Below are 115,343 nucleotides of genomic sequence, written 5' to 3'. Positions count from 1 at the left end.
ATGCCGTTTTAAATTTCTTTTTACACAAAAAGTCCTCACATTTTCCAAACGTTCTGTGTGAGGGATGGAAGCGGCATCCTTTATTTTCTTTCTTTAAGAAAATAAAGATACAGCGTACAGCGCGACCCTTGGGGCACACTCTTATAAAACTGTGCTCGGAATAAACCAAAAAATCTCGCCATTGCTGACGAGATTTTGTTATTTAGACTGAAATGAATTCAGATTAGATGATCATCATTGCATCACCGTAAGAATAGAATTTGTATTCTTTTTCGATTGCTTCTGCGTATGCTTTTTTCATTAAATCGTGGCCACAAAAAGCGGAAACCATCATTAATAAAGTTGATTTTGGCGTGTGAAAATTAGTAATCATACAGGTGGGAATCGTAAATTCATGAGGTGGAAACACAAATTTATTTGTCCATCCGTCAAAAGGATTCAGTGTATTATGTGACGAAACTGAACTTTCTACGGCACGCATAGATGTTGTTCCTACGGTACAGATTCTTTTTTTATGAACTTTTGCGTTATTTACAATATCACATGCTTCTTGAGTGATTTTTAATTCCTCGGAATCCATTTTGTGTTTTGATAAATCCTCAACCTCAACCGGATTAAAAGTTCCCAAACCTACGTGAAGGGTTACTTCGGCAAATTTGATTCCTTTGATTTCCAGTTTTTTCATTAAATGTTTAGAGAAATGCAATCCTGCAGTTGGCGCTGCAACAGATCCTTCTTCTTTGGCATAAATAGTTTGGTAACGTTCCGCATCTTCCGGAGTTACGTCTCTAGAAATGTATTTTGGGATTGGAGTTTCTCCAAGTTCCGTTAATTTATTTCTGAATTCTTCATAAGAACCGTCGTAAAGAAAACGCAATGTTCTTCCACGAGACGTAGTATTATCTATCACCTCAGCGACTAATGAATCATCATCTCCAAAATACAATTTGTTACCAATTCTGATTTTTCGGGCCGGATCTACTAAAACGTCCCAAAGTCTTTGCTCTGCATTTAATTCTCTAAGTAAAAAAACTTCGATTCTTGCGCCTGTTTTTTCCTTGTTACCATACAAACGTGCCGGAAAAACTTTAGTATTATTGAGAATTAAAACATCGCCTTCGTCAAAATAATCAATAACATCTTTGAACATTTTATGCTCTATAGTCCCTTTCTTACGATCTATAACCATTAGACGTGCTTCGTCTCTGTTTTCAGCTGGATATTCAGCAAGAAGTTCTTTTGGCAAATCGAATTGAAAATGTGATAGTTTCATCTTAAAAAGTTATAAGTTATGAATTATGAGTTATGTCCTTCGTCTGCGCTCAGGATGACAATCTTAATTCGAGTGTGCAAATATACGATTGTGAGATAGGCGTTGTCAAGTGTTTTGCAATTTATTTTTCCTCACACCAGCCCTCTCCAAAGGAGAGGGAAAAGGGAAACATCTTTTCGCCCAATGAATTGAGGGTTTTTTACGAAATTTCGAAACCTAAACTTTTTAAATCTTCCCAAAAATCCGGATATGATTTTGAAACGACTTCGGCATTTTCGATGATTATGGGTACTTTCAACGCTAATGGTGCAAATGCCATTGCCATTCTGTGGTCGTTGTAGGTTGCAATTTTAATGTTGTGATTGATTTCACTTGAAGCCAAAAGCGTCAAGCTATCATTGGTAACGGATATGCTCGCTCCGAGTTTTGTTAGCTCAATTCGTAGTGCTTCCAGTCGGTCTGTTTCTTTAATTTTCAAGGTATGTAAGCCTGTAAGATGGCAACCAATTCCTAATCCAAGGCAGGTAACAACAATGGTTTGGGCAATATCCGGCGTATTATTTAGTTCAAGATTTAGAGTTTGAGGAATGAAATTCCCTTGTTTGGTAAGCGTCATTTTATTTCCTTCAAAATGCGTTTCAACGCCCATTAGCTTATAGATTTCTACCAAAGCCGAATCGCCTTGTAAACTGGTTTCTGTATAACTGGTCAATGAAACAGTAGCATTTTCAGCCAAAGCAACCAAACTAAAAAAGTAGGATGCCGAACTCCAATCCGATTCTACGGTCATTACTTTTGATATTACTGCTTGTTTTGGATAAATAGTAATTACATGTCCTTCAAAACTGGTTTTAATGTCCAAATCATTCAACAAAGCCAGGGTCATTTTGATATAAGGAACTGAAGTGATTTCACCAACCAAAGTGATTTCAATACCGTTTTCCAGTTTTGGCGCCACTAATAATAAGGCCGATATGTATTGACTGCTCACATTGGCAGGAATGTTCACTTTAGAAGCTGTTATTTTTTGTCCTTTGATACGAATGGGCGGATATCCTGGTTCTTTCTCGTACGTTATTTTCGCACCTAATTGTTCCAAGGCTTCCACCAAAACTTTTATAGGGCGCTCCGTCATTCTTTGAGAACCAGTCAAAACTACTTCGCGGCTTTCGTTCACAGCAAAATAAGCGGTCAGGAAACGCATGGCTGTTCCTGCATGATGAATATCAACTATTTCCTCGTTTCCTAGCAATGCTTTTTGCATGACTTCACTATCATCAGAGTTCGAAGTATTGGCCAAAGTAATGTTTGGGAATAAGGCCTGTAACAATAACAAGCGGTTTGTTTCGCTTTTTGAGCCAGTAACTGCAATTTGAGCTTGTAAATTGGATTGGGAAGTTTGTAACAGTAAATTCATTTTTGTAATTATGGGTTGTGAGTTATGAATTATACTTTCATTTTTAACTCAAATAATTTTTGAGTCGCAATTTACCACTCCGCATTTATAATTCATAATTTATACTTCACAAATTATTTGAGTTTTTCATTGTTTTTGTGACGGTCTTTGTCTCGAATGGATTTTAGATCCATTTTTTTATCAAAAGCGGCTTGTAAATCAATTCCGGTTTGGTTGGCTAAACACAATACCACAAAAACTACATCGGCTAATTCTTCGCCAAGGTCTTTGTCTTTATCGCTTTCTTTTTCGGATTGTTCGCCGTAACGACGGGCGATGATTCGGGCCACTTCCCCTACTTCTTCGGTAAGCTGCGCCATATTGGTCAATTCGTTAAAGTAACGAACGCCGTGTTCTTTGATCCAAGTATCTACGTCGAGTTGGGAATTTTTTAGGTTCATTTTTTTAGTTTTTTTATTTCTTTATCAAAATCAGAAATTATTTTCTGTGTTTTATTAAAGGCTTCATAGGCAGCGATTGCTTTTTTATCAGCTTGTATTTTAGAAATTTTCCCTTTACCATCCAAAACCTTATAATCATTAAAGTTTAGAAATTTATTCACACTTGTTGCCAATTGACTCATCGTAAAAGTATTCTCCCGCTCTATCAATCCTTCTATGTAATCAAAGTAACCCGTTACGGTGCGCTCCAATTGTTTAATTTCTTTTTCTTGTAAATAATTTTTGGCAACTACCACATCCGATTTCAAAACCCTTCCACTTGGACTATTTTTCCAAGTCGTTAATCCCATATTTTCCTTTTTGGAGTCGGCAGTTTTGGCTATTATTTCGGCAGCAGTATTACCGGTTATAGCAAAATGAAATTTATTTTGAACTGTGGCATAGAAATTTTTTGTGATATCGGCATTGCTGTCATAGTCAATACTGCACTCCGCAAAAATATCCGTTACTTGCTGGTAAATTCTTCTTTCACTTGCGCGAATCGAACGAACTCTTTGCAGTAATTCTTTAAAATAATCTTTTCCAAAAATTGCTTGACCCTGTTTTAAACGATTGTCGTCAAGAACAAACCCTTTTATAATATATTCTTTTAAAGTCTGGGTTGCCCAAATCCTGAATTGTGTAGCTTTGGTAGAGCTTACTCTATAACCAACAGAAATTATTGCGTCAAGACTGTAATGTTTTACTTTGTAGGTTTTGCCATCTGATGCAGTTGCCGAGAAAACCTCGGTAACTGCATTTTCTTCTAATTCTTTACTTTCAAAAATATTTTTTAAGTGTAATGAAACATTGTCTGCACTGCAGTCAAACAATAACGCCATTGCTTTTTGCGAAAGCCATACCAATTCGTTTTGCAGTAAAACATCAACACGTATTTCTCCGCTTGGTGCGGTGTATAAAATAAATTTTTTTACGTTTTCTTCCATAACTATTCTATTGCTATTGTATCAATTACTTTCATTAATCTATCCGTTTCACTTAGTGCTACAATGATTTTTTGATAATGGGCAATATCGTCAAATTCCAGTTTGCGTTCCTTACGGTCTTTGAGCCATTTTTGAGCGGGTTGATAACCACCAATGTAAAAATTCCAAGCCACTTCGGGAACGTTGTCGAAATATTGGGTTCATTGGTTGCGGCAACATCCTGAACAATACTTTCGATAAGTTGCTTCAAATCGCCACGATAGGTGTGTTCTGTTGCATTACCTCTTTTGTAGGCGGAATTTATATTTTGAATGTATTGTTCTAAAGTCATCTCAGTTGTATTTGAACAAATGTAAAGAATTGGAACCTAAAAAAACACCTTCAGTGAGGTGTTTCTTATAACAATTTCCGGTATTTACTTTTTATGTTTGGAGAGCTGTACGGAAACCTACTCTCTATTTTTACTGTCAATTACTATCGTTACAGGACCATCATTCAGCAAAAGTACTTTCATATCTGCACCAAAAACGCCAGTTTGTACTTTTTTACCCAATTCTTTCTCCAGCTGAAGCACAAAATTCTCGTATAATGGAATAGCTATTTCTGGTTTTGAAGCTTTGATATAGGAAGGACGATTGCCTTTTTTAGTAGCGGCGTGCAAAGTAAATTGACTTACCACAATAACATCGCCATCTGTATCCTTGACAGATAGATTCATCACTGCATTTTCATCTCCAAAAATACGAATATTGACTGTTTTTGAAGCTAACCAATTGATGTCTTCTTGATTGTCTAAATCTTCAATCCCAACCAAAACCAACAATCCTTTCTGGATATCGGCTACGACTTTAGTATCGATGGTTACGTAGGCTTGGGAAACTCTTTGGAGGACGATTTTCATTCTTTTATATTCTATGTAAAATAGACGCGATAAATCGCGTCTCTACTATTCCCTGGTTTTGTCACTGATTATTCGATCCTCATTATGAATATCCGTACGGTAATTTTCATCGTCACCTTCGAGAATTTTAAGGTAACTTCTATAACGGGACCAAGCGATTTCATCTTTTTCTAAAGCCCCTTTAATAGCGCAATGCGGCTCATCTTTATGCAAGCAATTATTGAATTTACATTGCTCTTTCAACTTAAAAAATTCAGGAAAATAACCACTGATTTCTGCTGCATCCATGTCTACGATTCCAAAACCTTTGATCCCGGGCGTATCGATAATTCTGGCATCAAAAGACAAATCATACATTTCGGCAAAAGTCGTCGTGTGTTGCCCTTGCTTGCTTGCTTCAGAAATTGTCTTTGTTTTTAAATGTAAAGAAGGCTCCATCGCATTTACCAAAGTCGATTTCCCAACTCCGGAATGTCCAGAGAACATGCTCACTTTCCCAATCATCATTTCTTTCAATTCCTCTATTCCTTTCATTTCAGTCGAAGAAACGCGCAAACATTTATATCCAATTTCCTGATACACATGCTGCATGTACAATTGTTCATCCAGCGTGGCATCGTCTAGCGTATCTATTTTATTAAAAACCAGTATAGTTTCAATTCCATACGCTTCGGCAGTAACCAGAAAACGGTCAATAAAGTTAAAAGTCGTTGGCGGATTATTGATGGTTACCAGCAAGAAAACCCTGTCAATATTAGACGCAATAATATGCATCTGATGGGATAAATTCACTGATTTCCGAACGATATAATTCTTTCTGTCATGAATGTTATGAATGGTTCCCGTAACAGTATCGGATGATTCTTCTAGTTCATAATCCACAATATCGCCTACAGCAATAGGATTGGTGCTTTTGATTCCTTTAATTCGGAATTTCCCTTTCATACGGCATTCGATAAAATCCCCTTGTTCGGATTTTACGGTGTACCAACTTCCTGTAGATTTGTAAACGAGTCCTGTCATAAAGGATTATTTGATTGAAGATTAACTATTTTAGATTTCTGATTTAAAATCTAAGACTTTGCAAAGATAATTCTTTGTTTTAGGTTTAAAGTTTAAAAGTTTAAAGTTTTTCACTTTGAGCAACTTTACATACAATTAAAAATAGAAAATCCCCACAACTTTTGACAAAAGCTGCAGGGATTTATATTTAAAAAATACGGACTAAGCGTTTAGTACTTTTTCTTGGTGACCAATACTTTCCTGGTGAATCGCTTTGAACATTTTTAGTACAAACTCTTCTGTCAACCCTTTCTTCTCGCCTTCCAAAATCATTTTTCCTAAAATTTCGTTCCAACGATTGTTTTGCAATACAGCAACGTTAGCGTCTTTTTTCACTTGACCAATTTCGTCAGCCACTTTCATGCGTTTGCCTAACAATTCCAATAAATTCGAATCCAGAACATCAATATTCGCTCTCAATTTTGTCATTTTATTAGCAAACTCATCCGTATCACCACTTACTTTTCTCACTTTCAAATCTTTGAAAATTTGCTTCAAAGCATCTGGTGTCACTTGTTGCGCTGCATCACTCCAGGCATTATCCGGATCAGTATGCGTCTCGATAATCATACCGTCGTAATTCAGATCTAATGCTTCTTGAGTCACTTCAAGAATCATCTCACGGTTTCCTGTAATATGGGAGGGATCAATGATCAAAGGCAAATCAGGGAATTTATTTTGCAATTCAATAGCTATCTGCCATTCAGGAATGTTTCTGTATTTCGTTTTTTCATACGTAGAAAAACCTCTGTGAATAACGCCTAAATTCTTAATTCCTGCCGCATGCAAACGTTCCACACCACCCAGCCACAAAGCCATATCTGGATTTACCGGATTCTTGACCAATACAATTTTATCGGTTCCTTTTAATGTATCAGCAATTTCTTGCACCGCAAACGGATTTGCAGTTGTACGGGCTCCAACCCATAATACATCAATATCATGCTCTAAAGCCAATTTACAATGCGCTGCAGTCGCTACTTCGGTTCCCATAAGCAAGCCGGTTTCTGCCTTTGCTTTTTGCAACCATTTAAGTCCTATTGCTCCTACTCCTTCAAATCCTCCCGGACGCGTTCTTGGTTTCCAAATTCCTGCTCTAAAAACACTTACGTCAGAGTCTTTCAATTCATGTGCAATTTTCAATACTTGCTCTTCTGTTTCAGCACTACAAGGTCCTGCGATCACAAATGGATGAGTCAAATTGAATTCATTCAACCAATTTCTCATTTCTTTCTTGTTTTCCATCTTTTCTAATTTTAGTTTTTTTATTTTATTCTGTGTTGTTTACTTTAACTGTAACCTGCTCCTGAAGCTTCTGAAAAAATGCTGGTTACTTTTTTATATTTATTCCGTTTAATATTTCTTTTATTTTATTCACACTTTGCATTTCATGGTAAATCGCATCATAATCTTCCTTCTCTAATAATTCCTTAAACTTTGACAAATTAGAAATATACTCCTCTAATGTTTTCACAACCTGCTTCCTGTTCTGTTTAAAAATTGGTGTCCACATTGCCGGTGAACTCTTGGCCAAACGAACCGTACTTTCAAAACCAGAACCCGCCATATCAAAAATATCCTGCTCGTCTTTCTCTTTGTCAATTACCGTTTTTCCAAGCATAAATGCACTGATATGGGATAAATGCGACACATAAGCAATGTGTTTGTCATGTGATTTTGGATCCATATACCGAATCCGCATTCCCATTGCCTTAAACAAATCCAACGCTTTTTCCTGCAATTTAAACGTTGTTTTTTCGACCTCACAAATGATATTCGTTTTCCCTTGAAACAATCCTTTTATCGCTGCCGATGGTCCTGAAAACTCCGTTCCTGCAATAGGATGCGTTGCAATAAAATTCCTTCTCTTAGGATGATTAGCAACCGCTTCACAAATAGGCGTTTTTGTCGAACCTACTTCAAAAACAATCGTATTTTCACCAATAACATCCAGTACTTTTGGTAAAACACTTAATGCAACGTCAACCGGAACAGAAACGATTACAAAATCTGCATCAACTAAATCATCAAATGTCGCACCAGCATCAACAACTCCCAAAGTTATTGCTTCCTGCAAATGATTTTCATCAGTATCGATTCCATAAATTTTGGCTTCCGGATGCAGTGCTTTAATGTCCAACACCATTGAACCGCCTATCAATCCTATTCCTATTACGTGTATATTCATGTATTAAAATCTATCAATTGCTTCCTGTACTTTTTCTTCTTTTACACACAATGCAAATCGGATGTAACCTTCTCCATTAGAACCAAAAATGGTTCCCGGTGTAATAAAAATAGATTTGTCATATAAAATTTCATCTATGAATTTCTCCGCCGATGTGATTCCGTCCGGCAATTTTGCCCAAACAAATAATCCAACTCCTTCTTTATAAACTTTACAGCCTAATTTCTCAGCCAGTTGTTCGGTAAGAATTCTGCGTTTTCTATAAATCGCATTCATCGAATCAAACCAAGTTTTGTCACTTTTTAAAGCTTCAATTGCTCCTTTTTGAATCCCGTAAAACATACCGCTATCCATGTTGCTTTTCACTTTCAAAACGGCATCAATGCAAGCTGCATTTCCCAGAAGCATTCCCACTCTCCAGCCCGCCATGTTAAAAGTCTTACTCAAAGAATTCAATTCTAAAACCACGTCTTTTGCACCTGCTACTTGCAACAAACTCATCGGATTGTCGTTCAAAACAAAACTATACGGATTGTCGTTGACTAATAAAATGTTATGCTTTTTGGCAAAAGTCACTAATTTTTCAAACAATGCCAGACTTCCTCTGGCTCCAGTTGGCATGTGCGGATACCCAATCCACATGATTTTCACTTTCGACAAATCCAATTTTTCCAAAGCTTCAAAATCCGGCTCCCAGTTATTGTTTTCTTTTAAGTCATAATAAACCGGAACTGCTCCCACTAAATTTGTCACCGAAGTATAGGTTGGATATCCTGGATTTGGGATCAGTACCTGATCGCCTTCATTCAAAAAAGCCAGTGAAATATGCATAATTCCCTCTTTGGAACCCATCAAAGGCAAAATTTCGTTAGCCGGATTCAACGCAACTCCGTAATTGTTTTTGTAAAAATCAGCCATACCTTGCCGCAACTCTGGCAACCCCTGATAACTTTGGTATTGATGTGCATTCTCCTCTTGCATTGCCAGAACCACTGCATCAATTACCGCCTGTGACGGCTGTAAATCCGGACTTCCAATTCCCATATTGATAATGGGTTTCCCTTCAGAAGCCAGTTGCCTTACTTCTCTCAACTTTGAGGAGAAATAGTATTCTTCAATTATTTCGAGACGTTTCGCTATAGTAATCATTCTTCTATTTTAAATTTCTTGTAAATCGATCTTAATCTAATTCCCACTTCGGGGGTTGGGTTGGGGTTAAGGGCTTTATAATTTTGTGTTTTTATATTCGCCTAACACTTTGAAATATTCTGCCATAATGATCAATAGCGACTTTGCTTTCGCATAATCTTCGTATTTTTCAAAAGTGACATCGACAAAAAACGAATATTTCCAAGGCGTTTCTATTTTTGGTAACGATTGTATTTTTGTTAAATTCAATTTGCAATCGCTCATCACATTCAAAACTGCCGCTAAACTTCCCCGTTTGTGATCCAATTCAAATTTGATGGACGCTCTGTTAATTTCGTTTTCCGGAACAAATGAATTTTCCTTTTTGATAATCACAAAACGTGTCATATTATTTTTAATCGTTTGAATCTCCGGAGCCAAAATTTCTAAATCATACATTCTCGACGCCGTAATACTGGCAATTGCAGCAATTCCTTTCAACTGATTTTTCTGAATTCTACGAGCCGTTTCGGCAGTATCTTTATCTTCGACTAATTTTATATTTGGATGTTTTTTAAGGAATTCCATACATTGCAAAATGGCCATAGGATGCGAATGTACTTCCAAAATATCTTCTATTTTCTGCCCTTTTAAGGCCATTAAATTTTGATGAATTATTAAATAATGCTCCCCAATAATGTGTAAATTATTCTTGTCAATCAATGCGTAATTCGGAATAATTGGGCCCGCAATAGAATTTTCTATAGCCATAACTGCCTGATCTGATTTACCGGAGAGTAGGTTATCCACTAACTCTTCAAAGGACAAACATTCATCTAAAGCAACCGCCTGATGAAAATATTCTTGTGCCACCTGATGGTGAAAAGAACCCGTTATGCCTTGTATTCCAATTATTTCATTCATTTCACACCTTTTTAAGCAAAAAAAAATCCCGATTTACATCGGGATTGTATATTTATAGTATCAATTTAATTTTATAATCAAATAACCATACAACAATCCCTTTCGACCTTCCAGAAGAAATAATAAGAGTTGCTAAAATAAAATCGGTTATTCAACATGCTGTTGTTTTTTGTATTAATTACTCTGCGAATGTATACATAATTTCCAGCTATCCAAAAAAAAAGGCTGATTTTATTGAACAAAAAAAGAATTCGCTAAAAAACTGGTTATTAATTATGTAATAATTAAAAAAAGGTCTTTAAAACACCAATAAGTCGTTGCTATTTTACTGTTTTTAAAACTATACCATTGAAACCGGCTAAAAAAAGTGGTTTTATACAACTACTTTTTCAGCAAGCCATTTTTTTCCTTCCGAAATTCGGGCAACCATCATCGCCGACACTAAATCACCATTCGCATTTAGCAATGTCGCCATTGGATCTACTAAAGTCCCCACAATCATTGCAGCTGGAAGAGCTTGTTCCATTGGGAAACCATAAACGGTAATCGCCAAAATTTCTCCTATATAACCTCCATTAGGAATTCCACCTTCAACTACCGAAACAATTACTGTAATTCCTAACGCCACTAATAAGGTATTTGGATCCGTTAAATCTTTTCCGAACATGGCGAAAATTACCGCAATTTTCACAATAGATGACATACTGGATCCGTCTTTATGCAAAGGCGCACCCAGTGGAATAACTACATTTCTGATGTGAGCCGGAATATTCATTTTTTCGGCACCTTCCAGATTGGCAGGAATAGTGGCAATGCTGCTGCAAGTTCCCAATGCGGTTAAGGAAGGCGTAATATTATTTTTCCAAAATACTTTAAATCCTAATTTCCCTCCAGCGATAAAAGCGTACAAACTAAAAAACACAATAAAGTAGAAAGCACAAACCGCATAATAAAGCCCCAAAGGTTTTGCATAAGCTCCAAATAATTGCGGTCCAAAAATTCCAACCTGATACGCGAAATAAGCCCCCAAACCTATTGGAGCCGTTTTCATGATGATGTGTAACAATTGTTTCATCACTTCATTGCCTGAATTCAAAAACCTGCTGAAATCTTTTCCTTTTTCTCCGGAACGCAGGGCGGCAAACCCTATTAGAAAGGAAAAAATGATTAAGGCCAACATGCTTTTTCGAGAAAGCAGTTCATAAAAATCCCCCGCTGTAAGCAATTGGGTAATTTGTGAACCTGTATTTGTACTTTGTATACTTTCTAACGGTATTTTTGAAATAATGATGTCTTGATGAATGGGAAATAACAGGACACCAACCAGCATCAAAATGGCAGAAATTAATACGGTGCTTAAAAACACTCCCATAACAATTACAAATAATCTTCCCAGTTTCTCTGATTTTTCTAAATTGGCAATCGAAGATGCAATCGTAAAAAACACCAAAGGGATAATGGCGGTAAACAATAAATTCAGAAATATATCGCCCAATGGTTTAATCACTTCTACTTCCTTTCCAAAAACTAAACCCAATATACTTCCTGCCAAAATTCCGCCAAGCAGCAATAAAATACTTTTGTAGTTTTTCAAGAAACTCCCTGATTGTGTGTTTTTCAAATTCATGTTCATATAGTTTATGGTAAATATATAAATCTAAAAGAGAATATCCTCTTGCTCAATAAACTTTGACTAAGGTCTTTTATTTATTGAGTTACAAAAACAATAAATCAATACTTTTTCTGTTTACTTTTGCAACAAATAAAATTCCATGTCAATAGAAGTAAATAACATATCCAAAAGTTACGGTACTCAAAAAGCCTTAGACAACATTACATTTTCTGTCAAAAAAGGAGAAATAGTTGGTTTCTTAGGTCCAAATGGAGCCGGAAAATCAACTTTGATGAAAATATTGACCACTTACATCAATGCTGATGAAGGATCCGCAATAGTAAACGGAAATGATGTAAGCACCAACCAAAAGGCAGTACAACTTTCAATTGGTTATTTACCGGAACACAATCCGCTGTATTTGGATTTGTATGTACGCGAATATTTAGCCTTTAACGCTGATGTGTATAAAGTAGCTAAATCCCGTATCGACGAAGTAATTCAACTTACTGGTTTAACTACCGAAAGTCATAAAAAAATAGGCCAATTGTCTAAAGGATATCGGCAACGTGTGGGCCTTGCCAATGCGTTATTGCACAATCCCGATGTTTTGATTTTGGATGAACCAACCACTGGTTTAGATCCAAACCAATTAATCGAAATTCGTAATGTGATTAAAAATGTGGGAAAAGACAAAACTGTTTTCCTTTCGACGCACATTATGCAGGAAGTAGAAGCGATTTGTGACCGTGTTATTATCATCAATAATGGAAAAATTGTTGCCGATAAAAAACTGGACAACTTAATTTCTGAAGATAAGGAACAAGTGATTGAAGTAGAATTTGACTATAAAATCGAAGAACAAGCCATTGCTAAAATCGAAAATCTTGTTTCTTATAAAAATACGCACGACATGATTTGGGAGTTGACTTTCAAAGCGGATAAAGACATGCGTCCGGCAGTTTTTGATTTTGCCAATGCCAATGGTTTGAAAACATTGCAACTGAATCAGAAAAATAAAAATTTAGAGGCTGTTTTTAGAGAGATTACGAAAAAATAGTAATCAGTGTTCAGTCGCAGTTTGCAGATGAAAAATACTAGCCATTCATAATACTTATACCGTTTGATTTGTCATTCCGACGAAGGAGGAATCCCATGCGGTGAAATTCCTCCTTAGTCGGAATGACAAAATTATGAGAATTTGGAATGAATAACGACATTTATAACCGTTAAATCCCTAGCCCAGATAGCAGTAAAAATCCTTTTCTTGTCTCGTTTTTTTAGACAAGAAAAGATTGTAACGAATAGCTGGAAATAGCTCCTAAAAAACCTTACTCGCTATTTGTCGAATATTTTCTGATTTTCCCATAGAATAATAGTGCAACACGGGAACACCGGCTGCTTTCAACTCCAATGATTGTTGGATAGCCCATTCGATTCCTACTTGTCTGATATCTGCGTTGTTTTTGCACTGATCAACCGCATGAATTAAATCTTCCGGCAGATCGATTCGGAAAATTTGTGGCAAAACTTGTAAGTGTCTTTGCACGGCAATAGGCTTAATTCCCGGAATAATAGGAACGGTGATCCCAATTTCTCTGGCTTTGGCAACAAAATCGAAGTATTTAGCATTATCAAAAAACATTTGCGTCACCACATAATCCGCACCGGCATCTACTTTTTCTTTGAGTCTTTTCAAATCTGAAATTAAAGACGGTGATTCTAAATGTTTCTCCGGATATCCCGCAACTCCAATACAAAAATTGGCTTTATCATCAACATCCATGAGGTCATGCAAGTACTTCCCGCAATTTAATTGGTTAATTTGTTTGACCAAATCAACTGCAAAATCATTTCCTCCTAATTTAGGAACAAAAGACTGTTCGTCTTTCATGGCATCGCCACGCAAAGCCATCACATTATCAATTCCCAGATAATGACAATCAACTAATAGATATTCCGTTTCTTCTTTGGTAAAACCACCACAAAGCACATGAGGAACGGTATCTACATTGTATTTATGCTTGATCGAAGCGCAAATCCCAAGTGTTCCTGGACGCATTCTGGTTAGTTTTTTTTCCAATAAACCATTTCCTTTATCCATATAGATAAATTCTTCGCGAGAGGTGGTTACGTCTATGAATGGCGGTTTGAACTCCATCAACGGATCAATATTATTGTATAATTCCTGAATACTTTTGCCTTTTTGAGGCGGAATAATTTCAAAGGAGAATAACGTTTCTCCTTTGGCTGCTTCTATATGTTGTGTTACTTTCATGATCCTCCCCCGACCCCTCCAAAGGAGGGGAGAACTCGGGTAATTTTAATTGAACAATATTTTTTTCTTCCTTTTCGACTCCTCCCCTTCGGGGAGGCTGGGTGGGGATTTTAATCTGCTACATTCGGGTTCAACCATTTCATTGCTACATCGGTTGGAATGCTTCTGCGTTTGGCATAATCAATGACTTGGTCTTCTTTTATTTTTCCAAGTCCGAAATACTTGCTTTCCGGATTTCCAAAGTAATACCCAGAAACCGATGAAGCGGGCCACATCGCCATACTTTCGGTTAGCGTCACTCCAATTTCTTGTTCTACATTTAGTAATTTCCAAATCGTAGGTTTTTCTAAATGGTCGGGACAAGCCGGATATCCTGGAGCCGGACGGATTCCTTTGTAATCTTCAGCGATGATAGCCTCTGTACTTAAAGCTTCATCTGATGAATAGCCCCAAATTTCTTTACGGATTTTTTCGTGTAAATATTCCGCAAAAGCTTCCGCAAAACGATCTGCTAATGCTTTTACCATAATCGAATTATAATCGTCTAAATCTCTTTCGAATTCAGCCGCCCACTCATCAACACCAAAACCAGTCGTGACACAAAATGCGCCCATATAATCCGTTTTACCGCTATCTTTTGGAGCAATAAAATCAGACAAAGCAATGTTTGGAGCACCTTTTGTTTTTTGTGATTGCTGACGTAACGTCAAGAATGTCTGCAATGGTTTTCCGTTTTCATCACTTATCTCAATGTCATCATCGTTCACTTGATTGGCAGGGAAAATTCCATAAATTCCTTTAGCAGTCAGTTTCTTTTCTCTCAAAATAACTTCTAACATTTCCTGCGCATCTGCAAAAACCGAAGTGGCTTGTTCGCCCACTACCGCATCCGTTAAAATTGCCGGATATTTCCCGAACAATTCCCAGGTTCTAAAAAACGGTGTCCAGTCAATATACGGAACCAAAACATCCAAATCCACTTCGATCACTTGTTCGCCTATGATTTTTGGCTTTACAGGAGTAAAATTCTCCCAATCCAACTGCAATTTATTCTTGCGCGCTTGCTCAATAGTTAAGAAATTCTTGTCGCGTGAACGATTCAAAAACGTCTCTCTAAAGGCATCATACTCCGCTCTAATGTCGCTTGCATATATTTTTTTATCCTTGTTCAATAAACTTCCCGCCACCGTTACGGCTCTCGAAGCATCATTCACATGAATAACCGTTTCTCTGTATTGTGGTGCAATTTTCACGGCTGTATGTGCTCGCGAAGTTGTTGCCCCACCAATCATTATTGGAATTTTAAGTCCTCTTTTGTCTAATTCTTTAGCAAGAAAAACCATTTCGTCCAGTGACGGCGTGATCAATCCGCTCAATCCAATAATATCTACTTTATGCTCAATGGCCGCTGCGATAATTTTTTCGGGAGGCACCATTACGCCTAAATCTACAATCTCATAATTATTACACGCCAGCACCACGCTTACAATGTTTTTACCAATATCGTGTACATCGCCTTTTACGGTTGCCATCAGGATTTTTCCATTCCCTTGTTTGTCTCCGGCTTGTTTGCTGGCTTCAATAAACGGCAACAAATAAGCCACTGCTTTTTTCATTACCCGAGCCGATTTTACCACTTGCGGCAAAAACATTTTACCCGAACCAAATAAATCCCCAACCACATTCATTCCTGTCATTAAGTTAATTTCAATAACTTCAATTGGTTTTTTTGCTGCCAGTCGAGCTTCTTCAATATCCAAAAGAATAAATTCATCCACTCCCTTCACTAAGGAATGTGTCAATCGTTCCTGAATCGTTCCAGAGCGCCATTCCTGAATCGCTTTTTCATTGCTCTTTACATCTCCTTTTACATTTTCGGCAAAATCCAGTAATCGCTCTGTGGCATCCTCTCGCCTGTTCAGAATTACGTCTTCAACGCGTTCTAAAAGATCTTTTGGAATTTCGTCATAAATAGACAACATTTCAGGATTCACGATTCCCATCGTCATTCCATGTTGGATGGCGTGGTACAAAAACACGGAGTGCATCGCCTCCCGAACCGTATCATTTCCTCTAAAAGAGAACGAAACATTACTTACACCTCCACTAATGTGTGCGTGAGGTAAATTTTCTCTAACCCATTTTGTTCCTCTAAAGAAATCCAAAGCATTCAAGCGGTGTTCTTCCATTCCTGTCGCTACTGGAAATATATTCAAATCGAAAATAATATCCTGTGGAGGAAAACCAACTTTGGCAACTAATATATCATACGAACGTTGGCAAATTTCTACCCGGCGCTCGTAATTATCTGCTTGTCCAGTTTCATCAAAAGCCATAATAATTGCCGCAGCACCGTAACGCTTAATCAATTTAGCGTGATGAATAAATTGTTCTTCGCCTTCTTTCAAGGAAATCGAATTTACCACACTCTTACCTTGCACCACTTTTAGTCCAGCCTCAATGATATCCCATTTCGAGCTATCAATCATGATTGGAACTCTGGAAATATCCGGTTCAGCAGCAATCAAATTCAGGAATTTCGTCATGGCATATTCGCCATCAAGCATTCCTTCATCCATATTTATATCGATGATTTGCGCGCCACCTTCCACTTGCTCTTTGGCAATACTGAGTGCTTCCTCGTATTTTTCTTCCTTGATTAATCGAAGGAACTTTCTAGAACCGGTAACATTCGTTCGTTCACCAATATTTACAAATACGCTGTTAGGCGTAATGATTAAAGGCTCTAATCCTGATAATACCAAGTTTCTTCTAGTTTCTGCTTGTGCCATTTTTTATCTTTATTTGTCCTGCACGGTTTTAGAAACGGTACAAGTTTATGCTTTTGTTGTTTATTTCTACTTTTTTTTAACGTGTAGTTCGTTTTGTTTCTTATTATTTTGGGCGTGACCACAAGGGTCGGGCTATTCGTTACAAGTCCTCGACTAATTCCGTCCCGATAGCTATCGGGACTTCATTTGTCTGTGGGCTTTTCACTGCTATCCCTCACGCGGATATTGGTACTAAATCATCTATTATCAACAGAATATGCTCGTAATCCTAATTTTTATTTCATTCAACGGAATAAATTCCGTTGCTACAAAATATATCGTTCCTACGGAACTCGTACTTCGCTAGCCACCCAGTTTTTATTCTCTTTGTGGGCACGGATTACAAATCCGCGCTATCTAGTGTAATCAGTTCCAGCGCTGGCACTAACTTGGATTCAACTAAAAAAATCCATTTTCAAACATCACTACACAGTTTAAAAAAACCATGCAGGAAATTTAATTACATCGTTGCTGTTGAAACTCTAGGTTTATACTCCTTTGCGATATCAGCAATCAACTTAATGTGTTCTGGCGTTGTTCCGCAACAGCCACCTATGATATTTACTAAATTATCGTCTAAATATTCTTTGATAAAGGCTTGCATCTGTTCTGGCGTTTCATCGTACTCTCCAAAAGCGTTGGGTAATCCTGCATTAGGATGTGCCGACACGTTGAAAGAAGTGTTTTGTGATAAGGTCTGCAAATATGGTTTTAATAAATCAGCTCCTAAGGCGCAATTGAATCCTACACTCAACAACGGAATGTGTGAAACCGAAACTAAGAAAGCTTCCACGGTTTGACCTGAAAGTGTTCTTCCTGATGCATCGGTAATTGTCCCGGAAACCATGATTGGAATATCAATATTACGTTCGTCTTTGACTTCTTCAATAGCGAAAAGAGCCGCTTTGGCGTTTAACGTATCGAAAATAGTTTCCACCAACAGTAAATCACTTCCTCCGTCTATCAATGCTTCTACTTGTTGTTTGTAAGCAATGCGCAAATCATCAAAAGTTACCGCTCTGTAACCTGGATCATTTACATCTGGTGACATACTCGCTGTTCTGTTTGTTGGTCCAACTGAACCGGCTACAAAACGAGGTTTATCTGGATTTTTGGCTGTAAATTCATCGGCTACTTCACGGGCAATTCGTGCCGATTCGTAGTTAAGTTCGTAAACAATATCTTCGAGATGGTAATCTGCCATTCCGATGGTGGTTCCAGAAAAAGTATTGGTTTCAACGATATCTGCTCCTGCTTCAAAATAGGCGGCGTGTACCGCACGAATCGCTTGTGGTTGCGTAAGTGACAATAAATCATTGTTCCCTTTTAAGGAATGTGGAAAATCTTTGAAACGTTCTCCTCGAAAGTCTTCTTCAGAGAAATTGTAGCGTTGCAACATGGTTCCCATAGCTCCATCGAGTATGAGTATGTTTTTTTTAATGGCTTCTTGAATGCTTGACATATCTTGTTATTTCTTGTAAATCACGATCCATTTCGGGATTTACACTTTTGATTATTAATTACAAAAGTTCACTATATGAACTCTTTAGCCCCGATTGAAGCGATATCCTATTTTTCTGGCGTTCAGAAAAAAAGATATAGCGGAAAGCGGGAACAGTATTGGCAAAAAAACACCAATTGTTCGCTCCTGATACCGAAATTAATTCAGCAGGCTAAAAATATATGTTGTCAAGAAAAGGTTTGAGAAATACTGAGTGAGTATTCGTGTGTTATCTATCTTAAATACTGAAACTGGTTCTGTATAAAGTAGAATGTAGCACCTTCTTTAAAGATAAAGGGTTGCTAAGGTTTCATTGGGTCTTTCCCTCCGCCTTTCGTGATAACTTCCAATAAATATAGGAACAGTGCAAAGTAAAGACATAGCGCTAATACTTGCAAGTATTAGCGCTATATTTTTTAACTAGTTTGTATTAAGTTGTTAAACTATGGCTTTAACCACGGCTTTTGGAGCTTCTTTACGAGTTCCGTCAAATCCGTCAACACCAGAAACTGTAGTATATTTCAGCACATATTTCTTACCCGGATTGATTATTTGGTAGGCTGCCTGACACATCATAGTTGCTTCGTGGAATCCACAAAGAATCAATTTCAGTTTTCCTGGATAAGTGTTTACGTCACCAATGGCAAAAATTCCGGGAATATTCGTTTGATAATCCAAAGCATTATTTACTTTTATGGCATTTTTTTCAATGTCTAATCCCCAGTCTCCGATAGGACCTAACTTTGGAGTTAATCCAAAAAGCGGAATAAAATAATCTGTAGGAATGGTTCTGTGGGCACCATTTTCTTCAATATCAATTGATTCTAAATGTTCGGCTCCATTTAAACCAACTACTTCTGCCGGCGTGATCATTTTTATTTTTCCGGAATCTTTTAACTCCTGCACTTTTTCGACCGAATCCAAGGCTCCTCTGAATTCATTTCTACGGTGAATTAAAGTCACTTCGGAAGCAATATTCGACAAGAAAATACTCCAATCTAAAGCGGAATCACCACCTCCTGCAATTACTACTCTTTTGTCTCTGAATTTTTCCGGATTTTTAATGAAATACTTGATTCCTTTATCTTCGTAAAATTCGATGTCTTCGATCAATGGTTTTCTGGGTTCAAAACTTCCTAATCCACCGGCAATCGCCACAACTGGTGCATGGAATTTTTTTCCTTTATTTGAGGTGACAATAAAACTTCCGTCTTCTTGTTTTTCAATCGTTTCTGCACGCTCGCCAAGTGTGAATCCTGGCTCGAACTGCTTGATTTGTTCCATTAAATTATCCACTAAATCCCCCGCTAATACTTCTGGAAACCCTGGAATATCATAAATAGGTTTTTTAGGATATAATTCTGAAAGCTGTCCGCCCGCTTGTGGCAAAGCATCTAAAATATGGCATTTTAATTTCAATAATCCTGCTTCAAAAACGGCAAATAAACCAGTTGGTCCGGCTCCTATTATAAGTATGTCTGTTTTAATCATTTTTTTATTCTTTATGTAATGTAATTATAATAAACTATTTAGTACAAATTAACGATTGATTTTTACAACTTTAAATGATAAATATCATTCGTTAATTTGCAATGCTTTTATTCTTTGTTTTTTAATGCTTCTGTGATTTCGTTCATTTTTTGTACTTTTTCTTCGAAATTCCCTTTAAGCGTTTTGCGATATTCATTGAGGTTTTCGACCATTTTATTGATGTCATCCGGAATTATTTCTTCGAAAAACTCCCGTAATCTTTTGGCAGTTGTCGGTGATTTACCGTTGGTTGAAATAGCAATTTTTACATTTCCTTTGGTTACAATTCCGCCCAAGTAATAATCACATAATGGTGGTGTATCAGCAATATTACAAATCAGGAATCTTTTTCGTGACAAGTCGAATACCCGTTTATTGACTTTCAAATCATCGGTACAGGCAATTACCATGTGGCGTTTGCGAAGCATCCAGCGATTGAACTTTTTATAGGTCAATATTACCGAAGGATGTTTTGCTGCCAGGCCTTCCAATTCTGGAAGAAACCTTGGTGCCACCACTTCAACATTGGCATTTGGACTGGATTTCAACATGAAAGATAACTTTTCTAAACCCACATTTCCTCCACCTACAATAAGTACATTGAGGTTGTGTAGTTTTAAAAAAACAGGATATAGTTCGTTTCTTTCCATTACTATCTTATTTTCCTCTCCCCAACCCTCTCCGAAGGAGAGGGAGCCTGAGCTTGAATAATTTATACTTATTTTTTATGCAATGTTACTTAAAATGAATTCTTCGTGAAATCCTTTTAACTTGATACTTTCTTTGACCACTTCTCCAATAACAATTATAGCTGGTGAACTTAACTTTTTCTCCGCCACAACTCCTTGGATAGTGTTAATCGTTCCAACTCCAATTTTTTCCTGTGGAGTAGTTCCGTTTTGAATAATTGCAACAGGAGTTTCTCCTTTGGATTCCTTCTGGAATAATGACACAATTTGTGATAGTTTACTCATTCCCATCAAAATCACAACTGTTGCTGATGATTGCGCTGCGAGAGCTACATCATTCGACAAATTCCTGTCGGAAGTAGTGCCTGTGATTACCCAAAAACTTTCTGAAACACCTCTTTTTGTCAAAGAAATTCCTTGATAAGCCGGAACTGCAATCGAAGATGAAATTCCGGGGACTACAAATGTAGGGATTCCAAAACTTTCTGCAAATTCAATTTCTTCGCTTCCACGACCAAAAATAAATGGATCTCCACCCTTCAACCGAACGACATTTCCATAGGTAAGCGCATTATCAACAATCAACTGATTGATTTGGTCTTGCGAATATTCATGTGCGCCAATTCTTTTACCCACAAATATTTTTATGGCCGTTTTTGGTGCGTGATTCATTATTTCTTCATTGGCGAGCGCATCATACAAAACCACGTTCGCTTCAGCAAGTGCTTTAACTCCTTTCAGAGTAAGCAAATCCGGATCGCCAGGACCAGCGCCTACTAAAGTTACTTTGGGTTGTATTGTATTATGCATCAGCTAAATCTTTTGCTCTGTATTTTTCTATTTTATCAAAAAACGCAACTCCTTGTTGGATGTATTTTTGTGCAAATTCGGCAGAAGGCTCATTCGCTTTGATTTGATAAACCAAATCTTTAAAGCTTGAATCCAATTCTATTTTTTTGCTTTCGATAAAAACAGTATCAAATAAATCGATAATTCCAGCGTGGTGATTTGTTTTTTGGTTTTCTGCCAATAAAATTGCTTTGGCTCCGTTTACAAAACCTGCGTAGGCCAAGTAAATCGCATCTGCCCATTTTTCTTCTTCGAAAGCTTCTTGTGCAAAAGTCATTTTATCTTTGGCTTCTAATATTAAAGTAGCCACTAAATCAATTACTACACCTGCACATTCTCCTACTCCAACTGCTTTTACGTAGTTATCAGCATTTCCCCAATCTACAAAATCAGCTTCGGTAAGGTTTGTTATATCCGCTAATGGTTTCAAGAATTCATAGAAATATTTCTCTCCTTTGGCGTCGTAATAATTCAAGAACGATTGTCCGTTTCCATTGGCATCAAAATCATTTAAGATAAAACGCAACGCATCGGGTCCTCTTCTACTTGGAATTTTAATCACTTTGTCAGAAAATCTTCCGTTTCCGTTTCCTAAATTCCCGCCACCTAATAAAACTTGAAGAGCCGGAGCCACTAGTTTTCCTGCATTAATGGACATTCCTTGGAAACCAATTTCGGACATATTGTGTTGTCCACAAGCATTCATACAACCGCTAATTTTTATGGCGATTTGTTGATTGTTGCTGTATTGTGGGTATTCTGTTTTTAATACTCTTTCTAATTCATCCGCAATACCAGTACTACTTGCAATACCTAAATTACACGTATCCGTTCCCGGACAAGCCGTGATATCTCCGATAGTATCATACCCTAAAGCAACAAAATCCAATTTGGCTAATTCTTGGTAAAAGAACGCTAGATTTTCTTCTTTGATATTACGTAAGACGATATTTTGTCGTAATGAAAAACGCAATTCATTCGCACCGTAATTTTTAATCAAATCGGCTAACAATCTTGCTTTATCTGTATAAAAATCTCCTAAAAGCACTTTGATACCAATAGCCACATATCCTGCTTGTTTTTGTGCAATCACATTTGATTTTTTCCAAGCTTCAAAAGCTTCAACATTATCAATTGTTACTGATGGTACAGCTAACAAAGGTTCTGTAATTGGCCCTTCAAAAGCTGTAGTATCTATCTCGTATGTATGAAAAGGCAATGCTTTTTTCTCTTCGTCAACCAAACGCAAAAACTCATCACGACCTAAATCTTTAATTAAGAATTTCATACGTGCTTTCAAACGTTTTGCTCTTTCTCCGTAACGGTCAAAAACTCTGATTATACCTTCGGCAGTTGGAATAATTTGGTTCACCGGTACAAATTCTGAAAGCAATTCAGCGTGACTTGGTTGAGAACCTAAACCACCCGCAAACATTATTTTGAACCCTTTTTCGCCATTTACAATTTTTGGAATAAATCCTAAATCATGCAAATAACTCAAAGCGGTATCTTTATCAGAAGAGGAGAATGATATTTTGAACTTACGTCCCATTTCCTGACAAATTGGGTTACGCAATAAATATTGAAACAAACCATGCGCATAAGGCGACACGTCAAAAGGTTCGTCAACATCTACACCCGCTAATTCGCTTCCAGTAATATTACGCACGGTATTTCCACAAGCTTCTCTCAAAGTGATATCATCTTTAGCTAACTCAGACCAAAGCTCCGGTGTTCTGTCTAAACTCACATAGTGAATTTGAATATCCTGACGGGTTGTAATGTGTAAACGTCCTGTAGAATATTTATCGGACACTTCCGTAATACGCTTCAATTGCTCGCTAGTCACTTTTCCGTATGGCAATTTAATACGAATCATTTGCACGCCTTCTTGACGTTGACCGTAAATACCACGTGCCAAACGAAGACTGCGAAAACGCTCATCGTCAATTTGTCCACTTCGGAAGGAATGAATTTTTTTCTCTAAATCGATAATCTCTTTTTGGACAATCGGATCTTCTATTTCTGTTCTAAAACTTTGCATCTTTTAGTTATGTTTATCCCCTCCTCAACCCTCCCCGAAGGGGAGGGAGTCGAAATTGGAAATATTATTACATTTTCTTTTAACTCAATTATTATAATATTCTTATCGTAAAAGGCAAACGCCTTAACTACCGGCATACTTTTACCCAGTATGTCTCCCTCCCCTTCGGGGAGGGCTGGGGTGGGGGCTATTTTATAAACCCAACTCCTGCTGTTGTGTTGGTTGCAGCATCTATTAAGATGAAAGCTCCGTTAGATTTATTATCAGTATAAGCATCAAAATAAATGGCTTTGCTCAATTTGATAGTTACTTCTCCAATTTCATTTATAGCTAATTGAGTCGCTGGTGTTGTTCCAGAATAATCGGTTGCGATTACGTTTTTTACACTATCAATTTTTGCCAAAACTCTATTGCTGTTGTGTTGTACATAATATTTTGCGCCTGCCACTAATTTTTTACTGTCCATCCAACAAACAGTTGTTGTAATGTCTTTTTCAATTTTAGGAAGTTCATTCGATTTTACAATCATATCCCCTCTGGTTACATTGATATCATTTTCCAGTTCCAAAGTGATCGAAGAACCTGCCGTAGCTTCATCAAATTGTTTATCAAAAAAGTGAATATTCGTTACTGTAGATTCAGTTAAAGAAGGAAGCACCGTTACTGCATCTCCTACTTTAATAGTGTTACCGTATAATTTTCCGGCATATCCTCTAAAGTCGTGATACTCTTCCGTTTTTGGTCGGATTACTGTTTGAACAGGAAAACGTGCGATCCCGTTTTCGTAGATATCATTTGGTTCCAATGATTCCAAATGTTCCAAAACCGTCTGTCCGGTATACCAAGGCATGTTCTCCGATTTATCGGCAACATTCCCTCCATTGATTGCACTTAGCGGAATGTAACTTACATTTTGTTCTTTAAAAGCGCTTTTTGCATTTAATGCCTGAAAGTCTGCTTTGATTTTGTTGTATACTTCTTCTGAATAATCAACTAAATCCATTTTGTTTACCGCAACAATCACATCTTTTACTCTCAATAAATTATTGATAAAAAAGTGACGGTAGGTTTGCTCAATAACTCCTTTACGCGCATCAATCAAAATGATTGAAACTTGTGAAGTTGAAGCTCCGGTAACCATGTTTCGTGTATATTCAACGTGACCCGGAGTATCGGCAATAATGTAACTTTTTTTGGCTGTCGAAAAATAAATATGCGCCACATCAATCGTAATTCCTTGTTCTCTTTCAGCAACCAAACCATCGGTAGCCAATGAGAAATCTAAATAATCGTATCCTTTTTGCTTACTGCTTTTTTCTATTGCTTCAATCTTATCTGTAGTCAATGATTTTGTATCGTACAATAATCTCCCGATTAATGTACTTTTTCCGTCATCTACACTTCCTGCTGTTGCTATTTTTAAAACTTCCATCTGAATTTTGTTTAAAGTTTAAAAGTTTAAGGTTTTCAAAAACACCTTGTAAAAACTTCTAAATTTGATTTTTTTATTTTAAATGTTGAATTATAAATTTTAAATATCTCGGAACAATTCATAATTTATAATTCATAACTTATAATTGTTTTCTAAAAATAACCTTGTTGTTTTCTTTTTTCCATTGCAGCTTCAGAACGTTTATCATCAATTCTGGCTCCTCTTTCAGAAATAGTTGAAGATCTAATTTCACCCACCACTTCCTGAATAGTTGCTGCGTAAGAATCAACAGCTGCGGTACAACTCATATCTCCAACGGTTCTAAAACGAACAATTCTTTCTTCAATTTGCTCATCTTCTTCTTGGTAAACAAAAGGAGAATGAGACCAAATCATACCGTCTCTCAAGAATACCTTACGCTTGTGTGAAAAGTAAATCGATGGAATTTCGATTTGCTCTTGTTCGATATAACTCCAAACATCTAACTCTGTCCAATTCGAAATTGGAAAAACACGAACGTTTTGACCGTTTTCAATTTTTCCGTTTAAAATATCAAATAATTCAGGACGCTGATTTTTTTCGTCCCATTGACCAAAATCATCACGAACCGAAAAAATACGCTCCTTCGCTCTCGCTTTTTCTTCATCTCTACGCGCACCACCGATGCAAGCATCAAATTTGAATTCTTCGATAGCATCCAAAAGTGTAGTCGTTTGCAAACTGTTTCTACTGGAGTACTTACCTGTTTCTTCTACAACTTTCCCTTCGTCAATAGCATCTTGCACATTACGAACGATTAATTCTAATCCCAATTCAGCAACTAATTTATCTCTAAAAGCAATAGTTTCAGGAAAGTTATGTCCCGTATCTACGTGCAACAATGGAAAAGGGATTTTCGCTGGAAAAAATGCTTTTTGAGCTAAACGTACCAAAGTAATCGAATCTTTTCCACCAGAGAAAAGCAATACCGGTTTGTCAAATTGAGAAATTACTTCTCTAAATATGTATATCGCTTCGCTTTCTAAAGCATTTGTTTTTAATATGGTACTCATTATATTTTTATTTATTCAAGGATTGAAAAATTCAAAAATTGAAAGATTGTTGTATTAATTTTTAATTATTTTTGGTGCAACCCACATTCTTTATGACTCGATTCCCACCACCATCTGCCTGCTCGTATGTCTTCATCAGCTGTAATTGCTCTGGTACATGGAGCACATCCTATACTTACAAACCCTTGTTTGTGCAAGGTGTTTTGTGGCACATTATTTTTTTCTAAATAGGCTTCTACTTCTATCAAAGTCCATTTTAACAATGGATTGAATTTTATAATGTCGAACTTTTCATCGTATTCAAAAAGGTCTAAGTCATTTCTATTTTCGGATTGTTCCGCACGTAAACCAGTAATCCAGATGTCATTCCCTTTTAATGCTTTAGTCAACGGTGCCACTTTTCGAATAAAACAACACTCTTTTCTATTTTCCACCGATTCATAGAAGCTGTTTGGACCTTTATGATTTAACAACTCTTCCACCGCAATTGCTTCCGGAAAATAGGTTTTAATGTCAATTTTATATTTTCTTAAAGTTTTATGAAAAACATCATACGTTTCCTGAAATAATCGTCCTGTATCCAATGTAAAAATGGTAATTGGCAAATTATTTTGCGCAATTAAATCCGTAATCACCTGATCTTCCTGACCAAAAGAAGTAGAAAAAACTACGTTATCCTTATATTCGTTGGCTAAAAAACGAAGCGTTTCCTCAATGGAAAAATCTTTGGTTTTATGCAATAACTCTTGTACTATATCTGTGCTCATAATTCCGTTTATCTTTTACAACAATTTTGACAAGGTTCTTAAACTCAAAATAATAATTAAGATACCTACCAAAATCATCATTGGCTTTCTTTTGATTTTATTAACTAATAAAGCAGCAATTGGCGCAGCAATAACGCCTCCTAAAATTAAACCTATAATAACCTGCCATCCTTGGATTCCTCCAAAAATCATAAATGTAATACCACTAGCGAAAGAAACCGCAAATTCGGCTGCATTCACAGAACCAATTGTATATCTAGGATTTCTGCCGCGTCCTAATAGTGTAGAAGTTACAATTGGCCCCCAGCCTCCGCCTCCAACGGAATCCATAAATCCCCCAAAAGAAGCCAGAATATTCAATCGTTTCGTTTTCTTTTTAATAATATTTTTTTGCATTGCCTTTCTGATAATTATAACCGCCAAAGCGATCATATACACGGCAATAAAAGGCTTTATTGCATCCCCATCAATTACATCCGATAACAAATAAGCTCCGGTAATCGAACCCAAAATTCCGGGTATCAACAAATGCCGCACTAGTTTTTTATTGATATTCCCAAAACGATGATGAGAAATTGCAGAAGCTCCGGTGGTAAACATTTCAGCAACGTGAACACCTGTACTGCTGATTGCTGGCGGGATTCCATATGCCAATAAAAAAGAGGTAGAGGTTGCTCCGTAACCCATTCCTAAAGTTCCATCGACTAGTTGTGCAAAAACGCCAATACAAAAAAAGATTAAAAACTCCTGATCGAACCCTCCCACAAAACCATTCCAAGAAAATTCAGCATGATGGTTGTACACCAATGTAGAAATTAATCCAACTAATAGCACAACCGGAATAACAACCCACAAGCGTTCTTTAAATGTAATTTGGGATTTTATCATCCCTTTATTTTCTTCTACTACTTCTTTATTCATGCTTACAAGGTAAAATAAATTTTATTTATTATCTATTACCCTATCGGCATTGTAGATTAAAGCGCAAAAATAGTAATTTTTGTTTAACTACAACACTAATTTTTAAGTTTATTTTTTAAAAGGCGATATCCGCTAGGGTATTGTTTTCCAATATCATCAGGGTATTGTCTCGCACTTCGGTCATTAATTTCCGAACGGCGCAAGTGGTTTCATCGGCACAGTCTTCACAAGGTTCATAAAAATTATGGCTGGCACAGGGAAGTAATGCAATAGGTCCCTCTAGAATACGATACACATGGGCCATATTTATTTCCTTAGGATCTTTTATCAAATAATAGCCTCCGCCTTTTCCTTTTTTGGCTCCTAAAAAACCCGAATGACGCAGTAATAATAAAATACTTTCTAAAAACTTGATCGAGATAGTCTCGCTCTTGGCTATCTCCGCTATTTGCACAGGAGAATTGTCTTTTTGGCGCGCCAAAAAAGTAAGAGCTTTTATTCCATATTTTGTTTTTTTTGAAAGCATTTTAAAAAAATATAATTGAAGATTAATTATTTTTGATTGTAGATTTCAAAGCTGTCTGAAATCAACATTCTTTTTATATTGAAACAACAAAAATATACTTTTTGATTTAAGAATAGTGAATGGAGATTGATGATTTTTAATTTGTAGTAAATCTACAATCAAAAATCCTTACAACAATGCCTGCTCCAAATCAGCGATTACATCTTTTACTGTTTCCAATCCTACTGAAACACGCACTAAACCATCGGTAATACTAACCGACAAACGTTCTTAAATAAACCACATTGACCACGGTTTAAACCGTGGACTATTGTATGGCTTCAATCGTCATGAACTTTACGAAAGCGCCTACTCCAAATCAGCAATCACATCTTTTACGGTTTCCAATCCTACTGAAACACGCACTAAACCATCGGTAATACTAACCAACAAACGTTCTTAAATAAACCACATTGCCCAAAGTTTAAACCTTGAACTATTGTATGGCTTCAATCGTCATGAACTTTACGAAAGCGCCTGCTCCAAATCAGCAATCTCATCTTTTACGGTTTCCAATCCTACTGAAACACGCACTAAACCATCGGTAATACTAACCGACAAACGTTCTTAAATAAACAACATTGACCACGGTTTAAACCGTGGACTATTGTATGGCTTCAAGCATTATGAACTTTACGAAAGTGCCTGCTCTAAATCAGCGATTACATCTTTTACCGTTTCCAATCCTACTGAAACACGAACTAAACCATCGGTAATACTAACCGACAAACGTTCTTAAATAAACCACATTGACCAAAGTTTAAACCGTGGACTATTGTATGGCTTCAATCGTCATGAACTTTACGAAAGCGCCTGCTCTAAATCAGCAATCACATCCTTCACCGTTTCCAATCCTACTGAAACACGCACTAAACCATCGGTAATACTAACCGACAAACGTTCTTAAATAAACCACATTGCCCACGGTTTAAACCGTGGACTATTGTATGGTTTCAATCGTCATGAACTTTACGAAAGCGCCTGCTCTAAATCAGCAATCACATCTTTTACGGTTTCCAATCCTACTGAAACACGAACTAAACCATCGGTAATACTAACTGACAAACGTTCTTAAATAAACCACATTGACCACGGTTTAAACCCTGGACTATTGTATGGCTTTAATCGTCATGAACTTTACGAAAGCGCCTGCTCCAAATCAGCAATCACATCTTTTACGGTTTCCAATCCTACTGAAACACGAACTAAACCATCGGTAATACTCACTGCTAAACGTTCTTCAACAGATAATTTGCTATGTGTTGTCGATGCTGGATGCGTAACGATTGTTCTGGTATCTCCTAAATTTGGTGATAAAGAACATAATTTTATTTTATCCAAAAAGTTTCTTCCGGCTTCAAGCCCCCCTTTTATTTCAAAAGCAACAATATTTCCGCCCAACTTCATTTGCTTTTGAGCAATTTCGTATTGTGGATGCGATTTCAAAAACGGATATTTCACGCGATTCACATTCGGATGCTGCTCTAAAAACTCCGCAACTTTCATCGCATTTTCACAATGCCTGTCTAAACGAATCGCCAAGGTTTCTAAGCTTTTCGATAATACCCAAGCATTAAAAGGCGATAAAGAAGGACCGGTAAGTCGAGAAAACAAATAGATTTTCTGAATCAATTCAGCATCACCAACTGTTATTCCTCCCAACACTCTACCTTGACCGTCCATTAACTTTGTAGCGGAATGCACCACTAAATGCGCACCCCACTTTATAGGTTGTTGCAGATAAGGTGTTGCAAAACAGTTATCAATTACCAAAATCAAATTATGTTTTTTAGCAATCGTTCCTAAAAGTTCTAAATCGATAATATCAACAGCAGGATTGGTAGGTGATTCCGCAAAAAGAATCTTTGTATTTGGTGTGATGAAACTTTCAATTGTTTCCGGCTTATTAATATCAAAATAGGAGGTTTCAATATTCCATTTTGGAAAATAATTGATAAATAAAGAATGTGTCGCTCCAAAAACACTACTGGATGAAACAATATGATCTCCAGATTTCAATAAAGCTGCCAAGGTTGAATACACTGCTGCCATCCCTGAAGCAAAGGCAAAACCAGCTGCCGCACCTTCCATTATACACACTTTATCAACAAATTCGTTCGTGTTTGGGTTGCTGTAACGGCTATATATATTTCTGTCTTTCTCTTCGGCAAAAGAAGCACGCATATCTTCGGCATCCTCAAATACAAAACTAGAAGTTAAGTACAAAGGAACCGAGTGCTCTAAATATTGCGTTCTTTCTAATTGGGTACGGATGGCTGAGGTTTCAAAACCAAATTCTTGATCGTTCATTATTATTAGATTTCAAAGAGTTGTTTCACAAAGATTCGCAAAGGAATCACAGAGATTCACAAAGTTTTTCCGCATAATTTTTCTATAAAAAAAAGCTCTTTATTGTTTAAAATTAAAGTTTTAGAAGTTGACTATTTTAGCTTTACGCCAATTCAACTCCGTTCAAAACTACTTTATAATGTATGGTTGCTGTTGGCTCTAATGTTTTAGAAACCGAACAGTATTTTTCGAAAGAAAGTTGTGCGGCTCTCGCTGCTTTTTCTTCATTAATAGGTCCTTCCAAAAAGAATACTACAGTAATATCCTTGAATGGTTTTGCTTCTCCTACTTGTACCCGTTCTCCTTCGACCTCAGCTTTGAAAGAAGTGATTTCCTGACGCTGTTTTTTCAAAATCGAAATCATATCAATCGCACTGCAACCCGCAACACCCATCAATACTAATTCCATTGGACTTGCGCCTTTATCGTCTCCGCCAAATTCTGGTCGGCTATCTACGTTTACTAGGTGACCACGCTCGTTTTTTAATTCAAAGTGGAAGTTGTCGTTTACTCTGTTTAATGTTATTTTCATATTATTCCCCTCCCCAACCCTTCCCGAAGGGAAGGGAGCCAAGACTGGAGGCAGTCCCTTTTTAATTAATTATGTTATTGGACACAGATGAAACGGATTTGCTGTCGCAAAACACAGATTTTTATTTTTTTATTTTATTTTAATTATTCGTCACAATACAAGCAAAAACAGTAAAATTGAAACCACCCAAAATATATAATTGAACCACCCATCTATAAATAAAGACCTATCCATTGTCCAAAAAGTATCAACACTGTTTCTTTGATATTTTACGTAGAATAATTTACTTAAAACATAATATAAAAACTGTGCAATCAATGGTATAAATAATGAATTAATAGCTGTATTTGTTCCAACACCTATTAAAACACTTGTCAAAGCAATTAAAAACAAGATACCATTGAAAATTAATAGTTTATAAAACCATTCTTTATCATCTAATTTACTTTTATCAAACAAAAATAGAATTGAAACATTCATTCCAATAACAATAAAGATAACATTCATATTAATTGTTTTTTTTTTACTGATCACTCAAAACTGATCACTGAACACTATCATTACCCTTTATCCGACAACCTCAAAATATCACCAAAAACACCTCTCGCCGTTACCGCAGATCCTGCACCTGCGCCTTGAATTACGATTGGTCGATCGCCATAGGATTCCGTGTAAATTTCGAAAAAAGAATCAGAACCTTTCAAGCCTCCCAAAGCAGTATCCGAAGGTACGGAAACTAATTTTACTTCTAGATTACCTTTGTCATTTTGCAAATCGCCCGATAATTCGCCTATGTATCGCAGGACGTGATTGGGCTTTTGGTCGGCTTTTATTTTAGCATAAATTGGATCAAACTCGGTCAATTTATTCAAGAAATCCGAAACATCGCCTTCACGCAAATGTTCTGGAATTAAATTTTGAATATCAATTTCTTCAAACTCATTTTGCAAGTCTAATTCTCGTGCCAAAATCAATAATTTTCTACCTACGTCGTTCCCGCACAAATCTTCTCTTGGATCCGGCTCGGTATACCCATTGTCAATGGCCTCCCTCAATATTTCGCTAAACGAAGCCTCTTTTGATGAAAAATTATTGAACAAATAACTTAATGTTCCAGAAAAAACACCTTTAATCTTCGTGATATTTTCTCCTGAAAGGTGCAATAATTTAATCGTATCAATCAATGGCAATCCTGCTCCAACATTAGTTTCATAAAGATAACTCTTTTGATTATCCGCCAGCACTTTTCGTAATTTTTTATAAAAACTATAGCTTAACGTATTGGCCACTTTATTAGACGAAATCAAATCAAAACTGTTTTCAGCTAATTTTATATAATTTCCAACAAATTCAGCACTTGCCGTGTTATCAATCGCAATCAAATTCTCCAAGTGATGCTCATTTGCGTAGGCAATTACATCATCTATAGTATAAGAAAAGCCATTGTTCTGGATTTCATTTTTCCAATTTGGAGTAACGCCATTTTTATTCAAAAGTACATTACTTGAATTGGCAATTGCAAAAACATTCAGTTTGATATCTTTTCTTTTCTCGATAGTTGCTGCCGATTCCAATATTTGGTTAATCAACGTTCCACCAACTAATCCATGTCCGAAAATAGCGATATTGATTTTCTTAGCTACTCCAAAAATCTCTCCGTGAATCACGTTTAAAGCTTTGTTTAATTGCGATTTTTTGACCACCAAACTCACGTTTTTACCCGTAACGGTATTATTGAAAAGAATCGGGACAATTTTATTTTTTATCAACGCCGTGTAAGGCTTGTGAAAAGTACTTAAATCCTGACCAATAATAGAAATCACCGAAACATCATCCGTCACCGTGATTTTATTTACATCTTTCGAATAGAAATCATTTTCGAATTCTTTCTCTAATTCAATCATTGCTTTTGTCGCTTTATCAGTGGCAACAACTAAACCAATTCCTCTTTCTGACGAACCTTGAGAAATGATGCTTACGCTAATATCATTATCACCCATCACTCTGAAAATACGGGCATCAACACCTGTTTTTCCCAGTAATCCTCTTCCTTCCAGGTTCACTAACGAAACATTTTCAAGTACCGAAAGTGTTTTAATCCCTTCCTTGTTCGAATTGGAAGTGATTAACGTCCCTTTATTTTCATGGTTGAACGTATTCAAGATACGAAGCGGAATGTTTTTTTCCAACAAAGGAATGATCGTTTTGGCATGAAGAATCGTCGCACCAAAATTGGCTATTTCATTGGCTTCATTAAACGACAAATGGTCAATTTTCTTTGCATCAACTACTAAATCCGGATTAGCGGTATAAATTCCGTCTACGTGCGTATAATTCTGTAATTCGGCCGCATTCAAATAATTCGCAATCAACGAAGCGGTGTAATTGCTGCCGTTTCTTCCTAAAGTGGTCGTGTCATTATTTGTGTTTGAACCAATGAAACCTGTAACAATATTTACGGTTGTTCCGTTATTTTGTTTGAAATAATTGATGACATTTTCCTTCGAAATTTGTTCCAAAGGTTGTGCATCACCAAATTTCGAATCGGTTTTTATCAATTCCCGAGTATCTGCAAAACGGGCATTTATCCCATTTTCGACCAAAATTGCCGTCAGTAATTTTGCCGAAAGTAGTTCCCCTTTTGATAAAATTTGGTCTTTTATTTTGTTGCTGTAATCACCAATTAAACTGACGCCTTCGAATAATTTTTCAAGAACATGGAACTCTTCGGATAAATCTACGTCTTGATATTCGTCTTGTTGGTATTTTTTGAAATCATCAAAAAGAGGTTTATAAACTCCGTTTTTAGCGGCAATACTTAAAATTTCTTCTAATTCATCCGTAGCATTTCCTCGCGCCGAAACCACAATAGCAATTTCCTCGCCTTGATTTACTTTATCAATAATAATTGCAACCACCTTATTTATTCCATCGCCATTCGATAACGATTTACCTCCAAATTTTAATATTTTCATTGTGTTCTGTTTTTTGGCTTAGAATATATCCTGAAGCAAATTGTGTAATTGTTTGTATTCTATCAAAAAAGCGTCGTGTCCGTGGATGGAAACTATTTCCTGATAGGTAACCCTCTTTTTATATTTTTTTAAATCCTTGTACGTTGCTTTATTTTCATTTGCCGTAAAAAACAGGTCGGAATTGATTCCAATAATATGAATCTCGGCTTCAATTTTTGAAGTTATCTCTTCGAATGATGTGCGGTCTCTGGTGATATCGATTGTTTTCAACAGTTGATTCATCATTTTATATGACGAAATTTGAAAACGTTTCTGCAATTTTTCGCCGTGATGTAGCAACCAGCTTTCTACATTAAAAATCTCCAATTCTTCATTGGTGGTTCGCTGAAATTTTGCAGCAAATGATTCCGGAGTTCTATAGCATAACATAGCATGAGTGCGAGCGTCTTCAATAGGTTTTGAAGAGTTGTTGAGAATTTGTTCCTGCAAAAAGCAATTGGCAATTAGCCAATCCGTCGATTTCCAATCCGTTGCGATAGGAATTAAATGCTGTGTGATTTTTGGCTCTAAAGCGACCATTTCCCAAGCAATTCCGCCACCTACAGAACCCCCAATAATAGCGTATAGTTTTTTAATATCCAGAACCCGAATCCCTTCAATAAAAATCCTGGCAATGTCTCTGGCAGTAAAATCCAAATAATCTTCGATCTCAAAACCATCAAAACCATTTCCGGGAACATTAAATGCGAGTATTGTATATTTTGTTGTATCTATGGTTTTGTGTGCTCCAATTAAATCATTCCACCAACCGTTTTCGCCCACAACTTGTGAATTTCCGGTTAAAGCATGGTTGACCAAAACAATTGGTGCCGTATGCAATTCTGGCCCAAAAACTTGAAAACTTACGTTTAAGGTAGGATAAAAAGCGCCACTTTTAGTGGTGAAATTTTGAAATGTAATAGAGGTTGGTTTATTTTCCAATGGCAAATCTTTTATGATTTTTGATCTGTGTTTGGAAATATTATAAAGAAAGTCAGGCGTTATCTAGACTAATTCTTAGTGTTATCTTTCCACGATGAGCGTGGTAGAATGCAGCACCTTCTTCGATAAATCGAAGGGTTGCTAAGGCTTCATCGGGTCTAATCCCTCTGCCTTTCTTTATAACATTTCAATACGTTTTTGAACTTAAAGAAGCAAATTAACCACTATTTTTTGTAACAACCAAATTTTTATGTGGATTCGTTTATTTCTTTGGGCTCCATAAATACAAAAAACAATTCACACGCAATTGTTATTCTGACGAAGTAATGAGGATATTCATCCCGTTTTCTTACTTCGTCAAAACAACACTTTTAAACATCCTTTGAAAATCTCAAAACCAAAAATAAATTCGGATTTATTAAATAAAAAGCGCTTCATTCTCTTGGGAATACATTAGGAAAAGCAATGAATTAGGTACTATTTTTTGTGCCAAAACATCGTTCTTTGAGATCTCAAATCTAGGATGAATCAATTCATTCTTAGAATCGTTTTCCTTTTCTTTTTTATTTCTGAAATTAATACTTTTTAATAACCGAAATGTCTTTGTAAAATACTTTGTTGTGCTCATAATTTTTAGGTTTTAGGTGTTAATATTCATTTTTGGTCTCCTTGTATGAATTGTTGTGAGATTTGAAAAAAATCAGAAAAACAAAAAACCCTTTTAGATCCATATCCAAAAGGGTTTTAAGTTATACACTTACTTTTGGAATCAACAGCCGCGAATACACATAATGGCATTGACACAAATCATGTTATTGACTGTTGCGTTATTTATTTTTTGGCTTTTTAGGTTATTCATCGAGGCTTTTTGTGACTAAAAAATCTATTCTATTTATTACTATTCAAAAAAAAAGCTTCCCGTTATCCGGGAAGCTTTTGATATATAATTTGATTTAAATTATGCAATAAGCAACCCTCAGGAATTTTCCTGTGCGACCTTAAACATATTACAAATATTAAATTTCATTTTTACTTTATTAGAATTTCAAAATTGCAAATTATTTTTTAAATATCCAAATAAGTTTAAGAAAATAATAGCGAAACTATTTTAAATATTATTTTTTCTTAATAATTTAGAACCCGAAAAATATTTATTCTCAAAAAAAACAAAAGATTAATTTGCAATTCAAAATGGTTTCATACATTTGCAACCAAATACAAGAGGAAAAATTTGAACTGATTGCAACCTCTTCATAATGAAACAAATTCATTATGAATACTGAACGTTTTTCAGTAGAAAAAATGCTAAAGCAGAAACTCTTCTTTAGTCCTTTTTAGCAATTATTTTTTCTCGCTTAATTTAAAATAATAATTATTATGGCCTATTTATTTACGTCAGAATCTGTAAGCGAAGGACATCCAGACAAAATTGCAGATCAAATTTCAGACGCATTAATTGATAATTTTTTGGCATTTGATGCTGACTCAAAAGTAGCTTGCGAAACTTTAGTAACTACAGGTCAAGTAATCTTGGCAGGTGAAGTAAAATCAAATACCTATTTAGATGTGCAACAAATCGCTCGCGATGTAATCAAGAAAATTGGTTACACCAAAAGCGCCTATATGTTTGAAGCGGATTCTTGTGGTATTCTTTCTGCTATACACGAACAATCTGCTGACATCAATCAAGGTGTTGATAGAGCAAATCCTGAAGAGCAAGGTGCTGGTGATCAAGGAATGATGTTTGGTTACGCAACAAATGAAACAGAAAATTACATGCCTTTGGCACTTGATTTATCTCATAAATTATTAAAAGAATTAGCTGTTTTAAGACGTGAAAATAACGAAATCACTTATTTGCGTCCGGATGCTAAATCTCAAGTGACGTTAGAATACAGTGATGACAACAAACCAACTCGAATTGAAGCTATTGTAATTTCGACACAACACGATGACTTTGACGAAGAAGCTACTATGCTTGCTAAAATCAAAAAAGACATCATCGAAATTTTGATTCCAAGAATCATTGCAAAAAATCCAACGAGTGCTCATTTATTTAATGATCAAATTAAATACCACATCAATCCAACGGGAAAATTTGTAATTGGAGGACCTCACGGAGATACTGGACTAACAGGTAGAAAAATTATTGTAGACACTTACGGTGGAAAAGGTGCTCACGGTGGTGGTGCATTCTCTGGTAAAGACCCTAGTAAAGTAGACAGAAGTGCGGCTTATGCGACTCGTCACATTGCTAAAAATCTAGTTGCAGCAGGTGTTGCTGACGAAATTTTAGTACAGGTTTCCTACGCAATTGGTGTTGCTAAACCAATGGGGATTTTTATAGAAACTTATGGGACTTCAAAAGTAACCTTAACCGATGGAGAAATTGCTAAAAAAGTAGAAGCTATTTTTGACATGCGCCCGTACTTTATAGAGCAACGTTTGAAATTAAGAAATCCAATCTATAGCGAAACGGCTGCTTACGGACACATGGGGCGTACTCCAGAAACAGTAACTAAAACATTTTCTGCACCAGGCGGATTAACCAAAACGGTTACTGTTGATTTATTCACTTGGGAAAAATTAGATTTTGTAGATCAAGTAAAAGTTGCTTTTGGATTGTAATACAACATTTATAGTATAGAAAAAGGGGATTTTGCAATGCAAAATCCCCTTTTTAATTTGGCTATATATTGTACTTTAAAATAAAGGTCACAAATCGTGGTAAAATAATCGTTTCATTCGCATTAAAGCCATTTACGCTAAAGGAATTGTTTAATCTTGATCTCGTATTTAAAAGGTTATTTGCCTGTATTCTATACTCAAATTTCGAGTCCTTTTTGATGTAATTTAAGCTTGCCGTCATGATTTCAAAATCGTTTGTTAACCCTGAAGTTTCATTTTTAAAGCGATTAAATGAATAATCCCAATTAACATTTAACCCATTCAAAAAATAGTAGTTCAGCTTAACCGTTGGCGTTTGCGTAATAAACTTGTTTGAAGCTTGCTCAGAAAAATTAATTCGATATCCTAAATCAATATTTGGATATTTTTTGAATTGCGTTGCAAATGCTAGATTGTAACTATGATTTACGTTTTCGATTCCTTGAATAAACTCCTGCGCAGTACCACTAGTCACTCTTCGGTTTAAAACGAAATTTTTATTCCAGCTTGCATTAACACCGCCTGTTAATTTATAATACTTCTTAAAACTCTTGCTATAAAACAAATTCCCGTTCAAGTTTTCATTTTCTGCGTCTAAATTTAAACGGTCTGAAGTAGAATAAATACTTTGAAATGATATACCGTTCACCACTGGATCCTTTGTGGTTGTGTATGAAATATTTCCAAAAATTGTAGTGAAATTATACAAATTGTACTTTGAATAATTCAATCTATGACTGGTAACCAGTGAATTTTGCAGTTGGGAATTCCCTTTTACAATACTATTGAAATTAGTAAAAATATACCCTTCGACTAAAGAGTTTATATCATTAAAACCATTCTGAACATTAAAATTATAGGTTATATTTTCTGATTTTTTTAAATCCCAACGGGCAAACATATCAGGAAGAAAGCGACTAAAATTTAATTGATACGGATTACCTAATTGCTGATTGTTGGTGTTGTATTGATGAACCGAAAATCCTGGATTAAAAGTAAACTTACCAACCATAAACTTGTAATGAAGTCCTAAAAAAACATCATTAAACGCATACCGCACGTCATTATTGTACGCCGCTTGTTCTACTGAATTAACAGATTTGTCCTCTAAGATTTGCAACAGACTTGAATTATATGTTTGAAAAGCATTTGAATTTCCTGCTGTTACATTCAATATACTTTTATTAGAAATTTGGTAATAATAATCTGCTTTTGCATCCACTTTATTGGTTTTTACAAATCGAGACTGCTCAATATTTAAACTATTTTCATTGACAAAAACAGCGCTTGGATCATTTGGATCTTGAGAGCTACTATTTTGATATGGATTAACCGATAATTGCGGATTGTAAAAGGGATCTTCATCCTCATATTGATGCTGTATTTCAATTACCCATGTACTTTTGGGATTTTGTGTATAAAATAAATTCAAACTTTGATTGAAAGAAACTGGCGCTTGATTTTGAAATGCTATAACTGTGTTAGAGCTGCTAAAAGAACTTCCATTAGCAAAAGAGCTAAAATTACTTTGACTGTTATTAACATCCTGTTGATCGTTTTTTCTAAAGAAAACATCGTAATCCAGTTGAAAATTATCATTGGCTTTATACTTTGAACCTACCTTAGAGATAAAAGCATTATTTCTGGAATCGGTTTTGTTTTTTCTATTTTCTAGCGTTGCAATATTCGTTGTATTGGGTTCAAAAATACCACGATCAGAATTCGTAATCGACTGATTGAATGTAGAAGAATACGCTGCAAAACCAATCAAGGTCCATTTTTTTGATACAGAATGATTCACGTTTAAAGTTCCGAATTTGTCATTTGCCTTAGCAACATTATCACCACCAGAAAGCCCAAAGAAATTCCGATTCAGATTTAAAGAAGTTCCGCTTCTGCCTATAGTATTCCTAGCACCCCCATTTATCCTGAAAAAATCAGCTGAAGTCAAAGAAACCTCCCCAATATTATTCAAATTTACTATGGAGTTGATACTAGTTTTAGGAGAATAATAAAATACTTTTGGATTAAAAATATACCCTTTATCATTTGCTAAACCGGCACTCACATCCCCAAACCAAAACTTATCTTTTCCTTTTTTGAGTTTAATATTTAGTGCGATGTCGTCATTATTGTTCTCTAATCCCTTCATCTGAGATACCTCATTGAAGTTTCGCAATACTTGCACTTTATCAACTGCATCCGACGGAATGTTTTTGGATCCTAGTTTAGTATCGCCATCCATAAATGGTTTGCCATTGACAAATAATTTGGTTACTTTTTTTCCTTCAACTTGCACTTGACCATCGGCCATGACTTCAAAACCGGGTAGTTTCTTAAAGACATCTTCTAACTTTCGCTCTTCGCCCGTTTTAAAAGAATCAGTATTGTAAACAATGGTATCGCCTTTTATAGAAACCGGCATTTCACGGACAATCTCAACACCGTCGAGTTCAATTCCTCCTTCTTCGAGCGCAATGCTTTTAATGCTGTTTTCTAAAGTTGTGGTGATTTCCAACTCTTTATTCTGCATTCCCAAATAACTGATTTTGATATTATACGCTGTATTTGGTTTTAGATTAAGAAGAAATTTTCCTTTGTCATTTGTTATGGCATAGGCATCCATTGCTTTTGTTTCTTTATTTATTGCCATAACATTGGCCATTTCAAGACCTGTCGCTTTTGAATCGGTTATGAGACCTTCAAATTTAATGGATTGAGCAAAGGAGAATGAAGTTATAAAGAAAAATAAAAAAAGGTACTGGTTTTTCATTGACTGGTTTTATGAGTATGACTAGTTGGTCATAAAAAGGTTTAATTCGTTACAAAAAACAACTAATTCGTGAAGGTTCTAAAAATGATATTTCCATCCTTATCCTTCATGCTGTCCATTTTCATTTTTTCTTCTTTATCGAATTCTTTTTGAGTTAATACTTTTCCTGCGTTTGGAGTTTTAATTTTTACTTTATCCTCACTATTTAAAACTACTTTAGAGCATAAAAATTTAACTTCTCCATTATTTAATTCCAAAATTAAACCTGGTAGACCTGAATATTTATCTGGTCCATGATTAACCGGGATTTCTAAGGTATACCAAGCAGTAACAATATTATTTTGGGGCTCATTCATTTCAAATAAATTTGTTTTCTGTTTAAATTTATTTTTTAAATAATCCTGATACTCTTCTTTTTGAGCAGCAGTAACCTGAATTACAACCTCAGCCTTATAACATAGGTAATCCCCTATTTTTTTAGTTTCTTCTTTTAATTGCCAATCCCAATTTTTTAATTCATCAGTGATAAGATATTTTTTTTCGAAGATTTCGCCTTCAAAAATTTGTTTTTGCACCTTCCGATTCATGTACTTCTTTCCATCTCCTGAAATGGTAATACTAATAATCATTCCGCTATCACTTTGTCCCACAGGCTCAAGCTTTTGTTCTTCTTCAAATAAAGACTCTGTTTTATTAAAACTTAATGAATATGTTTTTTGGGAAACTTTCTCCCATTCTTTTTGTACTGCCTTCTCAAATTCTGCATCTTTTTCAGACTTAATCTCACCGTCAGTTTCCTCGGATTTAATTTTAGATTGATAAATTGCTTTGCCTTTAAAGTTTTGAGCAACGGTTAAATTGACAGTAGTTAAAATTATTGTTAAATAAATTACTTTGAATAAATTTTTCATTTTATAGCTTTTTAGTTAGATGACAAATAAAGTTCTAAATAACCACAATAATAGTTAACCAAAGTTAACGATTGTTAATGGGTCAATTCAAAAGCATTTAGTTCTTATATTTGAAAAATGAAAGTGAAAAATTACGCCGCTATTATTTTTTTTGTAAGCCTAACTATTTTGGCAACCATCAGTTTACAAGTATATTGGAATATTAAAAACTACAAAGAAAACAAACAACGATTAATTAATGATGTACAAATTGCTTTTGACAACAGTACTGAATACTATTATATAGAACAGTCAAAAGAAAATTATATCGCTTTTGTAAACCGAGATGATTCCATATCCGAAGAGCAATTTATGGATGACTTAAAACTTGATACAGTTTTTAAAAATTATAAAGCAAAAAGGAATCAAAATAAAATTCCAAAAGTTGATTCAATAAAATCTAAAAAAACAGCATCTGTAACTACATCTTTAAAAATTTCAGAATCCAAAATTCATTCGGTTCCAGACACAAGTAATTTGATAAAATTGGATTCGAAAATCATTAAAAACGAGAAAGAAAATGACAATAAAATAGTTACCTATACTAAACCAAAATCTAAAACGAATTCCTCAGTTTTAATATTACGAGGAAAAAAAGCAACAGATAGCCTCTTACAAATAAAAGATTCAAGAAGTAGAATTGTAATATCTATGGTTACAGATTCCGTTGCATTCAATAAATTAAGTAAAATTTTAGATAATGAACTTTCTCGAAAAAAAATTGTTGTAGATTATACTTTAGAGCATTTTAAATTAAACACTCTTTTTGATAAATTTAAAAAAAACACTTCCTTCAAATCAGTGAAATTACCTCTTTCTACTTTTTCAAAATCAGTCTACCTTCCCATTAACGATAAACTGAAAATTTCATTTTCTGATCCTACGGTACTACTTTTAAAAAGAAGCATGATTGAAATAATTCTTTCGTTACTGTTATCGCTTTCCATTGTCGGATCTTTATTTTATCTTTTAAGAATTATAAACCGTCAGAAAAAAATTGATGAAATCAAAAACGATTTAATCAGCAATATTACTCATGAATTTAAAACGCCAATCACCACCATTTCTTCGGCAATAGAAGGAATCAAGAATTTTAATTCCGTTAATGATCCTAAAAAAACAAATCGTTACTTAGACATAGCATACCAGCAATTAGAAAAATTAGCCATTATGGTTGAAAAACTTTTGGAGACTGCTTCGTTAGAATCTGACAATCTTACGCTAAACAAAGAACCAATTAATATAGTTCAATTATTAAAGAAAAATGTTGAAAAACACCTATTGAACACTTCAAACAAAACAATTAATTTTATTTCTAATCAGGAAAAATTAATTTTGAAGGTGGATTCATTTCATTTTGAAAATGCATTTTCAAATCTGGTCGATAATGCCCTAAAATATGGAGGTCCTCAGATTGAAGTTTGCTTAACATCAGACAAAAAAAAGATAGAAATAACAGTTCAAGATAATGGAATTGAAATTGATAAAAACCAACATGAAAAGATTTTTGAAAAATTTTATAGAATTCCGAAAGGAAATATTCACGATGTAAAAGGCTTTGGAATAGGTTTATATTATTCCAAAAAAATCATAGAGAAACATCAGGGAACACTTGAACTAATCGTAAACTCCAAAAACATTTTTAAAATAACATTAGCTCATGTCTAAAAAAATAAAAATAATCCTAGCCGAAGACGAACCTGCTTTAGCACAAATCATTAAGGAAAGTTTAGAAACTAGAAATTTTGAGGTCATTCATTGTAAAGATGGCGAAGAGGCTATTGAAGTTTTTAGAAATGAAAAAATAGAATTACTTGTTTTAGATGTCATGATGCCTAAAAAAGATGGTTTTTCAGTAGCTAAAGATATTCGAAAATTAGATAATAAAACTCCGATAATTTTCCTCACTGCTAAATCACAAACACAAGATGTAGTCGATGGATTTAATTTTGGAGGTAATGACTATTTAAAAAAACCTTTTAGCATGGAAGAACTAATCGTTAGAATTCATTCTCTTCTTGGCAGAAATACTGCTATCAAAAACGAGGATAACATAGTGATTGGCAACTATATTTTTAATCTTACTAAACAAACCTTACAGTACCTTGACACAACAATCTCCTTAACGCATCGTGAAGCAATTCTATTAAATATAATATCTGAAAATAAAAATAAAATAGTTGAACGTTCTTTAATTTTAAATAAAATTTGGGGAGAAGATGATTTTTTTAATGGTAGGAGTATGGATGTTTTTATTACTAAGTTGAGGAAAAAATTAAGCCTTGATCCCAACATTCAAATTATAAATGTTCGTGGTCAAGGCTGCAAATTAATTTGTTAAAACTATCTTATCCGCCTATTCGAAAGGTTCCCGTAGAACTACCACCACGCCCTTGATTCATTTCTCTCCACTCTTCCATTTTTTTTATGACATCATCGTCATACTCCTTTTGAGAAACTACTTTTCCTTTTGTTAATGCTTTAATTTCTATTTTTTCCTTTGGATTCAAGACAATTTTAGAGCACAAAATTGTGGTTTTCCCATCGTTAACTTCTAGAATTAATCCCGGTAAACCCCAATATCCTTCTGGTCCTTGACTAACAGGAATTTCCGGAGTGTACCAAGCCGTTATTGTAACTTCTTTGGGAAGTTCTATGGCATCCATAAAGTTCGTTTTCTTATCTGAAGCCGCCTTATCATCTGCTTTTTCAGTACCCTGTTTTTTGGCTTCCTCTTTTTTAGGTCGGAAATTTCTAAAATCAGTAGCACTTGCCGCCTTAATTGCGGTTGCCTTGTAACAGGTATATCCGCCTATTACTCTCGTTTCAGCTTCCATTTTCCATTTTAGACTTGGCAAAGAATCTTTTACTAAAAACTCTTTTCCCATAAAATCTTTATCAACCGTATAGGTTTTCTCTTTTACATTTTTGTAATAAGTTCCGCCGCCGCCACTCATTGCATTCATTATGCGCATTCCACCTCCAGCTTGACCTGTAGCCTCTAACTTTTCTTCTTCTTTATAAATTGATGTCGATTTATCAAAATTAAGAATGAATGTTTTTTCGAACATTTTCTTCATTCTTTCCTCAATCATTTTTTGCATATCAGGAGTCATATCCTTATTGCCTTCCATTCGTGTTTTGAAATCGGAGGTACTGCTTTTTGATTCATACACTGCCATTCCTTGAAATTCCTGAGCGCGAAGCCCCAAAAACGATGCAATTGTTACTATTATTGCGTAAATTACTTTATACATAACTATTGGGTTTTAATGAATAAGAGTGAAAAATACTATTTTTGTTACAAGTATTCTGTTAAAATATTAATAAAACAATCAAAATTATATACCGTTTAATTGTAATTTCGCTGTATGAAAAAAGTAATATTATTGCTGTTTATCGCTTCATTTTCAGTAATTTTTAGTCAGAACCAAAAACTAACAGCCATTAAAATCGATTCTATTCGTTTTGATGGAGATGCGTTTTTAGGTTATGATTCATTTGGTTTTTACTACACCATCCATAACAATGTTTTTTCTAAAATTGGAACACGGAATACTTTAGAATACAAAAATATTTCTTTGGGTAGAATCACAAAAATAGATTTGCATAACCCTTTGAAAATTGTTTTATTTTACGAAAATTTCAATACAGTTATCATCTTGGACAATCAATTGAATGAAACTCAGAAAATCAATTTTTCAGAAAATACAATTCCAATCGTAGCCACTGCAATTGGTATTGCTGCTCTAAATCAGTTGTGGGTTTACAACAGTATGAATCAGCAACTGGGATTATATGATTATTTGAACAAGGATTACAAAACTATTTCAGTTCCTTTTACTGAAAGTATTAAGAATTACGCTTCAGATTTCAACATCTTCTATTGGATGGACGGTAAAAACAACTGGTACACTTGCGATATTTTTGGCAGAATAGCAAACAAAGAAAAAGTTTCTGATTTTGACTCGATTGAAATTATAAATGAAAATCAGATCATCTATTCTAAAAATGGGATTTTAATTTTGCAGGATTTGGAAAAAAACCAAAAAACTGAAATTGAAATTTCAGAAAAATCCTTTAAAAAATTCTATTACAAAGACCAAATTTTATCTATTTTTACAGCTGAAGGAATTACAAATTATAAAATCATACTACCGTAATGCACATAGCAATAGCAGGAAACATAGGCTCTGGAAAGACAACTTTGACACGCTTATTAGCGAAACATTTTAAGTGGGAACCACATTATGAAGACGTAGTAGACAATCCGTACCTAGATGATTTTTATCACCAAATGGAGCGCTGGTCGTTTAATTTACAAATTTATTTCTTGAATAGTCGCTTCCGTCAGGTGATGCAAATTCGTGAAAGTGGCAAAAAAATCATTCAGGACCGAACTATTTATGAAGATGCCCATATTTTTGCTCCTAATTTATATGCAATGGGTTTGATGACCAATCGTGATTTCCAGAATTATTCGTCTCTTTTTGAATTAATGGAATCTACTGTTAAAGCCCCTGATTTATTGATCTATTTAAGGAGTTCTATTCCTAATTTAGTTGGACAGATACATAAACGCGGCCGTGAATATGAAAACTCAATATCCATTGAGTATTTGAGTCGTTTGAACGAACGCTACGAAGGCTGGATTCAAACCTATGACAAAGGAAAACTATTAATCATTGATGTGGATAACATGAATTTTGTTGATAATCCCGAAGATTTAGGAACTATTTTTAACCGTATCGACGCAGAATTAAATGGATTGTTTTAGAATCCTCTCCCCAACCCTCTCCGAAGGAGAGGGAGTAGAAACTGGTGATAAAATACATAAAAACAAAAAATGCCTCGCAGTCTAAATTGCGAGGCATTTTTTATTTACAAGATATTGATTACTTTAAAGCATCAATCTTAGCCTGAACTTCGGCATCAGTTCCCTCAAAACTTTGAATGTCTTCTTTACCGTTAATATTAGTTTTAATAGTTGCTTTTACTTCTCCATCAACATTGGTTTTTTCTATCGTAACTTTTTCCGAAACCATTTCAGTTACTGCTGCGGAAGCATTCATAAATCTACACGTTTTACTGTCACATCCTTTAGCAAGACACTCTTCTTTAGATATTGAAGTACACATTTCAGAAGCAGCACAACATGCGGCTTTATTAGCCAATGTATGATTGCCACTACCTAAAATTGGTGCAATTACCAAACCAATCAAACAGGTCAATTTAATTAAAATATTCATTGATGGTCCAGAAGTATCTTTGAACGGATCTCCAACAGTATCGCCAGTAATGGCCGCTTTATGCGCATCAGAACCTTTATAGGTCATTTCACCATTAATAAGAACTCCCGCTTCAAAAGATTTTTTAGCGTTGTCCCAAGCACCACCGGCATTGTTTTGAAAAACAGCCCAAAGCACACCCGAAACGGTAACTCCGGCCATATAACCCCCTAACATTTCGGCGATTAGCTGGTTGTTGTCTCCGTAAACTAATTTGCCAAGCAAAACAATTGCAATTGGAAAACCAATTGTCAATATTCCCGGCAACATCATTTCGCGCAATGCAGCTTTCGTCGAAATATCAACACACTTAGCATATTCCGGTTTTCCGGTTCCTTCCATAATTCCGGGAATCTCCCTGAACTGACGACGTACTTCATACACCATGTCCATTGCGGCTTTCCCGACAGAATTCATCGCTAATGCCGAGAAAACTACAGGTATCATGCCACCCACGAATAGCATTGCTAAAACTGGTGCTTTAAAAATATTGATTCCGTCAATTCCTGTAAAAGTTACATACGCAGCAAATAGAGCTAGTGAAGTTAATGCTGCCGAAGCAATAGCAAAGCCTTTTCCGGTTGCTGCAGTTGTATTACCTACAGCATCTAAAATATCCGTTCTGGTACGTACTTCTTTTGGCAATTCGCTCATTTCAGCAATTCCACCGGCGTTATCCGATATGGGTCCAAAAGCATCGATTGCCAATTGCATGGCCGTTGTTGCCATCATCGCTGAAGCAGCTAAAGCCACACCATAAAATCCTGCTAATGCGTAGGAAGTCCAAATTGCAGCTGCAAATAATAAAACCGTTGGAAACGTAGAAATCATTCCGGTTGCCAATCCTGCAATTACGTTTGTTCCTGCTCCAGTTGAAGATTTTTGAACAATTGCCATAACAGGTTTTGTACCCAATCCTGTATAATACTCAGTTACTGACGAAATGAGTCCACCTACTGCCAGACCTACAATTGTAGCATAAAAAACACGCATGGATGAAATTTCTTTAGTTCCTTCTCCAAAAAAATCCATTTTCATGGTTTGTGGCAACATGTATTGTACTAAAAAATAGCAGGCAATAAGGGTTAACCCTATTGAAAGCCAGTTTCCCCTATTTAAAGCGCTTTGCACTTGCGCTTCTTTTGCATTATCATCTGTAATTTTTACCACCATTGTTCCGATAATCGAAAATAAAATACCAAAACCAGCGATTGCCATTGGCAATAAGATAGGTCCTATTCCTCCAAAAGCATCTTGAATAGTTCCGCCCATGTCTTTAATTACATAATTTCCTAAAACCATGGCCGCTAAAACAGTTGCGACATAAGAACCAAATAAATCAGCTCCCATTCCGGCAACATCGCCTACATTATCCCCTACATTGTCCGCAATTGTAGCCGGATTACGGGGATCATCTTCCGGAATTCCAGCTTCTATTTTCCCTACCAAATCAGCTCCAACATCGGCAGCTTTGGTGTATATTCCTCCACCAACTCTAGCGAACAAGGCTATTGATTCTGCTCCCAGAGAAAATCCGGCTAATGTTTCTAATACAATGGTCATGTCTTCCGCAGAAGTCCAAACGCCATTCATAAAAAAGTGAAAAAAGAAAATAAAGAAAGTGGTCAATCCTAAAACAGCCAATCCCGCAACCCCTAATCCCATTACGGTTCCGCCGCCAAAAGAAACTTTTAGAGCTTTAGGCAAACTGGTACGGGCGGCTTGTGTGGTTCTAACATTGGTTTTTGTTGCAATTTTCATTCCCATGTTCCCAGCTAAAGCCGAGAAAAAAGCACCAAAAACAAAAGCAACCACTATTAATATGTGTGTAGTAGGAACGAAAAAAGAAATTCCGGCTAAAACTATGCTGGCTCCAATGACAAAGAACGTCAACAACCTATATTCTGCTTTCAAGAAAGCCAAGGCTCCTTCGTAAATGTAATCCGAAATCTCTTTCATCTTACCATCACCCGGATCCTGTTTTAATACCCATTTTCTTTTAGCAAACATAAATGCCAGTCCAATAAATGCCATCGCAATAGGCAAATAAATCATAATTGTATTCATAATTTCGGTTTGGTTTTTGGTTAAAATTAATAGTGTAACAAAACGAATTTAAACAAAAAAAGCAACACTCTTAACAGAATGTTGCTTTTTTTGTAAAAATTATGGCGTAAAATTATTTAATACTAAACAATCCCTCTGGTTTATTCTCAATTTGATTAAATCGCTCCGTACACTCTGCGATAATTGCATAGGCTTCATTTACATCTCCCCAGCCGCCTACATCTACTTTCTTGTTTTCAAGATCTTTGTACACTTGAAAAAAGTGTTCAATTTCTTTTAATAAATGTGGATTCATGTCTGACAGATCATTCAATGAATTCCAGATTGGATCTGAAACCGGTACACAGATAACTTTTTCATCCGGTCCTTTATCATCCGCCATGTGGAAAACACCAATGGGTTTTACTTCCATAACACAACCGGGAAAAGTAGGTTCGTTTACCAAAACCAATACATCTAATGGATCGCCGTCTAAGGCTAATGTTTCCGGAATAAATCCGTAATCCGCAGGATACATCATTGACGAGAATAACATTCTGTCAAAACGCATTCTTTTTATTTCGAAATCATATTCGTATTTATTTCTACTTCCTCTTGGTATTTCGATTAAGACATCGAAAGTTGTTAATTTGTCTGCAGTCATTTTAGTTTTTCTTTTCTATATTTTATGGTTGCAAAAATAAGTAAAGAATCCCTTTCAACAATGAAAAATCTATGTTATCTCTTGATTAAATTTTAAGAGACAGCACTTTAGTAAAAAACGGTTCTATTTCTTTTCTTTAAATAATAATGCCATAAAAGATAGGTTGCAAAAGAGCGATACGGACTCCATTTCAACGTATGAACTTGCATCTCATTTTTGTCGTGAATATCCAGTAATTCCTTGATTGTGTGTACAACGGCAATATCGCCTAATGGCAATAAATCAGGCTCTTGCAGACAAAACATTAAATAAATATCGATGGTCCAGTTTCCTATCCCTTTGATTTTGATGAGTTCTTCGCGCACTTGCAGAGCCGTTTTGGCTGGCAAACTTTCTAAATCAAGTTCTTTATTTATTAAGGCTGTCGCCAAAGCTTTGATATAAGACGTTTTTTGACGGCTTACGCCAAGATTCCTAAACTCAGCATCCGATACGAGAAGAAGAATTTCCGGTGTTACCGTTTTTAGAGTAGTTTTTATTTTTAAAAAAGTGGCTTTAGCGGACTCTATCGATACTTGTTGCTCTAAAATCAACAATACCAGAGTCTCAAAACCTTGCGGTCTTTTAGGAATAACAGGCATTCCGTATTGTTCAATGATTGCTTTGAAAATAGCATCTTTTTCTAAAAGGTAGTCGATGGCTTCTTGCATAATCTGATGTTTTTTTAGCCCGGATGGAAACGGCATCCTTTTTATAAGGCAATTTTTATTCGCCTTATAAAAAGATATAGTGTACAGCCGGAATAGCTCCTAAAAATTAAACCCAAACGACCCTTTAACAGTAAAACGATTCGTTTCTGGCACGTTGAGATAATTGGCACGCCAGGCGAAATCAATACGGAATACTTTGAAGATATTTCCAATACCAGCACTGTATTCCCAATAGCCTTTTTCAGGTGCATTGTAAACTAATCCAGATGCGTTAATGGCTCTATTTTCATCTGAAATACTTCCATAAACGCCTTTTATGGAAATTAATTCTCTCCAATTGAGTTTGCGCATGAACGGTATTCTGGAAAAAATACGCCCGTTAAAATTGTGATTCCACTGTAAAGTAGCATATTGATCCGAGACAAATTCATAGAAATTAAGGTTGCTAAACGTATTTTCTATGGTAAAATAGGTTTGGTTTCCTGGAATTACACTCAACAATCCCAATGGCACTTTCCCAAAGGTTTTACCCACTTCTACAATGATATTTGTTCTTCCTAAGGGACCAATAATAATGGGTTGTTTATAATACAATTGCAGCTTATCGTATTTGAAATCACTGTTTAAAAGTCCTTTGAAGCCGTGACTGTAATTAACAAAAAAGCGACTATAAGGACTGTCTACATTACTTCTTTCTACACCAAAACCAATTGTTTTGCGTTTTGGAGAATATTCAATTTGAAAGTTTGCTTCAGATTGTTTGACATCGCTTTTTGTAATTCCATTGGCGATATCCGTGTAATAGTCCAGACTAAATGTGGGCGACGCAGACTCGAGTGTGCGATAGGAAATTCCCGCTTGCAATACTAAATTTTTAATAGGCTCCATTTCTATTGCCATATTAGTCAAATTGATGTTTGTTAGTTTCCCATTACTACCTGATGAAAACACTGCTGAAGAAGCAAAACTTCTGCCTAAAATATCGTTTGTAGTTGTTAAACTAGCTCCTATTTGCTCAATGTCTCGCCTATTTCCTCCATATAAAATGATCCTATTTTTCTTATCGACCATCCATTTTCCGGAAAATCCGTATTTAAATTTGTCATCATCAAACCCATACGCAGTATACGCCTGAATGCGCCAAGGATCGTTAGGACCAAAATAGGTTCTTCCTCCTACTCGCAACCGTACACCCTCTACTTCATTGTATCCAAATGTAGAAAAAACAGGTCCATAATCGAAATTTTTGAACTCTACATATCCACTTCCTAAAATAGAAACCGTACTATATAATTGCTTGAATCGGTTTACTGTTTGCAACGTATCAAGCATTTTATAAACGCCTAATTCATCCTTACTTAAATTCTCAAATCGATTTTCATTCCAGTATTCCTCGGTTTTTTTATAGACTTCGTCATCCATATAATTGACTTCGGCTTTATAAAAAGCAACAGGCAATACTGTATTGAACTGATGATTCCGGTAAAAACTAGTTCTTTTTCCATAAACACCTTTCGAATTTTCTTTTTTGTTCAAAGCAAAGTCAGACATCAAATAATCCTTGGTCAACAAGAAAACCGAGTCACTGACTACTTCAAATTCCTGCTCTAAGTAAATATCTTTTACCCAGTTGATATTGGCACTTTTGGTCACTGCCATATTGATTTTCTTGATGGCAAATGTGGAATCATTCACCCAAAAATCTCCTTTGAAAGTCAATTCGTTTTTTCGTCTTGGATAAAAGACAATATTATAGCACCATTTATCATCAATATACGAACTGTCTTTCAGTACATAATTGTAGACATCAATTCCTGTTTTAGACAGCGGACTTGTAAAGCTTTTGTCAAAAAAAGTCAAGTAATTATTGTAGATATTATAATCTGAATACAAGTCTTTTATAAAAGATAAAATCTGTTGATTTCCATCAAATCCGGACGTTTTATTGGCTTTAATTTTTTCTTTTACCTTATTTAATTTGTTGTCTCCATAAACATCATGGAGTGATTCATTTATAAAAATAGGCAAATAGGTTTTCCCGGTTACTCGGGACGTATCCATTTGATCGAATATAAATTCCATCCCTTTAAAAAGTTTGCTTTTCATAAAAGCACTGTCAATAGAATTCATATCAAATTCTATTTTCTCGTACTTTTCCATCTGGTATTGGTCAAACTGATACAACCCGTTTTTACGTTTCCTTTCCCAGATTTTCCTCAGAATATCGAGCGCAGGATTGTCCTTTTTTGATGTTTTTCCGGCAAAAACCACTACTTCGTTTAAACTTTCGGCTTCATTCAACTGAATTTTGAAATTATAATTTACCGGTTTATCTAAGTAAATTTCTTTTTCAGAAAACCCAACGGAGGATATGAGTAAAGTAGTATATGTTTTTTTGGATTCCAGGTAAAACTTACCGTCCTCATTAGTCACAATTCCTTCACTGGAACCTTTGAAAACTACATTGGCAAATGGAATGGGCAGGTTGGATTTATCAACCACAACACCACTCACTTTTGTTTGCGCAAAACTAGTAGTTGCTGAGACCAACAACAAAAGCAGAAACAATAAGAGATTCTTTTTCATATGTAGATAATATTTGTTTTTGTAGGAATATGGTATCGCCAGATCTTAATTGGTGTTTGAGACAGCTTCTGTCATGGCGCTTTCATAGTCATTCAAAAAAAAACTTCATCAAATTAAAGAATTGATGAAGTTTCAAATATAGTTAATTAAGACCGCAGGATTAATTGATTATTAAAAAACGGGTTATTAGCCCTTATTCCAACTCAAACGATTCCAACTGACTATTTTTTATACAGTACTTTTTTAACCGCTTTTACTACATCACCAGCATTAGGCAACCATTCTTTCAATAAAACCGGAGAGTACGGCGCTGGCGTATCTGCAGTCGTAATGCGTTGAATAGGCGCATCCAAGAAATCAAAAGCACGTTCTTGAACAATATAGGTAATTTCAGAAGCCACACTTGCAAAAGGCCATGCTTCCTCAAGAACTACTAATCTATTTGTTTTTTTAACCGATGTTAAAATCGTCTCATAATCCATAGGACGTACAGTTCGCAAATCGATAATTTCACAAGAAATTCCTTCTTTGGCTAATTCATCCGCGGCAATGTGTGCTTCTTTGATGATTTTTCCAAAAGAAACAATTGTCACATCCGTACCTTCACGCTTGATATCAGCAACTCCAAGCGGAATTACATATTCGCCATCTGGAACTTCACCTTTATCCCCATACATTTGTTCAGATTCCATGAAAATCACAGGATCGTTATCACGAATAGCCGCTTTCAACAAACCTTTGGCATCATAAACCGTAGAGGGAACTACCACTTTAAGACCCGGAGTATTCGCAAACCAGTTTTCTAACGCTTGTGAGTGCGTTGCTCCTAATTGTCCTGCCGAAGCTGTTGGACCACGAAAAACGATTGGCACATTAAATTGTCCACCCGTCATCTGACGCATTTTGGCAGCATTATTTATGATTTGGTCAATACCTACTAAACAAAAATTGAACGTCATGTATTCCACAATCGGTCTGCATCCATTCATGGCTGATCCTACTGCAATACCAGTAAAACCAAGCTCAGCGATAGGAGTATCAATGACTCTTTTCTCGCCAAATTCAGCCAGCATACCTTTAGATGCTTTGTAGGCACCATTATATTCTGCAACTTCTTCACCCATTAAGTATATGGACTCATCGTGACGCATTTCTTCACTCATCGCTTCGCAAATGGCCTCTCTAAATTGTATCGTTCTCATATTTTTTTTATATTTTGTCCTCCTGAGCGCAGTCGAAGGATAATTTTCGAAAAGCAAAAATAAATATTTAATATCATTTAAAAGCATAAATTACTCTAAATTAATTCAGGATTTATAGCGATAATTTTCAGGAGCTATTTCCGGCTCTCCGCTGTATCTTCCTGTGGCTAAAGGAGCCACAAGAAGGATGCCGCTGCTATCCGGGCTACGAAAACGTAGTAGTTCTGTAAAATATTATGCATGCATAGTATATTATTCAAATTAATATTTTAAATTTGTAAAAGAAATTACGAATAATTAAATATATCAGTATGAAAATATTAGTTTGCATCAGTCACGTTCCTGATACTACTTCAAAAATTAACTTTGTCAACGGCGATTCTGAATTTGACACCAATGGAGTTCAATATGTAATCAATCCAAATGACGAATTTGGTTTGACACGCGCTATTTGGTTCCAAGAACAACAAGGCGCAACGGTTACTGTTGTAAATGTTGGAGGTCCAGAAACCGAACCTACTTTAAGAAAAGCGCTGGCAATAGGCGCTAACGAAGCCATTCGTGTGAACGCAACTCCTACTGACGGATTTTTCGTAGCCAAACAACTTGCTGAAGTAATTAAAAACGGAAGTTACGATGTAATCATTGCCGGAAAAGAGTCTTTAGACTATAATGGCGGAATGGTTCCTGGAATGATAGCCGGGATTTTAGGATACAACTTCCTTAATTCTTGTACAAGTCTTACTGTTGATGGAACTAATGTAAAAGCAGTTCGTGAAATTGATGGTGGAAAAGAAACCGTTGCTACAACTTTACCATTAATCATTGGAGGACAAAAAGGTTTGGTGGAAGAAAAAGATTTGCGTATTCCAAACATGAGAGGAATCATGACTGCAAGAACAAAAGCATTAACAATACTGGAGCCTGTTGACGCTGCTGTGAATACAAAAGCAGTAAAATTTGAAAAACCAGCTCCTAAATCAGCCGTAAAATTGATTGCTGCTGACAATTTAGATGAATTAATCAATTTATTACATAACGAAGCAAAAGTAATCTAACTGTCATAAAGCGGAATGTCAAAAGTCAAATGAATAGAAGTTTACACTAATTTCCCTTTTTGACTTTAGACTTTTAAACTTTAAGACTAAAATAAAAAAATCATGTCAATATTAATATACGCGGAATACGCTCCCGACGCTTCGGGAGGAAAATTTAAAAAAGTAGCATTCGAATTGGCTTCCTATGCAAAAAAAGTAGCCGAAAGTCTAGGAACCACTGTTACGGCTGTAACCGTAAATGCTGGGGATGTTTCTGAATTATCAAAATACGGAGTAGACAAAGTATTAAAAGTAACCAACGATAAATTATCCGGGTTTACTGCAAAAGCATACGCTGATGTGATCAAACAAGCCGCCCAAAAAGAAAACGTAAAGTTAGTTTTACTTTCATCCACTACAGACAGTATTTATCTTTCCTCACTTGTTGCAGTAGCTTTAGAAGCCGGCTATGCGTCAAATGTGGTTGGATTACCAGTTTCAACGTCGCCTTTTCAAGTAAAAAGAAATGCTTTTTCAAACAAAGCGTTCAATATCACTGAAATTGCCACAGACGTAAAGGTACTTGGGCTTGCCAAAAACTCGTATGGAGTTTTTGAAACACCTTCAACATTAACCGAGGAAGATTTTAACCCAAATATTGGAGAAGCTGATTTTGGTGTAAAAGTAGAATCAGTTGAAAAAGTTTCTGGAAAAGTTTCAATAGCTGATGCGGATATTGTAGTATCGGCTGGACGTGGATTGAAAGGTCCGGAAAACTGGGGAATGGTAGAGGAGTTAGCGACTGTTCTTGGCGCTGCAACTGCTTGTTCAAAACCAGTTTCTGATTTAGGATGGAGACCTCACGGAGAACACGTTGGGCAAACAGGAAAACCGGTAGCTACAAACCTTTATATTGCAATTGGAATTTCAGGAGCGATTCAACACATTGCGGGAATCAACTCTTCTAAAGTAAAAGTGGTCATCAACAGTGATCCCGAAGCGCCTTTTTTCAAAGTAGCGGATTACGGAATTGTAGGTGACGCGTTTGAAATTATACCGCAATTGATTGAGAAGTTTAAAGCTTTCAAAGCTCAGAATTCATAAATTATAGCATCCCATTAATTTAAATGCTACTTAAAAATAAGATATTTGTATCTTTGCTTTTAAGTAGCATTTCTTTTTTATAATTGCTGCTTGATTTTTATTAAAAAAAGTACCTCGTACTTTCCCATTACATCAATTATGAGCTTAGTTAAACTATCTATAAAAGGAATTTCATACAGTCAAACTCAAAACGGAGCCTACGCATTAATCTTGAATGAGGTTGACGGAGAACGAAAATTACCCATTGTCATTGGTGCTTTTGAAGCCCAATCCATCGCTATAGCATTGGAAAAAGAAATAAAACCACCACGTCCTCTGACCCATGATTTGTTCAAAAACTTCGCAGAACGATTTGACATTGTAGTCAAACAAGTCATTATTCACAAACTTGTGGACGGTGTTTTTTATTCGAGTATCATTTGCGAAAGGGATAAAATTGAAGAAATTATTGATGCCCGAACTTCAGATGCCATTGCGTTAGCATTGCGTTTTAACGCACCTATATTCACTTACAAAAACATTCTGGACAAAGCCGGAATTTATTTAAAATCAAATCCTTTAGATCCTAATAAAGACTCGCAGGAAATTGACGATGTACTTTCTAATCCGGACACTTTTGGTCGTGAAGAAGAAAGCAATCAATCCGGAGAAACCTATTCTAAACACAGTCTGCCGGAATTAAATGAATTGTTAGATCAAGCCGTGTCGCACGAAGATTATGAGAAAGCCGCAAAAATTAGAGATGAAATCTCAAAGAGAGAATTGTAATTGTACCCATTTTTACTTTCCGTAGGATTGAAATGAAATCAGATTGTTACTAAATTTCAAAGGATTGAATCGCTTGTTTTTGAATAAATACACTTAAATTCACCAAAAACACTTAGTACCATGTTTCTTTTATAAAATTGATAAAAATAAGCTATGAAAAAAAACCACTTCCTACTTCTCTCAACATTATTTATTTGTTCAGCTGCCTCATCCCAAGACTATTATCTGCATTGTGGAAAAATTTTAAATACACTATCAGGTAAAGAATTAACAAACCAAACGATCCTTGTTTCTAAAAACAAAATTACAAAAGTACAAGAGGGTTTTATCGCTAAAGTCAAGCCTGAAGACATTGAGATCAACCTGAAAAACAAATATGTTTTACCGGGTCTTATTGACTTACATGTTCACATAGAAGGCGAACATGACACTAAGAGCTACATGTCAAAATATATAGACAACGAAGCTGATGTTGCATTTCAAGCCGTTCGATGTGCCGAAATCACTCTTCTAGCCGGATTCACTACGGTGAGGGATTTAGGTGGAACCGGAGTAAATATCTCCATAAGAAATGCCATCAATAAAGGAATCGTAAAAGGTCCTCGAATTTTTACTGCCGGAAAATCAATTGCTACAACAGGCGGTCATGCAGATCCTACTAACGGAAGCAACCGAAAACTGGTAGGCGATCCAGGTCCACATGAAGGCGTAATCAATTCTCCAGAAGAAGGAGTAAAAGCAGTGAGAGAGCGTTATAAAGAAGGAGCTGATGTTATTAAAATTACAGCTACAGGTGGTGTTTTGAGCGTGGCAAAAAGCGGTAAAAATCCGCAGTTCTCTCTAGAGGAAATTAAAGCCATCACCACAACAGCCAAAGATTACAACATGCTCACCGCTGCCCATGCCCATGGCGACGAAGGAATGCAAAGAGCCATATTGGGCGGTATAAAAACCATTGAGCACGGCACCTTTATGAGTGAAGAGACAATGGAATTAATGAAAAAATACGATGCTTATTTAGTTCCTACCTTAACGGCTGGAAAAGAAGTAGAAAAAAATGCAGAAATTACTGGTTTTTATCCTGACATCGTAGTTCCAAAGGCCAGAGAAGTTGGCCCACAACTGAAAGCTACTTTTGCCAAGGCGTATAAAAAAGGAGTCCAAATTGCTTTTGGAACTGATGCCGGCGTTTTTGCTCATGGTACAAATGCAAAAGAATTTGGATATATGGTTGAAGCCGGAATGCCTGCATTAGCCGCGATACAATCAGCAACGATTACGAATGCTATGTTATTAGGGCTTGAAAATGAAGCAGGTCAAATCAAAGAAAACTTTTTGGCAGACATCATTGCAGTGGATGAAAATCCTTTGAATGCGATCAAAACTCTGGAAAAGGTCGTATTTGTAATGAAAGACGGAAAAGTATATAAAAACGAACAACCGCTTACCGCACAATAGAATCAAGAGACAATGAAGCAATATTTAGATTTAGTACAACACGTAATGAAAAACGGTTGTCAAAAAGGAGATCGTACGGGAACCGGGACAAAAAGTGTCTTTGGTTACCAAATGCGTTTTGACTTAAATGAAGGTTTCCCGATGGTCACTACTAAAAAACTACACCTAAAATCCATTATCTACGAATTGCTTTGGTTCTTAAAAGGAGACACAAATATTAAGTATCTTCAAGAAAACGGCGTTAAAATTTGGGATGCTTGGGCTGATGCCAATGGAAATTTAGGACCTGTTTACGGCCACCAATGGCGCAATTGGAATAGTGAAGAAATTGATCAAATATCGGAATTAATTAAAGAGTTAAAAACGAATCCTAACAGCCGTAGAATGCTGGTTTCAGCATGGAATCCTTCGGTTCTGCCTGACACGACAAAATCATTTGACGAAAATGTAAGCAACAATAAAGCCGCCTTGCCGCCTTGTCATGCGTTCTTTCAGTTTTATGTTTCTGAGGGTAAGCTATCTTGTCAGTTGTACCAGCGAAGCGCTGATATTTTTTTAGGAGTTCCTTTTAATATCGCTTCGTATGCGTTACTCACCATGATGATTGCACAGGTTTGTGATCTAGAACCTGGTGAATTCATTCACACTTTTGGCGATGCACATATCTATAACAACCATTTTGAACAACTGGAATTGCAATTGACCCGTGAGCCAAAACCATTACCAAAAATGATTTTAAATCCCAATATAAAAGACATCTTCGCGTTTGGTTTTGAAGATTTTACCCTTGAAGGCTATGAACCTCATGCCGCGATAAAAGGAAGTGTTGCGGTATAAAACAATAAAAAACGGTGTTTAGCTATACTACTAAAACACCGTTTTCATTTCCTGCAAACGCATTCCATTTGAAAGAATCTGCCTCTGGCTCATTGACAAATACACCATCGATAACGTATTTGAATTCGTAAGCGGCGTCTTTGGCCACATCAAATACCCCCTTGAAAGTTCCATTTTTTAATTTGCTTAAAACCCCTTCAACAACATTCCAATTGTTGAAATCACCCACAACAGAAGCATGACTTGCTGCCTTTGCCGCTACCGAAAAAGTAACTTTACAAACTGGCTTTGTTTTTACAAATTGTTTTTTAATCGGCATAACATATTCATTTATAGGTTTATAAAACAAAGTAAATGTAATATATTGAAGTTTCAATGGCTCCTGTGAAGTTTTAATGGAATGCCGTAAACTATGTTAATTTTTGATAAATTCAATAATTTAAAGGATCGTAAATTTACTATTCAAAAATCAGAATACGTTTTCTGTTGAAATAATCCTGAGGCAAAATAGTGACTTTGCAAAATAAATTTTACCTTTATAAACTAAAATCAGAGCGATGGAAAAAGAATTACACGAACAATATGAATATGCAAGACGAAGAATAAAACAAAAGAAACGATTGTATTTTCATTTTGTTCTTTTTGTATTGGGAAGTTTATTGCTATTTGTTGCTCATAATTTCCTTGATAGTACGGTAGTCTCGTATTGGTATCTTTGGGTTATTACAATATGGCTATTCCTTTTTATTTTGCATTTTATAAAAATTTTCATCACGGATCGATTTATGAATAAAGATTGGGAAAGAGAACAAATAGACCGCCTGGTCGCTTTGCAAAAAAAGAAAATAGACCAATTACAGACGCAAGTATCTAACGACGACCCTAAATAATTATGATAGTAATGATTGCGGCCGTAGCCGAGAATAATACGCTAGGAAAAAACAATGAATTAATCTGGCATTTGCCCAACGATTTTAAAAGATTCAAATCACTTACTTCCGGGCATCATATCATAATGGGGAGAAAAACATTTGAAAGTTTTCCCAAACCATTACCAAACAGAACCCACATCATAATCACCCGACAAAAAGAGTATCACGCTGAAGGATGCATAATTGTTGATAGTATTGAAAAAGCACTGGAAGTTTGTCCAAAAGACCAAGACACCTTTATAATTGGTGGCGGCGAAATTTATACTTTGGGACTTCCTTTTACTGATAAAATAGAAATCACACGGGTACATCACTCCTTTGAAGGCGATGCCAGATTCCCTGCGATTAATGAGTCCGAATGGAAAATAATAGTTTCGGAATTTAATGAGAAGGATGAAAAGCATCTTTACGATTATTCCTACCAGACATTCGTTAGGAAATAAAATAAAAAAACATCCTTTTGGGGATGTTTTTTTTTAACCATTGATTAAGAGCAATGACCTAGTCTTGAAACAGTATTTGATAAACTAATATAAAAATTACAAACACTAGTAACACTCCAGAAACGAAGATTATAATGTTTGATGTTTTTTGAGAATACATCTCAAAAAAGCCTTTAATACCAAATACCACGAAGGTACTAAAGACGAAAAAAATTAAAATTTCCAAAAACAAATTTAATCCTAAGAACGTATGATGCGCTTTAACTACAATACTGCCTTGTAAAACAGCATTTTCAAAACAGCTAACAAGAACAAATGAGATAAATAGCGCTAAAAATATCCATTTGATTAGGTTCACTGACTCTTTTTTAATCATTTAATATGGTTCTTTCTTGAATACCAAATTTGCGCAATAAAAATCGGAGATACAATACCCACTTTTAGTGATATTTCAAATAAAAAAATGTTTCTTATTTTAACGGACTTAGTCTTATTTAATACGCAAAAAATCATTCCGGCACATAAAACAAAACTTGCTTCTAATTTAAAGAACTCGTTTTTAGTTCATCCCGTTTGTATTATATTTGCATAAAAAAAATGTCAGAAAAGATAACTCCTTATAAAGGTTCTGCCTTAGGTAAAAAAGAACAGGTTGCTCAAATGTTTGACACCATTTCAGGCAACTATGATAAATTGAATCGTGTCATTTCTTTTGGAATTGATATAAAATGGCGTAAAAAAGTTTTGCAGATGGTTGCGAAATCCAATCCAAAAATAATCCTGGATATTGCTACGGGCACCGGAGATTTAGCGATTTTAATGGCACAAACCAATGCTGAAAAAATCATTGGCTTAGACATATCTGCCGGAATGCTGGAAGTTGGCGTCCAAAAAATTGCTGCCAAAAACCTTACTGCTACTATTGAAATGATTTTGGGCGACTCAGAAAACATGCCTTTTGAAGACAATTATTTTGATGCGATTACCGTTGCTTTTGGTGTTCGAAATTTTGAAACGCTGGAAAAAGGATTAGCTGAAATTTTAAGAGTTTTAAAACCAAATGGTGTATTTGTAATTTTAGAAACGTCAGTGCCAGACCAAACGCCTTACAAACAAGGCTATACTTTTTACAGTCAAAACATCCTGCCTTTGATAGGTAAATTATTCTCTAAGGATAACGTTGCCTACGGTTATTTATCTGAATCAGCTGCCGCTTTTCCTTATGGTGAGGCGTTAAACAATATTTTAAGAGAAATTGGGTTTATAGATGTTGTAGCATTACCGCAAACCTTTGGTGTGGCCACCATTTACTCAGCTTCTAAAAAATAACATGAAAAAAATAATTGCCTTACTCTTTTTTGCTTTTATTCTAAACGGATACGCCCAAAAGTCTCGAACTATTTTCAGCAAAGATCCCATTGTTAATTTGGAAAATTTTCAAAAAAAGAAAGTTTATTATGGCTTTTACTTAGGATTCAATTCCTATGATTTTAAAATTGATTATAAAATGAAAGGCCCTGATATACTGGTCAAAAAAACAACCGGTTTCAATGTGGGAATTATTGGTGATGTAAAATTACAGGAATACATTAACTTGCGATTTGAACCTGGATTGTATTACACAAAAAGAGACTTGTATTACCCTGATTTTTCAAACAGTGGCGATGCGCTTAGAGAAGTGAACAGCACGTACATTCATTTTCCTTTATTGTTGAAATTTTCCTCCCTAAGAACGGGCAATATTCGCCCCTATTTAGTGGGAGGATTGTCAGCTACTTTAAACTTATCCAGCAACTCTAAGTTGATGGATGATAATTTGCAGGAACGCTTTCGAGTTAAATCATGGACTACTAATTATGAATTAGGCTTTGGAATTGACCTTTTTTCCGAATATTTTATATTTTCGCCTTCCATAAGAGGTGTTTTTGGACTTAATGACGAACTAATTAGAGACAATGACCCCAGCAGTCCTTGGACAGGAAACATTGAAGCCTTAAAGACCAGAGCCATTTTAATTAATTTTACTTTCCATTAAAAAGTAGTTTGGCCGTTTTAAGTTCTCCCGTAAACTATGACTGCGCGTTGCTATCAGCCTCTACAAAACTCACTTAAGACAATTGCTGTTGCTGCAGCCACATTCAGACTTTCCGTTTTTTGAAGATTCCCAAAACGAGGAATTGTGAGTCGGTTGTGGACCTCATTTTCAAGAGCCGGAGAAATTCCATTAGCTTCATTCCCCATGATAATAATTCCCTGTTGAGGAAGAGTTGCTTTATAAATATTTTCTCCATCCATGAAGGTCCCAAAAATTGGAAGTTTTGTCTGCGCTAAAAAAACATTCAAATCAACATAATTAACATTCACCCGGGCAATGGAACCCATGGTTGCTTGAACCACTTTTGGATTATACAGATCCACCGTTTCCTTTGAACACAAGACTTGTTGTATCCCAAACCAGTCACACAAACGCAATATAGTCCCTAAATTTCCAGGATCCCGAATAGAATCAAGCGCTAGAATCAAACCGGTTTCAGTAATTGATTTTTCTACTGGCATCTTAAAAACGGCTAAACACGTATTCGGAGTAGCCAATGCTGTAACTTTTTTTAAATCATTTTCTGAAATAATGGTTTTTTTTTCTTGGCTTACCGAATCAAAATCATTTTGGGTGGTAAACAAATGTTCCAATTCAAAATTAGAATCCAATAGTTCCTCAATTCCTTTGACACCTTCGGCAAAAAATAATTTATTGGCTATCCTATATTTTTTTTGCTGCAAACTCGTTATAAGCTTTATTTGGTTTTTACTAACCATAAAATAATGTACTTTTGAATTAAATATTTTAGAACACTTGAAAAAAATTTCTACAAAAATAACTGCATTTATTGTAATTGCAATACTAATTTGCGCTTGTGACGCTGTAAAAAGAGTTCCTGACGGGAAATTGCTGCTTACAAAAAATGAAATCGAGGCCAATGGCAAATCCATTAAGGAGGAAACTATTTTTAATCAGTTGTATCAAAAACCAAACAGTACCTTGCTGGGCTATCGTTTGCGCTTGAACCTTTACAATCTTGCCAATCTAAATCCAGATTCAACCTATCAGGCTAAGTTTGCTAACAATCCCGAAAAATACAAAAGACAATCCAAATGGCTGTCTGAAAAACAAGTCAACAGACTCGGAAAGTCTTTTTTATATTATGGCATCCATAATTTTTTAAAAAAAACAGGAGAGCCTCCTGTAATTATCGACAAAGAAAGAGCTGACAAATCAGTATTGCGATTGAAATATTACTATTTCAACAATGGCTATTTTAATGTAAATGCAAATTACAACATAGACACCCTGAGCCTTAAAAAAGCTAAAATAAAATACGCCATAACGCCCGGAAATGCCTTTTTCCTAGATACTTTAAAAACCACTATTTTAACTCCAGCATTAGACTCTTTATACCAAACCAATAAATCCAATACCTTTCTAAAATCAGGCAATCAATACAAAACAGAAGATTTTGAGAATGAAAAAAACCGAATTACCACTCATTTCAGAAATAACGGAGCCTATTATTTTCAGTCCAACTACGTTACTTTTGATATTGACACGATTAAAAAAGTAAATCAAGCAAATATAAACCTGGTCATTAATAATTATTCGTACCAAGATCAGGATTCTAGCAAAACGGTGCCTTTTAAAATTTATAAAATAAGTGATGTAAATATTTATACGGACTATTCCTCAGAGAATAACAACCGGACTATTACAGATAGTACAACCTACAAAAACTTCAATTTATACAGCCATCAAAAATTAAAATACAAACCTCGCGCGATAACTAACGCCATATTCATTACAAAGGGAGGTTTGTATGCTGATTACAAAACAGTCTTGACCACACGCTACCTGAACAACCTCAAAGTATTCAACTACCCCTCCATACAATATGAAGTTGACAAAAGAGACAGTACTGCACAATCGCTGATCGCTAAAGTATACCTGACTCCCCGCAAAAAATATAGTTTTGGGACTACACTAGATGTTACTCATTCAAACATTCAGGATTTTGGTATCGGATTGAGTGTTTCAGAAACAATCAGAAATGTTTTTAATGGTGCTGAAACACTGGAAATTGCAGCCCGTGGCAATATAGGTTCCTCACAAGATCTTGCCAATCCAAATAATAATTTTTTTAATGTATCCGAGTACGGGTTGGATTTAAAATTAAATATTCCTAGAATTTTCATTCCCTTTAGCACTGAAAAAATCATTCCAAAAAGCATGATTCCCTCCACACTAATCACAGTCGGTTTTGCAAAACAAAGAAATCTGGGGTTAGACAAAGAAAATTTCACGGGAGCACTATCGTACAATTGGACTCCAAAAAGAAACCATACTGCCCGATTTGACCTGTTCAACACCCAGTTTGTTCGCAATCTAAATCCCAATAATTATTTCTTTGTTTACAACTCTTCTTACAGAGCATTGAATGCCATAGGGAAGCAATACAACACCAACCCTAACTACTACAACAATGATATCGATAGGAATTTAGTCATTGAAAGAGGCACAACTGGATTTACCCGTGATGTCTTATCAGGCAATGCGAGTTTCTTAAAACCATTAGAAAGTGCTGATATAGAAAGTGTAAAAAGCATTGAGGAAAGAAGACTCCGACTTACGGAAAACGATTTTATACTCGCTACAAGTTTTACGTTTTCAAAAACAACAAAGAAAGACTTATTAGACAATGATTTTTATCTCTTTAGAACAAAAATAGAATCAGCGGGAACACTATTGTCAGCTTTTGCAAAAACGACAAATCAAAAAGAAAATGTCACCGGTAATTATGAGATATTTAATTTAGAATACTCTGAATACCTAAAAACAGAATTTGAATACATCAAACATTGGGATTTATCTAAAGAAAAGATCTTTGCCTTTCGATCCTTTTTTGGTATTGCAGTCCCATTTGGCAATTCAAATTACATTCCTTTTTCAAGGAGTTATTTTTCTGGGGGCTCAAATGACAACCGAGCCTGGCAACCATACAGCTTAGGTCCCGGGAGTAGCGGAGCTGTAGATGATTTTAATGAAGCCAACATGAAAATTGCCATTAGTGGTGAATTTAGATTTAAAATATTAGGCAATTTAAAAGGGGCCCTTTTTGCTGATGCCGGGAACATTTGGAACGTATTGGATAATGTGGTGGATGAGAAATCAACATTTACCAGTTTCAGCGACTTAAAAGACATTGCATTAGGCACGGGATTCGGCCTTCGATATGACCTGAGTTTTTTTGTAATTCGTTTTGATTTAGGATTTAAAACCTATAATCCTGCCAACGAAACCCGTAAAAGATGGTTTCAAGAATATAATTTTGGAAACTCTGTTTTAAATTTTGGAATAAATTACCCGTTCTAATGCTAAATAATTCTTATTTTTGCAAAACTAAAAACTAAAAAATAACTAAAAAAAACACAATGGCACATACTATTAAACCGGGCGTAGCTACAGGAGATCAAGTACAAGAAATTTTCAATTACGCAAAAGAAAAAGGATTTGCACTTCCGGCAGTAAACGTTACTGGATCAAATACAATCAATGGTGTCCTTGAAACTGCAGCAAAACTTAATGCTCCTGTTATCATTCAGTTTTCTAATGGAGGAGCACAATTTAATGCAGGTAAAGGACTTTCGAATGTTGGTGAAAAAGCAGCTATAGCTGGCGGAATTGCTGGTGCATTACATATTCATACTTTGGCGGAAGCTTACGGAGCAACCGTAATACTGCACACGGATCATTGTGCGAAAAAATTATTACCTTGGATAGACGGCCTATTAGATGCTTCCGAAGCACATTTTGCTAAAACCGGAAAACCATTGTTTTCGTCTCACATGATTGATTTATCTGAAGAGCCTATCGAAGAAAACATCGAAATTTGCAAAGGCTATTTAGAACGAATGAGTAAAATGGGAATGACATTAGAGATCGAACTTGGAATCACAGGTGGTGAAGAAGATGGTGTAGACAACTCTGATGTTGATAGTTCTAAATTATATACACAACCGGAAGAAGTTGCTTACGCATACGAAGAACTTTCAAAAGTAAGCCCAAGATTTACAATTGCTGCTGCTTTTGGAAACGTACATGGAGTGTACAAACCCGGAAATGTAAAATTGACTCCAAAAATCTTGAAAAATTCTCAGGATTTTGTTCAAAATAAATTCAATACAGGATCTAATCCAGTAGATTTCGTTTTCCACGGTGGTTCTGGTTCTACATTAGAAGAAATAAGAGAAGGGATCAGCTACGGGGTAATAAAAATGAATATCGATACTGATTTGCAATTTGCATTTACAGAAGGAATTCGTGATTACATGGTTAAAAATATTGACTATTTGAAAACTCAAATTGGAAACCCAGAAGGCGCTGATGTTCCAAACAAAAAACATTACGACCCAAGAAAATGGTTGCGTGAAAGTGAAGTTACTTTCAACACAAGACTTGAGCAAGCATTTGCTGACTTGAACAATGTGAATACATTATAAAAATAGTGGTCCGTTTTTAGTGTTCAGATCTCAAATGCTGATAATGGAACACTAAAACTGATTACAAAACACTGAATACCTGATTACTGAACACTGAATACTAAAGAAATGGCTTGGTTTAAAAGAAAAGAAAAAGGGATTACTACCGCTACCGAAGACAAAATGGATATTCCAAAAGGACTTTGGTACAAATCTCCAACCGGAAAAATCATTGATGCCGATGAACTAGCTCGCAACTTATTTGTGAGTCCCGAAGATGGTTTTCATGTCAGAATTGGAAGTGCTGAATATTTTCAAATCTTATTTGACAACAATGAATTTGTTGAATTAGACAAGAATATGACATCTAAAGATCCTTTGCACTTTGTTGATACCAAGAAATATGCAGATCGTTTGAAAGATGTAATGGAAAAAACCAAACTCAAGGATGCAGTACGCACGGGAGTTGGAAAATCAAAAGGTAAAGATTTAGTTATTTGCTGTATGGATTTTGCCTTCATTGGTGGTTCTATGGGTGCAGTTGTAGGTGAAAAAATAGCGAGAGGAATTGATCACGCCATCAAAAACAACATGCCCTTTGTGATGATTTCAAAATCAGGTGGAGCCAGAATGATGGAAGCTGCCTATTCTTTAATGCAATTAGCCAAAACATCTGTTAAGTTAGCACAACTTGCCGAAGCAAAACTGCCTTATATTTCGTTATGCACAGATCCAACAACTGGAGGAACAACTGCTTCCTACGCGATGCTAGGTGACATCAACATATCTGAACCAGGCGCATTAATAGGATTTGCTGGCCCAAGGGTAGTACGAGACACAACTGGTAAAGATTTACCAGAAGGTTTTCAGACTGCTGAGTTTTTACTCGAACATGGCTTCTTAGACTTTATCACACCAAGAAAAGAATTGAAAGACAAGATCAACTTGTACATTGATTTGATTCAGAACAATGATATTCGATAAATAAAATCCCAAGCAATTGGGATTTTATATTTGCGCTACATTCTCTTTATACCAAACAAAACAGCTTCCAAAAAAATATTGGAAGCTGTTTTTTGTTATGCCATTATATTTAAAATTAAGTGTTTACAAAAAAGGATTACACAAACCTGAGTTTTTTATATCCCGGTACGAATAGCCTCCACCGGATCTAATTTAGAAGCTGCAATTGCGGGTAGAATTCCGGATATTAGACCAATTATAGCCGCTAATCCTGTTCCTAGGACAATATTACCCATACTTAAGACAAACTCAAAGTCTAAGGCTTTTGTTACAATAAGCGCAATAATCCAAACTAAGAGCAATCCTATCAAACCACCAATAACTGATAATATTATCGCTTCAAATAAAAACTGAAATAATATAAACTTGTTTTTGGCTCCCAATGATTTTTGGATCCCAATCAAATTCGTACGCTCTTTTACAGAAACAAACATAATATTAGCAATTCCAAAACCACCTACAAGCAGAGAAAAGCCACTGATAACCCATCCTACAAGATTCATTTGCCCAAGGATACCATCAATAAGGTCAGTAAATCCAGAAAAAACATTAATGAAAAAATTATCTATTTCACCTGCTTTCAATCCCCTAAAGCTTCTTAATTTTTGTGCTATTTCTTCTTTATAAGCTGCCATGTCAGCTCCATTTTCAGGTTTAAAAATAATAACATTTGTCAAAGCAGTATTATTATCCCCGTATAGTTGTCGCACAAAATTGACTGGAATATAAGCTGAGGTGTCATTACTATCCCCAAACAAACCCGCTCCTTGTTTCTTCAAAACCCCAATGACCGTAAAACGATTTCCATACAACCGCACGTTTTTTCCAATGGGTTCTGCATCATCAAAAAGTGATTTTGCAATTTCATTCCCCAAAACAACAACTGTAGCTCCGGAATTGGCTTCGGATTCATTGTAAAATCGTCCGCTTTCAAACTCAAGACCCTGAATATCTATAAACTCCTGAGAAACAGGAACTATATTGACATCACTAACTGTTTTTGAATCAAATTTAATAGATTCTCTTCTGATAAATATTTGATAGGCCATTTGATCCGTGTTAGTCATTGCACCTTTCATATAGGTGTATTCATCATACTTCACATTAGGAAACTGTTCTCTTTTCCATTGTGGAATTTCCGAAGGCCCGAAAGAAAATTTCATCAAATAAATCGTATTTTTATCTAAACTACTCAAATCTTTAGTGATTTTTCTGTCCAAAGAATCTACAGCAGCGAGTACCGCTATAATAGAAAAAATCCCAATAGTAACGCCTAACAAAGAAAGCAGCGTTCGTAACTTATTGTTGCGCAATGCATTCATCGCAAAGCTAAAACTCTCTTTTAATAATCGAAGGTAAACTAACATACAATCTATTTAGTGTTAAGTAAAATTCTATAAATATTAATCAGAAACCTAATGAAAAATCGTTTCGTTACATTGTGAAAGCGCTATTTTTATGTTTCCCGTTGCAATAGCCGTAAAAATTACAATTATCTCAATTTCAAATGGCTTAATTTTGACATTAAAAAACTATTTTTGCATTTTATAACTATAACTACATAATGAGCACAACTAAAACAATTCAATCTGCATTAATCTCCGTCTTTTCAAAAGAAGGATTAGAACCTATAGTAAGACAACTAAACAGTCAAAATGTTACACTTTATTCTACTGGAGGGACTGAGGATTTTATAAAAAATTTAGGAATTCCCGTAATACCCGTTGAAGATGTGACCTCTTACCCTTCTATTTTGGGTGGAAGAGTAAAAACATTACACCCAAAAGTCTTTGGTGGAATACTAAATCGCCAAGATAATGAGAGTGATGCACAACAAATGCTAGAATTCAACATTCCACAAATTGATTTAGTCATTGTTGACTTATATCCTTTTGAAAAAACGGTTGCTTCAGGAGCAAGTGAAGCAGACATCATTGAAAAAATAGATATTGGTGGTATTTCTTTAATTCGTGCTGCTGCAAAAAACTTCAAGGATACCGTAATTGTGGCTTCGGTAGATCAATACGGCTTGCTTTTAGATTTAATTATCGATCAAAATGGCGCCACAACATTGGAAGACCGAAAATTATTGGCAACAAAAGCATTTCATGTTTCATCGCATTATGACACTGCAATTTTCAATTATTTTAATACTGACGAAACCATTTACAAAGAAAGTATTCCTAACGGTCAAGTGCTGAGATACGGTGAAAACCCACATCAAAAAGGATTTTTCTTTGGAGATTTTGAGGCCATGTTCAACAAAGTGCACGGAAAAGAATTATCATACAATAATTTGTTGGATGTAGATGCGGCTGTAAATTTGATAGCTGAATTCAACAATGACGGCCCTACATTTGCCATATTAAAACACAACAACGCTTGTGGTTTAGCGACACGAACAACTATTACTGAGGCCTATTTAGCCGCATTAGCTTGTGACCCGACATCTGCATTTGGAGGTGTTTTAATTTCCAATACTAAAATTGATGCAGCGACTGCAACAGAGATAAACAAATTATTTTGTGAGGTGGTCATTGCCCCCGAATATGATACTGAGGCCCTGACTATTTTACAAGAAAAGAAAAACCGAATCCTATTAGTTCAGAACGAGGTTGCGTTACCCCAAAAAACGGCACGAACCTGCTTGAACGGACTTTTAATTCAAGAAAGAAATACGGTAACTGACAATAAAGAAGCCTTAAAAACCGTTACCATAACAGCTCCTACTGAACAGGAAATTCAGGATTTAATTTTCGCTTCCAAAATTTGTAAAAACACCAAATCAAACACGATTGTTTTTGCTAAAAACGGAACACTTATTGCATCCGGTACAGGACAAACATCCAGAGTTGATGCCTTAGTACAGGCGATAGAAAAAGCTAAAAATTTTGGATTTGACTTACATGGAGCCTCAATGGCAAGTGATGCATTTTTCCCTTTCCCAGACTGTGTTGAAATAGCTAAAAAAGCAGGTATTACTGCGGTAATTCAGCCAGGCGGATCCATCAAAGACAATTTGAGCATTGACTATTGCAATGAAAATAAACTTGCAATGGTATTTACGGGAACGCGTCATTTTAAACATTAATTTGTTTAACTTTGTGCGTTTCAAATTTATAACATTTTAACCCCAAAAAATTTATGGGATTTTTTGATTTCATGACTGAGGATATCGCGATAGACCTTGGTACCGCTAATACTTTAATCATACATAATGATAAAGTTGTAATAGACAGTCCATCAATTGTTGCCAGAGACAGAGTTTCTGGTAAAATCATTGCTGTGGGCAAAGAAGCCAACTTGATGCAAGGTAAAACACATGAAAACATTAAGACAATACGCCCTTTGAAAGATGGTGTAATTGCTGATTTTGATGCTTCAGAAAAAATGATAAGTATGTTTATCAAAAGCATACCCGCGCTAAAGAAAAGAATGTTTACTCCTGCGTTAAGAATGGTCGTTTGTATTCCCTCTGGCATTACCGAAGTGGAGATGAGAGCCGTAAAAGAGTCTTGTGAAAGAGTAAACGGTAAAGAAGTATACCTAATACACGAACCTATGGCAGCAGCAATAGGTATTGGTATTGATATTATGCAACCAAAAGGAAACATGATTGTAGATATAGGTGGTGGAACAACTGAAATTGCCGTAATCGCCTTAGGTGGTATTGTTTGTGACAAATCAGTAAAAATAGCTGGTGATGTATTCACAAATGATATCGTATATTATATGCGTACCCAACACAATCTTTTTGTTGGAGAAAGTACAGCTGAAAAAATAAAAATTCAAATTGGCGCAGCAATAGAAGATTTAGAAACACCTCCTGAAGACATGTCCGTTCAAGGTAGAGATTTACTTACTGGTAAACCAAAACAGGTAGAAGTATCGTACCGAGAAATTGCAAAAGCATTAGACAAATCAATTCAAAGAATTGAAGATGCCGTTATGGAAACGTTATCACAAACTCCCCCAGAACTAGCTGCCGATATATACAACACAGGAATCTACCTTGCCGGTGGAGGCTCCATGTTAAGAGGTCTTGACAAGCGAATTTCACAAAAAACTGATTTACCAGTTTACATTGCAGAAGATCCGTTAAGAGCTGTAGTAAGAGGGACAGGAATGGCACTAAAAAACATTGCTAAATTTAAAAGTATTTTAATCAAGTAATTTGTTATAGCTACTCTTGTCAATTTACAGGACTGAGATAGCATCCAGCAACAACTATTAGATTCCAAAATAAAACAGACAGCTATTTATATTATACCGTTAGAAAATGCAGCAAATATTTAATTTTATTTTTAAAAACAGTAATCGGTTACTGTTTTTGCTGCTTTTGGGTATTTCATTATCCCTTACCATTCAATCCCACTCCTTTCACAGAAGTAAAATAATTAGTTCTGCAAATTTTCTAAGCGGAGGTGTCTATGAAAAGGTAAACAACCTTAATGAATATTTGAATTTAAAAACTGAAAATGAAGCACTCGCGCTTGAAAACGCAAAATTAAAGAGTCTTATATTTAACAAAAAAGATACCACTGCAATAAAAAAACTAGACAGTCTAAAAGGGATCGAATCAGGAGATATATTAGTATCTAAGGTAATACACAATTCTTATAGTACTCACGAAAATTATTTAACCTTAAATTCAGGAGAACTAGAAGGTGTGAAACCAGACATGGGCGTTATAAACAGCTTAGGAATTATAGGAATCATAGAAAATACCTCCCCTAATTATGCCACTGTGATTAGCATTTTAAATAAGAAATTTCAAATTAATGCTAAAATCAAAAAATCCAATCATTTTGGATCTTTGATATGGAACGGAAAAAGTACTGGCTTTGTACAATTGATAGATGTTCCTAGATTAGCCGCTATTAGAAAAGGAGATACCATTGTAACAGGGGGGCAATCTGTAATATTTCCAGAAAACATCAACATAGGAACTATTGACAAAATAGAAATAGACAATCAGACTAATTATTACACCATAAATGTTAAATTATTTAACGATATGACAAATCTAGGTCACGTTTATATTATAACGCGTAAAGATCGTGAAGAAATTATTAATTTAGAAAAAAGAAATAAGGATGAATAGCGCACTATTAGTCAATATTTCCCGATTCCTTTTGTTATTAGCAATTCAGATTATCATATTTAATAACATGAATTTTTTTGGGTATATAAGCCCATTTCCTTATGTGTTATTTATCATACTTTATCCCGTAAATGGAAATAAATCAGGACTACTAATTGCTAGTTTTTTACTAGGCCTTATCATGGATATGTTCAGTAATTCTGGAGGAACACATGCGACCGCTTGCTTAGTATTAGCCTACTTTAGACCTTCTGTTTTTAAGTTCTCCTTTGGGTTAAGTTATGAATACCAAACTATAAAACTGAATGATGTATTAACCCCAGAAAGATTTTCTTTTTTATTACTATCGGTTACCATTCATCATTTTACGATGTTTTTGCTGGAAGCTTTTCAATTTAGCTTTATTTTAGATGTCGTATTACGAACTTTATTGAGTACCATATTCACACTCCTTATTTGCATAATTATAATATACCTTATTAAGCCTAATAAAAGATGAGAAAAGCACTATTGCCTTCCCTAATCATTCTTGCTACTTCTTTACTAATATTGCGTATTTTTTATTTGCAAATAGTGGATGACACCTTAAAGTTAAAATCTGAAAATAACGCAATTAAAAAAAAATATGAATATCCTGAAAGAGGCTACATCTATGACCGTAAAGGCGTATTAATGGTTGCGAACCAAGCATCTTATGACATTATGGTCATTCCTAGAGAATTAAAAAACACAGATACTTTAGAACTTTGTCAATTGTTGAAAATTTCAAAAGAAGATTTCATTAAAAGAATTGAAAAAGCTAGAATATATAGTCCGCGGTTACCCTCTGTTTTTTTATCACAATTGAATAAAAGTGAATTTGCAGCTTTTCAAGAAAAAATAAGAAAATATGAAGGTTTTTATTTTCAAAAACGTTCCCTTCGTGATTATGAAGTAAATTTTGGAGCCAATGTTTTTGGGGGCATCACTCAGGTAAATGAAAAACTAGTAGCCAAAAATCCATATTACAATAGCGGTGATTTAATTGGAAGACAGGGAGTTGAAGAAAGCTATGAAGATCTTTTACGCGGGGTAAAAGGGGTTAAATACATTCAAAAAGACAAATACAATAGGGAAATTGGCTCCTATAAAGAAGGGAAATACGACACTATAGCCGTGCAAGGAGAAGATATAAATCTTACTATTGACGCCGAACTTCAAAAATACGGAGAGGAATTGATGATTAATAAAAGAGGCGGAATTGTTGCTATAGAACCTCGCACTGGCGAAATACTAGCACTGGTAACCGCTCCTTCTTATGATCCAGGAATATTGGTAGGAAGACAACGCTCTAAAAACTACACCCAACTATACCATGATTCAATAGCAAAGCCACTGTATGACAGAGGATTACTAGCTGAATATCCGCCAGGATCACCGTTTAAAATTTTAACTGGCTTAGTTGCTCTACAAGAAGGTGTAATAGATGAAAACACAAGCGTATCCTGCAATAATGGTTTTAGTTATGCAAGAGGTCGATTTATGAGATGCCATTGTAGAGGAGGTTCTCTTCAGCTGCACAGAGGTATATATGAATCTTGCAATTCCTATTTTGCCACAGCGTATATGAAGACAATAAACAAATATACAAAACCGGCCACAGCTGTTGATGTTTGGAGCAACCACATAAAAAGCTTTGGACTGGGACAATTTATGGGATATGACTTACCAACAGGTAAAAGAGGAAATATTCCGGATTCTAAAACATACAAACGCATCTATCCAAATGGAGGGTGGAGAAGTACCACGATCGTTTCTAATTCAATAGGACAGGGCGAAGTTCTAATGACACCCATACAACTTGCTAACATGATGGCAACTGTTGCAAATGAAGGTTATTATTACACCCCTCACATCATCAAAAAAATTGAAGGCCACAAAATTGATAAAAAATTCACGACAAAACACACCACTACCATCGACAAAAAACACTTCAAACCCATAATTAGCGGTTTGTTTGATGTGTACAACATGGGGACTGCTAGCGCACTTAAAGTCGAAGGAATAGATATTTGTGGTAAAACCGGTACAGCTGAAAATTTTGCTAAAATTGGAGGCAAAAGAATTCAACTTAAAGATCATTCCATATTTGTAGCTTTTGCACCAAAAGACAATCCGAAAATTGCCATTGCTATCATGGTTGAAAATGGGGGATTTGGATCAACAATAGCGGGACCAATTGCCAGTTTGATGATTGAAAAATACCTAAGACAAAAAATCACAAGGATAGATCTGGAAAAAAGAATACTTGCAACCAGCTTACAAAGTCAATATGCCAAATTAGGTGGACTTTCTGACGCAGTCAAATTGCAATTACGCATTAGCGACTCGCTTTTAAATAAAAGAACAATTCCTGCCGTAAGGATTAAAACAGATACCTCAAAAGTAAAAAAACAAGTTATTTAAATGTAATGAAAAACCAAAGTATCACAAATAATATTGATTGGATAAGCATAATCATCTATGCGGTATTAGTTATTTTGGGCTGGTTAAATATCTATTCCTCCTCTATGTCTTCGATGCAAGACACCTATGAAAAACAACTGATCTTCATCGTATTGACCATTCCATTAATATTCATAATACTCTCGGTTGACGGGAAATTTTATGAGAAATATGCGAGTATCATCTTTGGAGTATCACTACTCACATTAGCCGGGCTGTTTTTATTTGGCAAAACAATTGCTGGTCAACGTTGCTGGTATGCTATTGGAAGCTTCACGATCCAGCCTTCTGAATTTGCAAAAGCAGCCACTTCATTAGCATTAGCCAAATATTTGAGTGACACACAAATTAATTTAAAAGAAGTCAATAGACAAATACAGGCTCTTGCCATAATCTTCCTACCTGTGCTACTCATTTTGCCTCAGCCAGACCCTGGAAGCGCATTGATATACAGCATATTCATCATTGTTTTGTATCGTGAAGGACTTCCGGCTTGGTATGTTTGGACTGGATTTATTACAATTCTTTTATTTGTGTTTACCTTATTATTAGAACCAGAATATGTAATACTTATTGGATTAGCAATTATAATATTGGTTCATTTCAAATCAAGACTGGCAGACCGAAATATTGTTTTGAGCAGTATTATCTTTGCCCTGATTTCTGGATTTGTGCTATCTGTAGATTATGTATTTGACAACCTGTTCAAACAACATCACCGAGATCGTTTTAATATTCTTTTAGGAAAAACTGTTGACCTCAAAGGAATTGGATACAACACCAATCAATCCGAAATAGCCATAGGATCTGGAGGCTGGTTTGGAAAGGGATTCCTAGAAGGAACACAAACCAAAGGTGGTTTTGTACCGGAACAACACACGGATTACATCTTCACAACTGTAGGCGAAGAATGGGGATTTCTGGGTTCTCTGGCTGTAATCGCCCTTTTTGCCTGTTTACTTCTTCGAATAATATACCTTGCCGAAAGACAAAAAACAAAGTTTAGCAGAGTATATGGTTACTGTGTTGCAGGCGTACTTTTTACTCATTTCTTTGTAAACATAGCCATGGTAGCCGGTATTTTCCCCACCATAGGCGTACCCTTACCTTTCTTTTCCTACGGAGGTTCCGGTCTTTGGGGTTTTACAATATTGCTTTTTATATTTATAAAAATGGATGCCAATAAAGTAAATGAATGGTAATTTGACAAATTTAAGACAAAAGTAATCCACGAACCTCACTATGGATTATTACTCTTTGTTTTTGAATCAAAGACCTAAACAATAAATATATTTATCTTATTGTTACATTGAATTGAATCCTAAAGTTATACGTCAATACCAAAATTCAGATGGTAATTTGCAATAAATCCGGTCTTTTTCAGTAACATTTTAGCACACTAAATTGATAGATAAACAGCATTGATTTACTTATCTAGTCTCCTTCACTGAGTTACAAAACTCGAAAAAACAATTACCCAAATAGAAAAACCCTGTACGTTCTTAAGAATGTACAGGGTTTTTCTATTATTATTGACTGAAACTTGCTGAAAAACTACCTAAGATTTCGCTAATTTATCTTTTTTAATTTTAACAGGAATGCTTTTTTTAGAAATTGCTTTTGATTGCAAATCTTCTAATACATTCAGTGCTTCCTCAACATAAATATCTTTTGCTAAAGCTTCATGCCATCTTTCTCTTTTTTCTTTTAAAGAAGCGTCTTTATTAATTGCATCTGCTTCATGAGGCAGTGAAGTAAACGTAAGTAGATTTTTGTAATCTACAATTGGTTTGTATTTTTTAGCTTTTTCTTCAATTTCAGATTGTGCGATTTTAAATGTATCAATATTCAAACTATACACATTCTCCTCGCTTCTACTATCAATCCACTTCGCATTCTCTTCAATTAATTGAAACTGTGCATTTTTACTAATACGGTTTTTGCTATTTGTTATCGCCTGATTAAAGTTGTCATTATTAGTCCAAACACTGTAGTCAGCCCGATCAATTTTGTCCCAAGGCATTGCATTATCCATATCGCGCTCTCCCATTTTCAAGTAGGCATAACGATCCGGCATAACGATGTCACTTCGTACCCCATCTAGTTGAGTAGAACCACCGTTGATTCTATAAAATTTTTGTGTGGTGGTCTTAATAGCACCTAAATCCCCAACGGAGCTACTGCGCACAAACTGGTTCAGGTCAATCACATTTTGAACGGTTCCTTTACCGTACGTTTGTTTGCTCCCAATTATAATTCCTCTTTTGTAATCTTGAATTGCAGCTGCTAAGATCTCAGAAGCTGAGGCAGAAAAACTATTCACCATAATTACTAAAGGGCCATCCCATTCTATTTTTTTATCTCGATCGTACAACACTTCTTTTTTTCTTCCTGCTGATTTAATTTGAACAATGGGACCCTGCTCAATAAATAAGCCTGCAATATCTACAACCGTGGATAATGATCCGCCTCCGTCATCGCGAACATCAAGAACAATTCCATCAACACCGGATTGTTTCAGTCGCTCGACTTCAATAGCAACATCTTTACCGGCATCTCTACCGTCTTTATTTTCAAAATCAATATAGAATTTAGGCAAATAAATTATCCCATATTTCATCCCGTTTTTATTCACGATACTTGACTTGGCGTACGTTTCCTCAATTTCAACAATATCTCTGATAATAGAAATAATCTTGATTGTTCCGTCTACTTTTTTAACTGTAAGTCGGACTTCCGAACCTTTTGGTCCTTTAATTTTCTTTACCACATCATCAAGCCGCATCCCAACAACATCAACTGAAACTCCGGAGCCCTGCCCTACTTTCATTATTAAATCTCCTGCTTCCAGTTGTTTCCCTCTCCATGCGGGACCACCGGAAATAAGTTCCGAAATCTCAGTTAAATCATTTTTCTTTTGGAGACGGGCACCAATTCCCTCTAACTTTCCGCTTATACTTACATCAAATCGTTCTTTTTCTTCGGCAGCAAAATAATTCGTGTGCGGATCAAAACGAGCCGTAATAGAATTTATATACACAGAAAACCAATCATTTCTATCCAAATCTTTTATAAACCCAAAATATTCATCTAATGATTTTCCAGAATTTCTTCTGGTTTCTTTTTCTAATTCTTCAAAAGTCTTTGGTTTATCTGGGGTTACCGTGCTGTCCTTTGCTGTTTCTTTAGAAAGTTCTTCTTTTAATTTTTCCTCTTTTTTCAGTATTGCAGCATCCAGTTTTGCCTCATTAGTCTTGTTTTCTTGTAAAGCCAAACGATCTACCAGAGAAGAAAGAGTTGATAATTTAATTTGCTTACGCCATTTATCCTTTAATTCACTTGCACTCTTAGCATAGGGAGCCTTTTCATAATCTATATTAAAGCTTTCATCAACAGAATAATCAAAAGGCTCACTCAAGACATCCTTATAAATCTTTTTACTCTCTTCCATTCTTTTCATCAAACGATCATAGGTAAGATTAAAAAAAGACAAGTCTTTATTCAACAACTGATCGTCTAACAACAACTCAAATTTCGAAAATTCATCGATATCGGATTGCAGGAAAAAACGTTTAGATGGATCTAAAGCCTCAATATAATCTTTATAGATTCCTTTTGAAAAAGTATCGTTAATATCGGCAGGACTGTAATGTCCCTTCTGGATTACAAAAGTCAATAACTCTAAGAGCAATTTATCTTTTTCAGGGTCGTTCTCTTTTGATGCATTATATTTAAAAGCAAACAATGTTAACGAAAGGCATACAACAACAAGTATGATTTTATAATTTCTTTTCATAAAGCTAAGAATTGTATTCATGAATTTTTAATCTAAATTATGGTAAAAACTATGCCAACCGCAGCAGTAGCCCCATAAATTTTTGTTAAAGATATAAATTGTTTTTATTATTTTAAGTTAAATCAACCAACATAACCTATTTTTATATTTTGTTTAGTGATTTCATTCAGGGGGATTACATATACTCCGAAAATCAAAAATAATCAATCTTTTTACAAACAGATATAATGAAAAAAACAAGACCTTTAATTCTAATAACGAATGACGACGGAATTTCGGCACCGGGACTTCGAGCCTTAATTGCCGTTATGGCAGAAATAGGCGAAATCGTCGTGGTTGCTCCTGACAATCCACAAAGTGCCATGGGGCATGCCATTACCATAAACAGCATGTTGTATTTGAATAAAATCTCTAAAGATAGTGATCCATTTTTAGAGTACAGCTGCTCCGGAACTCCAGTGGACTGTGTGAAACTGGCTGTAAATGAAATCCTAAAAAGAAAACCAGATTTATGTGTTTCCGGTGTCAATCATGGTTCAAATTCATCCATAAATGTAATTTACTCCGGAACCATGAGTGCGGCAGTCGAGGCAGGAATAGAGGGAATTCCAGCTATAGGCTTCTCTCTTTTAGATTATGACTGGAACGCCAATTTTGAAACGATCAAAACCTTTATACGCAAAATCTCTTTAGAAGTTTTAGAAAATGGACTTCCAGAAGGGGTCGTTTTAAATGTTAATTTCCCAAAATTAAACGAAAAGGACATCAAAGGAATTCGTATTTGTCGCCAAGCCAAAGCACTTTGGGTAGAAAAATTTGATAAAAGAAAAACACCGCAAGGAAGGGATTACTATTGGCTGGCAGGAGAATTTGTCAATCAGGACAAAGGCGAAGACACAGACGAATGGGCGCTCGAAAATGGATACATATCAGTTGTTCCAGTTCAATTTGACTTGACAGCACATCATGCCATACAGCAACTTAATACCTGGAAATGGAATGAATAAGAACGATTTAGTCTGGGGGATTTTGGTAGGATTTCTCACTACACTAGTTGGTTGCTATCTCTTTATTACCTTTTTTACTGACTTCCAGTTTATCATTGGAATTCAGATCATAAAAGCGCAGGGAAATTTAGGAAAAATCATCACACTGGGATCCATCCTTACGTTGATAGCCTTTGGCATTCTGCTAAAAATGAATAAAGAAATGATGGCGCGTGGTGTCGTATTGGCCATCATACTAATGACAGTACTCACTTTGTTTATTTAAGAAGGCTTATTAGTTTACCTTTGTAAATTGACATACCATTTATAACAGACCTGAATTTATAAATTTAAATGCTGAATTTATACCTTTCTAATCCAACAAACATGAAATACTACATTATAGCAGGGGAAGCTTCAGGCGATTTGCATGGTTCCAATTTAATGAAAGCACTTTATAAAAAAGATCCTAAAGCTGACATTCGGTTTTGGGGAGGCGATTTAATGAATACAACAGGCGGAACCTTAGTAAAACATTACCGAGAATTAGCTTTTATGGGCTTTATTGAGGTAATTTTTAATTTGAAAACTATTTTAAGCAACATCAAAGTCTGCAAAAAAGACATTCTTGAATTTCAGCCGGACATTCTTATTTTCATTGATTATCCTGGTTTTAATTTACGGATTGCAAAATGGGCAAAAGCGTTAGGAATGAAAACGCACTACTACATTTCTCCACAAATTTGGGCTTGGAAAGAAAGCAGAATTACAGCTATCAAGCGTGATATTGATAAAATGTATGTGATTTTGCCTTTCGAAAAAAAATTCTATGAAGACAAACACCATTTTCCGGTAGAATTTGTCGGGCATCCACTGATTGATGCCATCCACAACCAACCCAAAGTTGATTCAATCCTTTTTAGAACAGAAAACCAATTAAACGACAAACCGATAATTGCAATTTTACCCGGTAGCCGAAAACAGGAAATAACTAAAATGTTATCAGTCATGCTCAGTGTGGCAAATGATTTTCCAGACTATCAGTTCGTGATTGCAGGGGCGCCAAGTCAGGAATTTTCTTTCTATAAAGAATTCATCACTCAAGAAAACATTAAATTCATTTCTAATAAAACCTATGATTTACTGCGTAATGCAACAGCTGCATTAGTAACCTCAGGAACGGCAACACTGGAAACAGCGCTTTTCAAAGTGCCGGAAGTAGTTTGCTACAAAGGCAGCTGGGCTTCCTACCAAATTGCTAAACGAATTATTACCCTGAAATACATCTCATTAGTCAACTTAATTATGGATGAGGAGGTGGTGACCGAACTAATTCAAGAGCAATGCAATCCAAAACGCATTCGAGAAGAACTCAAAAAGATATTAGAAATCAACCACCGCAATACTCTTTTAGAAAAATATGCGTTATTAGAACAGCAATTAGGTGGCATTGGCGCTAGTGAAAAAACAGCAAAACTCATCGTGTCTGATTTACTGTAGATTATCTCTTATTTATAAATAGCTCCCTTTACAAAAAAATTACACTCTTTTGAAACATTTTCTATTTCTTGTATTGGTTCTTACCTTTTTTACGGCTTGTAAATCAACTTCCCCGATAACCAACTCGAAAAAAGCAGACCCAAAAGAGCAATCCATTCAATCCGAAAAAAGGAAAGCACACCGTCTGGTCGAACAATTAATCGATGCCGCTGCTGAAAATATTGGTGTGAAATACAGGTATGGCGGGACAACAAAATCAGGTTTTGACTGTTCCGGCTTGATGGTCAACATCTTTGATTCAAATGAAATAAGTCTACCTCGCACCTCGATTCAACAATCAAAACACGGTATTATTTTAGATCATGAACAAGAAAAAGCTAAAAAAGGGGATCTGATATTCTTTAAAACCAATAGAAACCGACAAATAAACCACGTAGGAATAGTCATTGAAGTCAATGAAGACGAGATAAAATTCATTCATGCGTCGACCTCAAGAGGCGTTATGATTTCCTCCACAAAAGAAGTGTATTACAAAACCAGATTTGCTCAACTCAACAGGGTTTTATAGCTCGAGTTCTTCATTACTAATCCCTGTGTTTCTATTTCTACCTATTTTCAAAAAAAATAAATTCGTTACGTACTAAAAATATGTACTTTAGAGTCATGAAAGTACTACAATTTCCTTTGGCAAGAATAACAATTGGGTTTGTTTCAGGACTTCTTTTCGCTTTTTACCTTCATCCTCCATTAGCAGCAGTCATTGTTATACTTTTAACCGCTATGAGTCTCTTTGGGGTGTTGTTTTTTTTATCCAAAAAAAGCAACACCCGTACCGCTTATTTTGGTATTGCCACTTATTTTTTGTCTTTTATCATTGGAACCACTACACAAGTAACCCACACGGATTATTTTCAAAAGGACAACTACACCCACAATACAAATGCTTTTGAGCAGCCTCATTCTATTTCTGTTGTTGTTAGAGAAAAGCTGAAAAGCTCCTTATTTAGCGACCGTTATATAGTCCTTGTCAACCATATTAATGAAAAAGAACAGTCTGGCCGATTGCTCCTTAACGTTCAAAAAAATCATTTAAACCCCGTATTTGCAGCAGGAACCCCTTTGCTAATCAAAGGCACGTTGTCAAGGAATAAACAACCTATGAATCCGAATCAATTTGACTACGGCAAATACCTTGAAAACAAACAAATCTATGCACAACTGTTTGCTGCTGGTGATGAAATAAAAATTGGAAATAAAACAGCGAAAAATATCTGGTACTATTCTTCAAAATTGAGAACGCGAATTATTCGGAATTTAGAAAAAAACAACTTCAATAAAACGGAATTGAATGTTGCCATTGCTCTGATCATGGGGCAACAACAAGATATTTCACCTGATATCATACGGGATTACCAGTATGCGGGAGCCGTACATATTTTATCCGTTTCAGGACTGCATATTGGCTTCATTTTGCTTTTTGTAACTTATATTCTAAAGCCGATTCCAAATACAAAAAAAGGCTCGTTCCTTAAACTACTCCTTATTCTGGCATCTTTGTCTATTTTTGGTATAATTGCAGGTTTAGCACCATCAGTAGTTCGCTCGGTGACTATGTTTTCCTTTGTGGCTATTGGGAATCATCTGCGCAGAAGCGTCAATATTTACCATACTTTATTAGTTTCTGTGTTATTGATTTTGTTTTTTGAGCCTTCGTTTCTATTTGACGTTGGTTTTCAGTTGAGTTACATTGCTTTGTTTTTCATTATTTGGCTGCAACCTCTTTTGGCCTCTGTGTGGCAACCAGAAAACAAAGCTTCAAAATACGTCTGGAACATTCTCACCGTTTCCTTGGCGGCGCAAATAGGTACTTTACCCCTGAGTATTTATTATTTTCATCAGTTTCCGGGTTTGTTTTTTGTGACCAATCTAATCATTATTCCAGTACTGAGTTTCATAATGATAGTAGGCGTTTTGGTAATGATTTTGGCCGCATTTGACCTTATTCCGGTTTTTCTCTCCCACCTGCTGGAAACCAGTATTTACTATTTAAACAAAATTATCAACGCAATAGCTTCGATAGAACAGTTTATAATTCAAGATATTCCGCTTAATTTATACCTGTTACTCAGCAGTTATTTAGCTCTAATAAGCCTTGTCATTTGGTTTAAAAAACCAACTTTCCACAAATTAGCAATCGCTTTAACTTGTATTATAGTTGTGCAATTTTCTTGTTTTACAACCCATTGGAACGTGCAAAACGAGCAGGAATTTATTGTTTTCAACAGCCGAAAGAATACCTTGATCACTGAACGAAATGGAGCAAATATCATTGTTTACGCCAATGACAGTCTTTTAAAAACGGCACAAGAAAACAGTCTTATAAAATCCTATCGCATTGGAAACCTGAGCACTTTACGACAGAAAAAAGAACTCCGAAATTTCCTGTATTTTAAAGGCGAAAAAATATTTATTGTAGACCATTCCGGAGTGTATCCCAAAAACATCAATCCGGATGTTATTGTATTGACACAATCCTCTAAAATAAATATGGACCGCCTACTCCAAATAATGAAGCCAAAATTAGTTGTGGCTGATGCGTCCAACTTTAAATCCATACAAAAACAATGGAAAGCCAGTTGCGAGAAACAGAAAATCCCTTTTCACGCAACAGGCGAAAAGGGATTTTATAAATTGAATTAATATTTTATTTTTTCAAAAAACCATTTGCAACTGCTAACCAGGCTGCTGGACCGCCGGCTACATACCCCGTACTGCCTATACCTTCAAAATTGACTTTCCCTTCTTTTGTAGTACCGTTTGCGAGTATAATAGTTGGAAACCCTTGTATGCCAAAAATTTGTTGTAATTCATTATTCTGCTTTTTTACCTCTTCAGTCTGTGGTACTCGTCTTGGATAATCTAATTCGACCAAAACGACATTTTCTTTTGCCCAAGCTGCAAATTCAGGAGTCTTCAAGACCTCTTTTTGTAACCGGATGCACCAACCACACCAATCGCTTCCGGTAAAAAACATTAATAATGGTTTTTTAGTTAAGGCTGAAACTTCCAGAGCCTTATTGACATTAGTCTCCCACACTAATTCTTGTGCTTCAGCAGCAAATGAACCAACTAACAATAACAACGTTATTATACCTTTCTTCATATCTATATTATTTACGGTGGACAAATCAAAAATGATGCCTAAAATTTATCGAACACCATGCATTAATTTCTTAATTATTGGAGTCATCAAAACAGAGAACAAAGCAACTACAATAGAGATAATAGTCAACATCCAAAAGAAGTAACTCAATCCGTGTTCATTGGCGATTTTATCTATATTTTCACCAAACATACCTGCACCTTTCATACCAATTGCTACTGCTAAGTACCAAACTCCAAACATAAAGGCAATCATACGGGCAGGAACTAATTTACTTACATACGACAATCCTACCGGTGAGATACACAGCTCAGCCATTGTATGGAAAAGATAAACTAAAATCAACCAGATCATACTTACTGAAGCTGTTTTTGCACCCGCTTCGATTCCGCTTGCCCCAAAAGCGACACAAGCCATACCAAGCGCTAGCAATGCCATTCCGATTCCGTATTTTAAATTTGCAGAAGGATTGTATTTACTTTCCCACCATTTTGAAAACAATGGAGCCAAAGAGATTATGAATAACGAGTTTAAAGTAGAAAACCAAGTGGCAGGAACTTCTGTCAATGCAGTAGTTACTTTATCAATTTTCAATGCTTGCAATGTTGAATCTGATAAAGTAAGATAACCCGCAGTGTAATAATCTTTAGTCAACATCCATAGTGCTATTCCCCAAATAATTATAAAACTGACACTAAGGATCATATTTGCAACAGCATAAAGTTTAAATGTTTGCTTAAATAATAAAATTAAAACCCCGGTAATAATAACCAACGGTAAAATAGTAATTAACGAATTAATCACTAAAAACACCACACTCCAATTGCCTGTTAAAACACGATCCGTATAATCACTGGCAAAAATGGTCAAACTGTTTGGTGACTGCTCAAAAATTGCCCAAAAGAAAATGGTAAGAAAGGCAAAAAAGGTAACCGCTATTAATTTTTCTTTAGTAATTTTAGAATATTGAGTAAATCTATAAATTAACAATACAATAAATACAAGTAGAGCTGAAACAATTGCAATCGCATTTCCATTAGGACCTAAGAAAGAAAAAATATTTATTTTGCCCCCGGATATTTTTGAAGCAGGATCATTTATAAGCCATAATAATGCTAATATAGAAGAGAAGGCTATTGCTGCCAATTGTATTGGCGAAAAAGGATTTCTTTTGTCAGTATCTAATGCTTCTGCTTTCGCTTTGCTTTCTTTATTTGGTTTTAAACCAATATCTCCAAAGATATCCTGAGACAGCCAAAACTGCAACATTCCAAAGAACATAAAAATTCCGGCTAAACCAAAACCGTAAGTCCAACCCACTTTTTCTCCTAAATAACCGCAAAGTAAAATCCCAAAGAACGCTCCGGCATTAACTCCCATATAAAACAAAGTATACGCACCATCTTTCTTTTCAGGACGGTCTTTGTACATTTCGGACACGATAGAGGTCATGTTGGGTTTAAAAAAACCATTCCCAAAAACCAACAATACTAATCCTAAATAAATAGAAAATTCTGTTTCAACAGCCATAGAAGCATGCCCTAAAGTCATTAAGCTTGCCCCAACAACAACAGCCCATCTAAAACCAATTACTTTATCCGCAAAATACCCCCCTAACATTGTGGACAAATAAACCAATCCTACATAGGATCCAAATAAGGCAGAAGCATTTTCGCGAGTCCATTCCCAACCACCATCTGTAAAGGAAGCGGTTAAAAATAATATCAACAAAGAACGCATTCCGTAGAATGAAAATCGTTCCCACATTTCTGTGAAAAACAAAACGAACAATCCCGCAGGATGTCCTAAAACGGTATTCTTAAAAAATTGATCTGTTGTATTTTCACTCATCCTATTAATTGTTTAATTCCTTATCAACTCCGTGCATTAATTTTTTGATTACTGGTGAAAGCAGCAGTAAAACAACCCCAAAACCAAGACCCGTATAAAATAAATATTCAAAAAGCACTAAATAACTCTGCTTTGCTAAATTTAAATCAGGTGCTGTACCATTTGAGGTGTCTACCGAAGCAATATTTGCTAAAATAGACGCAATAAATTCAGAACTGGCTGTTGCCAAAAACCAAACGCCCATCATAAACCCAACGATTTTTACCGGAGATAATTTGGTTACCGCAGAAAGTCCTACTGGTGACAAACTCAATTCTCCACAAGTATGTAAAAAATAAGCCAATATTAGCCAAATCGCTGCTACTTTTCCAGCACCAGAAAGGTTTATTCCCATCACTAATGCTCCAAAGCCTAGTCCTACTAATGCTAATGCTAATGCAAATTTTACAGCTGTATTCGGATTGTATTTCCCTAATTTCGGCCAAATCCAAGCAAAGACAGGCGCTAGCAATATTATAAACAAGGCATTAAAACTTAAGAACTGCCCGGCAGAAACTTCATAACCAAATATAGTTCGGTCTAAAATCCGGTCAGCAAATAAATTCATGGAAGTATACGCTTGTTCAAACAATGCCCAGAAGACAATAGTAAATACGATCAGAATAGTTAACGCAATCAACTGATCACGTGCTTTACCATCGAGTTGTGTAGCTGCGTAATAAACAATATAAATAAAAGAAATTCCACCCGCAATTTTTAAAGCCCATGAAACTGCATCGTGATTTTGGACCATTTGCCAAAACAATACCGTTGACAAAACACTTCCAATATAAATCAACCACTCATTTTTAAATCCAAACAATTTGTTTTCTAGGAAAGAAGGGTTGTTTGATTCTCCTTTTCCCATCAATAATTTTCTGCCGGAAATAAAAGTCAATAGTCCAAAAAACATTCCGACACCAGCTGCACCAAAACCATAACTCCAACCGTACGTTTCGCCCAACCAAACACATATTAGCGTAGCCATAAAAGATCCTAAGTTGATTCCCATATAAAACAACGTGAATCCAGAATCTCTTCGTTTATCGCCTTTTTCATATAATTCTCCCACTAATGAAGAGATATTGGCTTTAAGAAAACCAACCCCGACAATGATTAACGATAATGAAAAGTAAAATATTTGCAAGGCGGTTTCGTCCCGTGTAATTGCGCCGGTAATGGATTGTGTGGCAGCATTTCCTTCATAAGCCATTCCTATATGACCCAACACCAACATAATCCCACCAAAAACAATGGCTTTTCTAAATCCCAGATATTTATCAGCAATAAAACCTCCTAACACTGGAACGGCATACACTAAAGCAGCGTAACTACCAATTAATAAATTCCCCGAAGTATCCGAAAACAAATGGTACTTTGTCAGATAAAAAATCAACAAGGCTTTCATTCCATAAAAGGAGAAGCGCTCCCACATTTCGGTAAAAAACAATATAAAAAGCGCTTTTGGATGTCCAAAAAAATCTTTTTTAATCAATGCGTCGTTCGTCATAAAGCGCTGTTATAAATTTTCTTTGATGAAATTAGTCATTTTTGTGTACAATTGAATTCTGGTTTTCCCACCATAAATTCCGTGATTATTGTCTGGATAAATTTGGGAATCAAATTGTTTATTAGCCTGAATCAAAGCTTCCATCATCTGCATGGAGTTTTGAACGTGCACATTATCATCTCCTGAACCGTGTATCAAAAGGAATTTCCCTTTCAATTTATCTACATGATTTATTGGGGAATTATCATCGTATCCGCTAGCATTTTCTTGTGGGGTCTGCATGTAACGTTCCGTGTACACACTGTCATAAAAACGCCAGTTCGTCACAGGAGCTACAGCAATTGCCATTTTGAACGTATCATTTCCTTTCATGATGCAATTAGACGCCATAAAACCACCATACGACCAGCCAAATATACCAATTCTAGCCTTATCAACAAATGCGTAATTTCCTATTACTTTCGCAGCATCAATTTGATCTTCTACTTCGTATTTCCCTAATTGCAGTTGGGTTACTTTTTTGAAATCAGCTCCTTTAAAGCCAGTTCCGCGCCCGTCAACACAAGCTACAATGTATCCTTGTTGCGACAACATCATAAACCAATATTCATTAGAACTTCCCCATCCGTTCACAACCTGCTGAGAACCTGGACCAGAATATTGGTACATGAAAACAGGATATTTTTTAGTTGGATCAAAATCTTTTGGTTTAATCATCCAAGCATTGAGCTCATTCCCTTTTGCTGTTTTTAAAACAAAAAATTCTTTGGCCGGTAAATCATAGTTTTTTAGTTTCGTAGCCAATGATTCATTGTTTTCAATAACTTGTACTTGTTTTCCAGCCTTGGCCTCGTTCAATGTATACGTCGGAGGTAGAGACGCACTAGAAAACGTGTTGATGTAGTATTGGAAATTCGGACTGAATGTTGCCGCATTAGTTCCTGTATTTTGTGACAAACGGACTTTGTTTTTTCCGTCAAGACCTATTCTATAAACATCTCTGTTAATAGATCCGTTTTCTACCGACTGATAGAAAACTGTATTTGTTTTTTCGTCTAAACCGTAATAATTCGTCACTTCCCATTTTCCTTTGGTCAGTTGGTTTTTCAATTTTCCATTTTTATCATATAAATAAATATGATTGAAACCGTCTTTTTCGCTGGTCCAAATAAAACTGTTGTCTTTCAAGAAAGTCAAGTTATCTGTCACATCAACGTAGGCTTTGTCTTTTTCGTTCAAAACTACTTTTACAGCTCCTGAATTTCCATCGATAAACAACAAATCCAAATTGTTTTGGTGGCGATTCAATACCTGTGCTGATAGTGTATTCTCATCATTTGTCCATTTCATTCTGGCAATATAAAAATCGTTATAATTCCCAAGATTTATGTTTTTTACTGCATTCAAATTTACATCATAAATATGTAAAGAAACTAGAGCATTCTTCTCCCCGGCTTTTGGATATTTGAACGTTTGCATCGTTGGGTACAAGTCTTTTCCAAACATTGACATTGAAAATTCCGGAACCTGACTTTCGTCAAAACGTATGTAGGCTACTTTTTTGCTGTCAGCACTCCAGTCAAAAGCCTTTACAAAAGCAAATTCTTCTTCGTAAACCCAATCCGTAATACCATTAATAATACTGTTTTTTTGTCCGTCTGTAGTTATTGGAGTTGATTTATCAGCAGCTAAATCATGTACATACAGATTATTTTCTTTGGCGTATGCAATCTTTTTCCCATCAGGTGAAAAAGTAGGCTCCTGAACGGGAGAATCGAATAGTTTTCTTAATTTCTTATTGGCAATGTCATATAAATAGTAATCCGCTGTAAAGGAGTGGCGGAAGATTTGATTGGTATTGCAAGCCAATAGAATCATTTTTTCTGAAGCGTCAAACGTATAACTGTCAATCCCTCCTGATAATTCGGCGTACGATTTTGTATCTATTAATGTGGACACTTTTTTTAAAGTTGCAAAATCATACAAATCAATCTGCATGCTTCTGGACTGTCTGTCGGTATTCAAAACCGTATATTGATTTGTGTTTTTCAACGACTGCAATTCATCCATGCCTTGCGCCCGAAAAGTGCCGTTATAAATGGCATCAATGGTGATTTTTTGCTGCCCTGCAACTGCAAAACAAACGAATAAAAATAATGCAATAATTTTTCTTGAATACATGATATTTATTTAAATATAAAAACCGTCAATTTTAGTGAAAAATTTACAATAATTTCACATTATATGTGTTAAATCTTAAAAACAATATTTTAAACCCCCTTTTATTGAGGATAATAGGATTGCTACTAAAACGGCTAAAACCGTATATTTGCATTTAATTATACTATAATCAATTGAAAATGAATAAGGCCATTAGCGGATTTTCTAAACTATCCAAAGAAGAAAAAATTAAATGGATTGCCGATCAATATTTTTCAACACCCACAGAAGCCATCGCCTTGCTGAAAAACTACTGGAATTCTGATGAAAAAATACAGAAATTACACGATGAATTCATCGAAAACACGATAACCAATTTCTACATACCGCTTGGAGTTGCTCCTAATTTCCTGATTAATGGAAAATACAGCACGATTCCCATGGCTATTGAAGAAAGTTCTGTGGTTGCCGCTGCCGCAAAAGCTGCTAAATTTTGGTCCACGCGTGGCGGATTTAAAGCAACCGTAATCAATACTGAAAAAATTGGTCAGGTTCATTTTATTTATAAAGGTGATGTTTCAAAATTGAATTTGTTTTTTGTCCAACACAAAAATAAATTCTTTTCAGAAACCGAGTCGATTACCACAAATATGCAAAAACGTGGTGGCGGAATTTTAGACATTATTTTAAAAGATAAAACCGATTTATTGCCCCATTATTTTCAGCTGCATGCCACTTTTGAAACCAAAGACAGCATGGGCGCTAATTTTATCAATTCGTGTCTGGAACAGTTTGCTAAAACCTTAAAAGAAGAAGTCCAAAACTATAGTCTATTCACCGAATCAGAAAAAGAGATTGAAGTAGTAATGAGTATCCTTTCGAATTACGTTCCTAATTGTATCGTAAGAGCCGAAGTTTCTTGTCCGATTGCTGACTTGGAAGAAAAACACATTTTAAATCCTCAAGAATTTGCAGAGAAATTTGTGCAAGCCGTACAAATCGCCGAAGTCGAGCCGTACAGAGCCGTTACGCATAACAAAGGAATCATGAACGGAGTAGATGCGGTAGTTTTGGCAACTGGGAATGATTTCCGCGCTGTCGAAGCCGGAATTCATGCCTATGCTTCCCGAAACGGAAAATATTCCAGTCTCTCCCACGCCAAAATAGAAAATGGTATTTTTACTTTTTGGCTAGAAATCCCTTTAGCATTAGGAACTGTTGGTGGTTTGACTTCCTTACATCCATTGGTAAAATTATCCTTAGAAATGTTAGAAAAACCTTCTGCCAAGGAATTAATGCAGTTTGTAGCCGTAGCCGGTTTAGCCCAAAACTTTGCCGCATTGCGTTCTTTGACTACCACAGGAATTCAGGAAGGACACATGAAAATGCATTTAAATAACATCATCAACCAATTTGAAGCTACTGATGAAGAACGTATTTTAATCCAGAAACATTTTAGAAAAAATGCCGTTTCGCATAGCGCTGTGGTCACCTATATTGAAAGTTTAAGAAAATAATTTTATCTTGAAGCAACAAAGAATAAGGTTGCTTCGTTCCTCGCAAAGACAATGAAGAAAACATTTTACAGTAACGGAAAACTTTTAATCACAGGTGAATATCTAGTCCTTGATGGCGCCAAAGCGTTTGCATTACCAACAAAAATGGGGCAAAACCTCATTATAGAAAAGGGAAATAATAAGGAAATCATCTGGAAAAGTTATGATGCAGATGGAAGTATTTGGTTTGAAGACACTCTTTTATTTTCTGATATTTCAAAGGAAGTTCAAACTAAAAATGAATCGGTCAAGGCTACACTTAAGATTATTTTGCACGAGGCATTCAAATTAAATCCGGGTTTCATTTTAAATTCAGAGGGATACACAATCACGACTGAACTTAGCTTTCCCAAAAGCTGGGGTTTGGGCACGTCATCGACTTTGATAAACAACATTGCTCAGTGGTTAGACATCGATGCTTTTACATTACTTAAAAACAGTTTTGGAGGTAGTGGTTATGATATTGCCTGTGCACAAAACGACACCCCTATTGTCTATCATTTGGAAAAAGGTACTCCTATTGTTGAAAAAGTATCTTTTAATCCGGATTTTACTAACAATCTTTACTTTGTCTATCTGAATAAAAAGCAAAGCAGCAAAAGCGCAATAACAGCCTACGATATGAATAAAAAGAATAATCTCCCGAGAACGATTGCTTTAAATGACGTGATAACCTCTGAAGTTTTGAATGCGACTACAATTCAATCTTTTGCTGCAGCACTACAAAAACACGAAGTACAAATGAGTATTGTTCTGGAAACACAAACGATAAAAGAGTCTTTGTTTCCAGATTTCAATGGCGTGATAAAAAGCCTGGGAGCTTGGGGAGGCGATTTTGTAATGGCAATTGCAATTGAAAATCCAACTGACTATTTTATTTCAAAAGGATATGAAACTATCATCTCGTACAAAGAGATAATTCTATAAACAAAAAAAATCCCGTTTAGTTTTATACCAAAAGGGATTTTTAATTTATCCTGATAGACTAAAAAGTATAGCCAATCCTTAAATGTAAATCAGCAGCGGTTTCCCATTCTCGTATTTCAAAATAGTATCTTTTACCTAAACCAATTCCTAATTCATAATTAAAATTACTTTCAGAAATCGATCTTCGGATTCCCCATTTTGGAATTAAGGTCATTTGATTAGATACATTTACGTTATCTCTATTAGAAATAACAAACCAATCGGGATAATAATTAATCCCAAGTGTCAAAAAATTGGCACTGTTATTTTTGATAATTTTTCCTGTAGCCTCTCTTTTTACAATATTGTAATACCATCTTGGCTCTAAACCTAATTTGGGTGTTAATGCATAAATTGTTTTTCCGACAAAATCTCCACCACGTACACCACCATCAAAACCTATTTCTGACCTAAGCACTAATTGGTTCGACAATTTTGATTCATTATTTATCCAAAGGCCAAAAAAACCAGCTTGAACATTATAAATAGATTTTTCTAAACCCTCGTTTTGCGCACTAGCTACGTCACAAAAGAGTAGCAACAAACATAAATAAATTATTTTTTTCATTTTTTTGTTTTTAGTTAAAAAATTATTCCAAACGATAAGCCAAAGGCTGTAATCTTATAATTCCCTTCGTTTTGGTGCTTTATTAATTCTATGTCTTTAGACTTTTTAAACAAGTCAACATAGTATGAAATCTTCTCATTATCGGCAAAAATTAATCCGACACCTAATTTAGATGAAGTTCCATTCCCATCAAATGAATCTGACCATTTTATATTTCTACCGGTTTGCAAATAAGCAAATAAGCAATTATCTCTATCTTGATTAGAAAAAACTCTTATATCTAAAAGGATTGGAGTTGATAAAAACGTTTCTTTTATGTTATAATCAATACTAATTCCTGTAGAAAGTGCTATAAAATCCCAAAAAACTAATCCATGAATCGTGTTCAAATCAAAACTAGAGCCGTCTGATTTCTTTTCATCATCTTTTCCGAATTTTGAAAAATAACTTTCTGTATTTTTTGTAATAGAAAGGGATGTCATATTTAAATAGCTAACAGTGGATTCCATTTTGTCTTGTGACAAGAGAAAATTATATTGAATTAAAAAAAATAGTACACAAATATTTTTCATATTGATTAATCTATACCATCTTGAAATTTACTACCATGCCATTCACTACCATGCCTTACCGCCCCAATCATTTTTACTTTGAAATTTTTTGGTCTAATTAATTGGCCACCAGCACCTATGTTAGAAATTTCCCAAGTTCCGCCAGAATCCCCAGCACTTAATTTAATTTCTGCGCCAAAATCAAATGATTTTTCCCTAACACCTATATTTAAACCTTGATTAAGAACTGACTTTTGAATTATCACTTTTCCTGTTTGAGGAAATTTAGCAACAAATGTGCGATTTGCCGGAGGAGTATAGCTATTATTTCCCAATGCACTTCGTAGTTGTGCAGTTATGCTTGAATACAAACCATTATAAAAATATTCGTTTAGTTTACTTGCTTTTAAACTACTGTCAATTCCTCCTTGAACTGCATCGTCTAATAAAGGCCAGCCAGTCCCAAAAAACTCAAAAGTCAATCCTAAACCATCGTTTTGAAAAATTTGGTTTAAAGAAGAATGATTTAAATCGGTATAGGTATATCCTCCAATAGTTAAAGAGTTGGGTTGATATAATATTTTTTTGTCATTTAAATAATATGCTTTTTCTTGAAGTTGATTATATGTCATTGCACTGTTAAGTAATTTATCTACATCATATTCAAATTGTGCAGCTTCAACTACTAATCGGATTTCATCTGTCGCTTCAACTCTCCAAAATCCAGTCCAACCTCTATATTGATTAACACATTTTACTCCCAAATGATAAACAAGCAAATAATTATAATTAAATGCTTTCGTTTTAACTCTTCGTCTAGTTTCATATGCATCTATGCAAACATTATTATCTCCAAAAAGACTTCCAAAAATTCCACTATGTGGATCGCAATCACTTAAATTTGATAAAAAACCGCTGTAACTAGGATCTGTAGAAGCAATTGAACTTGAAGTCGGAGTATAACTACTAACTCCACCAAAAACACTACCCTCATTACTTTCAATTGGTTGCATTTTGAAATAAACTAAATCAGAATCAATATATGTAACACCTCCATTAGGGTATGCATCTAAAATTCTCTCTTTAGCAGTCTGTGGAGTTTCAACCATTAAATCACTAGAAATATCATTTAAATTCAAATAATCTTCTAAGACCGTATATTTTTCCTCATCCGCAATAAATAAACCAACGTCCGTATATTTATAAATTTCAAAACCTACTTGAATTTCACCATCAGAATTAAGTAATGAAGCGAAAGTATCGTCTCCAATAATATCTTCTATTTCATCCAAATAATTAAAACCAACTTCCATATTAGCTGAAGATGATATTTTATTACTAGAAATGGTACTTTTGTAACGAATTTGATCATTTATTTTTTTACTATACTGCATGTACAAAAAATCTTCATTTTTTTCAGTAACAATAGGCCTTAATGAATAAAACCCCTCTTCATAGAAAGGCTGCAAAAAAATACTTATTTTTTCATCCGATTCATCAGCATATTGTTGATAAACCCTAACAAAAGCATCTTTGCTCTGAAAAAATAATCTACCATTTTTAATAACTACATCATCTTTAAAAGTAGAGCTTACTAGATTTGAATCGAATTTTTCAGTTTCGCAAGAACTAAAGGACAAACAAACTAACATAAGTATCAGTATAGCAACGACACTTTGTTTGTTTGTTTGTTTGTTTGTTTGTTTGTCATAATTTTTGGTTTTTTTTATTAATTTATTTTTTTAAGAATCTTCTTAAAAGTTTATTTAAAACTACAACAAAATCTTACTTTTTTTCTTTACTCAATTAAAACTTATTAACATTTGAAAAGTAAAAATTCAACTTTTTGTGAAGGCCTAAAATTATGAAAAAAAGTCCCTTCGCATACAAATAAAAAATCCCGATACATTCAGCATGTATCGGGATTTTTATTGTGATTAATTACTTTTTGACTAGTAATTGAATTCTTGTCTGTTGTCTTCAATTTTAGCATTTCCTTTCAAGGCAGGAACTACTCTATTAGCATCTGAAGCGCTTTGTTCCTTTAATTTAGAAACATAAGAAGCATGGCTTTTCAATGCTGGCGCTTTTACAGTGCTATTGTTTTTCACTACATAAACACCTGTATTTCCTTCAATTGGAGCTGACATTTTATTTGCTGCTAAAGCAAATGCATTTCCTACTACACTTGGCTCTTGACCAACACCTGGCAACATCGTGTTTAGCATTGTCAAGTCAGTAGCTTGTTGTACGGTAGCTCCTACTGCTTTCGCGATTGCTTCCAGCGAAGAACCTGTCATTTTTGCCTTTATCAATGCTGCTTTTTTCTTGTTTTTTAGTATTTGTTCCACATAAGGTCTCGCCACAGAAACAGCTACTAAACCAGAATTGTCAATACTCTTTAATTTTGCAATTACGTGACCTACATTAGCCACTTCAAATCTTTTTACAGTACCTACTTTTACTCCTTTTTCAAAAGCCCAACGAACGATTGATCTTTGATTTCCTAAAGTTCCAAAGTTTTCGTCCATCCCTTTTACAGAAACAGCCGGAGCTACTACAAGCCCCATATCTTTTGCAACTTTGTTAAAATCTTTGTCCACAGCATCCATTTCTAATTTAGTTGCCTGAGTAAACATTTTATCTGAAGTGGCCTCAGATGCTTCTATTTTCTGAGCTACAGTAGCCAAACGAATTCCGTCTTGCTTATCAGTAACTTTGATAATATGAAATCCAAAAGGCGTTTCTACTAACCCTACTTTTCCAATACTGCTATTGAAGACAAAATCATTAAATGGTTTTACCATTTGGTTTGGACCAAAATAACCCAAATCTCCCCCTTGTTGCGAAGATGAATCATCAGAAGCTGTGAAAGCTAACATCAAGAAACTATCCGGACTGGCAGTAACTTGTGCTAAAATACTTTCTGCTTTTGCTTTTGCTTCTTCTTTTGTTCTTTTTTCCTTTTGATTTGGAACTTGAGTCCCTTCATAACTGATCAATATATGACTTGCTTTTGCATTCACACCTGATTTCATTCCCATTGATTTTGAAATACAGAAATATTTCCCGTATATGTAAGGCCCATAAACGGCTCCAGGAGCAAGATTAAATAATTTATCTGCATCAATTGCAGGCAAATCTTTTTTGGCCACATAAGAAGAATCATAAGGAACATCTGAATTTGAATTCACAAACTCAATTGTATTAGTTGCTGCTCTGAATCCTGGTAAGGTATCATTTTTTCCGGTAGCTTGATTGTATACTACTGTTCCGGCTAACAATGCATTTATTTTTGATTTTACTTCGGCTTCATCAGCTGGTGAGGCTTTGTCTTCGATCAAGACATATTCTACTTCACGAGATTCGTCTGCTTTGAATTTTTTTTCATTTTTCTTCATGTAATCAACAATTTCAGCATCAGTCACTTTTACTTGACTGTCTTTGATTGTTGAATATAATCCTGCAACATAGGCAAAGTTTACTTTATTTGCTTCCATCTCATACTGCAACTTGCCTTCGCTCTCCGTTGTAAAAACGGCCGCTTTAATCAATGTAGTATATATTTGATATTTAGCATTAAGATCTGCATCTTTTTCTCTGTCTTTCAAAAACTGAGCTTGGGCAGGGTTTGCTTTGAAATATTCTTTAAATTTTGCAATATCAAAAACACCGGCTGCATTCAAAAACAATGGATTCCCACCAATATTTTGATCGCCTTTCAGCACTTCTAATAGGTGTTTTTCACCTACTCGTAATCCTAATTTTTCAAATTCAGACGTTAGCAAAGCAACCGAAACTTCTTGTTCCCATACTCTGTTAGCCGCTTCAGTTGAAGTAATTCCTTGACCACTTTTTTCAACATTACTCACTTTAACTCTAAAATCTTCAAATGAAATATCTTTCCCGTCAATGCTTCCTACATCTTTTGATGTGCTGCTGAAACCTCCACTGCTAAATATATCACCTATGATAAATGCTAATAAACAAAACCCAATAACTAAGATCAGAAGAAGCGAACGTTGTCTAATTTTTTGTAATAATGCCATTTTATTGTTGTTAATTTTTATATTCAGGTTGCGAAAATACAATTATCTAATTAATAATTATAGTAGTAGCGTTTTATTTTATAAGAAATTTCAATTTTACAAAAAAAACTACTCTAGCACGGTCATATTTACTAATTCTATTTTCTTATTTATTGCTTCTTCAATTACAAAACGATACGCTCCAATGGTGATAACCGCTCCATTTTGAGGAATTTCGGTAGTAAAATTCACAATAAACCCCCCAAGTGTTCCATACGAATCACTTTCCGGAATAGCCAGTTTATAGGTATCATTAAGGTACTCGACGTCTAACCGGGCTGAGAAAACGTATTCGCCATCACCGAGTTCTTTTTCAATCAATTCTTCATCTGAATCGTGTTCATCTTCAATTTCACCAAAAAGCTCTTCCACAATATCCTCTACGGTAATAATTCCGGAGGTGCCGCCGTATTCATCTAATACAATAGCTACACTTTTACGTTTTTTGATCAGCAAACTCATCGCATCTTTGATAAAGATTGTTTCCGGAACAAATTCTACCGGAATCACAATATCCTTGATACTGTCTGGTTTTTTGAACATATCAAAGGAATGCACGTAGCCTACAATGTCATCGAGTGAATTTTGAAACACCACTATTTTAGAATAGCCTGTTTCTATAAACAATTCTCGGAGATCTATGATGGTATCCGACAAGTCAATGGCTATAATTTCAGTACGGGGATTCATCACATCTCTGGCTTTGACTCCTGAAAATTCTAATGCGTTTTGAAACATCAGAATTTCAGAATCCATGGCATCATCATCTTCAACACTACTCATTTGTTCCGTAATGTAATTCCCCAGCTCAATTTTACTGAAATAAAGCTGTACATTATCGCCTTCGGTTTTGAAGAATTTTATCAAAACAAAATCAGAAACCCAAATAAAAAATGCAGCTATAAAATAGAAAATACTAAAAAAGAAATAGGCGGGAATTGCAAAAAACTTAAATAGAAAATTGGCATAAATTTGAAAAAAAACTTTTGGCAAGAACTCTGCGGTAATCAGCACAATGATAGTAGAAATTATGGTTTGAATTAATAAATCCAAGAAATCCGAAAACTGAAGCCCCAGAGTAACAAACCAGCGCATCAATAATTCGCCCATAAAAAAACCGTAGACCACCATGGTGACATTATTCCCAATGAGCATGGCTACGATAAACTTGGAGGGCTTTTCAGTAAGCTTTGTCAGTATTCTGGAAACAAAACCGCCTTGTTTTTTTTCAATTTCAAGATATATTTTATTTGAAGAGACAAACGCTATCTCCATTCCTGAAAAAAAAGCACTTAGTATTAGACACAGGAAAATAACACTAATCTCCATGAATTAGGATTTTTTGTTTCGGTCTTCAAACTTTTTAGCAAATTTTCTTCTAAAGAAAAACATAAAAACGGCTAATCCGGCAAACATGAAACTCAACCACGGATTTTCTTCCTCGGCATTTAACTTTATGAAGCCATCATAAATAAAATAGGCTCCAAAAACAAGATAAACGTATTGTGTGTATTTTAAATAGTTCATAGGGTGTTGTGTTATTCAGCGGTTTCGAGTTCGCCGGTTATTTTTTGAGAATTAATCACTTTGAAATCCTTGCTAAAATCGATTCCTTGTCCATTTGAAACACCTTTTGGGTCTGTTAATTTAAACCTTCTTTCGGTAAAAAACCACTCATTCCTTTGATCAAAATAAAGTTGCTCTGTTTCTAACAGCTGTCCATTTTCATTAGAGATCCTTACTTTTCCCTGCAGATCAATTACTGCTGTTCCTTTGTAAGAAATGGCATAATTTGATTTGATAAATGTTTTCTTCCCTTTTTTGTCAAATAAAGTAACATCAATCCCTTTTGGGAATTCCGTAAAAGGAAAGCTAACGCTAGAATAATCTAACATTTTAGAGCTGATCAAAATGGATGTAATCCTTCCTGAATCTGTATATTTGAGATTTACCATATCAGCATCACTACTGGGAACAAACTCGGAAAAATTTATTTTTTGTATTTCCTTAAAATTACTTTCGCACCCCAAAAAAAGCGCTCCGGCAAAAACCGCGACCCCTAATTTGATATAATATTTTTTGACTACTGTCATAAGTTGGCCTGGACGAAAAAATTGGAAAAAGTACTTCTTTTTATTCTAGTTGAATTTTCTTCTGATGAACCATTCGTCATTAAGAGAAAAACTCACACTTACATTGGCGTAGTTTTCTTGAACTAAACTAGATGCTGTAGTTCCTTTTTTGCCTAATTCAAATCCAATATTCACATTAGAGAACTGACCTGTTAGTGGCAATCCAATGCCTAGAGTTAATCCCATATCATCAATGGATTCTGAATTGATCACCATTCCGGTTTTTTCAAATTTCAAACCCCCTCGGTACGTAATCCTTTTTGTGTAGCTTGTGAACGAGTTGTAATTAGGAATAAAATACCCTCCAATGCTGTATTTCGAATGCTTTTCGTAGGTAACATTTGGCATTGAATTAAAATTATTTGCCAAGGATCCTGCATCCTGTAGCGTCACACCAACTCCTACGAGCCATTTTCTGGCCTGGCCAAAACCTGCTGCTAATGCTAATTTACTCGGCATTTTCAAATTCACTTGGCCCTTTACATCATCCAGCGCATCTACAACCACCACATCAAAATTTGAACTAAAAACCACTGTCGAAATATTCCTGTTGTTTTTAGACACCAATGTATTTTCCAGCGTATAATTTGCACTACTAAAAAAAGAGATTTTTTTATAGATTTTAGTCTGATACATCATCCCTACATTAAAATTCACGCCAGACAAATCAATCGTATTCAATTCTCTGGTTCCAACAGGAACTCCACTAATGAATTCAAGGTTATTAGATTCAATTTTTCCAAAATTATACTGCACATCGGCACCTACACTAAAATTTGGCGTCACTTTATACCCTACTCCTAAAAAGGCCTTGTTCAAACCACCAGTACCATTGAAACGCTTGCTGTTTTGCGAGGGATCAGTAGCAATAGATTGTATTTTATATCCTACCGATGAATACGGAATCAATCCAAAACCCAACCCAAACTTACCAATAGGCAAACCCACGGCCAGGTAATCCAGAGTCGTTCTTCTTGTATTTGCAGCTTCAGTATCTGTTTTCATTTTTGTGGTCGCATGCGTACCACCCAGGGTAAAAGTAGTTAGTTTAAGACTTGCATAACTGGCTGGATTTTGCAAGTTCATGTGTATACTGTCTTGTTCAATGGCTATTCCTGCCATCGAACGGTTTTCCAACGTTCCTTTGAACCTAACATCTCCTATTCCATAAAAAGAATACGGGGACGCTGTTCCTTCTTGAGCAAAAGATACTAATGATAAAAGCAAACAGGCGCTTATTATAATTTTTTTAATCATTTTTGGTTTTATGTTGAAATGTTTGGTTTAAACTTTCCAGAAGAAAATTTGAATTGGCAAATATGGTATTTTTTAATCGTTTAGCCAAAAAATCTGTGTCTCCACCCGTTAAAATTATTATAAAATTTAAATACCGTGCTTTATATTGATTTATAAACCCGTCAATCTCATAAACTAAACCGTTTACCACTCCGGAATGAATCGATTCTGAAGTTGATTTCCCAATCAAATCTTCCGGAATCCCCAGAGACAATAAAGGTAATTTTGCGGTGTAGTGATGCAATGCTTCATAGCGCAATCGCAGTCCCGGCGAGATCGCTCCCCCTAAATAATTATTTTCCTGATCTATAAAATCATAGGTAATGCAAGTTCCGGCATCAATGACCAGCCGGTTTTGATCCGGATACCGGAGCGTAGCCCCTGCAGCAAGAACCATACGGTCAATTCCCAAAGTTTGTGGCGTTGCGTATTTATTTTGGAACGGAAAAGAATCCTTATTCGAGATAAAATGCACTTTTATCTCTTTATCGAAAGCTAAAAACGGCTGTTTTCCGAGATCTCCAACTGAAGAAACCACCAAATCAGTTGTTTTTTTAAAGTTTTTTAAAATATTTTTAATATTTTTTTCCAATTCAATTTGGCTAAAAACAAAAACCTCCAAAAGCATAGCACCCTCAAAAACAGCGGCTTTAATTCTGGTATTTCCCACATCAACTACTAAAATCATAATTTCTTTTTTGATGGGACAAAGGTACGAATTGATTTTTTTTTAAAATTGTTTTGGATAAACTAAAAATCATACTATATTTGCACCCGCAAACAAGTTCATCGAACTCCTACTAAAATAAGAGCAAAGTGAGATAATAGCGAGGTACCTTAGCTCAGATGGTAGAGCAATGGACTGAAAATCCATGTGTCCCTGGTTCGATCCCTGGAGGTACCACAAAACCCACTCAAACGAGTGGGTTTTTTGTTTTTATACAAAATCAAAAACAACTTTGTTCAAGACTTGATCTAAAACACATTCCTTTCGTCCTTGCTCAAAGCAGTATTGCAAGAAACAAAATACTCGTACAGCAATAAAATTCCCTTCAAAAGACCTCAAAAAGCGCCTTCGTTTCTGGAATCAGTAGTTCCCTCTTGTTCCCAAAAAAATATTTTATTCCGTGTACAAACTCCATAAAAACAGCCCGCACTCTCGTTTAATGCATTGCCTCCATATTCTTTTAATTAAAAACAAATAGGCCTAATTGCAAAAAACACAATCGCACACGAACCCCTTCTTATCTTTTTAATAATTCCCCTACAAAAAGATTACGCTTCTCTGTTTGCAAAAAACACTTTTTAAATAAGTAGGAAAACCAGGCTTATAAAAGGAATAACACATACCCCTGAAAAATAAAGACCGAGTAAAAAGAGGTCCTTTTACAATTTAGCTTTGCATTTTTTTTCCGGCAGCAACATCTCCCTCAGTCGCTTTATCTCCCACATTTGTATTGAAAGAAAAAACAGGTATTCCAATACGGATTTCAAAAATCATACCGAGCATCGCCCAGTGGCCATGATACAACTACAACTGGTCTTGGCGTCTTGTAAAGATTTATTTCTTGCTTTCCTTACAAAAAAGGTTCTCAGAATTATCAAAGAGTAATGACAACAAGAAGAAGAATACTCTTATTTTGATGTTTTTATCGGACTACACTGTTCTTTTTTCCTATATTTACTAAAAACCAAACTTCCTCTTTTGCCGGAACAAGCAAATTATGACCAATTGTAACACCAAGAATTAGTTGCCTGTATGCCTTTTCTCTTGAATTAAATAAAAATTAGCGATACCATTACACTATGAAAAAAATTTCCCTGTTACTGCTTTTTATTGCCACGCTGCAAGCCACTATTGCTCAAAACGGAACAGAACCCGTACACCTTACAGATCTGCTAAAAATTAAAACCATCAACAACGTCACACTAACTAAAGACGGAACAAAAGTGGCCTTTACCCTGACCACTATCGAGCCTGACCAGACTAGTACGCTGGATTATAAGTATCGAACCCAGATATATAGCGCATCCACGGCAAACACAGCCACTCCGTTGCAGTTGACCACTAGCAAAGAAGGTGCTGCAAAACCCGCATGGAGTCCAGACGGAAAGCAGCTTGCTTTTACGCGCTCCGTAGAAGACAAATCTCAAGTTTTTATTTTATCCCTAGATGGAGGAGAATCCATGCAATTGACCAGCCATAAGTACGGCGCAAACAACCCAAAATGGTCTCCAGATGGCAAAAAAATACTTTTTTCATCAAGTCTTTCTCTACAAGAATTAATTGCAGACTCTACCCTAAACAAATCACATGACATACCAACTTGGGCCATGGAAAAACCTGGTTTTACCAATAATGAACATTTGTTACCCAATAGCGACAAACCAAACCCAAATGGGAGCTTATCCCAGATAAGAGCCTATCTTGAAAAAAATGCCGTGGATAAAAAAGCAATCGTCCTAAACAAATTAAACTTTCAAAGTGAGTCGGCTATCTCATCCGAAATGACTTATAACCATTTCTTTGATATCAATGTGACTAAAGATGCTGCGCCACGACTGCTCACAAAAGGATTTTATAGTTTTACCAATGCTGACTATACTCCAGACGGCAAACAACTCATTTTCTCGGGCGATATGGACACCGCAGAAAATCCGGATCGCTCTTTAGAAAGCGAAATTTATTTAGCGGATAGTGATGGGACTAATTTAAAAATGATCTTAGGCGAAAAGGACAAAAGATACAGCAATGCCTCCGTATCGCATTCCGGAAAATGGCTTGCCTTTCTTTTTAGTTCTACTTCTTTCGTCTCAGTCCCTACCTTAGCAATAATGCCAATAAACGGAACCGAAAAAGACATTATAACGATCCCATTTGATCGCAATAAAACAAATCTCATTTGGAGTACTGATGACAAACACCTCTACTTCACTGGACAAAGCAATGGTGGAAATGTCCTGAACAAAGTCACTATTGCCACCAGAAAAGTAGATTCTTTATCGAGCAGTGAGATTGGCATTACCAGTTTTGACATTGCAAACAAAACCCTTGTTTATTCTAAAACAGCGATTTCAAATCCATCCGAACTGTATTTTTCCACTACGGATTTCAAAAAAGAAAGAAAAGCCAGTACTTTTAATGATTGGGTGCAAACTAAAAAATTATCCTTTCCTGAAAAGAAAACGTTTGTCAACGATTTAGGGATGACCATTGAGTATTGGGTAATGAAGCCTGCCAACTACCAAGCAGGAGAAAAATACCCTTTGTTGCTGGAAATTCATGGAGGGCCATCTGCTATGTGGGGACCAGGTGAAGAAAGCATGTGGCACGAATACCAATATTTTTGTAGCAAAGGATATGGTGTAGTGTATAGCAATCCTAGGGGTTCCGGCGGTTATGGTTTAGATTTTTTACGGGGTAACATCAATGACTGGGGCAAAGGTCCTGCAAGCGATGTGCTGACCGCTTTAGATAAAACTATCGATCAAGGCTGGGCTGATCCCGATAAACTATTGATAACCGGAGGTTCTTATGCTGGTTACCTGACGGCTTGGATTATCAGCCATGACAATCGATTCAAAGCCGCCTGCGCACAACGTGGCGTGTACGACCTGAACACCTTTTTTGGCGAAGGGAATGCCTGGAGACTGGTTCCTAATTATTTTGGCGGCTATCCGTGGGAACCCAAAGTGAAAGAAATTCTGGCGAGAGAATCCCCTTTGACATACGTTGAAAACATCAAGACACCATTTATTATTTTTCACGGGGGCAATGACCGTCGTACGGGATTCGTTCAGGGAGAAATGATGTATCGCAGTCTCAAGGTTCTGGGGCGTCCCGTTGAATATGTAGTCCATCCGGGAGCAACACACGAAATCACTCGCAATGGCGACAACAGACAGCGAATGGATCAAATGTTGCGAACCTATGAATTCTTTGAAAGATGGATTGCTAAAAAATAAAAAACTCAATTTTAAAATTACGTAGAATAAAAAAATTAAATTAAGTACGTTTATATAAGTATTAACCCATTGGGTGCAATTATTCAAAACGTCAGTTCGAGTGTTTTTTGTGTAGTAAAACGGAACAAACTTCTCGATACGCTTCGCACTCGAAGTGACGTGTATCGAGAACCGTTTTTAATACTAATTTTCTAGTTCTCGATATAATCCCGCCCAAAAGCGGGATCACTCGAACTGACGAAAATTATCATCAAAAATTAATTGCACCCAACGGGTTAAGTATTAATACTTGTATTTACGTAACAATACTTAATTAATTGGATTATGATTAAAGTAACAGTAGTCGGAAACGGCATGCTAGGATACAAGTTTTGCGAAAAATTTATTGCAAAACCCGGACAGGAAAAACATCAAATTACCGTATTTGGAGAAGAGCCCAGACGCGCGTATGATAGCGTTGACTTATGTAAAAACTTGGTTCAAGGCCAGAAAAACAAGCGGTTTTCCAAGCAATAGAGGCGGTTGCCTCAAATACAAAGACAAGCAAATTGCCATCATCAACTTTGAATGCAAAAAAGAATGGTATGCTTGTCAAAACGCCTGCCCTAATAAAATGAAAATGGCTCTTTCCAGAGGAATGTTGAGTTCTATGGGAGATATTCCCAAAATAGCCTGCCCTTTGCACAAAAAAACTTTTTCACTTGTGGACGGTACCAATTTAAATGGAGACGATCTAAAAATTGCGACTTATCCTGAAAAAATTATAGGTAACGAGGTATTCGTTGGCTTTTTGGATTAATTATGTATCTTTGATTTTAAACCTTTCAAATGACAATCTTACAATTCCAAAATGCCAGCGCATGGATTGATGCAGAAAATGCACAAGATCCAAATCATGAAATAGACCACTCTGTTTCGCAGCCAAAGGAACTATTGTACTCTAATCGAATGTACGAAAGGCTGATGGATTTTTATCCAAATGCATCCGAAGCTGTTCAAATTTCGGCCAAAGCACAACACATTTGCCGATGGAAAATGCCCCGAGAATCCTATCCAATGGATCGAGTGGGCTATTTAAAATGGCGCGAAGATTTGAAAAAATTTCACGCTAAAACCACTGCTGAAATTTTAGAAAAAGCAGGATATTCCACAGCATTTATTGCACGGGTTTCTTTCCTTATCGAAAAAAAATTACTCAAAAAAGATATCGAAACACAACTCCTTGAAGATGTAATTTGTTTGGTGTTTATGGAATTTTATTTGGATCCTTTTGTTCAAAAACACGACCGAGAGAAAATGAAAAATATTATCTTGAAAACCTGGAATAAAATGTCTGAAAAAGGACAACAGGAAGCCCTAAAAATAAAATTTAGCGCTGAAAATTTCGATTTGATAAAAGAAGCGCTTGGTTTGTAAATCGACATGCTTATGAAAAACAGAGCCACAGCATCTGTTGACAAAGACACCTTCAAAAATCTAAGACGATTCTATCTATTTGCCTTATTGACTATTGTGGTTACGGTTCTGTTAAGTAATTGGGCTCTTCCGTAATCTTAAGTGCGTTGTTGATGATTCCAAAATGGATATTACAAACATCCCTGAAGAGCTCGCTCATTCTCTCAAATGACAAGTATTGTCTAGTATGCATATAAGCAATAGTAGCTTGAATATTAGATTCATAACTGGTAGGCGAGTTAACTCGGCTAGGGAACAAAGCTTTGGTATGATAGCCACAAGGACAAGTTTTTTGAAATATACCGTGTTCAGTAAATTCAGGAATAATCGGTGGTATGTCAACAACTTGTCTGCGTAGCATAAATAGTGCTAGTTGATCAAACAAATCATCACCACAATGATTGCAAAATTCTAGTTGGTGCTCAATGACAACATCTGGGTTGGCAATCATTTCCAAAGTATTGCCTTGGTGACCTGGTTGTCTGCCTATTTTTTTTGGTTTTAAAGGTCTATTTAATTTTGGCTTTCGTGATGTGCTTCGCAGTTCGTCTTTTGATGATGAAACTGAACTATTACGACTGTTTTTTGCGATGCGTTAGGTCATCGATTTTATCAAGTAATTTTTCAACTAATGATTCTAATCGGGTAACTTTGACCTCTAATTCAGCAATACGTTTTTTATCTGTGTTCTATTTCTATTTGTTTGACACAAGGGAAACAAACACCTACAAAAAGCAACTAAAATCAGGCGAATACTTGTTAAGAAGTAATAAACAATTACTTAAAATAAAGCTGTTTTTTTAAAAGCAAAAAGTTAAAATTGTTTATAACTATGTTTTTTTTAGAACAGGCTGAATAGTTACGGCTTTTCAATTATTTCATTCAACAACTAGTTGATATTTAAGATTATGTCGCAGTACTACAATAGATTTTACAGATTAGTCAGTGTCAAAATATAATATTTATTACAAATTTCAATTGGGATTTATTTCAAATTAGTATTTTTGATTTGAATATTTAAACATATCTAATCCGCTAATACTTAATTTTTTTTAACACGATAATCTTCACTACTCACATGGCAAAACCTATTTTACTTTTAGAAGACCATAAATTGGTAACGGATTGTTACATTATGGCATTACATAGTTTAAATCTATATACCGATATTATTGTATCTCATTCTTTGCATCATGCTTATACTACTTTAACAGATCCAAATTTTAATATTTTGAGGTTAGCTATTTTAGATTTCAGTATGGCCGAGTATGAGCCTCTTAATTTAAAAAATGGTGAAGATATTGCTTTGATTATACGGTCAAAATTTCCTGATGCGAAAATTATATTTATCTCAGGACAACTTCACAGTTTAGAATTAGAAAGTCTATTAAAAAATATTAAACCTGATGCTATTGTTGAAAAAGCAGATATAAACTATAGTGATCTGAGTATTATTTTCCAAAAGGTGCTTAATGGAGGAGTATTTTACAGTAGTCATATTTTACAAAGAATAAAGCATAATAAATCCAATTATATATTTTTAGATTATCTGAATTTAATGATTATTCAATTGATTTGTAAAGGTATAGCTACCAAGAATTTGCCAATGCATTTACCGATTTCACTAAGTGCTGTTAATAAAAGAAAAGCTAAAATAAAAGTTATTTTGAATATTGAGAATGGTTCTAATGAAGCAATTATAAAGGAAGCCAAAAAACGTGGGTTGATTTAAAGTACAATTGTAAATTTAACATTTTGGGTAGTTTTACTACCCTTTTTTATTTTAGAAGTTTTTTATTTTTGTTCATTTTTAACTAATCAAAATGAATTTTATGAGAAAACACTACATATTAGTAATGCTATTATTTCCACTATTATCATTCGCACAAGATAAAATACTATTCAGTTACGACCAGGCTGGGAATCAAGTTTTGCGGGAAATATGTATTAATTGTAATGCTAGAACTACAGCTAAACCAGTAAAAGAATTAAAAAAAGAGGACTTACAAAAAATTGATCAGATTTCTTATTATCCAAATCCTGTATCAGAGGAACTCTATCTTAATTGGGAATTGGTGCCAGATAAAAAAGTAGTTGAAATTAAATTAATTTCAATAAATGGCACGTTACTACAAAGGTATGTTCCTGCCGACAAACAAATGTCAATCAGTTTTCAAGGTTATCCAAGTGGACTTTATGTAGTTCAGTTTAGTTATAATACTGATGAACAAAAGAGTATTAAAATTATTAAGAAATAGTTACTATCCTTCAGTACCGTTTACTCTTTATATATTTCAAAAAAAACAATTTACAATATTTTACATATCCAATAGAATTTAATATGAAAAAACTTTATTTTTTACTCTTCTTGTTTGGACAATTTTGTTTGGCTCAGAATTTCACAGATACCAAGGGAGAATTACAAATTTCTAATTCTGGAACAGCTTCCTTTAATTTGCCCATCGCAGTACCCCCAAGTATTATGAATGTCGCTCCAGTAATTAATCTTACCTATTCTAGTGGAGCTCGGGGAGGTATTGCTGGACAAGGGTGGAGTATCAATAGTATTTCATCTATAACTCGAATGGCTACAAGAAGAGACATTGATGGATTTGTTGATGGGGTAGATTTTGATAGTGATGATAAATTAGCCTTAGATGGTCAGCGTTTACTTATAAAAACAGGTGCTTATTGGGGAAGCGGATCTACCTATGAAACGGAATACAAAAGCAATACTAAAATTGAGTATGTTGTTCAGGGTAATATGGCTTTCTTTGTCGTTACGGCACCGGATGGCTCTAGGTCATGGTATGGGAGTACTGGAAATGGCACTTATCAAAATGCAGTTTCAGTAACAGCTTGGCATATTGTGCGCTATGAGGATGTGAATGGCAATAGAATTGATTATAACTATATGAATGTGGTGTATAATGCTACTAATCAACTTTACATTTCAAGTATTTCATTTAGCGGGAATCCCAGTGCGGGAATTGCATTTCAAAATTCAATTGTATTCAATTTTAAAAATTCACAACGTGTGGAGCGCGATTTTATTGGTGGAAACCCTTCTTATGCTTCTAAGATTTTAGATAATATTGAAGTACGAACTAACAACACTATTTTTAGAAAATATCAATTGTCTCATATAGAAGATTACTTTTTAGGATACGAAAGGGTACAAAGTATTAAAGAACTTAATGCTCAAAATGAAGAATCAAACCCAGTTGAATTTGAATATGACATTAGCCCTAGATTTTTAGAAAGAAAGGAAAAATCATACGTAAACAACTTAGCTTTTGACAAAATAGATTTAGCAGGTGATTTTGATGGTGATGGTAGACTGGATTTTACGGCAAAAGATAAAATGTACACGAACCTTTTCTTGGGAAACAGTGGAAATACTCCTATTGATATGCCTGCCAAAGATGGCCAAATATTTATAGGAACTACTCTTACAAACAATAAAATGAATCAATTTCAGTCCATTTTTTATGTTAAAGAATCGCTGAATAGTATTGAGTTTAAAGCGTATAATTTAAATGCTACTGGTTTAACTTTGAATTATACAAAAAGTCTAAATTTCAATAACACAATGCTCTTAGATCCAAGTTCAGAGGGTTATTGTGCAGAACAAGCCAATTTACAAAAAATCAATACTTACCTCGAGGGTGATTTTAATGGAGATGGGATAAGTGAATTTCTTATTGAAAGCTTAAGAAATCAGAGAAGCACTACATACGAATATACAGAGTATGACCATAATACTGGTTATCCAATAAATGAATATTGTACAGAAACTTTTGATTATGACGGACTGGATTTTCACCTAGTTAACTTGGACCCTAATGCAAACACGTCAATTGGACAAAAAGATTTTGCTTTAATACCTAATGGAAATCTTTTAGAGGGTGGAAAAAAGTTTGTCATGGATTTTAATTCAGATGGCAAATCGGATATTTTACTTATAGATTATAACAGGAATTATAAAGTAATAGGCTTTAAACAGCTCAATGCTGCGCCATGGGTCGAATTGGAACTGCTAGGTTTTGGTATTATTGACAGTTATTCAGACACAAAACAAATCCTTTTTGGAGATTATAATGGAGATGGGAAAACGGATATTATGATTCCCCATTCAGAAGGAGGAAGTGGGCATACTTTGTGGCATATTTATTACAGTAATCCAAAAACATCTGGTGGTGATTTTTTCACAAAAGAAAGTCACAATATAGTTGAATACTGGCCTAATACAGGAACAACATATAGTACTCAAACTGATTTTAGTAGTTATTATGCAATTGATGTAAATAAAGATGGTAAATCAGACATTGTACGAGTTTGGAGAAAATATTACAAACCAAAATGGACGATAAATGATCATAACACACAATGGCGCGTAACCAGCTATGTAAATAATTTAGGGAAACTAGATTATCCAGGGTTCAATTATGATTATGATTCAGGACTGTTTGATAATGACTCTCCAGATATACCTATTCCAGTAACCTCAAATTTCAGATACAATGGAGCCAATACTGATCTTGTACTTGTAAGAGGACATCATAATAAAATTGAGTATTACCAATTCTATAAAAATGTAGAAAAAGAAAATAGATTAATATCGGTAACTGCAGCTAGTGGAAATATAAAGCAAACTATTGATTATAAACCAATGGAAGCAAGTGATACTAGTTATGGTAATGCGACATCCGATTTTTATTCTTCAAGTGATTCGGTAACCTATCCCAACATTGAAATTATCCGTAACCCTACCAGTTTTTTGGTCTCTAAATTAACTGCTACAATCAATGGGATTTCTAAATATCAGGATTTTAGATATAGAGGGTATGTTTCTAACTTCAATTTCGGAACTGTTGGTTTCATTCGGACTTCTAGAAGCAGCTGGTATTTATCAGATTCGGATTCAAAAATTTGGTCAACACAACACAATGATATAACACTAAAAGGAGCAACTACTCTTTCTTGGTCAAGTACTAATTCCAATACTGTTTTTGATGCAGTACCTACAGATTTATTAAATACCAAAACGAACACTTTTGATACTTATATACATCCAGCCTCAAAAGTTTACAATGTTTTATTGAACAAACAATCGACAATTGATCATTTAACTGGAGTAACAACTGAAGATACTTTTACTTATGACGGCTCAGTCAACTCTAGTTCGTATTATGGACTAGAAACACAACGAGTTTCTAAAAAAAGTATTGGCACTGCCCTGCAGGGAACAGCAACCACCACCTCAACCTATGAAAATAACCCATCAGGTGTAGGGGCAAATTATTATGTAGGACGTCCTAAAACTATTGCTACTTCAACATCAAATAGCACCGGCGATACGAGAACAACTAGTGAAACGTATACCTATTCTGGAACGACATTATCCAAATCTGAAAAAACGGGTCATAATACCGGTTATGCTCTCGTCGAAGATATGACGTATGATACATTAGGGAATTTACTAACAAAAACTATTAGTGCTCCGGGCGCTCCAAGTCCTGTTGCTTCAAGAACAATTACTGATGAATACGACAACTCTAAACGATTCGTTATAAAGAAAACAGATCATCAAGGATTTATTAATCAGTTTACCTATAATACTTTGGGCCAAGTACTATCATCAACAAATTATATGGGTGTAGTTAGTACTAATGGCTATGATAGTTGGGGCAAACTAATTAATTCATCGGTATCAAATGCTTCAGCAACACCCCTTACAACAACAACAGTCTATAACAAATTAAGTTCTGGTGGATATACTACAACCACTACCAATAATTTAAATGGATTATCTGTTGTAGAATATGATGTTTTAGGTCGTGAAGTGCGCAACTCAACAAAAGGATTGGCAGCTGGATCTATGATCTCAACCATGGTTTCTTATGACGCTTTAGGAAGGAAATCATGGGTAAGTGAACCCTATTTTTCATTCCCTAATAGATTTACTAATTATGAATATGATTATTTACAACGTCCCGTAAAAGTAACTGCACCTACTGGTCGTATACAAACATTATCCTATTCAGGATTGACAACTGCAAGTATTGATGATGGAAAAACCACCACTGCAGCGCTTGATGCTTTGGGGAATAAAATAGAAACTACTGATCCAGGTGGTGTAATTGCATTCACGTACTACGCTAACGGTCAATTAAAACAATCTAATTATGAGGGACATAAAGTAACAATTAGTATTGACGGATGGGGTAATAAAATTGCTATGAATGATCCTAATGCTGGAAATTATTCCTATACTTATGACGCTTTTGGTCAATCCTTGACAGAAACGACTCCGAAAGGAAGTACAACCAATACCTATGACGCTTATGGTAAATTGATAAAGAAAAAATTAATTGGCGATGGCACTGATATAGAAACAGATTATGTTTATAATTCATTAAATCAACTTACTAGTGAGACTAGTAAAAAATCTAATGGAGTTAGTATTGATGTGTTCACGTATGGCTATGATAGTTTGCATCGCTTGTTAACAACCAGTGAATCCAACAGCCGATTTACACAATCTAAATCGATCACATTCGATTCGTTTAGCAGACCTGTTACCAGTACCAGTACCACTCAAGAATTGATTACTGGGATGGTGGCTACTGTGGTGACAAAGAATAACTATAACACCTATAATGGCATTATGGACAAAATTACCGATGGTAATGATGCCGTATTGTGGCAGTGGAATACCGCCAATGAAAAAATGCAATCGTTGACAGAGACACTAGGGAATGGTATTGCCATTACCAATGCCTACACAATTGATGGGTATTTTAGTTCACAAAAACACCTGCTATCCAGTACAGCTATTTTGCATAATACGTATGATTTTAATGGAATAAAAGGTACATTAAACAGTCGCCAGAACCTAACACTAGGCACTAGTGAAAGTTTTATCTATGACAACTTGGATCGATTGACGCAATGGACGAATCCATTGAATGGTACTAGCGATTCTAACAGCTATGATAACAAAGGACGTATTACCACCAACAATAAATTAGGTTCAGTAAATTATAACACAGACGTAGCAACTGGTATTTACAGAAAGAGTGCTATTGTCCTTACTCCCGAAGGGAAGAATTATTACAACACATTACCCAAACAAGTAGTGAGTTATACCATGTTCAAAAGCCCGATAAGTATAAATGAGAGTGATAAAGGAAGTACTACTTTTGCTTACAATTCGCATTTGTCCCGTCAAACTATGAATTATGGTTTTACCATTACACCACCAGCTACTACCGGAGTATATACTAAAACTAAGGATTATACTGATGATGGTACGGTAGAGATTATTAAAACCCCTACAACTATTACCATTCGTACCTATATTGCAGGAGATGCCTATGGTGCCCCACTGTATGTAGAAAAAATAAAAAACCTAGCGACAGGAACTATAGTCGATAAAAAGTACTACTTACATCGCGATTATTTAGGCAGTATTATTGCCATTTCTGATGAAAATGGACTAGCCATAGAACGCCGTCATTTTGATGCTTGGGGAAATTTAGCTAAATTGCAACAAAATGGAGTAGCAATAGTTTTACCTACAGATGGTACCGCTGCAAAATTGCTTTTCTTAGATCGTGGTTATACGAGTCATGAACACCTTTCTGAGGTAGGCTTAATTCATATGAACGGTCGTTTATATGATCCTGTTTTACGTTCTTTCTTAATGCCCGATAATTTTATCCAGCAACCGGAGAATACCCAAAACTACAACCGCTATGCGTATGTGTTGAACAACCCACTAATGTATACCGATCCTAGTGGGGAAATAATTCCTTTTTTGGTTGCAGTTGCTATTGGCGCAGCTGTTTCTGCTACCGTTTATACTTTAACTGCTCTAATGAGCGATGTACCTTTTAGTGTTGGTGGCTTGCTAAAAGCCACTTTTAT

General features: G+C 35.4%; 97 protein-coding genes, 1 tRNA gene, 3 pseudogenes and 2 riboswitches. Of the genes and pseudogenes, 38 read left to right on the top strand and 63 right to left on the bottom strand.

What is annotated here, in order from left to right; genetic code table 11:
• Nucleotides 1-223: 223 nt before the first annotated feature.
• From queA to EKM03_RS11205, 12 genes are all read right to left on the bottom strand, one after another.
• Nucleotides 224-1,273, bottom strand: coding sequence for a tRNA preQ1(34) S-adenosylmethionine ribosyltransferase-isomerase QueA (gene queA / locus EKM03_RS11265; protein WP_126453091.1), 1,050 nt, complete (start codon nucleotides 1,271-1,273; stop codon nucleotides 224-226).
• Between the two features lie 199 nt (nucleotides 1,274-1,472).
• A complete protein-coding gene (gene aroA / locus EKM03_RS11260) occupies nucleotides 1,473-2,690 on the bottom strand; it encodes a 3-phosphoshikimate 1-carboxyvinyltransferase (protein WP_126568697.1) in 1,218 nt (405 codons plus the stop codon).
• A gap of 113 nt (nucleotides 2,691-2,803) precedes the next feature.
• Entirely contained in the window at nucleotides 2,804-3,130 is a 327-nt protein-coding gene (locus EKM03_RS11255; RefSeq protein WP_126453086.1) for a nucleotide pyrophosphohydrolase, read from the bottom strand.
• Nucleotides 3,127-4,116: a virulence RhuM family protein gene (locus EKM03_RS11250; RefSeq protein ID WP_126740434.1), complete on the bottom strand. Its 990-nt coding sequence runs from the start codon at nucleotides 4,114-4,116 to the stop codon at nucleotides 3,127-3,129. Before EKM03_RS11250 ends, EKM03_RS11255 begins: the two co-directional genes overlap by 4 nt.
• Before the next feature lie 2 nt (nucleotides 4,117-4,118).
• Nucleotides 4,119-4,289, bottom strand: a complete 171-nt coding sequence (locus EKM03_RS11245; protein ID WP_231507415.1) for a type ISP restriction/modification enzyme — start codon at nucleotides 4,287-4,289, stop codon at nucleotides 4,119-4,121.
• A gap of 275 nt (nucleotides 4,290-4,564) precedes the next feature.
• Nucleotides 4,565-5,017: a D-aminoacyl-tRNA deacylase gene (gene dtd, locus EKM03_RS11235; RefSeq protein WP_126740433.1), complete on the bottom strand. Its 453-nt coding sequence runs from the start codon at nucleotides 5,015-5,017 to the stop codon at nucleotides 4,565-4,567.
• Between the two features lie 45 nt (nucleotides 5,018-5,062).
• Nucleotides 5,063-6,040: a ribosome small subunit-dependent GTPase A gene (gene rsgA, locus EKM03_RS11230; protein ID WP_126564338.1), complete on the bottom strand. Its 978-nt coding sequence runs from the start codon at nucleotides 6,038-6,040 to the stop codon at nucleotides 5,063-5,065.
• Nucleotides 6,041-6,241: 201 nt separating this feature from the next.
• Complete coding sequence (locus EKM03_RS11225) at nucleotides 6,242-7,324, bottom strand: bifunctional 3-deoxy-7-phosphoheptulonate synthase/chorismate mutase type II (RefSeq protein ID WP_126457419.1); 1,083 nt, start codon at nucleotides 7,322-7,324, stop codon at nucleotides 6,242-6,244.
• An 85-nt stretch (nucleotides 7,325-7,409) separates the two neighbouring features.
• Complete coding sequence (locus tag EKM03_RS11220) at nucleotides 7,410-8,267, bottom strand: prephenate dehydrogenase (protein WP_126562872.1); 858 nt, start codon at nucleotides 8,265-8,267, stop codon at nucleotides 7,410-7,412.
• Nucleotides 8,268-8,270: 3 nt separating this feature from the next.
• Entirely contained in the window at nucleotides 8,271-9,416 is a 1,146-nt protein-coding gene (locus tag EKM03_RS11215) for a pyridoxal phosphate-dependent aminotransferase (RefSeq protein WP_126457421.1), read from the bottom strand.
• A gap of 75 nt (nucleotides 9,417-9,491) precedes the next feature.
• A complete protein-coding gene (locus EKM03_RS11210; RefSeq protein ID WP_126740432.1) occupies nucleotides 9,492-10,319 on the bottom strand; it encodes a prephenate dehydratase in 828 nt (275 codons plus the stop codon).
• Nucleotides 10,320-10,692: 373 nt separating this feature from the next.
• Nucleotides 10,693-11,946 carry a dicarboxylate/amino acid:cation symporter gene (locus EKM03_RS11205; RefSeq protein WP_126516157.1) on the bottom strand — a complete coding sequence of 418 codons (1,254 nt, stop codon included), beginning with the start codon at nucleotides 11,944-11,946 and terminating at the stop codon, nucleotides 10,693-10,695.
• Between the two features lie 145 nt (nucleotides 11,947-12,091).
• Between EKM03_RS11205 and gldA the strand changes: the two genes are divergently transcribed.
• A complete protein-coding gene (gene gldA / locus EKM03_RS11200; protein WP_126740431.1) occupies nucleotides 12,092-12,991 on the top strand; it encodes a gliding motility-associated ABC transporter ATP-binding subunit GldA in 900 nt (299 codons plus the stop codon).
• Between the two features lie 261 nt (nucleotides 12,992-13,252).
• On the opposite strand, the gene metF is transcribed toward gldA, so the two are convergent.
• From metF to EKM03_RS11080, 24 genes and pseudogenes are all read right to left on the bottom strand, one after another.
• Nucleotides 13,253-14,209, bottom strand: a complete 957-nt coding sequence (metF, locus tag EKM03_RS11195; RefSeq protein WP_126740430.1) for a methylenetetrahydrofolate reductase [NAD(P)H] — start codon at nucleotides 14,207-14,209, stop codon at nucleotides 13,253-13,255.
• A 110-nt stretch (nucleotides 14,210-14,319) separates the two neighbouring features.
• A complete protein-coding gene (gene metH / locus EKM03_RS11190) occupies nucleotides 14,320-17,001 on the bottom strand; it encodes a methionine synthase (protein WP_126740429.1) in 2,682 nt (893 codons plus the stop codon).
• 499 nt (nucleotides 17,002-17,500) lie between these two features.
• Nucleotides 17,501-18,502: a homocysteine S-methyltransferase family protein gene (locus EKM03_RS11185; protein WP_126564336.1), complete on the bottom strand. Its 1,002-nt coding sequence runs from the start codon at nucleotides 18,500-18,502 to the stop codon at nucleotides 17,501-17,503.
• 265 nt (nucleotides 18,503-18,767) lie between these two features.
• Nucleotides 18,768-18,887, bottom strand: a riboswitch (SAM riboswitch).
• A 92-nt stretch (nucleotides 18,888-18,979) separates the two neighbouring features.
• Nucleotides 18,980-20,032, bottom strand: a complete 1,053-nt coding sequence (locus tag EKM03_RS11180; protein WP_091204228.1) for an NAD(P)/FAD-dependent oxidoreductase — start codon at nucleotides 20,030-20,032, stop codon at nucleotides 18,980-18,982.
• 107 nt (nucleotides 20,033-20,139) lie between these two features.
• Nucleotides 20,140-20,721: a bifunctional precorrin-2 dehydrogenase/sirohydrochlorin ferrochelatase gene (locus EKM03_RS11175; protein ID WP_126740428.1), complete on the bottom strand. Its 582-nt coding sequence runs from the start codon at nucleotides 20,719-20,721 to the stop codon at nucleotides 20,140-20,142.
• 75 nt (nucleotides 20,722-20,796) lie between these two features.
• Complete coding sequence (cobA, locus tag EKM03_RS11170) at nucleotides 20,797-21,570, bottom strand: uroporphyrinogen-III C-methyltransferase (RefSeq protein WP_126554990.1); 774 nt, start codon at nucleotides 21,568-21,570, stop codon at nucleotides 20,797-20,799.
• A complete protein-coding gene (locus EKM03_RS11165) occupies nucleotides 21,563-23,653 on the bottom strand; it encodes a HEPN domain-containing protein (protein WP_126740427.1) in 2,091 nt (696 codons plus the stop codon). Before EKM03_RS11165 ends, cobA begins: the two co-directional genes overlap by 8 nt.
• Before the next feature lie 187 nt (nucleotides 23,654-23,840).
• Nucleotides 23,841-25,085, bottom strand: a complete 1,245-nt coding sequence (locus tag EKM03_RS11160; protein ID WP_126516149.1) for a sulfate adenylyltransferase subunit 1 — start codon at nucleotides 25,083-25,085, stop codon at nucleotides 23,841-23,843.
• Nucleotides 25,086-25,237: 152 nt separating this feature from the next.
• Nucleotides 25,238-26,137 carry a sulfate adenylyltransferase subunit CysD gene (gene cysD, locus EKM03_RS11155; protein ID WP_126453028.1) on the bottom strand — a complete coding sequence of 300 codons (900 nt, stop codon included), beginning with the start codon at nucleotides 26,135-26,137 and terminating at the stop codon, nucleotides 25,238-25,240.
• Between the two features lie 65 nt (nucleotides 26,138-26,202).
• Nucleotides 26,203-26,904 (bottom strand): phosphoadenylyl-sulfate reductase, encoded by a 702-nt coding sequence (locus EKM03_RS11150; protein WP_126740426.1) that lies wholly within the window; start codon nucleotides 26,902-26,904, stop codon nucleotides 26,203-26,205.
• 15 nt (nucleotides 26,905-26,919) lie between these two features.
• The gene (locus EKM03_RS11145; RefSeq protein ID WP_231507414.1) at nucleotides 26,920-27,825 is read right to left on the bottom strand and encodes a sulfite exporter TauE/SafE family protein; all 906 of its coding nucleotides are present in this window, start codon (nucleotides 27,823-27,825) and stop codon (nucleotides 26,920-26,922) included.
• A gap of 115 nt (nucleotides 27,826-27,940) precedes the next feature.
• On the bottom strand, nucleotides 27,941-28,351 hold the full coding sequence (locus EKM03_RS11140; RefSeq protein ID WP_126453023.1) for an Rrf2 family transcriptional regulator: 411 nt from the start codon (nucleotides 28,349-28,351) through the stop codon (nucleotides 27,941-27,943).
• Nucleotides 28,352-28,519: 168 nt separating this feature from the next.
• Complete coding sequence (locus tag EKM03_RS11135) at nucleotides 28,520-28,615, bottom strand: PLP-dependent transferase (protein ID WP_126453020.1); 96 nt, start codon at nucleotides 28,613-28,615, stop codon at nucleotides 28,520-28,522.
• Nucleotides 28,616-28,699: 84 nt separating this feature from the next.
• Nucleotides 28,700-28,780: a PLP-dependent transferase gene (locus EKM03_RS15420; RefSeq protein ID WP_304984499.1), complete on the bottom strand. Its 81-nt coding sequence runs from the start codon at nucleotides 28,778-28,780 to the stop codon at nucleotides 28,700-28,702.
• Nucleotides 28,781-28,855: 75 nt separating this feature from the next.
• On the bottom strand, nucleotides 28,856-28,951 hold the full coding sequence (locus EKM03_RS11125) for a PLP-dependent transferase (RefSeq protein ID WP_126516143.1): 96 nt from the start codon (nucleotides 28,949-28,951) through the stop codon (nucleotides 28,856-28,858).
• A gap of 72 nt (nucleotides 28,952-29,023) precedes the next feature.
• A pseudogene (locus tag EKM03_RS11120) lies at nucleotides 29,024-29,125 on the bottom strand (PLP-dependent transferase); the annotation flags it as partial.
• A 66-nt stretch (nucleotides 29,126-29,191) separates the two neighbouring features.
• Nucleotides 29,192-29,293 (bottom strand): annotated as a pseudogene (locus EKM03_RS11115) (PLP-dependent transferase); the annotation flags it as partial.
• A gap of 66 nt (nucleotides 29,294-29,359) precedes the next feature.
• Nucleotides 29,360-29,455 (bottom strand): PLP-dependent transferase, encoded by a 96-nt coding sequence (locus EKM03_RS11110; protein WP_126453017.1) that lies wholly within the window; start codon nucleotides 29,453-29,455, stop codon nucleotides 29,360-29,362.
• A 72-nt stretch (nucleotides 29,456-29,527) separates the two neighbouring features.
• A complete protein-coding gene (locus EKM03_RS11105; RefSeq protein WP_126457436.1) occupies nucleotides 29,528-30,700 on the bottom strand; it encodes a PLP-dependent aspartate aminotransferase family protein in 1,173 nt (390 codons plus the stop codon).
• 142 nt (nucleotides 30,701-30,842) lie between these two features.
• The gene (locus EKM03_RS11100; RefSeq protein WP_126457437.1) at nucleotides 30,843-31,271 is read right to left on the bottom strand and encodes an OsmC family protein; all 429 of its coding nucleotides are present in this window, start codon (nucleotides 31,269-31,271) and stop codon (nucleotides 30,843-30,845) included.
• Nucleotides 31,272-31,421: 150 nt separating this feature from the next.
• Entirely contained in the window at nucleotides 31,422-31,778 is a 357-nt protein-coding gene (locus tag EKM03_RS11095; RefSeq protein ID WP_126740425.1) for a hypothetical protein, read from the bottom strand.
• A gap of 53 nt (nucleotides 31,779-31,831) precedes the next feature.
• The gene (gene thrA, locus EKM03_RS11090) at nucleotides 31,832-34,246 is read right to left on the bottom strand and encodes a bifunctional aspartate kinase/homoserine dehydrogenase I (RefSeq protein ID WP_126740424.1); all 2,415 of its coding nucleotides are present in this window, start codon (nucleotides 34,244-34,246) and stop codon (nucleotides 31,832-31,834) included.
• An 18-nt stretch (nucleotides 34,247-34,264) separates the two neighbouring features.
• Nucleotides 34,265-35,227, bottom strand: a complete 963-nt coding sequence (locus tag EKM03_RS11085) for an alpha/beta fold hydrolase (protein ID WP_233579242.1) — start codon at nucleotides 35,225-35,227, stop codon at nucleotides 34,265-34,267.
• Nucleotides 35,228-35,305: 78 nt separating this feature from the next.
• A riboswitch (SAM riboswitch) is annotated at nucleotides 35,306-35,413 on the bottom strand.
• Nucleotides 35,414-35,645: 232 nt separating this feature from the next.
• On the bottom strand, nucleotides 35,646-35,855 hold the full coding sequence (locus tag EKM03_RS11080) for a hypothetical protein (protein WP_126453002.1): 210 nt from the start codon (nucleotides 35,853-35,855) through the stop codon (nucleotides 35,646-35,648).
• A gap of 749 nt (nucleotides 35,856-36,604) precedes the next feature.
• On the opposite strand from EKM03_RS11080, the gene metK reads away from it, so the two are divergent.
• Nucleotides 36,605-37,855, top strand: a complete 1,251-nt coding sequence (gene metK, locus EKM03_RS11075) for a methionine adenosyltransferase (RefSeq protein ID WP_126457438.1) — start codon at nucleotides 36,605-36,607, stop codon at nucleotides 37,853-37,855.
• A 61-nt stretch (nucleotides 37,856-37,916) separates the two neighbouring features.
• Here the strand turns inward: metK and EKM03_RS11070 are convergent, their stop codons facing one another.
• Together EKM03_RS11070 and EKM03_RS11065 are read right to left on the bottom strand one after the other, a co-directional pair.
• Nucleotides 37,917-40,667, bottom strand: a complete 2,751-nt coding sequence (locus EKM03_RS11070; RefSeq protein ID WP_126457439.1) for a carboxypeptidase-like regulatory domain-containing protein — start codon at nucleotides 40,665-40,667, stop codon at nucleotides 37,917-37,919.
• 62 nt (nucleotides 40,668-40,729) lie between these two features.
• Nucleotides 40,730-41,578 carry a GLPGLI family protein gene (locus EKM03_RS11065; protein WP_126457440.1) on the bottom strand — a complete coding sequence of 283 codons (849 nt, stop codon included), beginning with the start codon at nucleotides 41,576-41,578 and terminating at the stop codon, nucleotides 40,730-40,732.
• A gap of 117 nt (nucleotides 41,579-41,695) precedes the next feature.
• On the opposite strand from EKM03_RS11065, the gene EKM03_RS11060 reads away from it, so the two are divergent.
• Both EKM03_RS11060 and EKM03_RS11055 read left to right on the top strand, forming a co-directional pair.
• Nucleotides 41,696-43,285 (top strand): sensor histidine kinase KdpD, encoded by a 1,590-nt coding sequence (locus EKM03_RS11060; RefSeq protein ID WP_126457441.1) that lies wholly within the window; start codon nucleotides 41,696-41,698, stop codon nucleotides 43,283-43,285.
• On the top strand, nucleotides 43,278-43,958 hold the full coding sequence (locus tag EKM03_RS11055) for a response regulator transcription factor (RefSeq protein WP_126457442.1): 681 nt from the start codon (nucleotides 43,278-43,280) through the stop codon (nucleotides 43,956-43,958). The genes EKM03_RS11060 and EKM03_RS11055 overlap by 8 nt, the downstream gene beginning before the upstream one ends.
• A gap of 7 nt (nucleotides 43,959-43,965) precedes the next feature.
• Here the strand turns inward: EKM03_RS11055 and EKM03_RS11050 are convergent, their stop codons facing one another.
• On the bottom strand, nucleotides 43,966-44,874 hold the full coding sequence (locus EKM03_RS11050; protein WP_126457443.1) for a GLPGLI family protein: 909 nt from the start codon (nucleotides 44,872-44,874) through the stop codon (nucleotides 43,966-43,968).
• 114 nt (nucleotides 44,875-44,988) lie between these two features.
• On the opposite strand from EKM03_RS11050, the gene EKM03_RS11045 reads away from it, so the two are divergent.
• Both EKM03_RS11045 and EKM03_RS11040 read left to right on the top strand, forming a co-directional pair.
• The gene (locus EKM03_RS11045) at nucleotides 44,989-45,780 is read left to right on the top strand and encodes a hypothetical protein (protein ID WP_126457444.1); all 792 of its coding nucleotides are present in this window, start codon (nucleotides 44,989-44,991) and stop codon (nucleotides 45,778-45,780) included.
• Nucleotides 45,780-46,394 (top strand): deoxynucleoside kinase, encoded by a 615-nt coding sequence (locus EKM03_RS11040; RefSeq protein WP_126452993.1) that lies wholly within the window; start codon nucleotides 45,780-45,782, stop codon nucleotides 46,392-46,394. Before EKM03_RS11045 ends, EKM03_RS11040 begins: the two co-directional genes overlap by 1 nt.
• A gap of 118 nt (nucleotides 46,395-46,512) precedes the next feature.
• On the opposite strand, the gene EKM03_RS11035 is transcribed toward EKM03_RS11040, so the two are convergent.
• The 5 genes from EKM03_RS11035 to EKM03_RS11015 form a co-directional block, all read right to left on the bottom strand.
• Nucleotides 46,513-48,972 (bottom strand): sodium-translocating pyrophosphatase, encoded by a 2,460-nt coding sequence (locus EKM03_RS11035; protein WP_126740422.1) that lies wholly within the window; start codon nucleotides 48,970-48,972, stop codon nucleotides 46,513-46,515.
• 112 nt (nucleotides 48,973-49,084) lie between these two features.
• Nucleotides 49,085-49,615: an inorganic diphosphatase gene (locus EKM03_RS11030; RefSeq protein ID WP_126452987.1), complete on the bottom strand. Its 531-nt coding sequence runs from the start codon at nucleotides 49,613-49,615 to the stop codon at nucleotides 49,085-49,087.
• Between the two features lie 107 nt (nucleotides 49,616-49,722).
• Nucleotides 49,723-50,325 (bottom strand): DNA-3-methyladenine glycosylase, encoded by a 603-nt coding sequence (locus EKM03_RS11025; protein ID WP_126516135.1) that lies wholly within the window; start codon nucleotides 50,323-50,325, stop codon nucleotides 49,723-49,725.
• 99 nt (nucleotides 50,326-50,424) lie between these two features.
• Nucleotides 50,425-52,911: a DUF5686 and carboxypeptidase-like regulatory domain-containing protein gene (locus EKM03_RS11020; RefSeq protein WP_126516134.1), complete on the bottom strand. Its 2,487-nt coding sequence runs from the start codon at nucleotides 52,909-52,911 to the stop codon at nucleotides 50,425-50,427.
• 221 nt (nucleotides 52,912-53,132) lie between these two features.
• Nucleotides 53,133-54,200: a pyruvate dehydrogenase complex E1 component subunit beta gene (locus EKM03_RS11015; RefSeq protein WP_255416277.1), complete on the bottom strand. Its 1,068-nt coding sequence runs from the start codon at nucleotides 54,198-54,200 to the stop codon at nucleotides 53,133-53,135.
• Between the two features lie 224 nt (nucleotides 54,201-54,424).
• Here EKM03_RS11015 and EKM03_RS11010 point away from each other — a divergent pair, with 224 nt between their 5' ends.
• From EKM03_RS11010 to EKM03_RS10990, 5 genes are all read left to right on the top strand, one after another.
• The gene (locus tag EKM03_RS11010) at nucleotides 54,425-55,171 is read left to right on the top strand and encodes an electron transfer flavoprotein subunit beta/FixA family protein (RefSeq protein WP_126452978.1); all 747 of its coding nucleotides are present in this window, start codon (nucleotides 54,425-54,427) and stop codon (nucleotides 55,169-55,171) included.
• A 102-nt stretch (nucleotides 55,172-55,273) separates the two neighbouring features.
• Nucleotides 55,274-56,254 (top strand): electron transfer flavoprotein subunit alpha/FixB family protein, encoded by a 981-nt coding sequence (locus EKM03_RS11005; RefSeq protein WP_126452975.1) that lies wholly within the window; start codon nucleotides 55,274-55,276, stop codon nucleotides 56,252-56,254.
• A 138-nt stretch (nucleotides 56,255-56,392) separates the two neighbouring features.
• Nucleotides 56,393-57,022 (top strand): bifunctional nuclease family protein, encoded by a 630-nt coding sequence (locus tag EKM03_RS11000; protein WP_126452972.1) that lies wholly within the window; start codon nucleotides 56,393-56,395, stop codon nucleotides 57,020-57,022.
• Nucleotides 57,023-57,175: 153 nt separating this feature from the next.
• Nucleotides 57,176-58,480: an amidohydrolase family protein gene (locus EKM03_RS10995; protein ID WP_126457449.1), complete on the top strand. Its 1,305-nt coding sequence runs from the start codon at nucleotides 57,176-57,178 to the stop codon at nucleotides 58,478-58,480.
• A gap of 12 nt (nucleotides 58,481-58,492) precedes the next feature.
• Complete coding sequence (locus EKM03_RS10990; protein ID WP_126457450.1) at nucleotides 58,493-59,317, top strand: thymidylate synthase; 825 nt, start codon at nucleotides 58,493-58,495, stop codon at nucleotides 59,315-59,317.
• A gap of 22 nt (nucleotides 59,318-59,339) precedes the next feature.
• Here the strand turns inward: EKM03_RS10990 and EKM03_RS10985 are convergent, their stop codons facing one another.
• Nucleotides 59,340-59,636: an isoamylase early set domain-containing protein gene (locus EKM03_RS10985; RefSeq protein WP_126457451.1), complete on the bottom strand. Its 297-nt coding sequence runs from the start codon at nucleotides 59,634-59,636 to the stop codon at nucleotides 59,340-59,342.
• Nucleotides 59,637-59,874: 238 nt separating this feature from the next.
• On the opposite strand from EKM03_RS10985, the gene EKM03_RS10980 reads away from it, so the two are divergent.
• The 4 genes from EKM03_RS10980 (at nucleotide 59,875) to EKM03_RS10960 (ending at nucleotide 62,727) form a co-directional block, all read left to right on the top strand.
• On the top strand, nucleotides 59,875-60,207 hold the full coding sequence (locus EKM03_RS10980; protein ID WP_126457452.1) for a 2TM domain-containing protein: 333 nt from the start codon (nucleotides 59,875-59,877) through the stop codon (nucleotides 60,205-60,207).
• 2 nt (nucleotides 60,208-60,209) lie between these two features.
• Nucleotides 60,210-60,692: a dihydrofolate reductase gene (locus tag EKM03_RS10975; RefSeq protein ID WP_126457453.1), complete on the top strand. Its 483-nt coding sequence runs from the start codon at nucleotides 60,210-60,212 to the stop codon at nucleotides 60,690-60,692.
• A gap of 597 nt (nucleotides 60,693-61,289) precedes the next feature.
• Nucleotides 61,290-62,021, top strand: a complete 732-nt coding sequence (ubiE, locus tag EKM03_RS10965) for a bifunctional demethylmenaquinone methyltransferase/2-methoxy-6-polyprenyl-1,4-benzoquinol methylase UbiE (RefSeq protein WP_126457454.1) — start codon at nucleotides 61,290-61,292, stop codon at nucleotides 62,019-62,021.
• Nucleotide 62,022: 1 nt separating this feature from the next.
• The gene (locus EKM03_RS10960; protein ID WP_126740421.1) at nucleotides 62,023-62,727 is read left to right on the top strand and encodes a porin family protein; all 705 of its coding nucleotides are present in this window, start codon (nucleotides 62,023-62,025) and stop codon (nucleotides 62,725-62,727) included.
• A gap of 53 nt (nucleotides 62,728-62,780) precedes the next feature.
• Here EKM03_RS10960 and EKM03_RS10955 read toward each other — a convergent pair whose 3' ends face one another.
• The gene (locus tag EKM03_RS10955) at nucleotides 62,781-63,506 is read right to left on the bottom strand and encodes an RNA methyltransferase (RefSeq protein ID WP_126457456.1); all 726 of its coding nucleotides are present in this window, start codon (nucleotides 63,504-63,506) and stop codon (nucleotides 62,781-62,783) included.
• Between the two features lie 37 nt (nucleotides 63,507-63,543).
• On the opposite strand from EKM03_RS10955, the gene EKM03_RS10950 reads away from it, so the two are divergent.
• From EKM03_RS10950 to accD, 3 genes are all read left to right on the top strand, one after another.
• Nucleotides 63,544-66,111 (top strand): BamA/TamA family outer membrane protein, encoded by a 2,568-nt coding sequence (locus EKM03_RS10950; protein WP_126457457.1) that lies wholly within the window; start codon nucleotides 63,544-63,546, stop codon nucleotides 66,109-66,111.
• A 59-nt stretch (nucleotides 66,112-66,170) separates the two neighbouring features.
• On the top strand, nucleotides 66,171-67,238 hold the full coding sequence (fbaA, locus tag EKM03_RS10945) for a class II fructose-bisphosphate aldolase (protein WP_126457458.1): 1,068 nt from the start codon (nucleotides 66,171-66,173) through the stop codon (nucleotides 67,236-67,238).
• Between the two features lie 108 nt (nucleotides 67,239-67,346).
• Nucleotides 67,347-68,201, top strand: a complete 855-nt coding sequence (gene accD, locus EKM03_RS10940; protein WP_126457459.1) for an acetyl-CoA carboxylase, carboxyltransferase subunit beta — start codon at nucleotides 67,347-67,349, stop codon at nucleotides 68,199-68,201.
• Between the two features lie 155 nt (nucleotides 68,202-68,356).
• On the opposite strand, the gene EKM03_RS10935 is transcribed toward accD, so the two are convergent.
• Nucleotides 68,357-69,607 (bottom strand): ABC transporter permease, encoded by a 1,251-nt coding sequence (locus EKM03_RS10935; protein ID WP_126457460.1) that lies wholly within the window; start codon nucleotides 69,605-69,607, stop codon nucleotides 68,357-68,359.
• A 197-nt stretch (nucleotides 69,608-69,804) separates the two neighbouring features.
• Between EKM03_RS10935 and purH the strand changes: the two genes are divergently transcribed.
• The 6 genes from purH to rodA all read left to right on the top strand — a co-directional run bounded on the left by purH (nucleotide 69,805) and on the right by rodA (nucleotide 77,030).
• Entirely contained in the window at nucleotides 69,805-71,331 is a 1,527-nt protein-coding gene (gene purH, locus EKM03_RS10930; protein ID WP_126457461.1) for a bifunctional phosphoribosylaminoimidazolecarboxamide formyltransferase/IMP cyclohydrolase, read from the top strand.
• A gap of 53 nt (nucleotides 71,332-71,384) precedes the next feature.
• The gene (locus EKM03_RS10925; RefSeq protein WP_126452939.1) at nucleotides 71,385-72,413 is read left to right on the top strand and encodes a rod shape-determining protein; all 1,029 of its coding nucleotides are present in this window, start codon (nucleotides 71,385-71,387) and stop codon (nucleotides 72,411-72,413) included.
• A gap of 106 nt (nucleotides 72,414-72,519) precedes the next feature.
• A complete protein-coding gene (gene mreC, locus EKM03_RS10920; RefSeq protein ID WP_126457462.1) occupies nucleotides 72,520-73,344 on the top strand; it encodes a rod shape-determining protein MreC in 825 nt (274 codons plus the stop codon).
• A complete protein-coding gene (locus EKM03_RS10915) occupies nucleotides 73,337-73,843 on the top strand; it encodes a rod shape-determining protein MreD (RefSeq protein WP_126457463.1) in 507 nt (168 codons plus the stop codon). Before mreC ends, EKM03_RS10915 begins: the two co-directional genes overlap by 8 nt.
• On the top strand, nucleotides 73,840-75,789 hold the full coding sequence (gene mrdA / locus EKM03_RS10910; RefSeq protein ID WP_126554942.1) for a penicillin-binding protein 2: 1,950 nt from the start codon (nucleotides 73,840-73,842) through the stop codon (nucleotides 75,787-75,789). Before EKM03_RS10915 ends, mrdA begins: the two co-directional genes overlap by 4 nt.
• A 5-nt stretch (nucleotides 75,790-75,794) precedes the next feature.
• A complete protein-coding gene (rodA, locus tag EKM03_RS10905; protein ID WP_126457465.1) occupies nucleotides 75,795-77,030 on the top strand; it encodes a rod shape-determining protein RodA in 1,236 nt (411 codons plus the stop codon).
• A 356-nt stretch (nucleotides 77,031-77,386) separates the two neighbouring features.
• On the opposite strand, the gene EKM03_RS10900 is transcribed toward rodA, so the two are convergent.
• Nucleotides 77,387-79,645, bottom strand: a complete 2,259-nt coding sequence (locus EKM03_RS10900) for a carboxy terminal-processing peptidase (RefSeq protein WP_126562107.1) — start codon at nucleotides 79,643-79,645, stop codon at nucleotides 77,387-77,389.
• Nucleotides 79,646-79,851: 206 nt separating this feature from the next.
• Between EKM03_RS10900 and surE the strand changes: the two genes are divergently transcribed.
• From surE to EKM03_RS10875, 5 genes are all read left to right on the top strand, one after another.
• Nucleotides 79,852-80,631 carry a 5'/3'-nucleotidase SurE gene (gene surE / locus EKM03_RS10895; protein ID WP_126457467.1) on the top strand — a complete coding sequence of 260 codons (780 nt, stop codon included), beginning with the start codon at nucleotides 79,852-79,854 and terminating at the stop codon, nucleotides 80,629-80,631.
• Nucleotides 80,624-80,896: a hypothetical protein gene (locus EKM03_RS10890; protein ID WP_126453152.1), complete on the top strand. Its 273-nt coding sequence runs from the start codon at nucleotides 80,624-80,626 to the stop codon at nucleotides 80,894-80,896. The genes surE and EKM03_RS10890 overlap by 8 nt, the downstream gene beginning before the upstream one ends.
• Before the next feature lie 101 nt (nucleotides 80,897-80,997).
• Nucleotides 80,998-82,110, top strand: coding sequence for a lipid-A-disaccharide synthase (lpxB, locus tag EKM03_RS10885; RefSeq protein WP_126740420.1), 1,113 nt, complete (start codon nucleotides 80,998-81,000; stop codon nucleotides 82,108-82,110).
• A gap of 49 nt (nucleotides 82,111-82,159) precedes the next feature.
• Nucleotides 82,160-82,678: a C40 family peptidase gene (locus EKM03_RS10880; RefSeq protein ID WP_126740419.1), complete on the top strand. Its 519-nt coding sequence runs from the start codon at nucleotides 82,160-82,162 to the stop codon at nucleotides 82,676-82,678.
• Nucleotides 82,679-82,773: 95 nt separating this feature from the next.
• Entirely contained in the window at nucleotides 82,774-84,810 is a 2,037-nt protein-coding gene (locus tag EKM03_RS10875; protein ID WP_126740418.1) for a ComEC/Rec2 family competence protein, read from the top strand.
• Nucleotides 84,811-84,814: 4 nt separating this feature from the next.
• Here EKM03_RS10875 and EKM03_RS10870 read toward each other — a convergent pair whose 3' ends face one another.
• Genes EKM03_RS10870 through EKM03_RS10855 form a run of 4 tightly spaced genes read right to left on the bottom strand, consistent with a single transcriptional unit; the run spans nucleotide 84,815 to nucleotide 90,854 of the window.
• A complete protein-coding gene (locus EKM03_RS10870; protein ID WP_126457471.1) occupies nucleotides 84,815-85,273 on the bottom strand; it encodes a thioredoxin family protein in 459 nt (152 codons plus the stop codon).
• Between the two features lie 45 nt (nucleotides 85,274-85,318).
• Nucleotides 85,319-87,124: a peptide MFS transporter gene (locus EKM03_RS10865; protein ID WP_126740417.1), complete on the bottom strand. Its 1,806-nt coding sequence runs from the start codon at nucleotides 87,122-87,124 to the stop codon at nucleotides 85,319-85,321.
• A gap of 4 nt (nucleotides 87,125-87,128) precedes the next feature.
• Nucleotides 87,129-88,673 carry a peptide MFS transporter gene (locus EKM03_RS10860; RefSeq protein ID WP_126576789.1) on the bottom strand — a complete coding sequence of 515 codons (1,545 nt, stop codon included), beginning with the start codon at nucleotides 88,671-88,673 and terminating at the stop codon, nucleotides 87,129-87,131.
• Between the two features lie 9 nt (nucleotides 88,674-88,682).
• On the bottom strand, nucleotides 88,683-90,854 hold the full coding sequence (locus tag EKM03_RS10855; protein ID WP_126740416.1) for a S9 family peptidase: 2,172 nt from the start codon (nucleotides 90,852-90,854) through the stop codon (nucleotides 88,683-88,685).
• Nucleotides 90,855-91,033: 179 nt separating this feature from the next.
• Here EKM03_RS10855 and EKM03_RS10850 point away from each other — a divergent pair, with 179 nt between their 5' ends.
• Both EKM03_RS10850 and EKM03_RS10845 read left to right on the top strand, forming a co-directional pair.
• On the top strand, nucleotides 91,034-92,350 hold the full coding sequence (locus tag EKM03_RS10850) for a hydroxymethylglutaryl-CoA reductase, degradative (RefSeq protein WP_126568720.1): 1,317 nt from the start codon (nucleotides 91,034-91,036) through the stop codon (nucleotides 92,348-92,350).
• A 51-nt stretch (nucleotides 92,351-92,401) separates the two neighbouring features.
• Nucleotides 92,402-93,316 (top strand): GYDIA family GHMP kinase, encoded by a 915-nt coding sequence (locus EKM03_RS10845; RefSeq protein ID WP_126568721.1) that lies wholly within the window; start codon nucleotides 92,402-92,404, stop codon nucleotides 93,314-93,316.
• A 58-nt stretch (nucleotides 93,317-93,374) separates the two neighbouring features.
• On the opposite strand, the gene EKM03_RS10840 is transcribed toward EKM03_RS10845, so the two are convergent.
• From EKM03_RS10840 to EKM03_RS10800, 9 genes are all read right to left on the bottom strand, one after another.
• Nucleotides 93,375-93,923 carry a hypothetical protein gene (locus EKM03_RS10840; protein WP_126576786.1) on the bottom strand — a complete coding sequence of 183 codons (549 nt, stop codon included), beginning with the start codon at nucleotides 93,921-93,923 and terminating at the stop codon, nucleotides 93,375-93,377.
• 14 nt (nucleotides 93,924-93,937) lie between these two features.
• A complete protein-coding gene (locus EKM03_RS10835) occupies nucleotides 93,938-94,447 on the bottom strand; it encodes a hypothetical protein (RefSeq protein WP_126740415.1) in 510 nt (169 codons plus the stop codon).
• A gap of 53 nt (nucleotides 94,448-94,500) precedes the next feature.
• Entirely contained in the window at nucleotides 94,501-96,126 is a 1,626-nt protein-coding gene (locus EKM03_RS10830) for a hypothetical protein (RefSeq protein ID WP_126740414.1), read from the bottom strand.
• 300 nt (nucleotides 96,127-96,426) lie between these two features.
• Nucleotides 96,427-98,523 carry a peptidylprolyl isomerase gene (locus EKM03_RS10825; protein WP_126576784.1) on the bottom strand — a complete coding sequence of 699 codons (2,097 nt, stop codon included), beginning with the start codon at nucleotides 98,521-98,523 and terminating at the stop codon, nucleotides 96,427-96,429.
• Nucleotides 98,524-98,631: 108 nt separating this feature from the next.
• Entirely contained in the window at nucleotides 98,632-99,891 is a 1,260-nt protein-coding gene (locus tag EKM03_RS10820) for a hemolysin family protein (RefSeq protein WP_126457477.1), read from the bottom strand.
• 3 nt (nucleotides 99,892-99,894) lie between these two features.
• Entirely contained in the window at nucleotides 99,895-100,089 is a 195-nt protein-coding gene (locus EKM03_RS10815) for a hypothetical protein (protein ID WP_126457478.1), read from the bottom strand.
• Between the two features lie 11 nt (nucleotides 100,090-100,100).
• Nucleotides 100,101-100,655 (bottom strand): LPS export ABC transporter periplasmic protein LptC, encoded by a 555-nt coding sequence (gene lptC, locus EKM03_RS10810; RefSeq protein WP_126554919.1) that lies wholly within the window; start codon nucleotides 100,653-100,655, stop codon nucleotides 100,101-100,103.
• A 45-nt stretch (nucleotides 100,656-100,700) separates the two neighbouring features.
• The gene (locus EKM03_RS10805; RefSeq protein WP_126554917.1) at nucleotides 100,701-101,951 is read right to left on the bottom strand and encodes a hypothetical protein; all 1,251 of its coding nucleotides are present in this window, start codon (nucleotides 101,949-101,951) and stop codon (nucleotides 100,701-100,703) included.
• Entirely contained in the window at nucleotides 101,944-102,678 is a 735-nt protein-coding gene (locus EKM03_RS10800) for a type III pantothenate kinase (RefSeq protein ID WP_126554915.1), read from the bottom strand. The genes EKM03_RS10805 and EKM03_RS10800 overlap by 8 nt, the downstream gene beginning before the upstream one ends.
• A gap of 143 nt (nucleotides 102,679-102,821) precedes the next feature.
• On the opposite strand from EKM03_RS10800, the gene EKM03_RS10795 reads away from it, so the two are divergent.
• The 4 genes from EKM03_RS10795 (at nucleotide 102,822) to EKM03_RS10775 (ending at nucleotide 107,372) form a co-directional block, all read left to right on the top strand.
• A tRNA-Phe gene (locus EKM03_RS10795) sits at nucleotides 102,822-102,894 on the top strand.
• A gap of 902 nt (nucleotides 102,895-103,796) precedes the next feature.
• Nucleotides 103,797-105,956 (top strand): S9 family peptidase, encoded by a 2,160-nt coding sequence (locus EKM03_RS10790; RefSeq protein ID WP_126554913.1) that lies wholly within the window; start codon nucleotides 103,797-103,799, stop codon nucleotides 105,954-105,956.
• Nucleotides 105,957-106,404: 448 nt separating this feature from the next.
• Nucleotides 106,405-106,755 carry a nitrite reductase small subunit NirD gene (gene nirD, locus EKM03_RS10780; protein ID WP_126554910.1) on the top strand — a complete coding sequence of 117 codons (351 nt, stop codon included), beginning with the start codon at nucleotides 106,405-106,407 and terminating at the stop codon, nucleotides 106,753-106,755.
• Nucleotides 106,756-106,784: 29 nt separating this feature from the next.
• A complete protein-coding gene (locus EKM03_RS10775; RefSeq protein WP_126452893.1) occupies nucleotides 106,785-107,372 on the top strand; it encodes a DUF4202 domain-containing protein in 588 nt (195 codons plus the stop codon).
• A gap of 100 nt (nucleotides 107,373-107,472) precedes the next feature.
• Here EKM03_RS10775 and EKM03_RS14920 read toward each other — a convergent pair whose 3' ends face one another.
• Together EKM03_RS14920 and EKM03_RS15495 are read right to left on the bottom strand one after the other, a co-directional pair.
• Nucleotides 107,473-107,868 carry an IS66 family transposase zinc-finger binding domain-containing protein gene (locus tag EKM03_RS14920; protein ID WP_126554908.1) on the bottom strand — a complete coding sequence of 132 codons (396 nt, stop codon included), beginning with the start codon at nucleotides 107,866-107,868 and terminating at the stop codon, nucleotides 107,473-107,475.
• A gap of 12 nt (nucleotides 107,869-107,880) precedes the next feature.
• Nucleotides 107,881-108,003, bottom strand: a pseudogene (locus EKM03_RS15495) (DUF6444 domain-containing protein); the annotation flags it as partial.
• Nucleotides 108,004-108,489: 486 nt separating this feature from the next.
• On the opposite strand from EKM03_RS15495, the gene EKM03_RS10770 reads away from it, so the two are divergent.
• The 3 genes from EKM03_RS10770 to EKM03_RS10760 all read left to right on the top strand — a co-directional run.
• Complete coding sequence (locus EKM03_RS10770) at nucleotides 108,490-109,143, top strand: response regulator transcription factor (protein WP_126554905.1); 654 nt, start codon at nucleotides 108,490-108,492, stop codon at nucleotides 109,141-109,143.
• 100 nt (nucleotides 109,144-109,243) lie between these two features.
• Complete coding sequence (locus EKM03_RS10765) at nucleotides 109,244-109,669, top strand: T9SS type A sorting domain-containing protein (RefSeq protein WP_233584083.1); 426 nt, start codon at nucleotides 109,244-109,246, stop codon at nucleotides 109,667-109,669.
• An 83-nt stretch (nucleotides 109,670-109,752) separates the two neighbouring features.
• Nucleotides 109,753-115,343, top strand: a 5,591-nt coding sequence (locus EKM03_RS10760) for an RHS repeat-associated core domain-containing protein (protein ID WP_126554903.1), incomplete at its 3' end; no start/stop codon positions are given.

The organism is Flavobacterium sp. GSP6 (assembly GCF_003984855.1).
In the GTDB taxonomy this organism is placed as follows: Bacteria; Bacteroidota; Bacteroidia; order Flavobacteriales; family Flavobacteriaceae; genus Flavobacterium.
This window is presented reverse-complemented; position numbering and strand designations above follow the sequence as displayed.

Coding starts and splice junctions, on each gene's coding strand:
- queA (WP_126453091.1), bottom strand. CDS start 1,273: ATGAAACTATCACATTTTCAATTCGATTTGCCAAAAGAACTTCTTGCT.
- aroA (WP_126568697.1), bottom strand. CDS start 2,690: ATGAATTTACTGTTACAAACTTCCCAATCCAATTTACAAGCTCAAATT.
- EKM03_RS11255 (WP_126453086.1), bottom strand. CDS start 3,130: ATGAACCTAAAAAATTCCCAACTCGACGTAGATACTTGGATCAAAGAA.
- EKM03_RS11250 (WP_126740434.1), bottom strand. CDS start 4,116: ATGGAAGAAAACGTAAAAAAATTTATTTTATACACCGCACCAAGCGGA.
- dtd (WP_126740433.1), bottom strand. CDS start 5,017: ATGAAAATCGTCCTCCAAAGAGTTTCCCAAGCCTACGTAACCATCGAT.
- rsgA (WP_126564338.1), bottom strand. CDS start 6,040: ATGACAGGACTCGTTTACAAATCTACAGGAAGTTGGTACACCGTAAAA.
- EKM03_RS11225 (WP_126457419.1), bottom strand. CDS start 7,324: ATGGAAAACAAGAAAGAAATGAGAAATTGGTTGAATGAATTCAATTTG.
- EKM03_RS11220 (WP_126562872.1), bottom strand. CDS start 8,267: ATGAATATACACGTAATAGGAATAGGATTGATAGGCGGTTCAATGGTG.
- EKM03_RS11215 (WP_126457421.1), bottom strand. CDS start 9,416: ATGATTACTATAGCGAAACGTCTCGAAATAATTGAAGAATACTATTTC.
- EKM03_RS11210 (WP_126740432.1), bottom strand. CDS start 10,319: ATGAATGAAATAATTGGAATACAAGGCATAACGGGTTCTTTTCACCAT.
- EKM03_RS11205 (WP_126516157.1), bottom strand. CDS start 11,946: ATGAATTTGAAAAACACACAATCAGGGAGTTTCTTGAAAAACTACAAA.
- gldA (WP_126740431.1), top strand. CDS start 12,092: ATGTCAATAGAAGTAAATAACATATCCAAAAGTTACGGTACTCAAAAA.
- metF (WP_126740430.1), bottom strand. CDS start 14,209: ATGAAAGTAACACAACATATAGAAGCAGCCAAAGGAGAAACGTTATTC.
- metH (WP_126740429.1), bottom strand. CDS start 17,001: ATGGCACAAGCAGAAACTAGAAGAAACTTGGTATTATCAGGATTAGAG.
- EKM03_RS11185 (WP_126564336.1), bottom strand. CDS start 18,502: ATGTCAAGCATTCAAGAAGCCATTAAAAAAAACATACTCATACTCGAT.
- EKM03_RS11180 (WP_091204228.1), bottom strand. CDS start 20,032: ATGATTAAAACAGACATACTTATAATAGGAGCCGGACCAACTGGTTTA.
- EKM03_RS11175 (WP_126740428.1), bottom strand. CDS start 20,721: ATGGAAAGAAACGAACTATATCCTGTTTTTTTAAAACTACACAACCTC.
- cobA (WP_126554990.1), bottom strand. CDS start 21,570: ATGCATAATACAATACAACCCAAAGTAACTTTAGTAGGCGCTGGTCCT.
- EKM03_RS11165 (WP_126740427.1), bottom strand. CDS start 23,653: ATGCAAAGTTTTAGAACAGAAATAGAAGATCCGATTGTCCAAAAAGAG.
- EKM03_RS11160 (WP_126516149.1), bottom strand. CDS start 25,085: ATGGAAGTTTTAAAAATAGCAACAGCAGGAAGTGTAGATGACGGAAAA.
- cysD (WP_126453028.1), bottom strand. CDS start 26,137: ATGAGTACCATATTAAAAACAAATGCTTTAGAAAGCGAAGCGATATAC.
- EKM03_RS11150 (WP_126740426.1), bottom strand. CDS start 26,904: ATGAGCACAGATATAGTACAAGAGTTATTGCATAAAACCAAAGATTTT.
- EKM03_RS11145 (WP_231507414.1), bottom strand. CDS start 27,825: ATGAATAAAGAAGTAGTAGAAGAAAATAAAGGGATGATAAAATCCCAA.
- EKM03_RS11140 (WP_126453023.1), bottom strand. CDS start 28,351: ATGCTTTCAAAAAAAACAAAATATGGAATAAAAGCTCTTACTTTTTTG.
- EKM03_RS11105 (WP_126457436.1), bottom strand. CDS start 30,700: ATGAACGATCAAGAATTTGGTTTTGAAACCTCAGCCATCCGTACCCAA.
- EKM03_RS11100 (WP_126457437.1), bottom strand. CDS start 31,271: ATGAAAATAACATTAAACAGAGTAAACGACAACTTCCACTTTGAATTA.
- EKM03_RS11095 (WP_126740425.1), bottom strand. CDS start 31,778: ATGAATGTTATCTTTATTGTTATTGGAATGAATGTTTCAATTCTATTT.
- thrA (WP_126740424.1), bottom strand. CDS start 34,246: ATGAAAATATTAAAATTTGGAGGTAAATCGTTATCGAATGGCGATGGA.
- EKM03_RS11080 (WP_126453002.1), bottom strand. CDS start 35,855: ATGAGCACAACAAAGTATTTTACAAAGACATTTCGGTTATTAAAAAGT.
- metK (WP_126457438.1), top strand. CDS start 36,605: ATGGCCTATTTATTTACGTCAGAATCTGTAAGCGAAGGACATCCAGAC.
- EKM03_RS11070 (WP_126457439.1), bottom strand. CDS start 40,667: ATGAAAAACCAGTACCTTTTTTTATTTTTCTTTATAACTTCATTCTCC.
- EKM03_RS11065 (WP_126457440.1), bottom strand. CDS start 41,578: ATGAAAAATTTATTCAAAGTAATTTATTTAACAATAATTTTAACTACT.
- EKM03_RS11060 (WP_126457441.1), top strand. CDS start 41,696: ATGAAAGTGAAAAATTACGCCGCTATTATTTTTTTTGTAAGCCTAACT.
- EKM03_RS11055 (WP_126457442.1), top strand. CDS start 43,278: ATGTCTAAAAAAATAAAAATAATCCTAGCCGAAGACGAACCTGCTTTA.
- EKM03_RS11050 (WP_126457443.1), bottom strand. CDS start 44,874: ATGTATAAAGTAATTTACGCAATAATAGTAACAATTGCATCGTTTTTG.
- EKM03_RS11045 (WP_126457444.1), top strand. CDS start 44,989: ATGAAAAAAGTAATATTATTGCTGTTTATCGCTTCATTTTCAGTAATT.
- EKM03_RS11040 (WP_126452993.1), top strand. CDS start 45,780: ATGCACATAGCAATAGCAGGAAACATAGGCTCTGGAAAGACAACTTTG.
- EKM03_RS11035 (WP_126740422.1), bottom strand. CDS start 48,972: ATGAATACAATTATGATTTATTTGCCTATTGCGATGGCATTTATTGGA.
- EKM03_RS11030 (WP_126452987.1), bottom strand. CDS start 49,615: ATGACTGCAGACAAATTAACAACTTTCGATGTCTTAATCGAAATACCA.
- EKM03_RS11025 (WP_126516135.1), bottom strand. CDS start 50,325: ATGCAAGAAGCCATCGACTACCTTTTAGAAAAAGATGCTATTTTCAAA.
- EKM03_RS11020 (WP_126516134.1), bottom strand. CDS start 52,911: ATGAAAAAGAATCTCTTATTGTTTCTGCTTTTGTTGTTGGTCTCAGCA.
- EKM03_RS11015 (WP_255416277.1), bottom strand. CDS start 54,200: ATGCTTTTAAATGATATTAAATATTTATTTTTGCTTTTCGAAAATTAT.
- EKM03_RS11010 (WP_126452978.1), top strand. CDS start 54,425: ATGAAAATATTAGTTTGCATCAGTCACGTTCCTGATACTACTTCAAAA.
- EKM03_RS11005 (WP_126452975.1), top strand. CDS start 55,274: ATGTCAATATTAATATACGCGGAATACGCTCCCGACGCTTCGGGAGGA.
- EKM03_RS11000 (WP_126452972.1), top strand. CDS start 56,393: ATGAGCTTAGTTAAACTATCTATAAAAGGAATTTCATACAGTCAAACT.
- EKM03_RS10995 (WP_126457449.1), top strand. CDS start 57,176: ATGAAAAAAAACCACTTCCTACTTCTCTCAACATTATTTATTTGTTCA.
- EKM03_RS10990 (WP_126457450.1), top strand. CDS start 58,493: ATGAAGCAATATTTAGATTTAGTACAACACGTAATGAAAAACGGTTGT.
- EKM03_RS10985 (WP_126457451.1), bottom strand. CDS start 59,636: ATGCCGATTAAAAAACAATTTGTAAAAACAAAGCCAGTTTGTAAAGTT.
- EKM03_RS10980 (WP_126457452.1), top strand. CDS start 59,875: ATGGAAAAAGAATTACACGAACAATATGAATATGCAAGACGAAGAATA.
- EKM03_RS10975 (WP_126457453.1), top strand. CDS start 60,210: ATGATAGTAATGATTGCGGCCGTAGCCGAGAATAATACGCTAGGAAAA.
- ubiE (WP_126457454.1), top strand. CDS start 61,290: ATGTCAGAAAAGATAACTCCTTATAAAGGTTCTGCCTTAGGTAAAAAA.
- EKM03_RS10960 (WP_126740421.1), top strand. CDS start 62,023: ATGAAAAAAATAATTGCCTTACTCTTTTTTGCTTTTATTCTAAACGGA.
- EKM03_RS10955 (WP_126457456.1), bottom strand. CDS start 63,506: ATGGTTAGTAAAAACCAAATAAAGCTTATAACGAGTTTGCAGCAAAAA.
- fbaA (WP_126457458.1), top strand. CDS start 66,171: ATGGCACATACTATTAAACCGGGCGTAGCTACAGGAGATCAAGTACAA.
- accD (WP_126457459.1), top strand. CDS start 67,347: ATGGCTTGGTTTAAAAGAAAAGAAAAAGGGATTACTACCGCTACCGAA.
- EKM03_RS10935 (WP_126457460.1), bottom strand. CDS start 69,607: ATGTTAGTTTACCTTCGATTATTAAAAGAGAGTTTTAGCTTTGCGATG.
- purH (WP_126457461.1), top strand. CDS start 69,805: ATGAGCACAACTAAAACAATTCAATCTGCATTAATCTCCGTCTTTTCA.
- EKM03_RS10925 (WP_126452939.1), top strand. CDS start 71,385: ATGGGATTTTTTGATTTCATGACTGAGGATATCGCGATAGACCTTGGT.
- mreC (WP_126457462.1), top strand. CDS start 72,520: ATGCAGCAAATATTTAATTTTATTTTTAAAAACAGTAATCGGTTACTG.
- EKM03_RS10915 (WP_126457463.1), top strand. CDS start 73,337: ATGAATAGCGCACTATTAGTCAATATTTCCCGATTCCTTTTGTTATTA.
- mrdA (WP_126554942.1), top strand. CDS start 73,840: ATGAGAAAAGCACTATTGCCTTCCCTAATCATTCTTGCTACTTCTTTA.
- rodA (WP_126457465.1), top strand. CDS start 75,795: ATGAAAAACCAAAGTATCACAAATAATATTGATTGGATAAGCATAATC.
- EKM03_RS10900 (WP_126562107.1), bottom strand. CDS start 79,645: ATGAATACAATTCTTAGCTTTATGAAAAGAAATTATAAAATCATACTT.
- surE (WP_126457467.1), top strand. CDS start 79,852: ATGAAAAAAACAAGACCTTTAATTCTAATAACGAATGACGACGGAATT.
- EKM03_RS10890 (WP_126453152.1), top strand. CDS start 80,624: ATGAATAAGAACGATTTAGTCTGGGGGATTTTGGTAGGATTTCTCACT.
- lpxB (WP_126740420.1), top strand. CDS start 80,998: ATGAAATACTACATTATAGCAGGGGAAGCTTCAGGCGATTTGCATGGT.
- EKM03_RS10875 (WP_126740418.1), top strand. CDS start 82,774: ATGAAAGTACTACAATTTCCTTTGGCAAGAATAACAATTGGGTTTGTT.
- EKM03_RS10870 (WP_126457471.1), bottom strand. CDS start 85,273: ATGAAGAAAGGTATAATAACGTTGTTATTGTTAGTTGGTTCATTTGCT.
- EKM03_RS10865 (WP_126740417.1), bottom strand. CDS start 87,124: ATGAGTGAAAATACAACAGATCAATTTTTTAAGAATACCGTTTTAGGA.
- EKM03_RS10860 (WP_126576789.1), bottom strand. CDS start 88,673: ATGACGAACGACGCATTGATTAAAAAAGATTTTTTTGGACATCCAAAA.
- EKM03_RS10855 (WP_126740416.1), bottom strand. CDS start 90,854: ATGTATTCAAGAAAAATTATTGCATTATTTTTATTCGTTTGTTTTGCA.
- EKM03_RS10850 (WP_126568720.1), top strand. CDS start 91,034: ATGAATAAGGCCATTAGCGGATTTTCTAAACTATCCAAAGAAGAAAAA.
- EKM03_RS10845 (WP_126568721.1), top strand. CDS start 92,402: ATGAAGAAAACATTTTACAGTAACGGAAAACTTTTAATCACAGGTGAA.
- EKM03_RS10840 (WP_126576786.1), bottom strand. CDS start 93,923: ATGAAAAAAATAATTTATTTATGTTTGTTGCTACTCTTTTGTGACGTA.
- EKM03_RS10830 (WP_126740414.1), bottom strand. CDS start 96,126: ATGTTAGTTTGTTTGTCCTTTAGTTCTTGCGAAACTGAAAAATTCGAT.
- EKM03_RS10825 (WP_126576784.1), bottom strand. CDS start 98,523: ATGGCATTATTACAAAAAATTAGACAACGTTCGCTTCTTCTGATCTTA.
- EKM03_RS10820 (WP_126457477.1), bottom strand. CDS start 99,891: ATGGAGATTAGTGTTATTTTCCTGTGTCTAATACTAAGTGCTTTTTTT.
- EKM03_RS10815 (WP_126457478.1), bottom strand. CDS start 100,089: ATGAACTATTTAAAATACACACAATACGTTTATCTTGTTTTTGGAGCC.
- lptC (WP_126554919.1), bottom strand. CDS start 100,655: ATGACAGTAGTCAAAAAATATTATATCAAATTAGGGGTCGCGGTTTTT.
- EKM03_RS10805 (WP_126554917.1), bottom strand. CDS start 101,951: ATGATTAAAAAAATTATAATAAGCGCCTGTTTGCTTTTATCATTAGTA.
- EKM03_RS10800 (WP_126554915.1), bottom strand. CDS start 102,678: ATGATTTTAGTAGTTGATGTGGGAAATACCAGAATTAAAGCCGCTGTT.
- EKM03_RS10790 (WP_126554913.1), top strand. CDS start 103,797: ATGAAAAAAATTTCCCTGTTACTGCTTTTTATTGCCACGCTGCAAGCC.
- nirD (WP_126554910.1), top strand. CDS start 106,405: ATGATAGCGTTGACTTATGTAAAAACTTGGTTCAAGGCCAGAAAAACA.
- EKM03_RS10775 (WP_126452893.1), top strand. CDS start 106,785: ATGACAATCTTACAATTCCAAAATGCCAGCGCATGGATTGATGCAGAA.
- EKM03_RS10770 (WP_126554905.1), top strand. CDS start 108,490: ATGGCAAAACCTATTTTACTTTTAGAAGACCATAAATTGGTAACGGAT.
- EKM03_RS10765 (WP_233584083.1), top strand. CDS start 109,244: ATGAGAAAACACTACATATTAGTAATGCTATTATTTCCACTATTATCA.